At 36.5% G+C, this 115,343-nt stretch carries 106 protein-coding genes, 2 pseudogenes and 1 riboswitch (1 of these 109 running past the window's edge); of the genes and pseudogenes, 57 read left to right on the forward strand and 51 right to left on the reverse strand.

Going from position 1 to position 115,343, the window contains the following annotated elements:
* Positions 1–271 precede the first annotated feature (271 nt).
* From QSE00_RS11430 to QSE00_RS11455, 6 genes are read left to right on the forward strand one after another with little or no spacing between them, the layout of a single operon-like run.
* Positions 272–673 carry a BfmA/BtgA family mobilization protein gene (locus QSE00_RS11430; protein WP_286106049.1) on the forward strand — a complete coding sequence of 134 codons (402 nt, stop codon included), beginning with the start codon at positions 272–274 and terminating at the stop codon, positions 671–673.
* An 11-nt stretch (positions 674–684) separates the two neighbouring features.
* Positions 685–1,716 (forward strand): MobB family relaxase, encoded by a 1,032-nt coding sequence (mobB, locus tag QSE00_RS11435; RefSeq protein ID WP_286106050.1) that lies wholly within the window; start codon positions 685–687, stop codon positions 1,714–1,716.
* A gap of 9 nt (positions 1,717–1,725) precedes the next feature.
* Positions 1,726–3,306 carry a type IV secretory system conjugative DNA transfer family protein gene (locus tag QSE00_RS11440; protein WP_286106051.1) on the forward strand — a complete coding sequence of 527 codons (1,581 nt, stop codon included), beginning with the start codon at positions 1,726–1,728 and terminating at the stop codon, positions 3,304–3,306.
* Between the two features lie 44 nt (positions 3,307–3,350).
* A complete protein-coding gene (locus QSE00_RS11445) occupies positions 3,351–5,213 on the forward strand; it encodes a hypothetical protein (protein ID WP_286106052.1) in 1,863 nt (620 codons plus the stop codon).
* Positions 5,214–5,262: 49 nt separating this feature from the next.
* Positions 5,263–6,474 (forward strand): hypothetical protein, encoded by a 1,212-nt coding sequence (locus QSE00_RS11450; protein ID WP_286106053.1) that lies wholly within the window; start codon positions 5,263–5,265, stop codon positions 6,472–6,474.
* A gap of 5 nt (positions 6,475–6,479) precedes the next feature.
* The gene (locus QSE00_RS11455; RefSeq protein WP_286106054.1) at positions 6,480–8,759 is read left to right on the forward strand and encodes a hypothetical protein; all 2,280 of its coding nucleotides are present in this window, start codon (positions 6,480–6,482) and stop codon (positions 8,757–8,759) included.
* Here QSE00_RS11455 and QSE00_RS11460 read toward each other — a convergent pair whose 3' ends face one another.
* The 9 genes from QSE00_RS11460 to QSE00_RS11500 all read right to left on the reverse strand — a co-directional run bounded on the left by QSE00_RS11460 (position 8,760) and on the right by QSE00_RS11500 (position 15,998).
* Positions 8,760–9,011, reverse strand: coding sequence for a hypothetical protein (locus QSE00_RS11460; RefSeq protein ID WP_286106055.1), 252 nt, complete (start codon positions 9,009–9,011; stop codon positions 8,760–8,762).
* 122 nt (positions 9,012–9,133) lie between these two features.
* The gene (locus QSE00_RS11465; RefSeq protein WP_286106056.1) at positions 9,134–9,967 is read right to left on the reverse strand and encodes a DUF4138 domain-containing protein; all 834 of its coding nucleotides are present in this window, start codon (positions 9,965–9,967) and stop codon (positions 9,134–9,136) included.
* Between the two features lie 30 nt (positions 9,968–9,997).
* A complete protein-coding gene (gene traM / locus QSE00_RS11470; RefSeq protein WP_286106057.1) occupies positions 9,998–10,927 on the reverse strand; it encodes a conjugative transposon protein TraM in 930 nt (309 codons plus the stop codon).
* Positions 10,908–11,531, reverse strand: coding sequence for a conjugal transfer protein TraK (locus QSE00_RS11475; protein WP_286106058.1), 624 nt, complete (start codon positions 11,529–11,531; stop codon positions 10,908–10,910). The genes traM and QSE00_RS11475 overlap by 20 nt, the downstream gene beginning before the upstream one ends.
* A gap of 10 nt (positions 11,532–11,541) precedes the next feature.
* The gene (locus QSE00_RS11480; protein ID WP_286106059.1) at positions 11,542–12,384 is read right to left on the reverse strand and encodes a hypothetical protein; all 843 of its coding nucleotides are present in this window, start codon (positions 12,382–12,384) and stop codon (positions 11,542–11,544) included.
* 2 nt (positions 12,385–12,386) lie between these two features.
* On the reverse strand, positions 12,387–12,965 hold the full coding sequence (locus tag QSE00_RS11485) for a conjugal transfer protein (protein ID WP_286106157.1): 579 nt from the start codon (positions 12,963–12,965) through the stop codon (positions 12,387–12,389).
* A gap of 46 nt (positions 12,966–13,011) precedes the next feature.
* The gene (locus QSE00_RS11490) at positions 13,012–15,414 is read right to left on the reverse strand and encodes a TraG family conjugative transposon ATPase (RefSeq protein WP_286106060.1); all 2,403 of its coding nucleotides are present in this window, start codon (positions 15,412–15,414) and stop codon (positions 13,012–13,014) included.
* Entirely contained in the window at positions 15,401–15,685 is a 285-nt protein-coding gene (locus QSE00_RS11495; protein ID WP_286106061.1) for a hypothetical protein, read from the reverse strand. The genes QSE00_RS11490 and QSE00_RS11495 overlap by 14 nt, the downstream gene beginning before the upstream one ends.
* Before the next feature lie 25 nt (positions 15,686–15,710).
* Complete coding sequence (locus tag QSE00_RS11500; protein ID WP_093977174.1) at positions 15,711–15,998, reverse strand: hypothetical protein; 288 nt, start codon at positions 15,996–15,998, stop codon at positions 15,711–15,713.
* 189 nt (positions 15,999–16,187) lie between these two features.
* On the opposite strand from QSE00_RS11500, the gene QSE00_RS11505 reads away from it, so the two are divergent.
* Positions 16,188–16,835 (forward strand): N-acetylmuramoyl-L-alanine amidase family protein, encoded by a 648-nt coding sequence (locus QSE00_RS11505; protein WP_286106062.1) that lies wholly within the window; start codon positions 16,188–16,190, stop codon positions 16,833–16,835.
* 404 nt (positions 16,836–17,239) lie between these two features.
* Here QSE00_RS11505 and QSE00_RS11510 read toward each other — a convergent pair whose 3' ends face one another.
* The 8 genes from QSE00_RS11510 to QSE00_RS11545 all read right to left on the reverse strand — a co-directional run bounded on the left by QSE00_RS11510 (position 17,240) and on the right by QSE00_RS11545 (position 23,816).
* Complete coding sequence (locus QSE00_RS11510; protein ID WP_286106063.1) at positions 17,240–18,271, reverse strand: porin; 1,032 nt, start codon at positions 18,269–18,271, stop codon at positions 17,240–17,242.
* Positions 18,272–18,282: 11 nt separating this feature from the next.
* Positions 18,283–18,951, reverse strand: coding sequence for a potassium channel family protein (locus tag QSE00_RS11515; protein WP_286106064.1), 669 nt, complete (start codon positions 18,949–18,951; stop codon positions 18,283–18,285).
* Positions 18,952–18,976: 25 nt separating this feature from the next.
* Positions 18,977–20,536 carry a TrkH family potassium uptake protein gene (locus QSE00_RS11520; RefSeq protein WP_286106065.1) on the reverse strand — a complete coding sequence of 520 codons (1,560 nt, stop codon included), beginning with the start codon at positions 20,534–20,536 and terminating at the stop codon, positions 18,977–18,979.
* 22 nt (positions 20,537–20,558) lie between these two features.
* Entirely contained in the window at positions 20,559–20,915 is a 357-nt protein-coding gene (locus QSE00_RS11525; RefSeq protein WP_286106066.1) for a hypothetical protein, read from the reverse strand.
* A 12-nt stretch (positions 20,916–20,927) separates the two neighbouring features.
* Positions 20,928–21,083: a hypothetical protein gene (locus QSE00_RS11530; RefSeq protein ID WP_286106067.1), complete on the reverse strand. Its 156-nt coding sequence runs from the start codon at positions 21,081–21,083 to the stop codon at positions 20,928–20,930.
* Between the two features lie 93 nt (positions 21,084–21,176).
* Positions 21,177–21,854 carry a response regulator gene (locus QSE00_RS11535; protein ID WP_286106068.1) on the reverse strand — a complete coding sequence of 226 codons (678 nt, stop codon included), beginning with the start codon at positions 21,852–21,854 and terminating at the stop codon, positions 21,177–21,179.
* Positions 21,847–22,929, reverse strand: a complete 1,083-nt coding sequence (locus QSE00_RS11540) for a sensor histidine kinase (protein WP_286106069.1) — start codon at positions 22,927–22,929, stop codon at positions 21,847–21,849. Before QSE00_RS11540 ends, QSE00_RS11535 begins: the two co-directional genes overlap by 8 nt.
* Positions 22,930–23,159: 230 nt before the next feature.
* A complete protein-coding gene (locus QSE00_RS11545; protein ID WP_286106070.1) occupies positions 23,160–23,816 on the reverse strand; it encodes a metal-dependent transcriptional regulator in 657 nt (218 codons plus the stop codon).
* Positions 23,817–23,931: 115 nt separating this feature from the next.
* On the opposite strand from QSE00_RS11545, the gene QSE00_RS11550 reads away from it, so the two are divergent.
* From QSE00_RS11550 to QSE00_RS11565, 4 genes are all read left to right on the forward strand, one after another.
* Positions 23,932–24,531, forward strand: coding sequence for a superoxide dismutase (locus QSE00_RS11550; RefSeq protein WP_286106071.1), 600 nt, complete (start codon positions 23,932–23,934; stop codon positions 24,529–24,531).
* Positions 24,532–24,534: 3 nt separating this feature from the next.
* Entirely contained in the window at positions 24,535–24,984 is a 450-nt protein-coding gene (locus QSE00_RS11555) for a tetratricopeptide repeat protein (RefSeq protein WP_286106072.1), read from the forward strand.
* Between the two features lie 63 nt (positions 24,985–25,047).
* Positions 25,048–27,357, forward strand: a complete 2,310-nt coding sequence (locus QSE00_RS11560; protein WP_286106073.1) for a TonB-dependent receptor — start codon at positions 25,048–25,050, stop codon at positions 27,355–27,357.
* A gap of 3 nt (positions 27,358–27,360) precedes the next feature.
* Complete coding sequence (locus QSE00_RS11565; protein ID WP_286106074.1) at positions 27,361–27,828, forward strand: thioredoxin family protein; 468 nt, start codon at positions 27,361–27,363, stop codon at positions 27,826–27,828.
* Between the two features lie 126 nt (positions 27,829–27,954).
* Here QSE00_RS11565 and QSE00_RS11570 read toward each other — a convergent pair.
* Positions 27,955–28,440 (reverse strand): annotated as a pseudogene (locus QSE00_RS11570) (ATP-binding protein); the annotation flags it as partial.
* 50 nt (positions 28,441–28,490) lie between these two features.
* Positions 28,491–28,583, forward strand: a riboswitch (TPP riboswitch).
* Positions 28,584–28,661: 78 nt separating this feature from the next.
* On the opposite strand from QSE00_RS11570, the gene thiM reads away from it, so the two are divergent.
* The 6 genes from thiM (at position 28,662) to QSE00_RS11600 (ending at position 32,864) form a co-directional block, all read left to right on the forward strand.
* Positions 28,662–29,462, forward strand: coding sequence for a hydroxyethylthiazole kinase (gene thiM / locus QSE00_RS11575; RefSeq protein ID WP_286106075.1), 801 nt, complete (start codon positions 28,662–28,664; stop codon positions 29,460–29,462).
* Positions 29,459–30,094, forward strand: a complete 636-nt coding sequence (thiE, locus tag QSE00_RS11580; protein WP_286106076.1) for a thiamine phosphate synthase — start codon at positions 29,459–29,461, stop codon at positions 30,092–30,094. The genes thiM and thiE (QSE00_RS11580) overlap by 4 nt, the downstream gene beginning before the upstream one ends.
* The gene (gene thiD, locus QSE00_RS11585) at positions 30,091–30,924 is read left to right on the forward strand and encodes a bifunctional hydroxymethylpyrimidine kinase/phosphomethylpyrimidine kinase (protein ID WP_286106077.1); all 834 of its coding nucleotides are present in this window, start codon (positions 30,091–30,093) and stop codon (positions 30,922–30,924) included. Before thiE (QSE00_RS11580) ends, thiD begins: the two co-directional genes overlap by 4 nt.
* Positions 30,911–31,561, forward strand: coding sequence for a thiaminase II (gene tenA / locus QSE00_RS11590; RefSeq protein WP_286106078.1), 651 nt, complete (start codon positions 30,911–30,913; stop codon positions 31,559–31,561). Before thiD ends, tenA begins: the two co-directional genes overlap by 14 nt.
* Positions 31,562–31,671: 110 nt before the next feature.
* Entirely contained in the window at positions 31,672–32,199 is a 528-nt protein-coding gene (locus QSE00_RS11595) for a DinB family protein (RefSeq protein ID WP_286106079.1), read from the forward strand.
* Complete coding sequence (locus QSE00_RS11600; protein WP_286106080.1) at positions 32,166–32,864, forward strand: HAD family hydrolase; 699 nt, start codon at positions 32,166–32,168, stop codon at positions 32,862–32,864. Before QSE00_RS11595 ends, QSE00_RS11600 begins: the two co-directional genes overlap by 34 nt.
* A gap of 104 nt (positions 32,865–32,968) precedes the next feature.
* Here the strand turns inward: QSE00_RS11600 and QSE00_RS11605 are convergent, their stop codons facing one another.
* The 9 genes from QSE00_RS11605 to QSE00_RS11645 all read right to left on the reverse strand — a co-directional run bounded on the left by QSE00_RS11605 (position 32,969) and on the right by QSE00_RS11645 (position 42,060).
* Positions 32,969–33,631: a P-loop NTPase family protein gene (locus QSE00_RS11605; RefSeq protein WP_286106081.1), complete on the reverse strand. Its 663-nt coding sequence runs from the start codon at positions 33,629–33,631 to the stop codon at positions 32,969–32,971.
* Complete coding sequence (locus tag QSE00_RS11610) at positions 33,615–34,334, reverse strand: hypothetical protein (RefSeq protein WP_286106082.1); 720 nt, start codon at positions 34,332–34,334, stop codon at positions 33,615–33,617. Before QSE00_RS11610 ends, QSE00_RS11605 begins: the two co-directional genes overlap by 17 nt.
* Positions 34,335–34,337: 3 nt before the next feature.
* On the reverse strand, positions 34,338–34,622 hold the full coding sequence (locus QSE00_RS11615; protein ID WP_286106083.1) for a helix-turn-helix domain-containing protein: 285 nt from the start codon (positions 34,620–34,622) through the stop codon (positions 34,338–34,340).
* Positions 34,623–34,898: 276 nt separating this feature from the next.
* Positions 34,899–35,744, reverse strand: coding sequence for an RteC domain-containing protein (locus QSE00_RS11620; protein ID WP_286106084.1), 846 nt, complete (start codon positions 35,742–35,744; stop codon positions 34,899–34,901).
* Positions 35,745–35,861: 117 nt separating this feature from the next.
* Positions 35,862–36,623 carry an ABC transporter ATP-binding protein gene (locus QSE00_RS11625; RefSeq protein WP_286106085.1) on the reverse strand — a complete coding sequence of 254 codons (762 nt, stop codon included), beginning with the start codon at positions 36,621–36,623 and terminating at the stop codon, positions 35,862–35,864.
* 7 nt (positions 36,624–36,630) lie between these two features.
* A complete protein-coding gene (locus tag QSE00_RS11630; RefSeq protein WP_286106086.1) occupies positions 36,631–37,629 on the reverse strand; it encodes a FecCD family ABC transporter permease in 999 nt (332 codons plus the stop codon).
* Positions 37,626–38,504 (reverse strand): ABC transporter substrate-binding protein, encoded by an 879-nt coding sequence (locus QSE00_RS11635; protein ID WP_286106087.1) that lies wholly within the window; start codon positions 38,502–38,504, stop codon positions 37,626–37,628. Before QSE00_RS11635 ends, QSE00_RS11630 begins: the two co-directional genes overlap by 4 nt.
* Positions 38,491–39,882, reverse strand: coding sequence for an MFS transporter (locus QSE00_RS11640; RefSeq protein WP_286106088.1), 1,392 nt, complete (start codon positions 39,880–39,882; stop codon positions 38,491–38,493). The genes QSE00_RS11635 and QSE00_RS11640 overlap by 14 nt, the downstream gene beginning before the upstream one ends.
* Positions 39,883–39,888: 6 nt before the next feature.
* Positions 39,889–42,060, reverse strand: coding sequence for a TonB-dependent siderophore receptor (locus QSE00_RS11645; protein WP_286106089.1), 2,172 nt, complete (start codon positions 42,058–42,060; stop codon positions 39,889–39,891).
* Positions 42,061–42,153: 93 nt separating this feature from the next.
* Between QSE00_RS11645 and QSE00_RS11650 the strand changes: the two genes are divergently transcribed.
* A complete protein-coding gene (locus tag QSE00_RS11650; protein ID WP_286106090.1) occupies positions 42,154–43,101 on the forward strand; it encodes a helix-turn-helix domain-containing protein in 948 nt (315 codons plus the stop codon).
* Between the two features lie 141 nt (positions 43,102–43,242).
* On the opposite strand, the gene QSE00_RS11655 is transcribed toward QSE00_RS11650, so the two are convergent.
* The 7 genes from QSE00_RS11655 to QSE00_RS11685 all read right to left on the reverse strand — a co-directional run bounded on the left by QSE00_RS11655 (position 43,243) and on the right by QSE00_RS11685 (position 49,064).
* Complete coding sequence (locus QSE00_RS11655; RefSeq protein WP_286106091.1) at positions 43,243–43,977, reverse strand: YggS family pyridoxal phosphate-dependent enzyme; 735 nt, start codon at positions 43,975–43,977, stop codon at positions 43,243–43,245.
* Positions 43,974–44,696: an AAA family ATPase gene (locus QSE00_RS11660; protein WP_286106092.1), complete on the reverse strand. Its 723-nt coding sequence runs from the start codon at positions 44,694–44,696 to the stop codon at positions 43,974–43,976. Before QSE00_RS11660 ends, QSE00_RS11655 begins: the two co-directional genes overlap by 4 nt.
* 116 nt (positions 44,697–44,812) lie before the next feature.
* Positions 44,813–45,352, reverse strand: coding sequence for a YfiT family bacillithiol transferase (locus QSE00_RS11665; protein WP_286106093.1), 540 nt, complete (start codon positions 45,350–45,352; stop codon positions 44,813–44,815).
* 10 nt (positions 45,353–45,362) lie between these two features.
* Positions 45,363–46,421, reverse strand: coding sequence for a branched-chain amino acid aminotransferase (locus tag QSE00_RS11670; protein WP_286106094.1), 1,059 nt, complete (start codon positions 46,419–46,421; stop codon positions 45,363–45,365).
* A gap of 12 nt (positions 46,422–46,433) precedes the next feature.
* A complete protein-coding gene (locus QSE00_RS11675; protein ID WP_286106095.1) occupies positions 46,434–47,522 on the reverse strand; it encodes an isochorismatase family protein in 1,089 nt (362 codons plus the stop codon).
* 10 nt (positions 47,523–47,532) lie between these two features.
* On the reverse strand, positions 47,533–48,471 hold the full coding sequence (locus QSE00_RS11680; protein WP_286106096.1) for a DMT family transporter: 939 nt from the start codon (positions 48,469–48,471) through the stop codon (positions 47,533–47,535).
* Positions 48,472–48,488: 17 nt separating this feature from the next.
* Positions 48,489–49,064 carry a GNAT family N-acetyltransferase gene (locus tag QSE00_RS11685; protein WP_286106097.1) on the reverse strand — a complete coding sequence of 192 codons (576 nt, stop codon included), beginning with the start codon at positions 49,062–49,064 and terminating at the stop codon, positions 48,489–48,491.
* 99 nt (positions 49,065–49,163) lie between these two features.
* Between QSE00_RS11685 and QSE00_RS11690 the strand changes: the two genes are divergently transcribed.
* Positions 49,164–50,579 (forward strand): aminotransferase-like domain-containing protein, encoded by a 1,416-nt coding sequence (locus QSE00_RS11690; protein ID WP_286106098.1) that lies wholly within the window; start codon positions 49,164–49,166, stop codon positions 50,577–50,579.
* A gap of 21 nt (positions 50,580–50,600) precedes the next feature.
* Here QSE00_RS11690 and QSE00_RS11695 read toward each other — a convergent pair.
* The 3 genes and pseudogenes from QSE00_RS11695 to QSE00_RS11705 all read right to left on the reverse strand — a co-directional run.
* Positions 50,601–50,843 (reverse strand): annotated as a pseudogene (locus tag QSE00_RS11695) (site-specific integrase); the annotation flags it as partial.
* A 147-nt stretch (positions 50,844–50,990) separates the two neighbouring features.
* On the reverse strand, positions 50,991–51,764 hold the full coding sequence (locus QSE00_RS11700; RefSeq protein ID WP_286106099.1) for a helix-turn-helix domain-containing protein: 774 nt from the start codon (positions 51,762–51,764) through the stop codon (positions 50,991–50,993).
* A complete protein-coding gene (locus QSE00_RS11705) occupies positions 51,765–52,679 on the reverse strand; it encodes a ketopantoate reductase family protein (RefSeq protein WP_286106100.1) in 915 nt (304 codons plus the stop codon).
* 137 nt (positions 52,680–52,816) lie between these two features.
* On the opposite strand from QSE00_RS11705, the gene thiC reads away from it, so the two are divergent.
* From thiC to QSE00_RS11780, 15 genes are all read left to right on the forward strand, one after another.
* Positions 52,817–54,658 carry a phosphomethylpyrimidine synthase ThiC gene (gene thiC / locus QSE00_RS11710; RefSeq protein WP_286106101.1) on the forward strand — a complete coding sequence of 614 codons (1,842 nt, stop codon included), beginning with the start codon at positions 52,817–52,819 and terminating at the stop codon, positions 54,656–54,658.
* Positions 54,655–55,386 (forward strand): hydroxymethylpyrimidine/phosphomethylpyrimidine kinase, encoded by a 732-nt coding sequence (locus QSE00_RS11715; RefSeq protein WP_286106102.1) that lies wholly within the window; start codon positions 54,655–54,657, stop codon positions 55,384–55,386. The genes thiC and QSE00_RS11715 overlap by 4 nt, the downstream gene beginning before the upstream one ends.
* A gap of 11 nt (positions 55,387–55,397) precedes the next feature.
* Entirely contained in the window at positions 55,398–56,072 is a 675-nt protein-coding gene (thiE, locus tag QSE00_RS11720; protein ID WP_286106103.1) for a thiamine phosphate synthase, read from the forward strand.
* A complete protein-coding gene (locus QSE00_RS11725) occupies positions 56,053–56,475 on the forward strand; it encodes a GNAT family N-acetyltransferase (RefSeq protein ID WP_286106104.1) in 423 nt (140 codons plus the stop codon). Before thiE (QSE00_RS11720) ends, QSE00_RS11725 begins: the two co-directional genes overlap by 20 nt.
* Positions 56,476–56,500: 25 nt before the next feature.
* Positions 56,501–57,022, forward strand: coding sequence for a GNAT family N-acetyltransferase (locus QSE00_RS11730; protein WP_286106105.1), 522 nt, complete (start codon positions 56,501–56,503; stop codon positions 57,020–57,022).
* 259 nt (positions 57,023–57,281) lie between these two features.
* Positions 57,282–57,863, forward strand: coding sequence for a Crp/Fnr family transcriptional regulator (locus tag QSE00_RS11735; protein WP_286106106.1), 582 nt, complete (start codon positions 57,282–57,284; stop codon positions 57,861–57,863).
* 48 nt (positions 57,864–57,911) lie between these two features.
* Positions 57,912–58,766 carry an SDR family oxidoreductase gene (locus tag QSE00_RS11740; protein WP_286106107.1) on the forward strand — a complete coding sequence of 285 codons (855 nt, stop codon included), beginning with the start codon at positions 57,912–57,914 and terminating at the stop codon, positions 58,764–58,766.
* Positions 58,767–58,816: 50 nt separating this feature from the next.
* Positions 58,817–59,755 carry a proline dehydrogenase family protein gene (locus QSE00_RS11745; RefSeq protein WP_286106108.1) on the forward strand — a complete coding sequence of 313 codons (939 nt, stop codon included), beginning with the start codon at positions 58,817–58,819 and terminating at the stop codon, positions 59,753–59,755.
* Positions 59,756–59,934: 179 nt separating this feature from the next.
* Entirely contained in the window at positions 59,935–60,777 is an 843-nt protein-coding gene (locus tag QSE00_RS11750; protein WP_286106109.1) for an alpha/beta fold hydrolase, read from the forward strand.
* A 60-nt stretch (positions 60,778–60,837) separates the two neighbouring features.
* Positions 60,838–61,410 (forward strand): AAA family ATPase, encoded by a 573-nt coding sequence (locus tag QSE00_RS11755; RefSeq protein WP_286106110.1) that lies wholly within the window; start codon positions 60,838–60,840, stop codon positions 61,408–61,410.
* An 11-nt stretch (positions 61,411–61,421) separates the two neighbouring features.
* On the forward strand, positions 61,422–61,787 hold the full coding sequence (locus tag QSE00_RS11760) for a cupin domain-containing protein (RefSeq protein ID WP_286106111.1): 366 nt from the start codon (positions 61,422–61,424) through the stop codon (positions 61,785–61,787).
* A gap of 56 nt (positions 61,788–61,843) precedes the next feature.
* Positions 61,844–62,635 (forward strand): penicillin-binding transpeptidase domain-containing protein, encoded by a 792-nt coding sequence (locus QSE00_RS11765; RefSeq protein ID WP_286106112.1) that lies wholly within the window; start codon positions 61,844–61,846, stop codon positions 62,633–62,635.
* Positions 62,632–63,174, forward strand: coding sequence for a GNAT family N-acetyltransferase (locus tag QSE00_RS11770; protein ID WP_286106113.1), 543 nt, complete (start codon positions 62,632–62,634; stop codon positions 63,172–63,174). The genes QSE00_RS11765 and QSE00_RS11770 overlap by 4 nt, the downstream gene beginning before the upstream one ends.
* The gene (locus QSE00_RS11775) at positions 63,171–63,689 is read left to right on the forward strand and encodes a GNAT family N-acetyltransferase (RefSeq protein WP_286106114.1); all 519 of its coding nucleotides are present in this window, start codon (positions 63,171–63,173) and stop codon (positions 63,687–63,689) included. The genes QSE00_RS11770 and QSE00_RS11775 overlap by 4 nt, the downstream gene beginning before the upstream one ends.
* A gap of 45 nt (positions 63,690–63,734) precedes the next feature.
* A complete protein-coding gene (locus QSE00_RS11780) occupies positions 63,735–64,424 on the forward strand; it encodes an aspartate/glutamate racemase family protein (protein ID WP_286106115.1) in 690 nt (229 codons plus the stop codon).
* On the opposite strand, the gene QSE00_RS11785 is transcribed toward QSE00_RS11780, so the two are convergent.
* Positions 64,421–65,185: an MBL fold metallo-hydrolase gene (locus QSE00_RS11785; RefSeq protein WP_286106116.1), complete on the reverse strand. Its 765-nt coding sequence runs from the start codon at positions 65,183–65,185 to the stop codon at positions 64,421–64,423. The two genes, QSE00_RS11780 and QSE00_RS11785, sit on opposite strands and share 4 nt — an antisense overlap.
* A 101-nt stretch (positions 65,186–65,286) precedes the next feature.
* Here QSE00_RS11785 and QSE00_RS11790 point away from each other — a divergent pair, with 101 nt between their 5' ends.
* Positions 65,287–65,598, forward strand: coding sequence for a winged helix-turn-helix transcriptional regulator (locus QSE00_RS11790; protein ID WP_286106117.1), 312 nt, complete (start codon positions 65,287–65,289; stop codon positions 65,596–65,598).
* Positions 65,599–65,609: 11 nt separating this feature from the next.
* Here QSE00_RS11790 and QSE00_RS11795 read toward each other — a convergent pair whose 3' ends face one another.
* The 5 genes from QSE00_RS11795 to QSE00_RS11815 all read right to left on the reverse strand — a co-directional run bounded on the left by QSE00_RS11795 (position 65,610) and on the right by QSE00_RS11815 (position 67,995).
* A complete protein-coding gene (locus QSE00_RS11795) occupies positions 65,610–66,068 on the reverse strand; it encodes a carboxymuconolactone decarboxylase family protein (protein WP_286106118.1) in 459 nt (152 codons plus the stop codon).
* Positions 66,052–66,489 carry a GNAT family N-acetyltransferase gene (locus tag QSE00_RS11800; protein ID WP_286106119.1) on the reverse strand — a complete coding sequence of 146 codons (438 nt, stop codon included), beginning with the start codon at positions 66,487–66,489 and terminating at the stop codon, positions 66,052–66,054. The genes QSE00_RS11795 and QSE00_RS11800 overlap by 17 nt, the downstream gene beginning before the upstream one ends.
* A gap of 17 nt (positions 66,490–66,506) precedes the next feature.
* A complete protein-coding gene (locus QSE00_RS11805) occupies positions 66,507–66,983 on the reverse strand; it encodes a DUF1097 domain-containing protein (protein ID WP_286106120.1) in 477 nt (158 codons plus the stop codon).
* Positions 66,984–67,044: 61 nt separating this feature from the next.
* On the reverse strand, positions 67,045–67,620 hold the full coding sequence (locus QSE00_RS11810) for a Crp/Fnr family transcriptional regulator (RefSeq protein ID WP_286106121.1): 576 nt from the start codon (positions 67,618–67,620) through the stop codon (positions 67,045–67,047).
* Between the two features lie 18 nt (positions 67,621–67,638).
* Positions 67,639–67,995: a winged helix-turn-helix transcriptional regulator gene (locus QSE00_RS11815; protein ID WP_281756464.1), complete on the reverse strand. Its 357-nt coding sequence runs from the start codon at positions 67,993–67,995 to the stop codon at positions 67,639–67,641.
* A 99-nt stretch (positions 67,996–68,094) separates the two neighbouring features.
* Here QSE00_RS11815 and QSE00_RS11820 point away from each other — a divergent pair, with 99 nt between their 5' ends.
* Entirely contained in the window at positions 68,095–69,243 is a 1,149-nt protein-coding gene (locus QSE00_RS11820; RefSeq protein ID WP_286106122.1) for an MFS transporter, read from the forward strand.
* 69 nt (positions 69,244–69,312) lie between these two features.
* Here QSE00_RS11820 and QSE00_RS11825 read toward each other — a convergent pair whose 3' ends face one another.
* Positions 69,313–70,521: a site-specific integrase gene (locus QSE00_RS11825; RefSeq protein WP_286106123.1), complete on the reverse strand. Its 1,209-nt coding sequence runs from the start codon at positions 70,519–70,521 to the stop codon at positions 69,313–69,315.
* Positions 70,522–72,229: 1,708 nt separating this feature from the next.
* On the opposite strand from QSE00_RS11825, the gene QSE00_RS11830 reads away from it, so the two are divergent.
* The 6 genes from QSE00_RS11830 to QSE00_RS11855 all read left to right on the forward strand — a co-directional run bounded on the left by QSE00_RS11830 (position 72,230) and on the right by QSE00_RS11855 (position 80,956).
* Positions 72,230–74,548 (forward strand): glycoside hydrolase family 20 zincin-like fold domain-containing protein, encoded by a 2,319-nt coding sequence (locus QSE00_RS11830; protein ID WP_286106124.1) that lies wholly within the window; start codon positions 72,230–72,232, stop codon positions 74,546–74,548.
* Positions 74,549–74,586: 38 nt separating this feature from the next.
* On the forward strand, positions 74,587–75,843 hold the full coding sequence (locus tag QSE00_RS11835) for a glycoside hydrolase family 88 protein (protein ID WP_286106125.1): 1,257 nt from the start codon (positions 74,587–74,589) through the stop codon (positions 75,841–75,843).
* A gap of 186 nt (positions 75,844–76,029) precedes the next feature.
* A complete protein-coding gene (locus QSE00_RS11840; protein ID WP_286106126.1) occupies positions 76,030–76,950 on the forward strand; it encodes a homoserine kinase in 921 nt (306 codons plus the stop codon).
* Positions 76,951–76,952: 2 nt separating this feature from the next.
* Positions 76,953–78,248: a threonine synthase gene (gene thrC / locus QSE00_RS11845; protein ID WP_286106127.1), complete on the forward strand. Its 1,296-nt coding sequence runs from the start codon at positions 76,953–76,955 to the stop codon at positions 78,246–78,248.
* Positions 78,249–78,405: 157 nt separating this feature from the next.
* Positions 78,406–79,587 (forward strand): SIS domain-containing protein, encoded by a 1,182-nt coding sequence (locus QSE00_RS11850; protein WP_286106128.1) that lies wholly within the window; start codon positions 78,406–78,408, stop codon positions 79,585–79,587.
* Positions 79,588–79,627: 40 nt separating this feature from the next.
* Positions 79,628–80,956, forward strand: coding sequence for a class II D-tagatose-bisphosphate aldolase, non-catalytic subunit (locus QSE00_RS11855; protein ID WP_247096766.1), 1,329 nt, complete (start codon positions 79,628–79,630; stop codon positions 80,954–80,956).
* Positions 80,957–81,256: 300 nt separating this feature from the next.
* Here the strand turns inward: QSE00_RS11855 and agaR are convergent, their stop codons facing one another.
* Positions 81,257–82,024, reverse strand: a complete 768-nt coding sequence (agaR, locus tag QSE00_RS11860) for a transcriptional repressor AgaR (protein ID WP_247096765.1) — start codon at positions 82,022–82,024, stop codon at positions 81,257–81,259.
* Positions 82,025–82,483: 459 nt separating this feature from the next.
* Between agaR and QSE00_RS11865 the strand changes: the two genes are divergently transcribed.
* The 13 genes from QSE00_RS11865 to QSE00_RS11925 all read left to right on the forward strand — a co-directional run bounded on the left by QSE00_RS11865 (position 82,484) and on the right by QSE00_RS11925 (position 101,599).
* Positions 82,484–83,428 (forward strand): carbohydrate kinase family protein, encoded by a 945-nt coding sequence (locus tag QSE00_RS11865; RefSeq protein ID WP_286106129.1) that lies wholly within the window; start codon positions 82,484–82,486, stop codon positions 83,426–83,428.
* Positions 83,429–83,435: 7 nt separating this feature from the next.
* On the forward strand, positions 83,436–84,263 hold the full coding sequence (locus QSE00_RS11870; RefSeq protein WP_286106130.1) for a class II fructose-bisphosphate aldolase: 828 nt from the start codon (positions 83,436–83,438) through the stop codon (positions 84,261–84,263).
* A gap of 998 nt (positions 84,264–85,261) precedes the next feature.
* The gene (locus QSE00_RS11875) at positions 85,262–87,427 is read left to right on the forward strand and encodes an alpha/beta hydrolase family protein (protein WP_286106131.1); all 2,166 of its coding nucleotides are present in this window, start codon (positions 85,262–85,264) and stop codon (positions 87,425–87,427) included.
* A gap of 11 nt (positions 87,428–87,438) precedes the next feature.
* Entirely contained in the window at positions 87,439–88,707 is a 1,269-nt protein-coding gene (locus QSE00_RS11880; protein ID WP_286106132.1) for an alpha/beta hydrolase family protein, read from the forward strand.
* Between the two features lie 57 nt (positions 88,708–88,764).
* Entirely contained in the window at positions 88,765–90,822 is a 2,058-nt protein-coding gene (locus QSE00_RS11885; protein WP_286106133.1) for a hypothetical protein, read from the forward strand.
* A 152-nt stretch (positions 90,823–90,974) separates the two neighbouring features.
* A complete protein-coding gene (locus QSE00_RS11890; protein ID WP_286106134.1) occupies positions 90,975–91,973 on the forward strand; it encodes a D-cysteine desulfhydrase family protein in 999 nt (332 codons plus the stop codon).
* 773 nt (positions 91,974–92,746) lie between these two features.
* Positions 92,747–94,111 carry a Gfo/Idh/MocA family protein gene (locus QSE00_RS11895; RefSeq protein WP_286106135.1) on the forward strand — a complete coding sequence of 455 codons (1,365 nt, stop codon included), beginning with the start codon at positions 92,747–92,749 and terminating at the stop codon, positions 94,109–94,111.
* A gap of 127 nt (positions 94,112–94,238) precedes the next feature.
* Positions 94,239–95,201, forward strand: coding sequence for a nitrilase family protein (locus QSE00_RS11900; RefSeq protein ID WP_247096757.1), 963 nt, complete (start codon positions 94,239–94,241; stop codon positions 95,199–95,201).
* A 274-nt stretch (positions 95,202–95,475) separates the two neighbouring features.
* Entirely contained in the window at positions 95,476–97,440 is a 1,965-nt protein-coding gene (locus QSE00_RS11905) for a S9 family peptidase (protein ID WP_286106136.1), read from the forward strand.
* Positions 97,441–97,518: 78 nt separating this feature from the next.
* Positions 97,519–98,415: a DMT family transporter gene (locus QSE00_RS11910; RefSeq protein WP_286106137.1), complete on the forward strand. Its 897-nt coding sequence runs from the start codon at positions 97,519–97,521 to the stop codon at positions 98,413–98,415.
* Positions 98,378–99,403: a nitrilase family protein gene (locus QSE00_RS11915; RefSeq protein ID WP_353477467.1), complete on the forward strand. Its 1,026-nt coding sequence runs from the start codon at positions 98,378–98,380 to the stop codon at positions 99,401–99,403. The genes QSE00_RS11910 and QSE00_RS11915 overlap by 38 nt, the downstream gene beginning before the upstream one ends.
* Positions 99,404–99,489: 86 nt before the next feature.
* A complete protein-coding gene (locus QSE00_RS11920; protein ID WP_286106138.1) occupies positions 99,490–100,554 on the forward strand; it encodes a DUF1611 domain-containing protein in 1,065 nt (354 codons plus the stop codon).
* Positions 100,535–101,599, forward strand: a complete 1,065-nt coding sequence (locus QSE00_RS11925; RefSeq protein WP_286106139.1) for a mandelate racemase/muconate lactonizing enzyme family protein — start codon at positions 100,535–100,537, stop codon at positions 101,597–101,599. The genes QSE00_RS11920 and QSE00_RS11925 overlap by 20 nt, the downstream gene beginning before the upstream one ends.
* A 1,180-nt stretch (positions 101,600–102,779) precedes the next feature.
* Here the strand turns inward: QSE00_RS11925 and QSE00_RS11930 are convergent.
* Both QSE00_RS11930 and QSE00_RS11935 read right to left on the reverse strand, forming a co-directional pair.
* Positions 102,780–104,312 carry a SusD/RagB family nutrient-binding outer membrane lipoprotein gene (locus QSE00_RS11930; RefSeq protein WP_286106140.1) on the reverse strand — a complete coding sequence of 511 codons (1,533 nt, stop codon included), beginning with the start codon at positions 104,310–104,312 and terminating at the stop codon, positions 102,780–102,782.
* A 123-nt stretch (positions 104,313–104,435) separates the two neighbouring features.
* Positions 104,436–107,624 (reverse strand): SusC/RagA family TonB-linked outer membrane protein, encoded by a 3,189-nt coding sequence (locus QSE00_RS11935; protein ID WP_286106141.1) that lies wholly within the window; start codon positions 107,622–107,624, stop codon positions 104,436–104,438.
* 1,608 nt (positions 107,625–109,232) lie between these two features.
* On the opposite strand from QSE00_RS11935, the gene QSE00_RS11940 reads away from it, so the two are divergent.
* Positions 109,233–110,507, forward strand: a complete 1,275-nt coding sequence (locus QSE00_RS11940) for an FG-GAP repeat domain-containing protein (RefSeq protein WP_286106142.1) — start codon at positions 109,233–109,235, stop codon at positions 110,505–110,507.
* A 387-nt stretch (positions 110,508–110,894) separates the two neighbouring features.
* On the opposite strand, the gene QSE00_RS11945 is transcribed toward QSE00_RS11940, so the two are convergent.
* Positions 110,895–111,098 (reverse strand): hypothetical protein, encoded by a 204-nt coding sequence (locus QSE00_RS11945; RefSeq protein ID WP_286106143.1) that lies wholly within the window; start codon positions 111,096–111,098, stop codon positions 110,895–110,897.
* 245 nt (positions 111,099–111,343) lie between these two features.
* Here QSE00_RS11945 and QSE00_RS11950 point away from each other — a divergent pair, with 245 nt between their 5' ends.
* Positions 111,344–112,480, forward strand: a complete 1,137-nt coding sequence (locus tag QSE00_RS11950; RefSeq protein ID WP_286106144.1) for an FG-GAP repeat domain-containing protein — start codon at positions 111,344–111,346, stop codon at positions 112,478–112,480.
* Positions 112,481–112,609: 129 nt separating this feature from the next.
* Here the strand turns inward: QSE00_RS11950 and QSE00_RS11955 are convergent, their stop codons facing one another.
* The 3 genes from QSE00_RS11955 to QSE00_RS11965 all read right to left on the reverse strand — a co-directional run.
* The gene (locus QSE00_RS11955; RefSeq protein WP_286106145.1) at positions 112,610–113,176 is read right to left on the reverse strand and encodes a gluconate 2-dehydrogenase subunit 3 family protein; all 567 of its coding nucleotides are present in this window, start codon (positions 113,174–113,176) and stop codon (positions 112,610–112,612) included.
* Positions 113,177–113,260: 84 nt separating this feature from the next.
* Positions 113,261–114,949, reverse strand: coding sequence for a GMC oxidoreductase (locus tag QSE00_RS11960; protein WP_286106146.1), 1,689 nt, complete (start codon positions 114,947–114,949; stop codon positions 113,261–113,263).
* Positions 114,950–115,046: 97 nt separating this feature from the next.
* Positions 115,047–115,343, reverse strand: partial view of a Gfo/Idh/MocA family protein gene (locus tag QSE00_RS11965; RefSeq protein WP_286106147.1) — the final stretch only. It continues 1,050 nt past the right edge of the window; only the last 297 of its 1,347 coding nucleotides appear in the window; the start codon falls outside the window, past its right edge; the stop codon is at positions 115,047–115,049.

The raw sequence follows: 115,343 nt of genomic DNA on the forward strand, positions 1-115,343 counted from the left end.
TTCTTTTTGACCTTGATAAACCCTATCATCACTTTCAAAGTTACGTTGCCCTTTCAATGAACTTATTTCTAAGTACACTCTACCCTGGGGCAACTCAGTACGCACAGCAAGAGGGTAACACGCGATGCGATGTTTAGAACTCCTTTTTATTTTCAAATCACTGATATTCAGTGTTTTGAAAAAATATAAAATTCCCGACCTCCTACAATTTGCGACAAATGCCCTGTGAACGCCCATTTTTAGGGAAGGATTTGCGACAAATCGGCGAATTATGGACTCATTTATCGGCATCAGGTTCAAAAAGGAAACGGCAAAACGTTTTCAGGAATTTTCAAGGACACACTTCAAATCACATACCGAAGCATTGACTACAATGCTCGACTTTTTCTTCTACAACGAGATTTCCCCAAAGGAAAAATTAGGTCCTACCGGAAGGACAATCGAGGCTTCCCTAAAGAAACGTATCAATGCGGTGATTGCTATAATGAGGGATATGGAAAAGACACAGACCAAACCCACGGTCGCAATGATAGAATCCCTTTTCCAGACCGAAGAACCCAAAAAGAAACCCTTGATTCTCGAAAAGAAAACGCTCGAAGAAAAACCCAAAGTAAGCCTGCCTGCCGGCGAGGCAGGATTTCAGGAAAAGCAAAACCATACCAACGAATTCTAAATTTTTGAGCTATGTATATCACCATTACACCTCAAAAACTGGGAGGAAATTATTCACAAAGTTCAGGCGATTTTGTCGGCTATCTGGAGAAGGAAAACCAGGGTCTAGAACAGGAAGAAATGGAACACTTTTTCAACCAATATGGCGATAAGATTTCCGCTGAAGAAGTGGTGAAGGATATCGATGGCAACGGTGCCAAGCTTAAAAAGACCGAACCGAAATTCTATTCCATTACGGTAAGCCCTTCCAAATACGAACTGAACCGATTACGGAACAGTAGTGTGGATCTGAAAAGATATACCCGTGAGCTGATGAAGGATTATGTAGCTTCCTTCAATCGTGAAATCAATGGAAGACCGATTACCATTGATGATATAAAATATTATGCAAAAATCGAACACCAACGAACCTTCAAGGGAACGGATTGGCAGATCAAGGAAAACCAGCCTTATGCCACCAAAATATTGCAGCTCAAAACGGAGATCAGAAGGATTGAAGAGGGTCGTACTGAAGGCAATATTAAATTGTTACAGCACAAAATAGAACGATTGGAAAAGGAAGCCCCGCACCAACAGGATGGGAAGCGAATTGTTCAGGGAATGCCTAAGGCAGGAAATCAAAGTCATATCCATATCATCGTAAGCCGAAAGGATGCCTCCAATACCTACAGCCTTTCACCAGGGAGCAAGCATAAGGCATCGGAAGTGGAGATGCACGGTAAGACCATAAAACGGGGCTTTGACCGTGACCAGTTTTTTGAGCGTGCGGAAAAGACCTTTGACAGAACATTCGGTTACCAGCGAAACTTCGCCGAGACCTACAAAGCTAGAAAGGATTTCGTCAAGAATCCGAAAGTCTATTTTGCCTCGCTGATGAAACTGCCCACCAATGAAAAGGCGATTGCTTTTAAAATGATGAAGGAAAGTGGTATTCCAATGCTACCCAACATTCCTGTTTCACAGGCGCAACTAGCAATGAAGGTATTTAACAAATTACGCCGTGGTGTGGAAGTGGCCATTAAATCAAGTTCCATAGGTATCTAATCCAAACGTATGCAAATAAACAATCTCTTTACCGCTCTTTTAATCATTGGTCTGACCAGTGCTTTATTTTATGGATTGTATCAGGTCTCCAAATATGCATTTCTTGCAAACAGCCTTTTGTTGTTTGCCCTGGCCTATTTTTTAAAACCTTGGAACGGTTTGGTTTTAGTGTTGCTGAATGTGGTGTGTCCACTTTTGTTAATCAATACGACCTTGTATATTTTCCTACATACACCCGAAAGGCAAAAAAAGGGCGACGATAGGTATCAAGTCAATTTTCAAACTACAAAAGGAAATTTTAAGATTGACAATATCAAGCGCGGTGCATCGGTCATTGGTTCTGCAGGAAGCGGAAAAACTGAAAGTATCGTGTACGGATTCTTAAAACATTTCCAGAAAGAAAGCTTTTGTGGCATCATCCACGACTACAAAGATTTTGAGCTGACCGAAATGGCGTATCCACTTTTCAAGGATAGTGATATTCCGTTTAAGGTGATTTCCTTTGATAAAATCATCCATAGGGTCAATCCGATTGCTCCCCGGTATTTAGAGAACGAGGAAAGCGTCAACGAAGTTTCTCGGGTACTGATAGAGAACCTATTGGAGCAAAGGGAATCGGGCACGACAGGAACGACTAAATTCTTTAACGATGCTGCCGAAGGCTTGATTGGCGGACTCATCTGGAAACTCAAAACGACCTATCCCCAATTCTGCACCCTTCCCCATTTGATTGCTATTTATCAATATCTGGACACCGACAGTCTCATACAGTTTTTGGAAACCAATACCACCTCAAGGGCTATGGCAGATGCCTTTATAAGTGGTAAGGATTCGGAACGGCAAACTGCCGGGGTAAAAAGTACCCTGGCCAATGCATTAAAACGCATCAGTACACAACGAATTTTTATGGCCTTGTCCGCAGATGAAGTCCCACTCAATATCAATAGTGAAGAAAATCCTGCGGTAATTTCAATCGTAAACAATCCAAAATTTGAGACTTCGTATTCACCGGTGATTGCTACCATTGTCCATACCATTACCAAACAAATGAGTGTACGCGGTCAGAGACCGTCTTTTTTACTTATGGAAGAAGCGCCTACCATACGCTTATTGAATATGCATCGTATACCGGCGACACTTCGTAGCTATAATATTTCTACGGTCTATGTGATGCAGGATAAGATCCAAAACGATATGATGTACGGCGATAAGGCTAGCAAGGCGATATTGAGCAATCTTTCCTACCAGTTTTTTGGAAAGGTCAATGACCCGGACACCGCCAAATATTATGAGCGATTTTTTGAGATTATAAAAGACCCGACCAAAAGCATAAGTCGTGGACATAATCTCGATTTTGATACACGGATTACCACAGGAGAAAAGGAAATCCCAAAAATTAGGGCGGATGTTTTCTTTCGGTTGAAACAGGGGGAGTTTATTACCTATGCAGATGGAACGGACAAAAAAGTGCAGTTTAAATTGGCTGATATTCAAAAAGAGTTACCGAAGGAATCAAAGCAGTTTTCTCAGGTTGATTTGGAAGCTAATTTTGAGCGGATTTATAAAGAAGCGAGAAATTTGTTTGTTTAAAATTTCTCAAATGTTAATAAATTGACGATATTGATTTCATTTAAATGAAATCTTATCCGCCAAAAATAGCTGCAAAATTTTTCTGTATCATTAATAGAGATGAAGCAACGTTAGCTGCTCTAATTTTTAGCTACATTGACCAATCTGAAGGTTATATACCAACATTTGAATTTCCTTTTGTATCGTCAGAGGATTTTGAGAATGAGCCAGATAAAGAAATTCGCGATGAACACCAACTTAGCAGGTCAAGGGCAAGAAAATTTAATATTAAAGTCGGAAATACTATTCGGCGTCTGGGAGGATGTGAATATCTTATTGTAGCTGGTCTTACGGATAAGCAGTTAAGCTTTTTGACATTCCTGGATGATTACAACACTATTTATATAGACAATATAAACGATGTGGATACTTTATTAAATGGTATCGTGGCAAAGGAAGGTTATTTACCCTGTAAGGAAACCTCACTAATTGAACAGCTAAACTATGCTCTTAAGAAAAACCTATATCTATCTATAGATAACAATGCGGAAAATGTATCTAAATCATTTGAAGATTTCCCAGGCTTAGTTGTAATAGAGCGAAACAATAAAGTATCTAGCGTTTTTGGAATTTTGTACGCACATTCTATTGGTGCAGATGTTGAGTTAATTGATACGGAAGGATTAAATAATTACGAGATTAAAGATTTAATCGAGAAGTGGAAGAACAATGAGCCAAACGGTTTTAATAATCTCAGTGCAGTTATCTTTCCATATATCGAGCATATTGAATTTAATAAGAGGGAATTTGCCACCTTCTTTACCGATGGAGTCCCATACTCTTTAATTTTAAAAAATGTTGTGCCGATTTCCCACGTCCACTTGCGCATTAATCCAGACTTTTTCATTTTTAATAGCATCTATTATGAGTCTTATTCTGAAACCTATTCAGCAGTTGTTTTTTCCCCTAAAGCTTTTGATAACGAAGAAACCGAATTTGTTGTAGAGAAGCTATCGAAAAACAATTTACTTGTAAAACCACTCGTAGATAAAGAAGCCACTTATTTTAATCTAGATAACCATATTCAGCATTACCCTTTTAGTCTCTTGCATTTGTGCAGTCACGGTGGCGAAGTTGAAGGAACCAGAATTATTGAAAAATTTATCGATAGTGGTGGCGATGAACATATTGTGGAATATGATGAAATTTTCAGTTTTGGGTTGAACCCTATAAAAGATTCACATTCTGTTGCGACGAAGCGATTACCTCGTAAATTCGATGGACTTACTTGGGGTAACAAGGAGTTTACAGATACTTCTTTTCCTAATTATGTTTTTTCAGAAATGTTTCAATCATTAGGCGAGACCAAAAAGCAGGAGAGTTCAAGAGTAGTTAACGTTCCGGGTTCCTGCCATATAAAATGTGTAGATTCTATTTATCAAGCAATGTTCCACTATTTGGCTGCTATGCATTCGCCAGTAATATTTAATAATACCTGTTGGTCTTGGTCTGATGTTGCAGATTCGTTTTTAGGTGTCGGGGCAAGAGGATATATTGGGACGCTCTGGGACATTGATAATACCGTAGCAACAAAATCGGCTGAAGTTTTTTATAACAATATTTTTGACAATACGATATTATCATCTTTACATAACGCTCTAGAAATTTCAAAAAATACAAGAGACGAAAATATCTATATTTATTGGGGACTACATTTTACTAGCATAGTACCAGGCGTATCTACAGAAGCAAGTAGTTTAGTTGTTTTTAGTAAAATTATAGATTCCCTAGAAATGTGGAAAACTAAGCTTGAAAAAACGAAAATTCCTCAGCACAAAAAAACAATTACCGACATAATCGATTGGCTATCGAGATTGCTTGCACGTAGTTTTAAAAAAGAGGTTATGAAATATTTAGACAAAAACTAAATTCCATCAGGGTTGAACTGATAAAAATCTAAAACCAATTCATCATCCTATGGAAAATATTTTGCATATATTGGTGAAATTAAAATTACGAATGACAGAGTTTAAAATATCGACAATCGCTACACCTGCAAAAATAGACCTTCTATATAGAAAAATAGAAGAGCAAGGCTCTGTTGAAACTACTCTTGTTTTACCATCTTATCTACAAAAATATAGATTTGGTCTGCTTTCGGATATTCTTAAATTAGTAATAAATCTGAATAGTTATAGTAGAATTTCTATTGTCAAAATTAATCTTGAAGAAGACGAATTAGATAAATTCTTTGACCAAGAATACAGTTATCCGGTTCTAGCGTTACTTTGGAATATTGCGTCATTTGTCGATAAAAATGATAAGAATATTAAACAAGTTTTAAGACAAAAGCAGAATGAGTTTTATTTAAATATGAACTCTTTTTCAAATATTAAAGGGAATAAATATCTTTTAGTAAATACCGACCATCTACCTAAAGAGAAAGGACTTATAAAGCTCCTTGAAAATACAAACGGTTTCAACGATGATGAGGAAAAAATCACTAATAAAATAAGTAAAGTTCTAAGTGATTATGTTCTAACATTCAATAAAAAAAATTTACAAGAAATTCAACCAATTATAAATGATATTGGGGCAATAATATATGAACTTGTAAAAAACACCTACGAATGGGGAAGAACCGACACTAATAATGTAACTGTTAGTCCAAGTATAAGAGGTGCTTACCTGAGATATCATATTGGGAAAAATGAAAACGTCATAGACGAATTCAAAAACACACCATTGGAAGAATTTTTCAGAAATCCGATACTGCTTGAAAAATCAGCCAACAAATCAAATCAGATTTATTATTTAGAAATTTTGGTTTTCGATTCAGGAATTGGATTCGTTGATAAATTTGGAAAGGATAATAAGCATAGTGATATAGATATTATTAAAAAGTGTCTTATTAAGAATCAAACATCTTCAACTACAAATATGAAGACTAAAAAAGGAAAAGGTCTTGATAGAATATTAAATATACTTGATGGTAAAGGCTTTTTAAAAATTACAACCGATAAATACTGTCTTTACCGAAATTTATTAAAAGATGAATATAAGCCAATTGATAAAAATAATCTAGATGGTCTTATTCTTAACCATTGGGATAGTCAAAATCAAGGCACTACAGATTCAAGGAAAGTACAGGGTTCGTATATCAGTATTTTATATCCATTTAACAATTAATTCAGATGGGAAAATATTATATATACAATTCAAAAATTGATGACAAAAAATACAAAAATGTTACCGTAATATTTAATCCAGATAGCAGTTTCAATATTAAAAAACTTAATAATGAATTGACTGAGTATTTCAGATTTCATCATCAAACTTCAGCATTACTATTCATTCATTGTCAAGATACGTCCGAGCTAAAAAAACAAATAGCCGATAATATAGAAACAATATTTTTGACTATTCCAAAGGTTGAGGAAACATCGTTACGAAAGAACATATTTTACGCTTTGTATGATGGCAATTCGTTTGATTTTACCAGTAAAGTTTTTCTAAGAAAAAATAAAGATGAAATTCTTAAACAGGGTTTGGTCAAGATATTTGTAGATAATGGAGGTCTTATTGAGAGTAACGGAATATCACATCATTTCGAGTTTCCGTCCGGAAAGCATTCCACAAAATTTTTGAGAACGGCAAACGTATTAGTCAACAAATGCGAGATTGATTATATTGCAATAAATACGTTGCACTTGTTTAAGGATATTAAATTTGAAAATATCTATTGTGATACGCTATCAATAAATGTAGTTGCTTATTCAATGAGCATATTTGCTAAAAGGTTTTTTGGCAATAGAGAGATTAACATTGAGTCTTTTAAATCCTATAATGGTCTTTATAATCAGAAGTCTGTATTTTATGACAATGCAATATTCATCATCTCTGCTTCGACCTCTGGTGGTCTAGTAACTTATTTAAAAAGTACACACCCTGAGATTCATTCGAAAGAAGTCTGTACACTATTCTATTTGCCAATCGATAAGGATTCAACATTAGCTCAGGAACGTGTCTTATGTAATTTGGAGTATAATAAGAGCAAAAATTATGGTATCGAGTTATATTATCAATCCCGGCGAAATGAGCAATGCATTTATTGTGACGATAATTCAACACCTATTATTATTCGAGGAGATTCATTTAGTCTAGATGAGCCTGTAATCAATGCAAAAAACATTTCTGCATCGAAATATATAACAAAAGCACTGAAAGATTTTGTTGAAACGTTCAAATTCAACAAAGACGTTGGCAGTACGTCGTTGAAAGTATCTTACAGCGAGGAGTCAGCATCTAGAAAAAAGTATAACCTGTATATCGACTATGAGAATGTTATAGATAATATTGAAAAAAAACATTTTAAAAGTCATAAAGCAAAATTAGATTCTTACATTAATCAATATGTGCCTGCATCGATAAAATATATTGTTCATCTCAATGACAATGGTTCTAAAAAACTATCTGAATATATATGCAAGCAAACCTTAAGTTTAACGAAAGAAAAGATTGAGATTTACAATCAAAGAGATTTAGTTGAAACTACTATTGATAAAGATGGAATAGGTTCAATTTTGTTAGTCGGCTCGTGTATATCTAATGGTAAAAACCTACTTTATCTTAGTAGATTTTTCAGAAACTACGAGGGATTAAGATTAATATATTTCATAGGTGTAAATAGGGTTGGAAATGAACTACAATCTAAGGAACTGAAGACAAACGTAAAATACGGACTTTATGGAAGAGAGAATAGTTCCTTTATTGAAGTAGAAGCAATTCAATGTGATAATTTAAGTTCTGATACACCTTGGGAAAATGAAATAGAGCACCTTCAGTCCATACAGCAAGAATTAGATGTTTCTTCTAAATTTATTGAAGATAGAATACAAATTATTGAAGAGTTTGCTAATACCAAAGTCAGAGGTGGCATCGAGTCCATTTTTTATTCTGACATAAACAATAAACCTTTAGAAATCAGAAAAAATTCAGCTTTTTTCAATAATAATAATTACTATGAAAATGTGAGTCAATCTGACGTTTATTTTACCATTGCGTGCGTTCTAAACAATATGAGGAATGATACAGAAAATGGATTATACCAAACTAGCTTTGTGAAAAACATTTTAGACCCATTAGTATTCAATCGTTTTAATGATGGGATTATTCAAGCTTCAATATTAAGGGCTGCTAAAAAAGAAGAACTAGACTACTCTTATAGCCCAAAGCATTCTGAAGATATGTTGATGTTGATTAAAACATTCATAAAACACATAGACGAGTACCAGGGCGAGGCAATAATAGAGTTTCTGTACGCTTTAACAAGTCGGAAAATAAAGTTAGTTAAAACTCATTATGTAGAGATTATTGATGAATTGAATGGCTTACAGGATGAAAGGATTCAAGTTTTCAAAAACGCTATTAAAAAGGTTTACGAAGAACTTTATCCAAAAAAGTATTTTAGCTAATTAAAAAGACCCTTTTTCCCTCGATCCTTTATTAGTCACTTTCCAATGGTCATTCTCTTTAACCAATTTAAAGACACCCGTTTTTCCCTCATAGGTCGTTTTGTATTTTATCCTGGCAATTTCACCATCAATGGCTTCATCTAAGATTTCTACCTCGATTTCTTTATCGGAATCTGGCAACATATTTTGAACCGTAATCAAACTGGTATATCCCTCAGATGTGGTATGCTTCTTTAGAGCTGATTTATCCATCTTTCGAGAAAAAGGTTTTAGCAACAACTTTGGCAGTTTCAGAAGGCGACATATTCTTGTTTTCTGAACAGGAAATGAATAAAAGTACGAGTGAACAAATAACAATTCTAGTCATAATAACATTAATTTGGGTTATTGATATATTTATGCGACACTTTCAATTTTAAATTCCGTTCTCCACCCCTCTCGTTTAGTTCCAAGACAGCCCTACGCTCATTGGACAATGAAAATTTAGGCAAAACATACACCAATCTCACGGTTTCGTTTTTAGCAATTCTGGAAGGCACATTATACTGAAACAGTGGCTCTTGATACACTTTCTGTAACGATTTCTTTTTGCCTTTCTGTCTCGTTTCAATGGAGAGGTTCAGGAAATTCAAATCATAATCCAAGCTAGAATTGTTCTTGATCTGGATTACAAAATAGAGCTCGTCTTTGTCAAAAACAATATTTTCAACTCTCAAAGCGATGCCTTCTTTACGCTTTTTAAGTCGACCCATACGTTGTTTTCTGTCCAGAAGATAAGCGCAGAATCTTTTATAATACTGATGTTTGTTTGCAGTACTGGCTTCAGAATCGGCAACTTTTATCGAATCGTTCGCTATCGGTCTTTCATTTCCAATGCGACTTGACAGCGGGATAAAATAATTCAGCTTTGATAAGCCCTCCTTATATTTTATAATATAGGAGAAGACCGAACCATCCCTATTGACGACCAACAGATTGCTTTCCTTTCCAGGTTTGGCCTGTAAAAGCCCCAGATACTGTTCGTTATCCCTGTTATAGGTAAAAACAAAATTACTCGAACCGGTGATTCCTTGGCGTATGGGTTCGGGAAAAAACAGTGCAACGTTCTTTTGGTCATTGGCATAAATGGTATCTAGCAGGTTATAATTTTGTGCTTTAATAAAAGTGGAAACAAGGAGAAAGGCGGATATAAATAGATAATTTTTCATAAGAGTACGCTTTTAAATGCCACTATGGGCTTATAGTTTAGTCTTTAATATCAGTTGGTAATTATTGAGTACGGTCACCTTTACCTTTCGGTTATTGCGCTTTAGTACTTTGGTGATGCCGCCTACCTGCGGTACACTTGGGATATTGATGTCCCCTATAATATCATCCAAAACTTCATTGGTGGCATCTGCACGAAAATTGTTTTCCACATAGATTCCCTCACTGCCATCTTGGAGGTCAAAAGCTTTTAAACTGGTAGGATGGTGTTGGATATTTTCAATTTCAATCAAAGCACGATTGGGCTGAAAACTGATAAACCCATAAACAGGCGTATTTTTTGATACCTTTTTATTATTAATGAGTGCATCCCGGACCAGGCGCATCCGCAAGCGGGAATTGGCCTTGACCACTTGGTTTCCATCAACAACGGCATAAATGATTTTGTCCGTGCTGCCCAAAATCGACATCTCATTTTTTTTCGGAGCAGCTGCAAAGAACAGTTGATGTTCCAGACCCAGCTCCTTGGCGGCAATCTTTTGTTCCATTTTCAGTTCCGTGGAATCAATTTCCCGAACTTTCTTTGGAGCGGTTCTTTTTTCGCCTATATGTTCATAGTACGTATCTGAATATCGAATCTTTCCTGCAGCGTAAATGCTGTCTACAATGCGCTCTTTTTCCATTTCGGGCAAATCCGGATTGTAATAGCCTAGCGAATCGATCATCTTTTCATCATAGATACTCGGTGCGTTGGTTTCTCGCACTTCTTTCAAATCATTGATGGCATCCAGTTTTGAATCATATTCCTTTTGGTTCTGTTCTAATTCAGGTATCAAGGTCTGTTCAAGGTTCCCGTTTTCACTTTCATCATCGCCCATTATTAAAATAGAATAGGATATCAGGAAAATGAACAGTACGGCAAGTACGGCAGCAAATACTATTTTATTTTTTTCTACTTTCATTGGATATTTTTTTTAGCGTGTTCTCGAAGTAATCTGTAATCAACAATCCGTGCGGATTGTTGGGGAAGTTTCGGTCAACCGTAATCAGGTTTCCGGTGGAAACCAATTCATAGGTGTCTATTACCGACCCTCGATTAATTTCAAATAGGGTAACCGTTCTGAAACTATAAGTACCATTCTTTTCCTCAATTTGGGAATTGATGCGCAATACCTTTTGTACCAGGGAATATTGCAGAAGGCGATTATACACCCCATCCGCTTTTTTTTGGCGATAGAGATTATCGACGGAGCTATTGCCCAACCAAAGTGCTTTTTTTAGATTCTTTTCATAATTACTTGCATCGATATTATAGAAATAGGTATGGAAGAGTTCCAAATGTGATAAAGCCTCTACTTTGAAATTTTCCTTTTGGGTAACCAATTTTAAAGGAATAATACTTCCGTCGGTGTTGATGGCAAAGGCACTGTTCAAAGCTTTCTTGTGCATATTAAAAGCCATTAAAACAGAAAATATGCCCGAGAGCGTGGCACATATAATAACCGCCAAAACAATGAACCTGTTTAATTTTAAAATGGCATAGATGTTTTTATAGGGTGTTTGCATAGGAATTTAATTAGTTGGTGAAAAGTCGTAAGGTGAAAGAGGTGGCACGCCTATAGAGCTTGAATTTCAGAAAAACGATGAAACCCACAGAACCCAGTTGCACCACGGGGGCAAAGAAGCCTTGACCGACATCCGTACCAAAAAGGTTCGTCCAAAAGTTGGTGTTGATTTCCGTGTAGAGAGCGTTGACAAAAACATTGACCAGAAAGAATGCCGGTACGAGCATATACACCGCAGCATACAGCTTGAAAAAGGTATAGGCCAAGGAGCGGAACTTTTCGAAAACCGCCAAACTGATTACCAAAGGGAAAAATGCCTGCATTATCCCCAAAAGGAAAAAGCGTTCCGCCAAGAACAAGGGATAAATAAACAGATCAAGAATCCAAAGGATGATGCTAACGATAAAAGCAAATATCTTAAACCCAAAAAGTGGGGTCACCAAAGCTTCATATAGCAAGGTCATTGCGTTTTTTGCTGCATCTATCAGATTCACGTCTTCTTCAATGGGAATATCCTGCATCTGTAAGGGCAACAAGGCAGGGGCAGTCCCACGATATTGCCCTTCGATGGCCACTAGAATAGCATCAAAAAAGCCCAAGACCTGTGTTGAAAAAATGACCAGGAGAACGACCGCAAAATTCTTGGCCAATTCTCCAGGACTCAATCCCCAAGTATACCCGTCCTTATCCGCAACACCTTCATTATATTTTTTAAGGATATTGACCAGAAAAAACAGGACAGCAAGCGTTTTCATCCCTACAATGGTATATTGCGAGAAGTCGCTGTTTTGAATGGTCTGGAATACGGTGTCTACGTATTCAAGCCCTATCCCTAAAATGATGGTTGCGGTCATTTTTAGTATTCGGTTTCGCGGTTATTGATTTTATCCTGCATTTTTCGGAAAGAAATAATATCCCGATAGCGTTTGGTCCTGATCGTGATATCCGAGACCATCTCCTTGGACTCGGTTTCCTTTTGTTTTAATATTTCTGCACGTTCGGCATCGCTCATTTTAAGGTAGTCGCTTGACAGGATCTCGTCAATGAAGTCCATTGTGTCCAGCGAATTCTGGACAATGGTGCTAAACGATTCGGACACCCTGGCCACTTCATCGGGTTTGATATAGGGCGAGTTCAAAATATCCTGCAAGTCATTTTGCATTACCTCAATAAGGCGTTGGTTGTTTCTTCCAATTTCTTCCACGGCTCTAAGCTGTCGGACTACATTGGAGACTTTCTCAATGCTTTCCTTGGCATCCTTCAGGAATTTTACGGACTTGATAAGTTGGGCGGTCTGTTTTCCTGATTCCACCAATTGCTTTACCAAGCTGATAAAATTGGTGTTGTCATAAGTGGGCATTCCCTGGCACGCAGCACGTGCAGGCAATAAAAAAATGAATGCTGTTGCGATAATTAAGATTTTCGATTTACTCATTGCTAAATATTTGTTTTGGTATTCGTGAACCTTCGGTTTCATACTATTATGGTTTAGTTGTGAATTCAATGATAGCCTTCTCCATATCTTGGGTCTTTTCATAAATGGCCATTATGGCTTCGTTTTCCTGTCCATCGGTTAGATATGCTGCATACACTTCTTTGGGAACTTCGAGCCTGAAAATGTTGCTTTCCTTTCCGATTTTGATGAACATCTCCGTGTACTTGCGAGGTCCTGTAAGGTTGTTTTTGATGGATTTTAATTGGTTCAGGTCGTGACTGGACAGATTGAGGCGTTTGACCAGTTCGGCATAGCCCTTTTCATTGTTCAGGCTATAAATAACCTGTGTGTTTTCAAGGATGCTTGCCGAGGTGGAATTGTTGGGAAGCTGATTAATGGACTGAAGTATAATGCCAATCGCACCATTTTGCTTACGTATCGCCTGATAGTAGAATTCCACACTTTCCAGTACGTTTTCGAACTTCAGTTGTTTGGCAAACTCGTCGAACAGGATGATACCTTTTTCAGCCCGGTTTTTCCAAATGGTCCGTTGGATAGCCGATTTAATCAACTTGAGCATTACGGACAGGATTTCCTTATTGTCCTTGACTTCATCCAGTTCAAAAACAATCAATCGCTTGTCCTCGATTTTATAGGTTTGGTCTTCACTAACCTCAAATAGAAAACTATATAGACCATCACCGACGTATTCAGACATTACGTGCAAGAAGCTTGTAACATTGAAGTAGTCGGGATGGATTTTTAGGGTGTCAAGAAGATTTTCTTGATTCCTTTCTATAAAATGATAAAAGTCATCCAAAGAATGGTTTTCAGAAGTACTGTCGTAGTAATGGCGCAATATCTTTTTGACCGAAACCGATTGTGCCTTGGTCACTTTTAAATCAGAAGCAAACAGTTCAAATAGGAAAACCGATAAATCTTCCAGCCGTTCAGGAGTAAGGTCATCGATGTTGCTGATGTAAAATGGGTTAATACCCAAATTCTTTCCACTCTCGTAACGAAGTACGGTGTACTTTTCAGGGTAGAGCTTTGCGAATTTGGTGTACGAGCCACCCAAATCGATGATGACCAGACGGACACCACTTTCAAAATATTGACGCAAAATATTATTGGCCAAAAAGGATTTTCCCTCACCTGTTGGTGCAAAAATGGCAAAGTTCCGCGCCTTGATGCGTTTTTTGCGTTCATCCCATACATCCTTAAGCACTGGAATGTTATGTTCCCGGTCATTGAAGATGATTCCGGTAACATCAGACTTGTAATTGGTATTGTTGATGAACAGGCAGAGGGCGTGTTTTAAATCGGTAACATATAAGTCGTTGTTCGAGAAATTGGAGGAAAAACAACAGTAACTGTTCAGTATATAATTCTTGCGTTCCTCACCCCTTGGATAGTAAGGGATGATATCCAGTTCCTTAAACTCGGTCTTTATCTTTGAGGTGATTTTATCCAGTTCTTTAGCATCATTCGACCAATAGATAATATTCAAATGCCCACGGATGATCCGGGCGTTGTCATCGGCATTGATCTGGTCTAGGATATGCTGGATTTTTCCGAGTACCACTTTATTCTGCGAACCAAAATTGGAACTCTTGTTCAGTTCCTCAATTTTCTTGTCCAATAGCTTGCGCCACTTCTGTTTGTCATCCAAATAGAGAATCTGGTTGACAATGTGATTTTCGTTTAGCGTAAGCCCTAGACCATCAATAAACCCTTGATGAAATACAAAATCGTCAGATGTGAATTTCTCATTGGTCTTGCTACTCTGTACACTTTCGCCAAAGCACAGTTCGCTATTGATGGCCAGGGCATCAAAATAATTTTCGCCAATAGTGACGTTCTTCTTTTCAAGAAGTATATCGGTATCAAATCCTTCGTTAAAGCCATTGAAATAAGCATCACTGATGCTCTTTATTATTTCTGGGTTCAGTGGTGTCAGTTTTACTTTGCAACTATTATTAATAAAGGAAACCGAATCGCTTACCGAACCGATAAAACTTTTAATACTGTCATCCATTTCCTTAACGATTCCTTTTGAAATCTTTCGGAACGGGTTGACATATTTTGGATTGTTGAGCGCCTTGTTTTTGGTGAATATGAAGAACAGGTAACAGCTGTGCTCCATATGTTCACGTCCTTTGAAATGCTTGTGGGTTGCTTTCTCTAAAAAGGTTGTATTCGGAAGTTGTTCGGCTGAATAGGATTTCTTCAGGTAGACATCCTGTTTATGGACTACAGTACCGATCGGCAAGGATTTTAATGCCTGAAACCACGCGCCGTGCATATCCTCAAAGTCCTTTTCGGATAAGGAATAGATTTCGGGCAAATTGCCTTTATAGCACAAGACCACATTGCCGTTGTTGGCAAAAATGATATTGCCCTGAATATCCGCAATGGGTTTATATGCTGATAGGTTAATCTTGTCCATATTCGAATCCGGAATTTCTTTTGTTACTAATGATTTTAGGGAATGCCTTTGTCATTTGAAAAAGTTGCGGGTTGTTGGTTATTCGTGTCAAGGCGATATATAGAACAGTGTTGAATACCAGTATGCCTATGATTATAGCAAATCTGAATGAGAAGATAATGACCAATAGCGAAGCCACGATGCAGATCATTAGTATCGCAAAGAGGGATATGGGCAGCCCAAAAATGACCGCCTGTTTCCAGATATTTTTATAGACCTCGAATCGTTTCATGAGTGCTGTTGCTAATTTTAAAGGCCTATACTACAATAGAGATTAGGTAAGTAAATATTCCAACCACAGCTCCCGCAATAAGCACAAAGACTAGGACACGGGTAATCCCTTTTTTCAGGTCGGCATTCTCACCAAAAAAATGTCCTGCGTTAAAAAGGAAACCGATGAGGAAGATGACCCCTAGAATAATGGGAAAGATGGTTCGTATGGTATCCGAAACATCGTTAACGGAATCTTCGATTCCTCCGATTTGTGCAAATAGGGAAGTGGAAACCAACGAAAGAAAAGTGGCTAAATAGATTGATTTTTTCATAACGGAAAAGTTTAAAATTTTGTTGTGTTTTCGTTATTCGAAATTTACATATATTTGATTATAAATAATTGATAATCAAATAATTATGAATAAAATATTATTTGGTTTTGTTTGAATTCCGTTGGTATTGTTTGGCATCAAATTCTATGAATTTTTGAAGATAGGTTGTTGATAACCCAAAACTTGAGAATGAAAAAAGTGCTCAAAAACGTCAGTTTTGTGATTTTGCTTTTGAAAATGTGCATTATTTTTGGACAGGAAATTGACGCTCAAAAAAGAATCGTGATCGATGTTGGCCACGGTGGAAAAGATACTGGTGCAATTGGCACAAATAGTATTCAAGAAAAGGATATAGTGTTAAGTATTGCCAAAGAGATTATAAGGCTAAATAAAACCCTCTTGAATGACACGTTTTATATGTACTCAACCAGATATAGGGACACTTTGATTTCTTTATTGGACAGAAGCCGATTGGCAGAAAGCTTAACTGCAGATTTATTTGTGCCGTTACATTGCAATTCCTCACATTCTTCCTCAAAAGGAATTGATGTTTACGTGCACCGTACCAATAGTAATGAAGAAAATTTAAAAGAATCAATTGGAATGGGATTATCCATTTTGGAAGAAAGCACCCTAAAATTAGGCTTTAAGAAACGAGGTGTTCAATTTGCAAATTTGCAAGTATTGCGTGAAAATATCCCATACCGGTCTTCAATACTTATTGAAGTGGGCTTTGTTACGAATACGGATGAAGCGGATTACTTTTTAAAGCCTAACAATATAAGAGCAATGGCTTTGGCCATTTTAATAGGATTGTATAACTATTTAAATATTTAATTATGAAAGAAATACTTGTTGAGATTATAAAGAGTTTGAGGAAAATAACCTTCTTTTTCTTCAAGGAAGTTTTTATTGTTTTTAAGTCTATTGTTAAAAAATAAGAGTAATTGCATTTTATTGAATGTCCTTAAAAGTTTCGATTTTCTGTATAAAGCAATAGATTCTCGCACACTTATCAAAATAAAATGTTTGCAAAAGGGTGCTTATACTTTTTTGTCTATCTATCTATTTGTCTGTGTTGGCAAAGAAATACTCTTTTGTAATTTTTGGATCATGTGTCGGCTGAAGTGAATTACAAATGTGTATGGCATTAAGGGGACTATCTGTTTAAGGTTTTAGCAAATTTGATTGCTATTGAAGTTCCGATAGTAAAGTTGTCGGTTGTCATATTGCTTTTGGTTTCAAAAACTTTGTCCTTTACTGTTTAGCCAACGTCCTTCAATTCGGCAAATGATGCTTTGATTTGGTGAATAGTCGATATTTAAGGAAAGTTCTGTGGTTTGGAAACCATTCATTGTTCCTGTTGGAATAATTATCCCTGTCTCATCTTGATAATATTCTGCTCTGATTGCGGTTTTCCAATTGTTATTAATGGTGTATTGTCCAATAATGACTGGACTCAACCAAAAGTCATAAACGGAACTGTTTTTTGTTCTCTGTTGTGTTCCAATGTCAAAACCTGCGATTAAACCAAACTTTTCGGTTATTTGAAATTGACCGTAAACATTATTGAAATATCGCATTCTTCTTGTTGTGTCAGGGTGGTCAATTCCGACAAATGTGCTCCAATTTAAAGTAACTTTTTCAGTTGGGCTGTAATTCACTTGTGTACCAAAAGAGGGTAATGAATTGCCTTCCAATCTTTGAATGCGTTGCCAACCATTAACAATAAATCCTGCTATTTCCCATTTGTCATTTGGGTTGAAAGTCAGTTTTGCTCCTGTTAAAAAATAAGGTGAGTTTTCGGCCAACAAAGAACGTGTCAAAGTCATATTATCCATAGAAATGGCACTTTCAAAACCAATATGGGATGGCAAAACCCCTGCATCTAGCCAAAGGTTATTTTTCTTGTTCAGTGAAATACCAATATTCGCTTCAAAGATGTTTTTCAAAAGGCCTGGTTCTGCTGCATAATTGTCATTGGCATAAGTACCTGTTTGTAGTGCAAAATTGGCTCGGTATTTTGAATGTTCTACATCTAATTTTACAAGACCTAAATTCAAATTAAACTCGTTATGTCGGTTATGGTTGAACAAAAAAGCTTGCCTTTCCGTGCCCTGTGGCTGGTTAAAATCATAAACATAGAAAACATCTGCAAAACCTGAAATATTTAATTGCGGTTTTTGTTGCCAAGTGCTATCCACTTGTGCAGATATGCTTGAACTTGAAAAAATTAGTGCGATGAGTATATTAAACTTCCACATCTGCTCCATCTTCTGTCGTATTAATTTTGCTTCCCAAAAAGATTCGATATTTCTGTTACCTTTTTTCTTTGCGATAGAACTACGACATTATCCAATATTTCTATTTTAGTTCCGCCTTCAGGAACAATTATTTGTTCGTTCCTTTTAATTAAAATGATGCGTGAATCAGATGGTAAAATTCTTTGTTTGTTTAACTCCTTGATTAACTTGTCGGCAATTTTAGAATCTTTTTCTACCTGCATCTCCAACAATTCATAACCATCTCCTAGGTCTAAAAACTCTTTTACATTGGGGCCTTGAATTGCCCTGTATAAATACCTGCCATTCAGTCGGTAAGGACTTTCTACCGTATCCGTGCCTAGTTGTTCAAAAACGGATAAATGCTCTTCATTGTTAACAGAGCATACCAAACGACTAACACCTAATTGTTTGGCCAACAATATGACCAAAGAATTCACAGCATCATCATTAGTGGTTACTATAATGGCATCTGCTTTTTCTGCATTTGCTTCCTTTAGGGCTTCAATACTGGTGGCGTCTGCGTGGATGACCACACAGTCAAAATGAGAAGCAACCCAATCGGCTGTTTCCCTGTTTTTATCTATCACGAATACATCGTGATTGTCTTTTACTGCTGCTTCGATAACGTGTTTTCCAGTTCTTCCTGAACCAATAATAATGATGTGCATAATACTAATTTTTTAGTTTTAAATGTTAAACAATTTTTGGTTGCGTACCATAAAATAGTACTCTTAATAAAATCAGAATGGGTATGATTTCTATTCTTCCCGCCCACATCTGTATGATATAAACACCTTCTAGAATTGGATTCATACTTGGGTCTGTTATACCCGAACTTAATCCCACAGTGCCCTGTGCTGATGCCGACTCAAAGATGGCATCTGCCAATGTAAAATCGCCCGACATAAAATACACCCCGAATAAGGTAGATACAAAAAGCAACAAGATGTAAATAAGAGTGAAAACTCCTGCTCTTGATAATTCCGAATTCATTTCTTCTGGAAGCATTAACTTATTATTAAAGCGTACCGACTTTATGGAATTTTTGGATAAAAACAATTTATTAATATGCCATTTTAATCCTTTTTGTAGTAACAATGCCCTAATGATTTTAATACCACCAACTGTTCCACCCGCAGACCCTCCAACAATCATTGCAAAAGCCACGGTAAACAATACAGATAGGTCGTCCCATCCACCAATATTAGAAGTTTGCCATCCTGTGGTTGAAAGTGCACTCACAAATTGGAATATTCCTTCTCTGAATGGATTTGAAACTAATTCAGAGTTCATTAGGAATAAGGATAAAACCACACCACCAATTATAGATACAATAATCATTGATCGAGTTTGGATATCATTCCATAATTCGCTAATTTTTCCTTGAAATATGAGTCTATAAAAGAATGGAATAGAAAAACCGCCTATAAGCATTGGAAGCAAAAATAATATATCCATTTTGGCAGATTGATACCCTGCAATACTGTCATCTAGTGTACTAAATCCACCTGTAGATTGTCCTGTCATTGCGTGGTTGATGGCATCAAAAATATTTTCAGATAACGGATAGTTTGGTAATATAAAATAGGTGCCAATTGCGATATAAACGAACATAGCAAAGGTTACTATAAAATACACTTTCCAAATTGCCCTTGCTGTTTCTATTACATTAGTCCTCAATTTGGTACCGCTAGCTTCTGAACTGTAAAGTTGAATTACTCCTTGGCCTGGTAAGTGCCTAAAAACTGCAATTGCCATTACTATAAATCCTGCACCTCCAACCCATTGTGAGAAAGAACGATAAAACAAAATAGACTTACCTACTGAAGGCTCATTATATGCCATAGTTAAGCCTGTGGTAGTAAAGGCACTCGTGCTTTCAAAAATACAATGCAATGGATTCCTAAAGTTTAATAAACTTGAAGTATAATCCATTCCAACGGGCACAAACTGTTGCATCACTTCTAATGGCGTAATATGGGCAATGACAAAATAGGGAATTGCACCAAATATCATTATCATTAGCCAACCAATGGCTGCTATGGCCAGCGAGTGCTTTTCTTGAGGTTCTTCAGTTTTTTTAAAAAGTCTATAAATCAAATATCCTATTAATGCAGTAAATGTTCCTGCAATTAGGAAGCCTGTTAAGGAATACCATTCTTGGTAAATGATTGCAAATATGGCTGGCACAAGCATTACGAAGCCTAAAATTATTTGCAGACTGGCTACCTGTTTTATAAAAGTTTTGTACATAGATTTTTATTGAAATTGTTGGTTATAATGATTGATTGGTTGAAGCTTCTTGTTTGAGTTTGGTTAAATGCGTTTGAAGATTAGAAAGCTGAACAATTATTTTATCCATGCTTTCAATGGGAATTTGGATATCTTGATAAAGTTGTTTTGCTAATGTTACTTCGTTCAGATAATCAGATACATTATTTTGAAATTCTACTTGGTTTTGAGCATTTATAAACCATTTCAAACCCTTTTTTACTTCTTCATTACATTGAAAAAGTTGTTTTGCACTTTTAGGATGGTCTTGTTCGTAAAGCCTTGAAAATTCAACTACATCAAAGCAAACTTGAACAATCATATCAGCCATTTTTTTCGAAATTGATAATTCCCTGTTCATCGCATATAAACTTTAGAAATGGAAAAATCGGAAATAGAGATACACAGCAGTTCCTAAAACCACCGTTACAATTGTGGGTGTAATCAAGTGCTTAATTTCCTTATACCAATCGTGAATAGACTCGTAGGGTTTCCCTTCACCTTCATCATAAAAAAAATCCCATTTCATTTCTTTGCATTCTTTTTAATAATACAAAGGTCAGATGAAAGGGATAAGTAAAAAATTAAGGATTGATATGTCCGTATAAAGATTTTATAAAGACTATTGAAAGCGATAACCAACACCGCTTTCTGTGACAATGTGTTGCGGATTGTTGGGGTTTTCTTCAATCTTTTTACGCAGCGTGCCAACAAACACTCGTAAATATTGGGTTTCGGTTTGATAGCTGTAACCCCAAATTTCTTTCAAAAGATATTGATGAGTAAGGACTTTACCTTCATTTTTGGCAAATAAAGCTAATAAATTATACTCCGTAGATGTGAGTTTTATAGCTTCATTATTTCGCTGTACAATTCGGGCTACCAAATCAATCTCAATATCACCACAAGTAATGATTGAGTCGTTCTCGGTATTTTGGCTTCTTCTAATTGCTGAACGAATTCTTGCCAACAGTTCGCCTGTGCGGAAAGGCTTGGTCAAATAGTCGGTTGCTCCGTTGTCTAATGCTGAAATAATATCGGTTTCATTGTCCTGAACCGAAAGGATGATAATAGGTTTGTTATACCATTCGCGTAGTTCCTGTAAAATTTCGTGACCGCTTTTATCAGGTAATCCAATATCGAGTAGAATCAAATCTGGTGGATGACTGGCCGATAAAATTAATCCTTCTTTTCCCGTACTTGCTTGAACAACTTTATAATCATTGCTCTCCAAGTTTATATGAAGTAATTTTCTGATTTGCGGTTCATCATCTATTATTAATATTTCTGCCTTATTCATTTTCCAAATTTGTGTTTTTAGAAAATTCACACGGAATTTTAATTAAAAATCTGGCACCACCTTCCTTTAAATTATCCATTAATACTTTTCCATTCATAGCTTCGGTAAATCCTTTTACTATTGAAAGACCTAAACCAGTTCCACCTGTGGCAGTGTCATTTAAACGATAGAACTTATCAAAAACATATTCAATCTCATTTTTTGGAAATCCTTTACCATTGTCAAATACTTCAATAAAACAATGCGTTAGATTGTGATCGAGTTGAATTGTAATGATTGTATTTGTAGGTGTGTGTTGAAGAGCATTATGTATGAGATTAAAAAGAATTTGTTCCGTAAGACCGTTATCAATTTTCACTAACGGTATATTCTCTTTTGGGGTAAATACAATTTTGTGATGTTGTGCATCTTTTTCATTGTCTTTTATGGCAGAAAAAACAAGCTCGTTCAAATCGCACCAATCAACTTTAGGTTGAATAAAACCAGCTTCAAGCCTGCTCATACTCAAAAGGTTTTCAACTTGTCGGTTTAATCGAAAACTGGCAATTTCAATTTCAGAATAAAGTTCATTGCGATTTTTGTCAGAAAGCTTGGTTTGGTTGTCTTTGATAGTGTCAATGGAACCTATTATTGTAGAAATAGGTGTTCTCAATTCGTGAGAAAGTGAGTTAAGTAAGGTGTTGTATAATTTGATAGCTTTTTCTTTTTCTTCCTGTTCTCTTTCCTTTCGTTCTACTTTTCGGATTTTGTAGGTTAAAACTGCATTTATAGAAGCAATAACGAAATACATTAAAAACATCAATCCATCTTCTGCTGTGCCAATATGTAAAGTGAATGTTGGTGGGATAAAAAAGAAATTCCAAATCAATGCACTTAATAATGCCGATAGCAGTACTGGAAAAATATCAAACAGAATAGCATTTACAGAAACAAATAAAAGTAAAATAAGCGCAACAGCTCTGTATCCAATAATGTCAACGGAGAAAAAACATAGAATAGAAGTCAACACAATAAGCAGAACACTTATTATGTACTGATTTTTATTGCTGTATTTTCTAGTCTTCAGTAATCCCACATTTTTTGTTCAAAGTTAATGATTAAGTTATAAAAATTTTGTAAAGATGTCGGTCAACATGGGATCGAGAAAGCTACTGCTAAAGATTTGAAAGAGAAGGGAATAGAAAAAAATTTCGCATAATGCTACGAATGCGACTTCCGTAACATCCCTCCATTTATTCAGCATTGAGATTAGCTGTAGCTTGGGTTTGAATTTTTTATTGGATTTCAGATTTGTCGAAAAAAAAATCAAACCCCTTCAACCAAAATCCGGTCACAAATGGATTTACCTAACACAACATCTTTATGAGTATCATACGAAACCGTAAAACTTCCATCAAAACTTTCAATATGGGTAATAGTAATTTTAGTGTTGAGCTGAATTGCCTTGTTGTTTAAAAACAGTAAAAAATCTGTTGAGCTATCTCGCAAAGCCTTAACAATTACAGTCGATTTCGCAGGTATTTGCGAAAGCCGTTTATAATTTGGCCTTGTAAAATTTCCATTTCTATCAGGTATGGGAGATCCGTGCGGGTCTGTTGTTGGAAATCCCATCAGTTCATCCATTCGATCAAAAAACTTGTCGGTTTTAATGTGTTCCAACTCTTCAGCAATTTCGTGAACCTCTTCCCAGCCAAAATTCATTATCTGCAACAAAAACATTTCAGACAATCGGTGCTTCCTTATAATTTCAGCAGCGCATTGCTTGCCTTTTTCGGTTATTCTTATAGGCTTATATTTTTTTGAAATTACAATACCTTCCATTTGTAACTTTTTTATCATATCGTTTGCAGTAGGCTTACTTACTTGTAGTTCTTCCCCTAGATCAGATAGCGAGATATCTTCGTTTTTTTGATGTAGATAGAACAAAGCCTTTATATAATTTTCTTTAATATCAGATGCCATAAAATATTTTTCTTCAAAAATATAAATAAATCTCGAATAATTTTGTTAGGTGACTCTAACTTATTATTTTTGCAATTCTAATTATATTTTTGAAAATCTAAAAAATAATGTGTTTATGAACATTTCAAAGGAATTACCAGAACTACCGTATGACAAGAATGCCTTGGCACCCCTTATTACCGAAGAAACATTTGACTATCATCACGGTAAACACCACGCTGCTTACGTTAAAAATTTAAACGAACTTGTTCAAGATACCGAACTTGAGGATAAATCGGTAAGAGAACTCATTTTAGAAGGGCATAAAAAGCAAGACGCAGGACTGTTTAACAATGCTGCACAACATTGGAACCACAGTTTTTTCTGGCATTGTCTTTCTCCAAATGGCGGTGGCAGTCCCAATGGAAGCGTGATGGAACTTATTGAACGCGACTTCCAGAGTTTTGAAAAATTCAAGGAACAATTTTCTACAATGGCTACCAAACTGTTTGGTGCTGGATGGGCGTGGTTGGCACAAAATGAAGCGGGTAAATTGGAACTCATCCCAATGAAAGATGCACATACACCGCTTACCGAATTCAAAAAACCAATTCTTACCCTAGATGTTTGGGAACATGCCTACTACATAGACTATCGTAATGCCCGCCCTAAATTTGTAGAGAATTTTTGGGATATGGTGAACTGGGATTTTGCCAACACAAACCTAAATAAATAGGCGATGTGTGAAACCCGTTTAAAACATATTGCAAACGACTGGAAAGCGAAGACCGAAGCTTCTAACACCTTGTTCAGAAAAGGCGATTATGAACAATCTTTAAATGGATATCGGGATGCACTTGACCGTGCCAAGGTTTTGAACAACTATAAAAAAGAAGCCACTCGATTGAACATTCCATTTGTGCAACTTTTTACCATTTCCTGCAACAATATCGCTTTTACCTATGAAGAAATGCAAATGAAGAAAAAGGGCAGCAAAATGCTAAAAAGGGTCATTTATTTCTTGTTGACGCTGGTTGAGAGTAACATAGTAAATCTAGACGAAATCCAGAGCGAACTGAAAAGGGCAATGCTCAACTACGCAGATTATGCAAAACGAAATGGGTTACAATCAAAAAACATTGCTAATATACGTGAAGATATTGAAGAGCACCTCAAATTTATTGAGTAAGCCCCCATTTTTATATAAAACTAAGCTTTAAATCAACTATTAATAGAACAAAATTTAGAACAAATGAAACATATATTTACCTTACTATCCCTTTTAGCCATAACTACCGCAATGGCCCAAAACCAACAGACCACAATATCGGGTACTGTAACCTCTAAAGGAAACCCTGTTCCTTTTGCAGATGTCTATGTTAAAAATGGTACGAAAGGCACAAGTACAGATGCTGATGGAAATTATAGGTTAGAACTACCAACAGGAAAAATAACGTTGGTAGCACAATCACAAGGATATAAATCTCAAACCAAAATTCTTGAACTTGTAGAAGGTACAGAAATAACTGTAAATTTCAATCTTGATGAGGGCAACGAAAATTTGGACGAGGTTGTGATTACTGGGACACGTACTGCCAAGCGTAGAACAGATTCGCCTGTCATTGTAAACTTAATTGATAGTGAAACCCTACAACAGGTAGTAGCTACAGACCTTGCTGAAGGCCTACGGTTTCAACCTGGACTACGTGTCGAAACAGATTGCCAAACTTGTAATTACACCCAATTAAGAATGAACGGCCTTCAAGGCGGTTACTCGCAAATCCTTATTAATGGCAGACCAATTTTCAGCCCGTTAACAGGTTTATATGGTCTTCAGCAGATTCCTACCAATATGATTGAACGTATCGAAGTGGTACGTGGCGGAGTTTCCGCATTATATGGTTCGAGCGCAATCGGTGGAACGGTAAACGTCATTACAAAAGTCCCAAAACAAAACGGATACAGCGTCAATTACACCTATGAGAGTATTGATGGAGATGCAGAGCAAAGTGTCGTTAATGGAAATGCCACGGTAGTAAGTAAAAATCACAACGCAGGTGCTAATTTTTTTGTAAGCAATAGAAAACGTACTGCCTATGATACCAATGGAGATAATTATTCCGAATTGCCCGAATTAAAGGACAATTCGTTTGGGATGAATGCTTTTTATTTGCCTACTGACAATTCAAAACTGGAAGTCAGTTTTAGTAGTCTCTACGAGTACCGTTATGGTGGGGAAATTGTAGATAAGCCAGCCTACCTCGCACAACAATCTGAAGAGAGAGACCATCACGTTATTTTTGGTAGCTTGGATTATCAAATCAATTTTAATGAGGATAAGAGTTCGCTTATTTTTTACTATGGTGGGCAACGTACCGACCGTGACCATTATACAGGTATTATACCTGATGATACGGATGAACAACAAGATTTTTTCGCAGACCCACCATATGGTATTTCCGATGTAGTTACCCATCAAGGAGGAACACAGTACAATCATAGGTTTGATGAGTTTTTAGGAGGAAGTACCGTTTTTACGGGTGGCACTGAATATGTATATGATGATGTTTTTGATGAGATTACATCCTACAATTATTTAATAGACCAGACCACCAAAAATTTGGGCGTATTCGTTCAAAATGATTGGGACATTACCGAGAATCTTAACTTCCTGTCTGGTTTTCGAGTGGACAAACACAATTTGGTAGATAACGCTATTGTTAGTCCAAGGGCTTCTTTGCTATATAAGTTAAAGGAAACTACTCAATTCCGGTTAGGTTGGGGAACTGGTTTTAGGGCACCGCAAGCTTTTGATACAGATTTACATATTGCCTTTGCAGGAGGTGGAGTTTCAAGGATATCGCTCGCAGACGACCTTGTGGAAGAACGCTCTAACAGTTTCACAGCTTCCGTAAATTATGATAAGGCAACCGAACATTTTATCGCTGGTTTTACATTGGAAGGTTTTTACACCCATCTTAATGATGCATTTTTTCAATTTCCATTGGGCGAGGATGAATTTGGGGAACGTTTTGAAAAAAGAAACGGGAGCGGTGCTACCGTAAAGGGATTAACTATAGAAGCGCGGGCAAACTTTGATTATGTTTTTCAAATTGAAGCAGGATTTTCATTACAGTCTAGTTTATTTGACGACCCTATGGAAAATATTGAAGGGCTTCCAGCAAAAAGAGAATTCTTGAGAACACCCAATGATTATGGCTATGCAACGTTCACTTACACACCCACCAAAAAATTGAGCGCAAGTGCCAATTTGGTTTACACGGGAAAAATGGACATTGCCCATTTTGGTGGCGAGAATACGGGACAACTTGTTGATGAATACGATGTAACCCCTAACTTTACAGAATTAAGTTTGCGTGTGGGATATACGTTTGACATGCCAAGAGTAAGTACGGGATTGGAATTATACGGTGGTGTTAAAAATGTAACCAATAGTTACCAAGATGATTTTGATATTGGTAAAAATCGGGATAGTAATTATGTATATGGTCCAGGCGCACCACGAAGCATATTTGTTGGTCTAAAAATAAATTCGCTATAAGTTTTGAAATATTTTATTGTATTGTTTTTTTTAAGTGTTAGCCAAACCGCTCTTTCGCAAAATGAAGGAGCGGTTCATTGGCTTACATTTGAACAGTTGGAGGATTCATTAAAAGTAAAACCAAAAAAGGTTTTCATAGAATTTTATGCGGATTGGTGTGCACCTTGCTTAAGAATGCAAAAGGAAGTATTTAACGAATCTGAAATTATAAACAAGCTCAACAAAGACTATTTCGCCGTAAAAATGAATGTTGAAACTACCGATACCATTACGTTTGGTAATCAAGTTTTTGTGAATGAGCGTAAAAACCGCAGAAATCCCGTACATCAGATTCCTTTGCTAATGGCACTTCAAAAGAACAAACCTTTTTCCCTGCCCGCTTTGGTTTTTATGGACAAGAATTTTAAGGCAACCGCAAGGTATTTTCAATACTTGAATAAAGAACAGTTTTTCAAAATCATATCAGAATAATTAAAATGAGCAAATAAATGAAACACAACATCAAAACGATAAAAAAAAATTAGCTCTTACTTAACCAGTAAGTTTATGTAAAATGAATCATAGTCAATCTCTTTTTAATAAAATATTTTAATTTTTTTATTTCCTCTTATCCCCTGCTTTTTTGTCAAAAGCAATTAGATTAAATAATTTCCGTATTCTGCTACGAACACGGTTACCGTAGCGCTCCTCCAGTTCTTCGGCATTCAGGTTGGTGGTGGTGTGAGTTTTAATTTTATGCCTAGTTTTCTGGTAAAGTTCATAGCGGGATAACATCACTTCACCCATTACGTTCAGATCCTTCCCACAAAACCGTCCAGGGGGTTCAATACCCAAATCATCAAAACAGAAAAATTTTGTGTTCCCATACTCTTCAGTGGTTTTAAAGCTAAGGTGATTAAAACTAAAAGTCACATTCCTACAGGGTATTATCTCGTAGGGGCGTTATAGTGGCACAATGTAGCGCAACAATTTCATCAGACTGGTCTTTCCGCAGCCTATGGGACCGCAAAGTAAAATTACCTTGTCGATATAAATGCGATAGATCTTGCAATTTTCTTTGACCTTGATAATATAGTGGCATAATTAAACTTTCAATATTCAAAAATTATCTATTACAATAATTTGTATCTTTGTTTTCGCTTTAGGGGTATTCTGAAAAGAATTGAGAGAGTCCCTTTGAACCTGATACGGCTTACACCGACGTAGGGAAAAGCAAAAAAAGACGTCTTTTATAAGAGTTGTTTCTTTCTTTGTTTTCAGTTTTTTCCTAAAGCTATTTTTTATCTCAATATAAATAGATCAAAATGGAAAGAACACTTTGGAAACATATCCGATCGGTAAAAAATCAATCCCCTTTAATACACAATATTACCAACTATGTGGTAATGAACAACACGGCCAATGCATTGCTGGCTGTAGGTGCTTCTCCTGTAATGGCACACGCTAAAGCAGAAATTAAGGATATGATAGGTATTGCTAGTGCAGTAGTGATCAATATTGGCACATTGGACGAATATTGGTCTGAGGCTATGTTGATGGCAGCGGAAACTGCCCATTGGCTAAACAAACCCTGGGTACTTGACCCCGTTGGTGCAGGAGCCACACCTTATAGAAATGAAATCCTCAAAAAACTATTGCAGTACCGTCCCACAGTAATAAGGGGGAATGCATCTGAGATTTTGGCCCTGTCAGGATCGCAAAGCTCTACAACTAAAGGGGTAGATAGCACAGATTCAAGTAATGATGCTATTCAGGCTGCACGTGAGCTAGTGGAACAATATTGCTCTGTTGTTTGTGTTTCAGGCGAAACGGATGTCATTTTAGATAACAAGAAACGAACGGTATCCATAAAGAGCGGTCATCCTCTGATGACCAAAGTAACAGGTTTAGGTTGTTCGGCATCAGCATTGATAGCTGCTTTTGTAGCTATAGTTGAAGATAAAACGGAAGCCACTACCGCTGCAATGGCTTTACTTGGGATAGCGGGAGAACTTTCCGAAAGACAATCTTCAGGCCCGGGCAGTCTGCAAATGAATATATTGGACAAACTTTACAACATAGAGGAAACTGAATTTGACGAACACCTTAAAGTGTCAATGGAATGAAAAACGAATCGACATTCCCTTATAAACTCTATCTGGTCATCTCCCAAGCAGACTGTAAAGGGCAAAATTTTCTTTATGTAGCAGAGCAGGCTATTTTGGGCGGAGTAGATATTATCCAATTAAGGGAAAAGAATGATGCAATGGATACGTATGCCCGTAAGGCATCCCAACTAAAAGAAATAACCGATAAATATCAAATTTCCCTTATCATCAATGACAATCTTGAAGTAGCAAAGAAAGTTGATGCGACAGGTATACACGTTGGGAACAGGGATGTTACTCCTGCCGAGATAAGAAACCAATGGCGTAAAACCAAATATATAGGCTATTCCGTAGAGTATAGTGAACAATTGGACAATCCACAAGTAGCCGTTTCTGATTACCTAGGTATCAGTCCCGTTTTTAGAACTCCTACTAAAATCGATACCGTTACCGAATGGGGACTTGACGGCATTAGAACAATAAGAGATCTTACCGATAAACCATTGGTCGCAATAGGTAATATTCACCTGAATAATATAAAATCGATAATGAATGCAGGTGCAGACTGTGTCGCCGTAGTTTCTGCTATTTGTAGTGCACCCGATCCCCAAAAAGCAGCTTATGAATTAAAAAATGAAATCTTAAAATGAAGACATATAAATACCCATCTGTATTGACTATTGCAGGTTTTGACGGTAGTGGTGGTGCAGGAATCCAAGCAGATATCAAAACTATTTCAGCCTTGGGCTGTTATGCGACATCCGTATTGACAGCATTACCGGTACAAAATACCCAAGGTGTAAAAAATATATTTTCCATTCCTATAAAAGCCGTAGCCGAACAGCTCGAAACCATACTGGAAGATATTGTTCCTGATACCATAAAAATAGGCATGGTACACACCCCGGAACTTGTAGATGTCATTGTACAAAAATTGCAGGACTATAAGCATATCCCTATCGTATTTGACCCTGTAATGGTAGCCACCAGCGGACATCGGCTTATTGAAGAAGAAACAATTAACACTATTATTGAAAAGCTATTGCCCATTGCAGATATCATCACGCCCAATATGGACGAAGCGGCTATTCTTTCAAAAACTAAAGTAGAGACTTTAAAAGATATGCAGTTGGTGGGCGAGCATATAAAAGAATTAAGGTGTAAAAATATCTTGTTGAAAGGAGGCCATCAGAAAACAGAGATCATTACTTCGCTGCTGTTAGACGAATCAAATACCTATCATTCTTTTGAATTCAATAAAATTGAAACCAATAACACCCACGGTTCTGGTTGTACGCTATCTTCCGCCATAGCCTCATTTCTAGCAATGGGAAAAAGTATGTACGAAGCGGTGGAGCTTGGACAGCAATATGTATATAATGCTATTAAATACGGTGCAGATACAAAAACAGGAGAGGGAAATGGCCCCTTAAATCACTTTTTTAACCCTCAAAAACTTATTAAAAATGAAATGGTCTGAAAAAACTTGGAAATCTATTGACGGAATATATAAATCTATTCTCAATATGCCTTTTATCGAAGAACTATCAAATGGCAGTCTTGCAATGAATAAATTTCAGTTTTATATGTTACAGGATTCTTTATATCTAGAGCATTTTGGAAGAGCCCTTGCCTTGATTGGAGCCAAAGCTTATCATATTGACGATACCTTAGCCTATATACGATTTGCAGAAAATGCCCTTGTGGTGGAAAACGCTTTGCACGAATCTTATTTTAAGGATTTTGGGGTGTCGGATAAAGGGATCATTCAGCCAGTCTGCCATCACTATACACACTTTTTGAGAAGTACAGCAGCATTCGAACCTTATGAGGTTGCTATGGCCGCAACGTTACCTTGTTTTTGGATATATAAAAACGTAGGAGAATATATAATTGCCAATCACCAATCTTCCAATAATCCTTTTGAGAAGTGGATTGCAACTTATGGAGGTGAAGATTTTACTGAAGCCGTAAAAAATGCAATAAACTTATGCGATAAAGCAGCCCAAAGCAGCACACCCGCTATAAGAGAAAAGATGACTGAAGCCTTTATTACGGCATCACGTATGGAATACCAGTTTTGGGATGCCGCTTATAAAATGAAAAAATGGAACTAACACTAAAGAATAAACCCTTTTGGGTTTTACCCTTAAAATAAAATAGTCATTGGCTGTAATAAGGATTTAGAACAGTTACCTAGGAAATAGTAACGTGAAATAAAAAAGGAATGATGGAATTTAAACTAGATCAATCAATTGAAATCTTAAAAACAACGCCATTTGTCATAGAATCATACTTGTCAAGCCTTTCAAAAGGTTGGATAAATAATAATGAAGGGGAAGGCACTTGGAGTCCGTATGATATTCTTGGGCATTTGATTTTTGGTGAAAAATCAGATTGGATGACACGTATCAAAATAATTTTAAGTGATTCTGATAACAAGCTGTTTCAACCATTTGATAGATTTGCACAATTAAAGGAAGACCAAAACAAACCAATTGAAGCTATGATTCAAGAATTCAAAGATTTGAGAAAGAAGAACATTGAAAAATTAACTTCCCTAAATAACCAAGAAAAAAATTTAAGTCGTGTCGGAATCCATCCAGAGTTTGGTGAAGTGACACTTCAACAATTGTTGGCTACCTGGACAGTGCACGATTTAGGCCATATAGCACAAATATCACGAGTAATGGCAAAACAGTATTCCAAAGAAGTTGGGCCTTGGATGGAATACTTAAGTATTTTGAAAAAATAACAAAAATGTTTATAAAAGATAAGAAGGCGGTAATTTTTGATATGGACGGGGTGATAATCGATACGGAATTGATATGGAAACAGGCCGAAAAGGAAGTTTTTTCTTCTTTAGGGGCAAAAGTAATCGAAGAATATTCCAAAGAAACCCAATCAATGACAACCTCCGAGGTAACTCAATTTTGGTATAAAAAGTTTTCTTGGAGCAATATAGGCTTAAGAGAAGTGGAGCAGATGGTTGTGTCAAGAGTGGTTGAACTAATTGAATCAGAAGAGTGTTTAATAGATAGAGTGAAAATTTTTATTGAAAGATTAAAATCTAAAAATTATAAAATTGGATTGGCAACAAATTCTCCATTTGCAATTACTCCTCAAGTTTTGAAAAGGTTAGATGTAGCTCATTTATTCGATACTGTTTCTTCGGCAGAATTTGAAGAAAGAGGAAAGCCAGATCCAGCAATTTATTATACAACAGCCAAGAAGTTAGGCGTGGATCCTAAAGATTGTTTGGTGATTGAAGATTCATATTCAGGAATGTTGGCAGCAAAGAAAGCGGGAATGACAGTTGCATCTTTTACAAAAGGAAATAAGAAATCACACTTTGACATTGCCGATTATAGAATTGATAGTTTTGAATATGACAGAATAGTTTTAGTAAAAGTGAATTAAAACCTGCAGCTAACAAAGATGTGTATAAGCAATAGCTGGTTTAGTACTAAATCAAAGGTTTGTGCATATTATTAAGCGATTTTATAAATCTTTAAGAATTTAACCTACTTCCTCTTATCCCCAGATCGCTCATCAAAAGCAATCAAATTAAAAAGCTCACGCATCCGACTACGAACACGGTTTCCGTAGCGTTCTTCTAATTCCTCCGCATTTAGATTGGTGGTGGCGTGAGTTTTAATTTTATGCTTGGTCTGCTGGTAAAGTTCATAGCGGGATAACAACACTTCACCCATTACGTTCAGATCTTTACCATAAAACCGTCCAGGGGGTTCAATGCCCAAATCATCAAAACAGAAAAATTTGGTGTTGCCATATTCTTCAATGGTTTTAAAACCAAGATGATTAAAGCTAAAAGTGACATTCCTGCAAGGGATCATCTCATATGGACGTTGCAAGGGAACGATGTGGCGTAACAATTTCATCAAACTGGTCTTACCGCACCCTACGGGCCCAGAAAGTAAAATGCCTTTTTCAATATCGATCTCAAATTTTTGGCAGTTTTCCTTGTCCTTGATGAAGTAGGAACAGAGTTTCAGTAAAATATCCTTGTCCTCATCGTAAATTTTAAATTTCTGCCCAAAAAGCAGCTTGCCTTTTGCATTCAGGTAGGTCAGGATTTTCGGGAAATCGTAAAGCACACATTTCCCGTCAAACTTGCCCAGCGAGTATTCCACGCCACCTTCGATTATTTTAGAGGGGTTGTCCATAATCCTTGGTTTTAGTAGTTCGCAGGTTGTCCTTTATTTGGGACGCTTCTTTTTTGTTTGGTTTGTTTTCCTGGTCAAACAATTCGGTTCTATCCATCCAGTTGATGGCCAAGGCTTGCCAATCCCGAATCGCTTTTCCGTCACTCGTTTTCCAATCGTTGGCTTCGTAATGGTTGAAGAATTTTTTTCCTTCATCAGCATCAAACCCTTTTTTATTGAAAAAAATAAGAACAGCCTGCCTGCCCTTTGGCTGTTTAGTATTGTTTACTTGTTTGGTATTGTTTATAGTAGATACCAATGCTTGTCCATTAATGGGACGGTGTTGGTACACTACTGGTTCACGTATGGGATGGTACTGTTCCGCAAGTTGTTCCAATATGGGATTGTACTGTCCCGTAACCGGTTCATCACTTGTCCCAATAATGGACATCTTAATTTTACTGCCTTTGTATGGGTTATTGGAGGGGAAATAGGAGAGGTAGTTCCAAGCATCCAACTCGGTCACACATCTGTGGTAGGTAGATTTTGAACCGATTTTTGCCACACGCATAAGGTCGCGACGATTCACGTAAAATTCATCGGCAAAACGGCTGCTGTTCCATTCTTGGAACAATGCCATATACAGGCTGATATGGGTGGGATTCAGGCGGTCGTCAAAATAGAACCTTTCAAAAGCCGCATTTAGTAGCTTTATGTAGTTCATAGCCTATAAATCTAATCCGTGTTGTACACGGTTTGCATCCATTACGTTTTGAATTTCCGCTGCATCGTAATAAATGATCCCGCCTACCTTTGTATAGGGAAGTGTCCCATTGATCCGTAGGTTTTGTAATGTGCCTGGACTTACTTGGAGCAAGTCCATAACTTCCGAAGATTTAAGGTATTTCTTAGTGTTTCCGGAAGCTTGCTTGGTGAGAAGTTTTTTGATGTCATCGAGCAATTCCATTTTGAATTCCCGAAGATCGTCTGTAGTAATAATTGCTGTTGGCATAATAGAACGGTTTTAATGGAAGGGGCTATCGCACCGCTGTCAACTAATTTGATAGCCCCTGACCTGATTTGACTTTCGTTCTACAAATTTGAAGTGGATTATTGAGTTTTATTCACAAGATATATACAAGTTGGGTATTTTTGTTGCTCATTTTCAATGATTTAAATTGTGTTAGAATAGTTGATGATGAAGTTTTAAGGAACACGATTTCTAAACAATTAAAATGATCTAAGCTAAATCACAACTTTAACCCAAGTTGTGATTTAGCTGTTATTCCTATTCGTCGGCATCCTGCATCCGTTTCAAAAGACTTGACCTCATTCTATCCAAAAACTTGGTAGGTTCAATTTTTCTAGCCCTTATCTCAAGAAATTTTCTATAATAATTCCCTAAGTCCAAATCGAAGATCTGTTCACATGCCATTGCCATATCCTTGATTCCAGCTTTGCCTCCTTTGATTGCTCCAGATGCTTGTAGGGCATAAATTAACTCAATCAGATCGATCTTATTAGCTGTCCAACCAAAATCTAAACTCTTAAAACCTCTTTTGACCAGATTATTATTTTTATGATGCTCTAATTTATTTAATTCATCTTGATAATACGCCAATAACAAATCATAGGCAATTATTTTTGCGACTGCATTATCGTGACTGGTACTAAATTCGGCATCGGTGTAGAAATGGGAAGTGTCTGAAATCAATCCTATATTATCGTTACCTCTTAGGAAGTAAAACTCATCTAACGTTGTTGAGTTTTGACGATAATATCTTATAAAATTAATATTTTCCGTGTAGTAATTTTGAAGCTTTTTGATTTCTTCCCCTATAATTTTTTTCTTGTATTTGCTTGATCCTTTAGGTCTTATTAGAAGATATTTGTATAATTTCACATAAAATTTAAGATTGCCATAAAGTATTGGCTTCTGTTTCTTAAAGAATAATATTTCATTTTCTTTGTTTGAAAATTCCTCTTCTCGAATTATGATTCTTAATTTCTGAAGATACTTTCTGGATATTTTTATACCTTCTTCAATATTATGAAAATCTTCAAGATCGGAATCTTCTACCGAACTAATTTTTATTTTATAGGATTTAAGTATGTCCGTTATTTTCTTCTTCATTCAAAAATATCTTGTTTTATTCTATTTATTCAGATGAAAGTTTGAAAACAGAAGGTTTTCATCAAATGCTCAAACTTTTTTCTTTATATACCTCGACAACTCGTTCTCGAGGATTATTTATATTTCTGAAAAAAGTATGGCGACCTTATTTTGGACATCACTTTGAAATAAGCTAATATTAACATCAAATAACTGTTTGATTGTTTGAGTATTAATGACTTCCGCCGGTGTCCCTTTTTTTAATAGCTCTCCTTTTTCCAAGGCTATGATATGATCGCAATGATTATAGGCAAGCGACATATCGTGAATACTCATTATTATTGTAATAGGCAGCTTTTTAAGTTGTTTAAAAAGCTGGAGTTGATGTTTGATATCCATATGATTGGTTGGTTCATCCAAAATCAAACACCTAGGTTGCTGTGCCAAAGCACGGGCAATAACAACCCTTTGTTTTTCTCCTCCTGATAAGTCGGATATCTTTCTATATAGATAATCATGCATGTTCATGATGCCTAAAGAATTTTCAACAATCTCATAATCCTCACTGTTTATTCTTTCGTACTTTTTTTTATGGGGATATCTTCCCATCATAACAAATTCCTTAACATAAAAATCCAAATCCGTTTTATTAAACTGTCCCACCACGGCAACCTGGCGGGCTAGTTCTTTATGGGATAAGGAAGTAATATTGTATTCATTGATATAGATTTTCCCTGAAGAGGGTTTAAGAATTTTATATAAACTTTTGATCAAAGTTGATTTACCACTTCCATTAGAGCCAATGATACCTACAAATTGTCCTGCCGAAACTTTAAAGGAAATATTTTTGAGAATCTCTTTTTTTTCAATTTCAACAGTAAGATTATCTATATAAATCATAATCGTATTATTTTCTTTTGATGAATATGAATAGAAAAACCGGGGCTCCTATTAACGAGGTGATAATGCCTATTGGAATTTCTTGATTGTTTAAAATACTGCGGGACAGTGTATCTACAAATAGCATGAATATGCTTCCACTTAAGAGTATTATCGGTAAAATATTACTGTTGGAAGTTTTACAGGCCATACGAACAGAATGGGGAACTATGAGCCCCACAAAACCTATAATACCACATTGTGAGACGATTACTCCCGTAAGAAAGGTAACAGCAAGAATGTATACGTTTCTTCTTTTTCTAACATTGACTCCTAGACTGGCAGCTGCTTCATCCCCTAAGCTGATCAAGTTCAGGGATCGGTACTGCGTTAAAAAGAAAACTATGGCTCCTAGCGTAGATATGGCTACCAAGAATACTTGAATCCAGGAAATATTGGAAAGGCTTCCCATGGTCCAAAAAGTAATATTTCTTATACTTTCAGCATCCTTGGCTAAATACATCATCAAGTTGGTTAAAGCAACACATAATGAGTTGGCGATGACTCCTGACAAGATTATTCTTTCCGTTGTGGGATTACCTCTATAGTTGGAAGTGAACATTACTAACACCATAGTTACCAAAGAGCCTAGAAAAGCAAATAGCGCAATAACAAAGTTGTTTCCGATAATGCTTCCTAAGGAAATGTTGAGAACGATGGCTAGCGAAGCACCTAAAGAAGCCCCTGATGATATTCCTAATACATAAGGGTCGGCAAGGGGGTTTTGAATAGCGGCCTGCATAATATAACCGCATAAAGCTAAACCTGCTCCCGATAAGACGGCAAAGAGTAATCTAGGTAAACGTAGATTTACAATTACGTCTGTAATTAAGTTATCACTATTTTGATCCCATACAGAGTTTAATATTTGTATAAATGAAATATCGATCTGTCCTATCCCTAAAGATACCGTAAGAAATAGTATTAGTGCTGTAACTAATATTAATATAGTATGTGTTCTTTTCAATTTTTGAGGAAATTAGATGTTAAGCTATAAATGGCTTCCATATCAGTAGTGCCTCTAATTGCTTGGGTATAGTCTGCTTCAATAATCTGTTTGTTTTTTATTGCTTTTAAATGTCTTAAATGTGGATTTTTCATTATTTGCTGAATAATGTTCTCACCTTCTCGCTTTCTAAATCGGGTAACTATTATTTTGTCTGGATTTAATTTTATGATTGTTTCTAATGGGATGATAAAGTAATGGTCACCAAGGTTTATATATTCTCCGCCACAGATAGTAACAATTTCATCAAGCAAACACATAGAAGGGGGATAATAATAGAATTGGTCTGGTATCCCTGTATAAGATAGGTGTAAGGCTTTTTGAGTTGATATATTTTTTATTTGGGTATATTTTTTTTCGATTTTTTTAAGGTTGGTAATAATAGCGTCTGACTTGTGTTTGATGTTTAATGTTCTCCCTACCAGATCTAAATCTTTATAGTAATTACTAAGGTTTTTATCTGAATTATAATTATCTACAATACAGGTTTTGACCCCTCTTTTTTTCCAGAACTTCTCATTGCCTATCCGTTGATGTTTAAACGCAGATTCTAAAGCAATTATAGCATCTGGTTTAAGGGATAAAACACTTTCTTTATTTGGCCACCCTTTAGATAGTGCGGGTATACCTATGTTTTGCTTTAATATTTCTTCATTATCTATATAGGCTACGCCTACTATTTTTTCTTGCACCCCTAAATCCAATAACATATCTAATGGATTTTGACCAAGCACCAAAATCTTGTTATATTTTTCTCGAATAGGCCTATCAATGTTTTGAGTACAAGAAAATATTACGAAGAATAGCAATATGGTAGTTAATTTATAATTCTTCATTCTTTTTAATAATTGGAAGTGCAACAAAAAAAGCAACAACAAGCAAAGCAACCACTACAAGTATTGAATATTGGAAGGAGGTTTCATAGCTGTAGGATTTCCGCAAGGAAAAAAAGATACTCCCAATAGCTGCTACACCAATAGCAGACCCTATTTGTAAGGCACAATTAATTACTCCTGAAGCCAAACCCGAGAATTTGGCGGGAATTCCTTTTAAAGAAATACGAACTATTGAAGCCAGTGTTGTTCCCATACCTGCACCGGCTATAAACAACCCGCATGTAAACAATAAAGAGCTTGGATTGGATATTGAAATCGGAAGGATCAATACTACAAAACCTAATGCGTAAAGTGCAATGCCTGTATTTAGTATATAGTCACCAATCCTTCTTACCACTAGAGGTGAGATCAACGAGAAAATTAGAAAACCTATTCCGAAAGGTATAATTGCAGCTCCCGTATTTTGTGGTGTCCAGTTTTGTCCTTCTTGTAAATAAAGGGCTAATATCAAAAAAAAGACACCACTATTGTAGTAAAGAAACGCCACAATACTTCCAAACGATAAGTTTTTATACTTAAATAAGGTTATATCTATAAGTGGTGATTTACCTTTTACCTTTAGTGCTTTTTCATGTTTAATAAACCAGATTGAAAAAAGTATGCTGCTAACTAACATTGCTATTACAGAAAATGAAAAGCCATTTTCTCCTAAAAGTGTAAGTGGATATACTATTAAGGTTAAAGAAAACGAAAGAAGAACCATTCCCAATATATCAATATATTCTTTAGATTGTTTTTCGTTTTTTGGCAAGAAAAATATAGCTCCTACCCATGCTATCAACCCGATTGGTATATTAATCAAGAATATAATACGCCATCCTAAACCTCCTATATTATGAGCAATCAATATGCCGCCCAGGTATTGTCCTAAAACTGCCGCAATACCAAATACGAAACTATAAAGCGCCATTACCTTGGTCTTTTCTTTATCGCTAAAGGTTGTATGGATGATGGATAGTATCTGAGGAGCTAGTAAAGCTCCCGAAATACCTTGCATAATCCGTCCTGTAATAATGACGGAAGGGGAATATGCAAATCCACAGATAGCGGATGAAATGACAAAACCCATCAAACCAATTAAAAACAGGTATTTTTTTCCAAACAAGTCACCTAATCTACCTCCTGTTATCTGAAAAACGGCATAAGCACATGTGTATAGAGAAATAATCATTTGTAAATGCCCCTCTGTAGTGTTCAATTCTTTTTGAATAGGCGTTAGAGCTAAATTGACAATATAAAAGTCTAAAGGAGATAATATTGCTGCTATTAATAGTATCGCTAACAGAAGTCCTTTTTGAAACGCTGTAGTTCTTTCCATGTTATGTTAAAAATTATAGGTAAGATTGAGCCTAATATTCCTTGGGGCTTCAGGCCTCCAGTAGTACCAACCACTGGAATGATGCGCACCATTGTAAAGGCTTTTATTTAAAAGATTATTTATATTCATGGCTATACGTACTTTTGGAGTGCTCCAGGAAATAGCACCATCCATACGAAAGTAATCTGGTAAGTTTTCACCTTTAAAATCTCCATTCCACCAGGTTTTTCTATCAATCATATACATCGTACCTGCAGACACGCTAATTTTTTTAAAAATCCCGCTGGGAAACTGATAGTTTAACCATGTGTTTATGTTGTGTTTGGCATATCCAGGGAGGTAAGTACCCTTTTCGTATTGTGTGGTAGATTTTGTGATAACCGATTCGGTAAAAGCATAATTAGCTATGGCATTAAGGCCCGTTAAGAGTTCTCCTTTTAGATCAAATTCAATTCCTTGAGTTTTAGTCTGACCAAACTGTAACACATAGTTCTCTCCGCCAATATTATCAGGATCATCAGATACTTGATCGTTTTTTATAATCCTGTAAAGGGATAATGTAGTGTTCCACTTTTTATTGGACCAATCTTTTTTAGCCCCTAGCTCAAGATTGTTCCCCGTTAAAGGTTTTATTTTACCCCCTTTTCGGAGTTTTCCTGTTTGAGGAATAAAGGATTGGTCATACAAGGCATAAAGGTTGGTGTTGTCGGTAATCGCGTAGTTTAGTCCAAGTCTAGGTGTTACTTTTTTATGTTCAGAAATAGCTCCATAATTATTATTTTTTAGGTAGGTGTACCTGCCAGCGATAGTGATGTTTAATTTTTCCTTTAAAAAAGAGACCCTATCCTGTAAATAAATAGAAGTAAGATGAGATTCTAAAAGAAAGTCAGTTCCCACTCGTTCCTTGATATTGATGCTCCTGTCAAATTCACCAACACCAAAATAAGGTTTTTGATAAGCTATGTTGTTTATGTTATAGGTCCCGATACTGTCCATTATATGATATTGATTAAAATCGGCCACATAACTTTTAGTGTTGTAATCTACACCTCCTAGTATTTTATGTTCTAATTTTCCTGTTTTAAAACGACCATTTACATATGCCTGCCCAAAAGACATTTCGTTTTTAGCATCCCATATGTATCGAATTCTTTGTAAGGAACCCTCTTTATCAATATTATTTATCCAGATAAATGAACCTTTCTGGTCATAATCAAAATAGGATAATTGTGTAGTGATCTTCCAATCATTATTTATTCTATGGTTTAGACTAGCTGTAATGTTTTGGTCTTTTACAATAGTAGCTTCTATACCGGGATCGGATAGTGTTTGAGTTTTTGAAACTGTACCGTACCCTGTTTTGGAAAACAAATAACTGGTTCCTAAATCGGGTAATTGGGCGTATTGTGCAATATATTCTAGCGTTAATGAAGTTTCTTCGTTAAGGTTGTATTGAATTACTGGGGCAAGGCTATATCTTTTGGTGTTTTCGTATTCTCTAAATGAATTACTGTTTTGAGTTGAAAGATTGAGTCTGTATAGAAGTGATCGATCTTTATGGAATACCCCATCCAGATCTATAGATGCCTTGTATAGATCGTAGCTACCCATACCTAACGAAACAGCACCCTTACTATATCCAGAAGGTTGTTTAGTTACAATGTTATACATGCCACTTGGCTCACCTCCAGAGAACATAAATCCTGCAGGTCCTTTTGCAAATTCAATACGGTCGACAAAACTCATATCTTCTGATAATAATCCGTATTTCCAAGTGGTATTCATTCCGTTTCTTAAAGCCGAAGCTCTTGCTCCTCTCATGGTTATATAAGTGTATAAGTCACCCCATTCTTCAATCCTAGTTGCCCCACTCACGTTTCGAGCAACGGCATCGGACATCGTATATATTTGCTGGTCTGAGATAAGTTTCGTGTTTAAGATTTGGATGTTCTGCGGTATTTTTTTCAAGGGTTCATCAATACGTAAAGAGCTGGAAACCCGATTGGTTTTATAACCATTTTTTTGCCCGATAATAAATACTTCACTAAGTATTAGTGGTTTGTCTGATAGAGTGTCTTTTTCAATGACCTCTTTGTTTTGCGCGCTCCCTATATAGGAGAGTATTAGTAGAGTGATTAATAGTATTTTATTAATCATTTTATAGTTATTTGTATTCATTCTAAATAATTTTTACTTTTGTGCAAAGTTGCCAGTTAAGGACTAAAGTCCCGATACGTGAATAGAAGCATTAATTACGCAAACGGAAGAAATATGAAATACAAAATGTCTATTGATAATTCTAGTTACCAGTTTGAAAAAGGTAATGCGAGTACTTCTGAAGTTTATGAGAGAAAGGATATTTTATCTGATAATAATGGATTTAATATAGACTTGACGAATATTTTCTTAAAGGGAATCCACTTAAAATGGGGAAGCTATCAGACCAAGCGCGTTAAAACCTATTCAGTTTCTCCTGAAAAAGAAACCATAGTTGCCCACTTTTGTCTCAGAGGTTCTTGTGTTAGTGAGCATAAAAGCTACCTGAATATAAATAGGGGCGAGTGCATCTTGTTTAAGGAAGACAAAGACGATTACTTATTTCATATGGATGTAGACGATGGAATTGGGGAATTCTTTGAAATTTCTTTTTGTCCCCAATTTTATGCCGATAATTATTCTGATGATAAGATTGTGGATAAAGTGCTCAATGGAAAAAAACTGTTTACCTCCATATCCAAAGATCCAATCATGCGAAAGATCATTACGGCCATGTACCAGCGAAAGGATAATTATTCGGGAAAGTTAAAACAGGTATATCTTGAGTCAAAAGTATCCGAATTATTATTGACACAAATAGTCTGTCTTCACCGACAAAATAAAAACCATAAATCCCTGAAATTGAGCAGGAGGGATATCGATGCCATTTACCATGTAAATGAAATTATCAGTAAAGATTTTACACATACAACGATACCCAGCCTTGCTTTATCCGTTGGAATAAATCAAACCAAATTAAAAACGGGTTTTAAAGAGATATTTGGACAGAGTGTTTTTGAATATCTAGTGGATCAGCGAATGAATAAAGCCAAAGAATTGCTGGTATCCACAGCTACTTCTGTTTCTGAAATAGCTAATATTATAGGTTATAATCATCCACAACATTTTATAACGGCATTTAAACGGCAGTTTGGGTGTACCCCAGGGGAATTTAGAAAATAACGCGAGGGATACTTCAAAGAATGGCATTAGCCTTGTCAGGTATTTTTAAGGTGGCTGGTTTACTGTTTTTGTTCATCCTATTATTTAATATTGCCCGAGCTTTCAAAAAGCATGTGTGCCAAATAATGGATATGCATCATATTAGTTTTTAGTTTCGTTCCAGTAATAACTGTCAGGATAGAGCCGCTCCCCAAAAATGGCCGTGCCGACCCGGACCATAGTTGCTCCTTCCGCTATGGCTATTTCAAGGTCACTGCTCATCCCCATTGAAAGTTCTTTCATTTCAACATTCGGAATTTTTAAAGCTTGAATTTCTTGTTGCAGGTTTTTTAGTTTTTGAAAACATGGCCTGATTTTATCTTTATCGGTACTGAACAACCCTATTGTCATCAGCCCTTTTATATGGATGTTTTTATAGGTTGAAACGACCTTTATCAATTCGATGGCATTGTCTGGATCTACGCCAAACTTGCTTTGTTCATTGGAAGTGTTTACCTGGATGAATACGTCTATTTCTTTTTTTTCAAAAGCCAGCCTTTGATGCAGTTTTTTCGCCAACCTTAAATTGTCTATAGATTGAATACAGGATACGTTGTATTTCAACAACTCTTTGATCTTGTTGGTTTGTAAGTGCCCTATGAAATGACTTTCGTGGGGAAAACCTTTTAGGGCACCATACTTTTCTTTTATTTCCTGAACCTTATTTTCCCCTATCAAGGTTTGCCCTGATTGAAGGGCGATCTTAATACGTTCGGCAGTAACGGTTTTAGTCGCCAAAAGCAGTTTTATCTCTTTAGGATTCCGGTGGTTCTTGATGCAGGCATTCTCTATTCTCTGCCGAATACAGTTTAGGTTGTTTAAAATGTGAGGGTTCATGCTAATTTGGTTTTATCCTTTTGTTCCAATGCTTCTATCACTTTTGATTTTATAAGTGTATACGTGTAATCTTTGGCTTCGGCAAAGGAGATTTGATATTTACGCTCTATGATCTGCAAATTTTTGGGAAAGGGAGCTAATAATTGGTTGTAATATGTGTCCAGAACTTTTTCTGTTGGCAATTCAAATCGGATGCTTAACTGGAATCTTCGCAATAAGGCCAAATCAATAATTTCAGGATGATTGGTAGCACATATTAGTAATGCATCAGTGGGATAATAATCGATCAACTGAATAATGGTATTGACCAACCTTCTCATTTCACCTACATCTTTATCGGCACTCCCTCTTGATTTACCTATCTGGTCAAACTCATCCAAAAACAATACTGCTTTCTCTCTTGAAGCTTTATTAAAAACCTGCTTTATATTTTGTGATGTTTCACCTATACGTGAGCAGACTACATTACTTAAATTCAGTATCAAAATATTCTTATCTAATGCATTTGCTATTGCTTTTGCTGTCATCGTTTTGCCACACCCTGAGTTTCCCTTGAGCAAAACTTTATTATTTACAGACAAACCATATTTTTTAAGTTCTTCTACATATTTATGTTCTTTAATTAATTGTTCGATGCTTTTGCCGTTTTCTTTATTGAGAAAAACAGCATCTAAATCTACACGGTCTTTATTACGTATAATTAGGTCAACTACATTCATTTAATAATTGTTAATGGAGATCTGAAATGAATTCAAACTATTATAAAAGGAATTGCTTACCCTTACCTTACTACTCGGCCATCCGACCTTTACCCTAATTATTTCCTGCATTCTATTCAAGCCCATTCCATTTTTTGTTTGGTGTGAGTGATATGGGCTAAATGGTGTTTACAATGCCAAGTATACTTTGCCATTGCTTCATCTATTTTTAAATTTTTCCGAAGCTGTGGATGGAAAAAGTCTCTTTTCCAATCTTTTTCATTCAAACTGTCCAATAGTGCTACCCAGCGTTCGTGAACACCCTCCAGTATTTTCAAAGAGGGTTCAATCGGGAAACTATATGCGTCCAAAAGTGTTGCCCAAACGTCTTCTTCAAACGGTTTTATTACGGGGCTTTCTTCGGTAAGGGCATACTTGATTCGTGAAAAACAGCTCATATTGCTATCCGCAAGGTGATGTACTACTTGCTTGATTGTCCAGCCACCATCTCTATATGGGGTGTTCAATTTTTCATCCGTTAATGATGCTACCTCATTTATTATTTTTTCTGGGAACGAAGCAATTATGGAGATGTAATCTGAACGCATTTCTTTGGTAATGGAAGATGGTTCTTCATAGTTTCCAATCGGATATTTTTCTAGATTTATCTTTGACATAATTTTGATTTTAAATAAAATGATTCCAGTGGTACTTATCTGTAGTTCTTCCTCGTCTTATGTTGTCCAATTCCTTTTTTAAGCGGTACATAACAGCATCGTTTTCAATATAAGGGAAGTAGTCAACTTCTTGAATTTGCACACAGGAGATAGGTGAGATTACAGCAGCAGTTCCAACCCCAAAGAGTTCAACCCGATTTCCTGATTCCAGTTGTTCTTTTAGTTCCTTCCAACTCACAGGTCTTTCTTCCACCTGTATGCCTAAATCCTTTGCTATTTGAAGGATAGAACTACGTGTTACGCCATCTAGGATAGAAGAGCTAAGCTTGGGAGTGACCAATTTGTTATCCATAAAAAGCATCAGATTCATCGTTCCCGACTCTTCTATAAATTCGTGGGTTTTGGCATCTGTCCAAATTACTTGGTCAAAACCTTGTTCATTTGCCTTTTTGGTAGCAAAGAACGCAGCCCCGTAATTCCCTCCACACTTTGCATAGCCAGCACCACCTTCCGCAGCCCTAACATAATCTGTTTCTACTTTCACACGAACTGGCTTAGGGTAGTATAATCCCATAGGGGTACAGGTAATACAAAACAAATATTCATCCGCAATTTTAACCCCTAAACGGGGCTCAGTTGCAATGATGAAGGGACGAATGTATAAGCTAACACCTTCTTCTTTAGGAATCCAATGTTGTTCCAATTGGATTAGTTTCTCTAGTGCATTCAAGAATAATTCTTCCTCTATCTCAGGCATACACATTCGCTCCAAGGAACGGTTAAATCTTTTGTGGTGTTTTTTAGGACGAAATATGTGAACTTTTCCATCGTCTTGCCTAAAAGCCTTCATCCCTTCAAACACCGTTTGTCCATAGTGAAAGCATAGTGCAAATGGACTAATGGTCAAGGAATGAAAGGGCTCTATTATTGGGTTAACCCATTTTCCGTTTTTAAATTCAGCTAGAAAAAAATGGTCTGTGGGAGTTTCTCCAAACTGGAACGATTTAAAATTGAACCTTTCCCATCCATTTTCCTTGTTTTTGGTGGTCTCTATTTTTATAGTATTCATAAGTATTGTATTTTATAAGATTAGCTCCATCATTACATCAGCTCTTTTGTATTTACCGTCTTCCAATGGTATTTCTTTGAAGCCGTTCTTTTGGTAAATGGTCAATGCTTTTGTTAATTTTTTCTGAGAGTATAAAATCAACATCTTTGCTTTTAAAACCCTTGCTTTCTCAATAGCTCCCTGACATAACATTCTTCCCGCTCCAAGTCCTTGGCAAGATTCGTCTACTGCCATTTTGGTTAGTTCCATTACACCATCACTTATGTATTTTAATGCAACCGTTCCTATAATTTTGCCATTATATTGAGCAAACAAAATACAGCCTCCATCATTTAATATGGCTTCTTCGGGATGGGTCAGTACATATTCATCCACGGGTTCAACACTATAATATTTTCTGAGCCAAGCCTTGTTGAATTGTTCAAAGTAAGGCTGCCATTCGCTACGGTAATCCACTAAGGTGATGTTACAAATCAGTTTCTCCAATTGGTGACCTTTAATGATTTCCACGCCTATATTTTGAATCTCTTTAATCCCTTTTTCATACAGTCCAGATAGGGCTGTAGGGACAATCCCAATTTTAAAATCCCGCTCACTGGCCTGATAGATAGTTGTCCTGGGACAGTTTGGAAAATTGCAGCCTACTACCAATAATGAATCAATTTCCTTTTTATGAAGAAAAGATTCCAGTTCCGTTTGATAGAATGCACCCCATCTGGGTTTGTACATCACATAATCAAAGAGTGCTATTTTTAAGATCTCTCCGGAAAGGAGCTTACTGTGGTTTGGTTCTATACTGTTTGCAGGGAGTAGTGCAGGAATTATTTGAGCACCTTCTGAATGAGGCTTGACAATCTCTTTGCCGTTTTCAATTAAAGCACGTCTGCATAGATCCACATTACTGCCATCTTCTTTGTAAAGTCTGATGATATGGATAATCGGGCGATTATGTTTGCGGAACGCATTGGCAATTTCTGAGATATGAGGTACAACTTCCAGAGTGCCTTCAATAGGTGAAGCCCCATCCAAAAGGGTAAAATCCTTTTGCATATCTATGATCAAAAGTGCAGAATTCCGCCAATTTAATTTTGTATAATCCATTGCTTTTAATTTATTTATCCGTAATCTCCACTTTTTTTATTTCCGTTTTAATTTTGGGGACTTTATACCCTTTATTAATAAAATAAACTCCTCCTAGAGCAGCTATTAAGGCTAGTATAGTAATATTTGTCATTTTTTCATTCAAGAATAAAAAACCTAATAACAATGCAATAAAGGGATTGAAGTAGGCATAAATGGAGGATAGTCCCAAAGGAAGTTTTTCGAGGGCATAGACAAAGCAACTATACGCTAGAATAGACCCAAAAACGATTAGATATAATAAAGCCCAAAGGCTTTCACTGGACACCATCCCTAAATGGGTTAAATCATCAAAAACCGGACACATAAGTAATAGTGCCAAACCTCCAAAAATCAGCTGAACCGCTGCATTGGTGATTAAATTGCTTTTAGGCGGTCTGTGTTTGGCATAAATAGCTCCAAAAGCCCAAGCGAGACAAGCTCCAAAAGCCACTAACATCCCAATAAGGTAATCTGTGTTGGTTACATCTTGTATATTGTCCTTGAATATCAATACAATTCCTATGCTTCCCAGTAATAATCCTATGATAATCTTTGCATTTGGAAATTGACGGTCTGCACCGCTGAGATAGTTTAGAACTACTACATAAACGGGCATAATAGAAACAATGAGTGCGGCCAAGCCACTAGGAATGTATTTCTCGCTCCATCCAATGACGCCATTTCCCAGAGCTACCATAAGGACTCCTGGAACGGCTTGCCTTTTCATATCCGATTTTGACAGCTTGCTTAATCTGCCCGAGAGTTTAAGCGCTATGAGCATTAAAATGCCCGCTATGGTATGGCGGATTCCTGAAAATAGGAACGGAGGAAATGTAGCCACTCCTATTCGCATAGCAAAGTAGGTTGTTCCCCAAACAATACAAACAACAGCTAGAGCTATATATGCCAATAGAGGTTTCTTTTCCATAGTTGTCGATATTAAATTTATACCCTGTTTTGTTCCCAATCCCAGACTACGATATGCCAATCCTGTATACCATCGAAATAAGTGTGCAGAATACGAAACCCAATTTTTTCGTGAGCCTTTAGAGAACGTTTGTTTGTTACTGCTATCTCTGTTAAACAAAGGCTATACACTGTACTTAAATCAACTTGCATTTGTTGGTACATTTGAGAAAGAAGTCCCAAACCCCTACTGTCTTTATCAATACAGACTTGACCTGATATAACATAGCTGTAGTTTTCCAATGCAAAGGATTTATAGTTAATATCCTTGAACTCTTGAAACATTGGTTTTAACAGTGGGAATTCCGATTTTAACGAACGAACTAATGTCAATACATATCCAACTACATTGTCTCCATTGATTGCGATGTATTGCGGTGCCTTAGAAGACATTTTTTTCAAAACCCCAAAATCGTGTTTTAGGGTAACAAATCCATTGATCTCCTTTTCTAAAATTGGAATGTTCTCAATATGGTTCTGTTCCTGTAAGGAAAGAATACCTTCAAATTCTGCTTGACTTTGAGCTATTTTGATATGTGTATTTTGGCTTGTCATCTGATTAAAAAACTATTTATCAACAAATTTCGATAAAAATAATTAATGGGTACAGATACATTTTTGTTATATTTGTAGGGTACAGATTTTTAATAACTAATGGGAAAAGATTTATTATATGTTCGAATAGCCAAGGCATTGGAAAAGCAGATAAAGAATAAGGTTTTGTCATCGGGGGACAAACTACCTTCTTTAAGAACCATAAAAGAGGAATATGGTGTGAGTATGAACACCGCTACACAAGCCTTTCTGGAACTCGAAAAATGGGGTTTGATAGAGTCTGTTCCACGTTCAGGGTTTTATGTAAGCAATCTTACCGAGCGGCAATTGAAGACTCCTGAAACGAGCAATCCATCTGCTTCTACTGTTCAGGAAGAAGCAGAGCAATTAATTACAAAAGTATACCGCTCCCTTACTGATACTTCAATAACACGATTGTCCCTGGGAGTACCGGACCATCAGTTGGTTCCAATCGCAAAACTTAATAAATCTTTGATCCATTCTATGCGTAATTTAGGTGGGGGAGGAACCGATTATGAGGAAATTCAAGGTAACAGAAAATTAAGGAAGTATATTGCCAGATGGTCATTTACTTGGGGAGGTGATTTTAGTGAAGAAGATTTCGTTACCACGGCTGGGTCAATGAACGCCATTTCTTTTTGTTTGATGGCACTGACCAAACGAGGGGATACTATTGCTGTCGAGAGTCCTATTTATTTCGGCATCCTGCAATTGGCCAAAAGTTTAGGCCTACACGTCTTGGAGATGCCCACACATCCCGTAACAGGTATGGATTTGCAAGCATTAAAGAAGGTTGTCCCTAAAATAAAGGTTTGTTTGATTGTTAGTAATTTTAGTAACCCATTGGGAAGTTGTATGCCGGAAGCCCATAAAAAGGAACTTGTTTCTATGCTTGCAGCTCACGATATTCCAATTATTGAAAATGACCTATACGGCGATGTTTATTTTGGGGATAGCAGGCCGAAACCTTGCAAAGCTTTTGATACGACAGGAAATGTATTATGGTGTGGTTCGGTTTCCAAAACCCTAGCTCCCGGTTACAGGGTGGGGTGGGTTGCACCAGGGAAATATCTTGCTCAGATCAATCATTTAAAACTGTTGCACTCGGTATCCTCAACAACCATCACCCAAGAAGCAATCGCTCATTTTTTGGAAAATGGCCGGTATGAAAACCATTTAAAGAAAATGAGAAGGACTTTGGCAACTAACAGTTTATACTTTAAGCGCGCCATTGCAGATTATTTTCCTGAAAACACGAAAGTCAGTAATCCGCAGGGAGGTTTTATGCTCTGGGTGGAACTAGACCCTAAAATGGATACCGCCATACTTTATGAAAAGGCTATGGAACATAAAATAAGTATTGCTCCAGGCAGAATGTTTACGCTACAAGACCAATTCCACAATTGTATGCGGCTTAGTTACGGGCAACAATGGACAGAACAATTGGATAGTAAGTTGAAGCAATTGGGGAATATTGCTAAAAGGATGTTTTAAGTAACTATAGCTTATTTAGAATTAAAAGTTTATCACGCTATCCAACGCATCATCTGCATCTTTATGGATAAAATTCGCTTGATAATTTAGAGTTGTTTTTAAATCACTGTGGCGATAAAGTTTTTGCAACATTAAAGGGTGTATTCTATCTCCAGCTATATTTCCGAAACTATGACGGGCAATGTGATTTGACAAATTCTTATCGATATCACATTCTTTGGCAATTCGTTTTAAGTATTTATTGAATAATTTTGTTGCATTCCTTGTCTTTCTAAAAACATCTTCAGTATATCATTCAATATTTCCTGTATTAGTTCTATTTTCTGTCAGTTTGCATATCAAAACCATCCTTTACATACTGGGCTTTTCCACCATTAAGAACTTAAAACAGAAAGTCTAATCTTAATAAAGTTAGGGGAGCAAGGATAAAAGTGCAACAGGTGTATGTCCTGACCATCTTTTAACCTCTTTGATAAAGTGATTTTGGTCGTAAAAACCATAGTGGAAAAAATCAGGGGTACATCCCGTTTTATGAATGTGCTTAATTGCCAGCCTGCACCGAATCATTGACTGTACCTGTTTGGGAGTTAATCCGGCATATTGCATCGTTATTCTTTGAAGATGCCGTTGGCTTATTTGGAGCATTCTTGACATTCGACTTGCAGATGATGCGTAATTTTTTCCGCCTATGATGAGTTCTAAAAATTGATTCCATAGAACCTGCCCATTTCTATCCTTTCCACGAGAAAGTTTTTCAATTTGATTATTAAAAGTATTCATAAAAACATCTGGTTGGACTTCTTCAAAAAAAGGTGTCAACCAATTAAAAGCAGGCAGTATCTCATCCTGTAAAATAATTTTATTGGTCAATAGGCTTGTTTCTTCCTTGAAAATAGGCAAGGTACTTCCAAATTGAAAGGTCACTCCAAAGGCTAGGTTTCCCTCGGGGTGTAAATATTCTGCAAAATTAGTCCTTGGTCCCAAAATGCGCGTATCTCTGATAACTAGAGGGTCAAACCGATTATCTTTAACCGTATATGGAGCCCCAAGAGTGAATACCCAATTCACATAGGGATAGGCAAAAATATATTCTGTTACTCCACGTCCTTTTATGCTTAAATCAAGTAACCAATAATATCTTATAATATGGCGTAAATGTTCTGGTGGGGAAAATATTTGATACATCTATCTGTTTAATTCTGATTTTATTTTTACTAACTCCCCAAGTAACTTTGTTTCCTGGACTAGTGCCTCCAAGTTCATTTCCTTTGCTATCCTAAAAACCTCAAAATTGAGGGTGTCTATTTCTGTTTCCCTTTTATTCCGAATGTCCTGCAACGTGGATATAAACTGACCGTCGGACATTTTACTGATGGAAATTACCTGATCCTCAACTTCTTTAGCTCCTAAATCAATCCCCTTCTTCTTTGATATAAGTACACATTCCTTAATAATTCTCCTCGCTAAAGAAAAGACTTCTGTATTTCTGTGGAAAATCCCATTATCAACTTCCAATAAGGGACATATGGAATTGAACACACAATTCGCAATCGCCTTTTTCCAAATAATTCTATCGATTTGTTTTTCAGCAACAAACCTGAATCCGGGCGTATCTATTTCCTTTACAATTGTTTCTAGAACCGTACTATTCTGCCGGACAACACCAATGGGAGATTCCGCTACAGGTTTATAGCTTACTTCGCTTTTTGAAATATTTTGACTTGTTGCAAAAAGTACGCATCTATAGACCTCTTGAAAATTATTCTCTATAAAGGGTTTTTCTATACCCAAACCATTCTGCAAGATAACTATTGGTGAATTAATAGCCTTGCTCTTTAGCTTTTTGGCAAGCTCCTTATTTCCAAAAGATTTATTGGTGAGTACAACCAGACCACTTAAGCCAGAGAAGTTGCATAAGGAATTGAACCTTACATCCGCTGTCAACTCTTGTCCTGATTTAAGTTTCAACGTTATTTTTTCGCTATACGAACTACCATCATCAACACTTCCTCGAATAAGCTGAACGTCTTTACCATGTCGTGTTAAGCAAACCGCCAATGCTTTACCAATTGCTCCTGCACCAATTATATATATAGTCATTCATTTTTGATTTTATCTAAACACAAATTACGGTAAAACGCCCTATTTTAAATAGTATAAGTTGGACATTCTAACCCCTATGTCCACCTTGTACTATCTTTTTTACAGCTATTTAATCACTTTTGTTCAAAAAACAAATGGACAAAAAAAATACGGTTTCAGCCGATTATAAACAACATATTTCAAGAGAACCTTTTCCGAATTCAAATAAGCATTATGCAACCACAACTAATGGTTTAAAGATTCCTTTTAGAGGCGTTAAACAAGCTAAAACCACCATAAATGGAACAGAAAAGGACACCACAAATCCAGAGGTATATCTATATGATACCAGTGGTCCTTATACCGACCCAAAAGCCACTATTGATTTAACGCAAGGGCTTCCTGATGTTAGGGATTGGTTGGCAAAAGACAAGCAAATAATAGAGCTGTCACAACCATCATCTGAATATGGGAATACACGTTTAAAAGATAGTACGTTGGATACCTTACGATTTCCAAATATTCGAAAACCGAAACGTTCCACAAGACCATCACATACGCAAATGTATTATGCAAAACAGGGTATTGTTACTCCGGAAATGGAATACATAGCAGTACGGGAAAACCTGATGATGGAGGATTACCATCAGCACTCTGGGAACAGTTGGGGTGCTAATATTCCTAAAAAAATCACTCCTGAATTTGTTAGGGATGAAGTAGCTAAAGGTCGTGCCATCATTCCTGCCAATATTAATCATCCCGAATTGGAGCCTATGGTAATTGGGCGTAACTTCCTTACTAAAGTGAACGCCAATATTGGAAACTCGGTGGTGACTTCCTCTATTGCAGAAGAAGTGGAAAAAGCCGTATGGGCTTGTCGTTGGGGAGCTGACTCCATTATGGATTTATCCACGGGAGAAAACATCCATGAAACCCGAGAATGGATTATACGGAATTGCCCTGTACCATTGGGTACTGTGCCCATTTATCAAGCGTTGGAAAAAGTCAATGGAAATCCGGAAGCGTTAACTTGGGAGCTTTTTCGCGATACACTTATTGAACAGGCAGAACAGGGAGTAGATTATGTTACACTGCACGCCGGCGTACTATTAAAGTATATTCCGCTCACGGCTTCACGGCTTACGGGTATTGTTTCACGAGGTGGAAGCATCATGGCCAAATGGTGTTTAGCACATCATAAAGAAAATTTTATTTACACCCATTTTTCTGAACTATGCGAAATATTGAATAAATACGATGTTTCCATTTCATTAGGTGATGGACTTCGCCCAGGTAGTATTTCAGATGCCAATGATAAAGCACAGTTTGCTGAATTGGAAACCTTGGGAGAACTCACGAAAATCGCTTGGAAATATGATGTTCAGGTAATGATTGAAGGTCCAGGACATGTTCCTATGCAGTTAATTAAAGAAAATGTGGATAAGCAATTGGAACTTACTCACGAAGCCCCTTTTTACACGCTAGGTCCACTCACTACGGATATTGCTCCGGGATATGATCATATTACGAGCGCTATTGGAGCTGCCTTGATTGGCTGGTTTGGTACTGCTATGCTTTGTTACGTAACCCCCAAAGAACATTTAGGGTTACCCAATAAAAAAGATGTAAAGGATGGATTGATTGCCTACAAAATAGCAGCCCACGCAGCAGATTTGGCAAAAGGTTTTCCATCTGCCCAATATAGGGATGATGCATTGAGTAAAGCAAGGTTCGAGTTTCGATGGGACGATCAGTTCAATCTTTCATTGGATCCCTTTAGAGCTCGTGAATATCACGATGAGACTTTACCTGCAGAGGGGGCGAAAATAGCTCATTTCTGTAGTATGTGTGGCCCTAAATTCTGTTCGATGAAAATCACACAGGAGATACGCGAACTGGCCCATGAAAAAGCAGCTACAGAAACGAAAGTCATTGAAGAAGGTTTAAAGGAAAAGGCTGAAGAATTTACAAAAAAAGGATCCTCCATTTACTTATGAAGCAACCAAAAGTATTATCGATTGCTGGGTTTGACTCTTCAGCGGGCGCAGGAATTCTAGCAGATATAAAAGTATTTCAGCATTTCAATGTCTATGGTTTTGGGGTAATGAGTGCCTTAACCATCCAAAATGAATCAGAGATTCGAGGTATTCGTTGGTCAACACAAAAAGAGATTAAAGATCAGATAGATGTCATTTTTTCCTTTCACACTATAACTGCCGTAAAGATTGGAATCTTAAAAGATTCCGACACTTTGAAATGGTTGGTCAAACTTTTAAGAGACTACGACAAAGACTTAAAAATTGTATGGGATCCTATATTCAAAAGCTCTAGTGGATTTAATTTTTGGAATGAAATTGACCCAAAACAGTTATTAAGCACCATTGAACTTATTGACCTAATTACACCAAACAAGGAGGAATACTCAAAACTTTGGGATGATGATTTTTCCTTTCATGAATTTAATGGACATACTACTGTTCTGCAGAAATCAGTTTCTGAAAATGAAGAATTTGTTATTGATTACCTGTGGTGGAATCAAAATGTACATCATCTAGAATCCAGAAGATTTACTGGCTTTGATAAACATGGTACGGGTTGCATATTGTCTTCGGGCATAACAGCTGGACTGGCACTGGGTTTAAATATGAAACAGGCTTATTATAAATCAAAAGAATTACTCAATCACTATATGTTAAGTAGTGAGTCTTTACTTGGCATTGCTTAAACAAATACGCTATGACACAGAATAGAATATCCAAAATTCATTTTATCACTCAAAATATGCCCCATAAAACACATCAGCAATTGGCACTCGAAGCCTGTGAAGCCGGTGTTGATTTGGTGCAACTTCGGCTTAAGGATATGGAAAGGTCGGAAATGCTTGATATCGCATTGGAAACTAAAAAGATATGTAAGCGGTTTAATGCTACATTGGTGATTAATGATCATTTAGACCTCGCTATAGAAATTGATGCAGACGGAGTACATTTAGGAAATGGGGATATCGATCACGAGATTGCAAGAAAGGAGTTTGGGCAACATAAAATTATAGGGGCTACTGCTTATAATGAGACAGAAGCTGCATTTCATCAACAAAAAGGTATAGCAGATTATATCGGGCTAGGTACTTTTCGTAAAACACGAACCAAACCAGAGATCAAAGATTTTCTATCCTTAGAACAAATCAAAGCCTTAATTGATAAGCAAAAGCAAAACTATAACAATCCCATCCCATTTCTGGTTATAGGTGGAATTAGGATCTCAGATATAAAACCCTTATTATCGATAGGGGTTTATGGGATTGCCATTGCTTCTTTGATTAATAAGAGTGATGAAAAGAAATTAACGTTTCAAAAAATACAGGCTCAGTTTACCAAAGCAGAAAATAAAAATGAAAGAACTCATTATTAATACAGACCATAATCAACTGGATGTTCAGCTGATAACGGATTTTATTACCCAGACGTATTGGGCAAAAGGACGGACGCTTCATCAAGTGCAGAGAACCATAGCAAACTCTTTAAATTTTGGAGTATATCTGGATGATAAACAAATCGGATATGCCCGGGTAGTGACCGATTTTACCATAATAGCTTATCTGATGGATGTGTTCATCATAGAAAGTGAAAGAGGTAAAGGCTACTCTAAAAAATTAGTGGAATACATCCTCAATCATCCGAGTTTAAAGCGTGTTGAAAATTGGAAACTGTCCACAAAGGATGCTCACGGATTGTATCGAAAATTTGGATTTAAAGAAGTGCAAGATCCTAAAAAAATGATGGAACGAGAATTAAAAAATAGCACCTCTCATTAAAGGTCGCGATAGAATTAAATTTAGAATGAATAAAATAGAAATCCGACTGGCAAATAAAAAAGATGCTAAATCCATAGCTCTTTTAGGGAGAACAACATTCTCTGAAACCTTTGCCCATTATTTTAAACATAAACAAGATTTACTAGATTACCTTAACACTACTTTTTCTGTTGATAAGATAGAAAAAAGCATCGAAAAACCGAATAACCAATTTTGGTTAGCAAGTGTCAATAGACTTCCTGTTGGCTATGCTAAACTTAAATTAAATTCACAATCTGAGTTTATTTTGTCTAAACCGGTATGTCAACTTCAAAAAATATATGTACTTAAAGATTTCTTATCTATGAGAATAGGTTCTAAATTACAACGTGACTTACTTAAAAAGGCAAAGCAATTGGGATTTAAAAATATCTGGCTTTCGGTATTTCAAGAAAACACTAGAGCCATCCATTTTTATAACAAAAGTGGATTTGAAAAAATTGGTGAACATGATTTTCAGATTGGTAAGGAAAACTTTCGTTTTTTTGTGATGAAGAAACAGTTATAAATTTATTTTTTTTGAAATGAGACCGTAGGAAACCTAAATAGCCACATTATAGTCTACAAACAGTAAACTACCTCGGGGCAATCCAGAAAGCTATCGGGACACGAGGCATTGAAAGGAAATTCAAGTTTGATTTCGACGCCCGCCTGAACGGAACGGGCGGGCAAGCGTCGGAGCATTTAAATCTCGATTATCGAGTAAAAAATCTCCTGATCATTTCGGAAATTATCTCATCTATTTTTTTGTATTTTTGGTAACACATATGGAAAGATTACTAGAGAATATAAAAATATACACCTCTATTAATAAAGATGAAACACAGCTACTAAAAGAAGCCATCGAGACAAAAACATTTCTCAAAAATGAGCTAATTTTTGCTGAAGGAAAAGTAGCAAATGAAATTTACTATGTAACTAAAGGTTGTGTACGACTTTATTATAATGTTAAAGGGAACGATAAAACTGCTTTCTTTTATTCAGAAGGACAATTTATTTGTGCAGGTGAGAGTTATACATTTGATGTTCCTGCCAGTGAAAACTATCAAGCAATTGAACCAACAGAGCTACTCATTTTCACAAAATCGGTCACAGAAAAATTATTAGAGGCAGTTCCTAAACTGGAAGTCATTGCCAGAATAGCCACTGAGAACGAATTGATAACCACTCAAAAAGTAATTGCTTCTTTCGTAACAAAATCGGCGGAAGAACGATATATCGATTTATTAAATACCCAAGGAGATCTTTTCCTACGTGTTCCACAACAATATATAGCTTCTTTTTTAGGTGTTTCTCCCGAAACTTTAAGTAGAATAAAAGCACGTGTTTTTAAAAAACCAAGTTCTTGACTATCGTCAAGAATTCTAATTTGAGAATCATTTAGCTTTGTAATAAAAATGAATACAAAGCGAGTTTTAGTAGCTGGAGCTACCGGATATTTAGGACAATTTTTGGTTAAAGAACTCAAAAAGAGAGGCTTTTGGGTGCGAATATTAATCCGTAAGGAGGCTCAAAAAAAATTGTTTGGTAACGTAGACGATGTTTTTATTGGCGAAATAACAAAACCCCAAACGCTTAACGGTATAACACAAAATATAGATTGGGTAATTTCTACGGTTGGCATTACACGCCAAAAAGACGGACTCACCTACATGGATGTCGATTATCAAGGGAATTCTAATTTATTAAAAGAAGCTTTAAAAGATCAAGTAGAAGCTTTTCAATATATTTCGGCCATCAATGGCGACAAATTAAGACAATTAAAAATATTTGAAGCCAAGGAAAAATTTGTAGATGAATTAAAAGTATCTGCCGTTCGAAGCTACATTATGCGTCCCAATGGTTTCTTTTCTGATATGAAAGATTTTTTAAGCATGGCTAAAGGTGGTCGAATCTATCTTTTTGGCGATGGAAATCAAAAATTGAACCCGATTCACGGAGCCGATTTAGCTCAGGTGTGTGTCGATAAATTGATGGCGAAAAGTACCGAAGAATCGATTGGCGGACCTGATGTTCTCTCTCAAAATGAAATAGGGGAACTCGCCTTAAAAGCGTGGAATAAGCCCATGAAAATTTCTCATTTTCCGGATTGGGTAAGAATAAGCGTGATTTGGTTTTTAAGAACCTTTACTTCCTCTAAAACCTATGGCCCGATTGAGTTTTTCTTAACTGCCATGGCAAATGACAACGTCGCCAATCCATACGGCACCCATCACCTTAAAGACTTTTTTGAAAGTGAAGTAGCAAAATAAGTTAACCAAGTACAGAACATTCAACCCATATTTAAATACGTGCAAATTAAATGAAGGAAAAAGAATTATTAAAAATGGGTGCAGAAAGTCTAAGAAAAGCGGCACTAAATGAAGATGCTAAAGCATATATATTAAATAACAAACCGCTATACAATGTAGTAAAAAAGGCTGCAAGTCGTTATATAGGAGGGGAAACTGTTCCCGAAGTTCTTAAATCTATAGCAATATGGAACCATAAGAAAATTAGTGTAACTACTGATTTTATGGGTGAAAATATCAGAAACGAAAAAGAGTCCAATGCAGCTACAAAAGAGTTTATAAACCTTATTAATGCAATTAAAATTCAGGAATTGAATTCTTCAGTATCATTGGATTTAACTCATATAGGTCTGTTAGTTTCTAAAGATTTAGCTATAAATAACTTAAAACTAATTAGTGAGCAGGCTGCAACGATAGGTCAAGAAGTTATACTAAGTATGGAAGGGATTGATCGTACGGATAAAATTCTAGAGGTCTATAAAGAAGTATTAAAAACACATGAAAATCTTGGTATAACTCTGCAGGCTTATTTACATAGAACTAAAGATGATTTTAAAGACGTCCTTCAATTACCTGGAAGCATCCGAATGGTCAAGGGAGCATATCAAACCCCAAAGGGAATAGCTTTAGACCGAGGAGTGGCTCTTGATACAATTTACTTAGATTATGTATCACAATTACTTGCAAAAAATAAAAAATGTGCCATAGCTTCACACCATACCAAAATATTTGAGGAAAGTACCAAGTTAGTGGATCTTTATGGTGCCACAGATTATGTTTTGGAAAGACTTTTAGGAATTGGGAATGAAGGCTTATTGGAATATCATCACAAAGGCTATAATTGTCGAATTTACATAGTTTATGGTAAAGAGTGGTACCTCTATCTTTGTAATCGTTTTGCTGAATATCCGATGAGTGTTTTTCAAGGAATTGAGGATATGCTACCTTAAGCGTTCTAGCATCCTAAAGGTTTTTTCAAATAATAAAGTAAACTACCTCGGGGCAATCCTGATAGCTATCGGGACACGAGGCATTGAAAGGAAATACAAGTTTGATTTCGACGCCCGCCTGAACGGAACGGGCAGGCAAGCGTCGGAGCATTTAAATCTCGATTATCGAGTCAAAAACAATGAATAAAGAAGCATACCGAAAAAACATAATAGAAAAATTAAAGGTAAATATAGAACAGAGAAAAGTAGTTGTTGATACGATAAAAACATCCTATTTGTTGGCTGGTAATGGTTACCCCGTTGTTTTATTGCATGGAGGTGGTGCTGGCGGGGTTACTTGGTACCCTTCAATTGATGTTCTTGCAAAATATTTTCAAGTAATTGTACCGGATATCGTTGGGTATGGAGAATCAGACAAACCCGAAGATGCGAATTATAGTCGTCCCTATTTTGTTAAGTGGCTCAAAGGATTTCTGAATGAATTAAAAATAGCAAAAGCTAACATTGTAGGGCTGTCTCAAGGAGGAGCTATTGCTTTACAGTTTGTTATCGATAATCCAGAGAGGGTTAATAAGCTTGTTATGGTTAATTCTGCAGGATTGGGTGCAAAAGTATCTTTTTGGGCTATGATTGGAGTGCTATGGATGAATAATGCACCATCAGAAGCAGCCAATTCGTTTAATTCAAAATATATACTTCACAGCCCAGAAAAAAGAGACCCGAATCACGGTCTCTATTCAATTGCCGTGCTCAAATCTAAAGGTGGAAAAAATGCCTTCAGAAAAGGCCGAGGAGCTGCTGTTTCTAAAATTTCGGAAGAATCATTGTCCCAAATAGAAAATGAAACGCTTATTATTTGGGGAGCAGAAGATAAACTATTCTCTATTAAATCTGGGGAAGCTGCTGCAGAAACAATACCTAATGCAAAGCTTAAAGTAATACCCAATGCAGGACATTTACCATTAATAGATAATCCCAAAATATTTAATACAATACTTACTGAATTTTTAAGGGGTTTCTAATTATTTATATAATCTCGTGTTCTAGTATAGTAGGTTTAGAAAAACAGAACGTAAAATTTAATGATTAAATCAAAACAAAATTCCAATTTCCATATCCTAACAGGCGGTCCCGGAGTAGGCAAAACAGCCCTGTTGACGGAGCTCGGAAAAAGAGGTTTTTCTGTGGTTCCTGAAGTTGCTCGCCAGTTAATCAAAGAACAACAAAAAGCTAACGGAGAAGCGTTACCATGGAGAGATAAAGAACTTTACAAAAAAATTATGTTTGACCGTTCAATCAAGAGTTATGAGCAAACCGAAAAAAATGCAAACAACGGTAAACCTGTATTTTTTGATCGTGGATTTTTAGATTCATTAGGTTATGCAAAACTCATTGAGTCCGAAATAAGCGAGTACATGATTTCGTATGCTGACCATTGGAAGTACAATCCCGCCATTTTTATACTTCCGCCTTGGCAAGAAATTTACGAAACAGACAATGAACGTAAACAAAATTGGAGGGAAGTAATGTTGACACATACTACTATCTTGAAAACTTATCAAAGTTATGGATATCAAATGGTTGAAGTACCAAAAGTAGATGTAAAAAGCAGAGTGGATTTTGTACTAAAATTCATAAGGGAAAATAATTCATAAAAAGCCTTAATATGGAAATACATAAAGTAAACCTCCAATCAAAATTAAACACATTTAGCGAATATTGGACGCCAAAAATAGTAGGAGAACTTAATAATCAATTGGTTAAAATAGCAAAATTCAAAGGAGAATTCGTTAAACATAAACACGAGCAGGAAGATGAACTCTTTCTGGTTGTAAACGGGACATTATTCATAGAATTGAATGATAAAACGTTAGAGTTACATGCAGGGGAATTTGTGGTAATTCCAAAAGGAATAGAGCATAAACCTTACGCTCCTGAAGAAGTTAGTGTCTTATTATTTGAACCTGCTACAACGCTAAATACGGGAAATACAAACAGCGACCTAACGGTTACTGATTTGGATAAAATATAAGCAGTGGTAACAAATTAAATTACGTTTAGTAATTACTATTATTTGAAAACATTAAAATGAAAATATTCTTTATAATTTTAACCTTCTGGAGTACTACTGTAATCGGGCAAACCTCTTTTCAATCAATTTATGATAGCTTAGGTCTTAAAGGTAGTACTACTATCTTTGATTACAAAAACCAAAAATGGATATATACTCATGAAAAAGATGCTGAGATAGCCACCCTACCGGCATCAACATTTAAAATTCTAAATTCACTTATTATTCTTGAAAATAAAGCGGTTAATGATGAAAATGAAATTTTTAAGTGGGACGGTAAGCCAAAATCCCATTTTGGATATGAATTTAAAGCTTGGGAAAAAGATACCGATTTAAAAACGGCTTATAAAAATTCTACCGTTTGGTTTTATGTAAATGCTGCAAAAAAAATAAAAAGAAAAAAATATAAGCGTACGCTAAAAAAAATAGGTTACGGAAATAATGATTTAAGTGAAGAGGGAGATGATTTTTGGAATTATGGAAATTTAGCTATTTCTCCTAAAAACCAAATCGAATTTTTGATCCAACTCTATGAAAACAAACTCCCATTTGCACAAAAAAACATAAACAAAGTAAAACAAATATTGATTTCTGAAAACACACAGAATTATACTTTTCGTGATAAAACAGGATGGACAAGGGCAAACGGTAAGGATATTGGCTGGTGGGTTGGCTACTTAACCACCAAGGAGAATGTCTACTTTTTTGCTACTCGATTAACCAAAAACGTAGAAACAGAGAACCCTGATTTTAGTAGTGGACGGAAAACAGTTACCAAACAAATTCTTAAAACAATAATGAAAGTATGATTTCACTAGAACTAAATTCCGACATAAAACTAAAGCAATTGGAAGCATCCGATGCACTCGACATTTTTAAGACCATTGATTATCAGAGGGCGTATCTGGGAAAATGGCTTCCTTTTGTAGAACACACCAAACAACTTTACGATACCGAACAGTTTGTTGATTCTATTGTGAATGCCCCAAAAGAACAATTTGAATATGTGTTTACCATACAAAAGCAAGGTGGATTTATTGGTCTTATAGGTTTTAAGGATACAGACTTACTTAACCAAAAAACGGAAATAGGATATTGGCTTTCCGAGACGCAGCAAAAACAAGGAATTATGACCCGATCGGTATGTAAACTCTGCGATTTTGTTTTTCAGAAACTCGAACTCAATCGAATCCAAATCAAATGTGCGGTAGGAAACCTACCTAGCAAAAAAATTCCGAAAACATTAGGGTTTAAATTAGAAGGTATACAAAGGGACGGCGAACGCTTGACCGGAAATGTATTTGCCGATCTGGAAATCTACAGTAAACTAAAATCGGACAAACCATGAAAAATAATTTTCCGACTATAAAAACCGACCGACTTCTATTGCGTGAAATAACGGATAGCGACCTTGAAAACATTTATAAAGGACTTTCCCATCCCAAAGTTATTCAGTATTATGGCATAAGTTATGAAACTTTGGAAGCCACCAAAGAACAGATGCGTTGGTTTGCCGAAGAGCAACAATGCTGGTGGGCCATTTGTTCCCTGGATAATCAGACGTTTTACGGTGCAGGCGGACTCAATGATATTGATCTGAAAGCGAAAAAAGCCGAAATCGGACTTTGGCTGCTTCCCGAATTTTGGGGACAAGGGATGATGACAGAAGTACTCCCTATCATTACCGATTACGGATTAAAACAACTTCAACTCAACCGAATTGAAGGTTTTGTGGAAACTAAAAATACCAATTGCAAAAATGCAATGGCCAAGCTCGATTTTAAACTAGAACGCACTATGAAGGATTGTGAATTGAAAAATGGACATTTGATAAGCCTTGATGTATATGCAAGAACGATTTAAGGTTTAATAAAAAGCACTCCGCAAAACAAAGGTTTAAATTTAACTATGAAAAAAATAGGATTAGTTGGTGGAATCAGTTGGACATCAACCTTGGATTACTATAAATACATCAATGAGGGTGTTAATGAAGCTTTAGGGGGCTTACAGTCTGCTGAACTTATCCTTTATTCTCTGAACTTCGCTGATATACAAGACAAGGGGTGGCTAAACTCTTTTGATTTACTTTTAAAAGCTTGTAAAGAACTGAAAAAAAACAATGTAGAAGGTATTGTTTTATGTGCCAATACGGCTCATTTATTTGCTGATGAAATTCAAGAAATAATTAACATTCCTATTATAAATATTATAACCGCAACTGCACAAGAGATTAATTCAAAGAAAATAAATAAAATAGGTTTACTGGGGACAAAGTTTACTATGGAAATGGATTTTTACCGGAAAAAATTAAATGAACACCAAATAGAAGTGCTTATACCTGAAACACTTTCTGATATTGACCGTATTCATTATATCGTAAAAGAAGAGTTAGGCAAAGGTATTATCAAAGAAAGTTCGAAAAAGGAGTTCGTTAAATTTTCTGAAGATCTTATACAAAAAGGGGCGCAAGGTATTGTTCTAGGCTGTACCGAAATCCCACTTTTAATTGATGAAAAAGACTTTAATTCAACCCCTGTTTTTGATACTACCAAAATTCATGTTCAAGCAATTTTAGATTTTATATTGGATAAAAATTAATGTAAAATAAGGTTCTTTCCATCTTTTGGAATATAACATCTATTGGAAACTCCATTCTCTAAAACCTTTTTAAAAATATATTCTCTGGTTTCTATACATGGACTAATAGCTTCCAGATGTGTTACAAGGACTTTTATTTCCGGAAAGGTTTTACATAATACCATAATATCTTCTGAAGTCATTGTAACAGGCTTGCCAATAGCAAATGTAGCTGCACCACCTGCTACTACCACATATTGTGGATTGTATAAGTTTATTGCCGCTTTCACATCTTCACACCATATCGTATCTCCTGCAAAATAAATACTTTCCTCCTTTGTTGAAAAAACAAAACCATTTACGGTTCCCATTTTTTCTCCGATTTCTCCAGTACCGTGCAAGCCTTCCGTGAGTGATATGGAAATTTCTTTAAATAGCATATTGTTTTCAAAGCTCTTTATGTTTTTAAAGCCATAGTTTGCAATCGTTTCTGCAATAGCAATAGGGCAAATAATAGGCAGGCTTTTATCTAAACGCTCTATAGCCGCTTTATCCCAATGGTCTGGATGAAGATGGGTTACTACAACCGCATCTATGCTTGCTAAATAATTGTCTAACTCTTTTGTGTCAAACGGTAAATCTACTAAGGGATTCGGTCTATTGTCCTGAGTCCAAGGAAAAACTCCAAACGAAGATTTTTTCCCTAGCATAGGATCTATTAAAAACTTTATGCTTTTTATTTGTAGTAGTACTGTTGCATTTCGCCATAATTGAACTTCCATGGTGTTTGTTTTTTATGAATAATTTATATTCACTAAATTAGTGACACGTTATGTATTCTTAAAGAAGTTTACCTTTAAGTAACCCACTTAAAAACCCAATTATGAATTATAAGGAGTTTGAAAATTGCGGAGTAAAGCGAAGTTTAGATTTACTTTCGGGTAAATGGAAACCACTGATTTTGCATCATCTATTCCAAGAAAAAGAAATACGGTTTATTGAATTATGGCGTAAAATGCCACGGGTATCAAAAAAAGTTCTAGTCGAACAATTACAACAAATGCAGGAGCATCATATCATTGAACGAATAGAACTTAAAGGTTTTCCTCCAAAAGTATATTACCGATTGCATCAGGATACAGAACCTTTAGGACCCGCTTTACAAATACTGGACGGTTGGGGAAAAAACAGATAGCTATCACTTATTTAATTACTATGCATCAATTTGGTAGATACCGCAATTCGATTTAAAAAATTCATATGATTGATAGCTATGATAATCTGTGCAATTTCTTTTTCTTTAAAAAATTCACTTACCTTATCGTAAGTAGCATCTGTAACTCCTGTTTTGGTTATTTCGGTAATTTCCTCCGTTAGTTTTAATACAGCTCGCTCCATATCGGAAAACAAAGGACTTTCTTCCCAAGCGGATAAAGCGAATATCCTACGTTCTGTTTCGCCTAATTTTAGGGCATCCTTGCTATGTAGATCAATACAATAGGCGCATTTATTAATTTGGGAAGCTCTTATTTTTATTAATTCCCTTAATTTTTTATCCAAGCTTGTTTTGGATAAATAAACTTCAATGTCGATTATTGATTTCCAACAATCCGGTTCCAAAGCTTTAATGTTTACCCGTTTTTGATGTTTAGTTATTGTAGACATAATGTTTAAATTTTGTGTTATTGAATCCTAGTTTGTTATATAGTTGTTGTGCACTTTTATTATCATTTCCGGTCAAGAGCCAAACTTGCTTTCGCTGCGTTGCTTTTGAAAATTTTAAAATGGTTTTTATTAATAGGGAAGCTATACCTTTGCCCCTAAAAGCTTCCAGCACAAACAGATCATTCAAAATCCAGATTTTATTTAATTTTATGGTAGAGAAGGATGGGAAGAGCTGTGCGTAACCTGCCAATTGATTCTCCACAACGGCTACCAATATTTCACTATCTCCTTTATTAATTCTCTCTTCCAGAAAGGTCTGAAGTTCTTCTGGATTTGATTCTTGCTTGTAGAATTTCCTAAATTCAGTTACAAGAACAATCAGTGGCACTACATCTGAAAGTGTTGCTTTTCGTATAATCATCAGTTCTTTATATATTTTTAAGAATTAATTTTACTTTTAGCGGCCAACTTTTGATTAAGAAAAGTATCCAAGCTAGCAATAGCATAGCCCACTATCAGAGAAATGATTAAGATGAGAAGCGATATAATACTTATTTCAGAACCTGAGGAAAACCAGGTGATCAGTCCTAAAAAGTAAGCCGGGACGGTATTCAAACGTTTCATCTTTGAAATGTAGAAAATCCCAATCATAGCGATAAATACCGCTAAAGGAAATCCAAACGCTCCAATAAATTCTGAAGACCAAATTCCTGTATATTGAATACACATCCCAATAAGAATTCCAAAGAATTGTTGGATGAGAATGGTAAAAGCAGTTTTAAGGTTAGTGCCAAAAAGATGGTAGCTAACCCAAGCGATAAAGAGTATCCAAGGTGGCAATGTAAAATAGGAAGCTATAAAAATGGCCAAGGCTCCTGTACAACCTAGGGATAAGGCCTGTTTTAAATTTGTCATAGTAATCTCGTTTTGTTTAGACAAAGATTACCAGAAACATATAGCAAATTCTTAAACTGGTTTAAGAAATCTCTTTTCTGCGGATTTCACTTAAATATTCGGGCGTGAAGCCTAAAAATGATGCGATAAGGTATTGTGGGACACGTTGAATAAATTCGGGAAAGTTATCCCTGAAGTGATAATATAAATCTTCCCGGGAATGTTCATAAAGCAGTTTTATACGGTATTGCGAAGCAGCAAAAGCGCGTTGAAAGACCAAGTGGAAATACCGCTCCAAAACAGGAAATTCTTTAAGTAGTGCTTCTTTAGAATCGGCACTTAACACTAAGACTTCACTAACTTCTACTGTGCGGATAGTAAAGTTGGACGTATTTTTCTTAGAAACGGCATTGAAATCGGTTGTCCACCAGTTTTCTAAGGCAAAATCAATGGTTTGTTCCGTGCCATTTTCCTTGGTGTACAATACCTGTAAACAGCCTTTGTTAACAAAAAATAGGTCTTGACAGATGGTGCCCTCTCTTAATAAGTCTTTTTTCTTTTTTAAGACCTTCGTTTCAAAAAAAGTATCTATAGTGCTAAGGTTTGTATCCTTAATATCGATAAACTTTTCTATGTGACTTATCAAAGTCTCTATCATATTACTTAAAATTTGGTATCATTTTACAAGCTTTTTATGCCTAGCACCCCAGTCACTTAATTTTGACCAGATAGGGATTAATTCTATGGCGATTGGGGTGAGTTCATAATCTACTCTTGGAGGTACTTCTGCATAAACAGTGCGTTTCACCAGTCCATCTTTTTCCAGTTCACGAAGCTGTAGGGTTAACATTCGTTCCGTGATTTTTGGTATCAACCTTCTAATCTCACTAAAGCGCAATTTACCGTTTTCAAGTTTGCATAAGATCAGTAACTTCCACCTTCCACCGACTTTACAAACTGCATAAGTTAAATCGCATTCCATTATGCTTTTTTCATTTAGCATATTGGTTGAATTTTCTTTTCGCTTTCCCATTACTTACAAAATTGTTAGTACCATACAATCAGCTGTATACCCTACAAATTTATAGCATTCATTTTAATTTCGTTGACGAATTATAAAAATCCTTTACCAATGAAAAAATATGCCTATATCGGTTGCCTTGGATTCATAGGAGTAATCACTACGGAATTTGGAGTGATCGGAATCTTACCACAAATAGCGACGCACTATGAAATAAGTATTGATCGCGCCGGACTTTTATTGAGTGCTTTTGCCCTAATCATAGCTTTAACGGGACCTTTTATGACCCTGCTTGCCTCTGGGTTTGACAGAAAGAAAGTAATGCTACTTTCCATACTGTTATTTGTTATCACGGGAATGGTTTCTTCATTTTCTCCCCCGTTTTGGCTATTGATGTTGGTCAGGATTTTACCTGCCTTTTTACAACCGGTCTATATAGCAACGGCACTTTCAGTAGCGGTATCTCAAGGAGACAAAAAGAACGAAAATGAATTAATGAGTATTGTTTTTAGTGGTGTGGCCATTGCAATGGTGACTACCGTTCCTTTTGCTACTTACATAGCCAGTATATTTTCTTGGGAATATTCGTTTTATGTGCAATCAGCGATTAGCGTTATCGCATTAATCGCAATATACACTGTTTTACCTAATATTCCCGTAACAGAGAAAAAGACGTATGGGAGTCAATTAAAAATATTGAAGCAACCTACTTTTATAACAAGTACGGCAATGAATTTTTTTATGATAGCCGCCTGGTTTTCTACCTACAGCTATTTTGCAGCTTACTTAAATAAGGCCAAAAATATGGACAATACGATGGTGAGTTATATGATGTTTGTGTTTGGAATCATTGGGGTACTGGCGAATTGGGTGGCTGGAAAGATGTTGGATAAAAATATTACAAACACCACTGCTTTCTTCCTATCAGGAACCATCCTGATACCGATATTACTGCATTTTTCAGGAGGAAATACAGTGGCTACAATTGTAGTTATAGGAATATGGGGATTTTTGTATTCTCCAAGTTTTTTAAATGCTTCTACCTATATGATTTCATCTGCACCTAAATCCCTAGAATTTGCGAATAGTCTTGCCACTTCATTTGGAAATTTAGGAATCACTTTAGGAACTACAGCTGGTGGATGGCTCATAGCTACTAAAAGTGTCGTATATACGCCTTGGTTAACCTTACTCTTTGGGGTTCTGGCTTTACTTATGATGGGGGTAAGAAGTTTATTAGAGCGCAGCAAGCGTAATTGAATAATAAATAGAATTCAAGAGTTCACTTGAGGTTTTGAAGTGTGATATTATAGTGAATGAGAAATTCAACTAAAAATTTATAACACTATCCAAGGCATCGTCTGCATCTTTATTAATAAAATTCGCTTGATAGTTTATAGTGGTAGTTACAGAGGAGTGTCTATATAGCTTTTGAAGCATTTGAATTGGGATCTTATCCCCTGAAATATTTCCAAAACTATGTCTTGCGATATGCATACTCATTTTTTTATTGATGTTCAGTTTAGCAGCAACTTTTTTCAAGTGTCTGTTTAAGTTTCGTGTTATGGTCTGTGTTCTAACAGAAACCATCTGAGAATCATCTAAATCAGTGCCTTTAAGATAATCAAAAATCAAGTAGTTCTTAAGTGAATAATTCTGTTGATACATTTTAAGAATAGCATTAGCCTTGTCAGGTATTTTTAAGGTGACTAGTTTACTGTTTTTGTTCATCCGATACATCAACCTACCGTCATTAAAGTCAGACCATTTCAATCTTAATACATCACCAACCCTTATGCCAGCAAAGTAAAAACTAATAAGCCAGACGTGTACAGCTTTTTGTTGAGCCTCAGTTAAATCAGATGCATTCTCCAATTTCTGAATTTCCTCTATATTAAACCCGATTTTTTGTGTCTCAGGAATTTTAATTTGGACTTTTCCTTTTCCAAAAGGATATCTGCCCCTATCAACTAAAGACTCTGATATGGCTAGATTATAAATAGTCCGTATTAAAATGAGATAATTTACAACTGTTCTTGGAGAACGCTTATTATCGTGAAGTAGATAAGCCTCAAAATTTTTCAGAAGAGGGATATTTAACTCGTTGAAGAGCAACTCCTTTTTTTTAAGAAACGTTTTGAATTTGTTTAGCCGACCAACTTCAGTATCGTATTGATGATGGTTTCCTCTATTTTTAAGATTTGTCAAGTGCATATTTGCAACCTTGAAAAAATCGACCTTCTTGTTTTGTCTGATTTTTTTCTTAATTGAATTGACAGTTTGATAATCTGTGCTGCTTTCGGCTTCAAGAGCTTTTTTATTTGCCTCGGCAACTTTTGTGATTATAAAATTATTGATAATACTAGCATTAGGATGGGATTTTCTAACGCATCTATTTTTCTCATCCCAATACTTTTCTTCAATATACTGACCGGTTCCTAAATAAGAACTTTTTCTGTCTTTGGTGATTCTAATGGCAATTGGATATTGCCCTTCAGGATTATTTTTTTTACGGAGTACTGCTTTAACTGTTGCCATAATAATTACTTGAGAATATAAAAGTAACAAAAATAGGTACAACATAGGTACAACATTTGTTGATTTTAAACCCTATTATTTGATATTAAAGCTTATTAATAAAAACATAATTAATTGATTTTCAGTATATTTATGTTTATTTGTGGTAGTATGGTAAAATACTCATAACCCGAAGGTCACTGGTTCGAGTCCAGTTCCCGCTACTAGGAAAGACAAGGGTTTCAAGAGATTGAAGCCCTTTTTTTATTTCCTTCCTAAAACATACCTAAAACAATTTAGTGGATTTCTTGATGGTTTTTACGGATCAAGAACAATAATTGTTGTGATTATGTAATTAATTGCCAGTATCACTTAGGGTTTATTATTATGGTTTTTTCCTTTTTTTATTTGCTCGCCAATACCATATAATTATTGGGACATTTGATTTCTAAAAAAGTGAATTAACGAAACTATTAAAAAAAACACAAATTGGAACAGGAAGTAGATTTGTTTTAAAGGACTGCTCCATGCCCTTTAATTTTTCGAGTTCCCTGCGATTGGACGGAAGCGTTATGGTATGCCCCGTGTCCTGTGCCCCACATTTTTTCTCCCGCCTTTGTTGATTTCCATTTTATTCCTCCATATTCTTATCGGCTTTCACTTCGTCAGAAGTAGGGTTTTAAGATACTTAAAACATAACTTGCTATCTTCTCTGAAGATTAATATTTATTCAATTTTTTTTAATGGTATTTTACTCAAAACGGGCGGGGCGGATTTGTTCCTATTTTAAAACAAAAAAACCTTACGATTACGCAAATCCTATGTACATATATCCATATATTTATATTGGCATATTTGCATATATACATATGTCGTGACCACAGCAATCCATGTTTTATTTATTCTTAAGTGTAATTAATAGTTCCAAGCGCAACCAGGAGGCTATGGATCATTTCAATGGATAGTAATGAATGTGGTTAGGGAAAAGAAAAGTCAAGCTATCTTTTCAGCTTGTTCTCTCCGGCAGTCAGGAGGGTGTCGAAGAAAACAGGAACACAAAGACGTCAATAATGGACAGGAGAAAAGTAGGTGTATGGATAGGATTGGAGCGGAAGGGTAACTACCCCCCCCTTTAGGCATGTGATAATGATCATCATTATGTCACCAATTCAAAAGTAGTTAACCCATTTAGTTTGTTTAGGCCATTTATATTAGAACTATCGATCAATTTTTGCCAAAATCATTTTACACAAGGCATATTGGCACAAACTATTTAAAGAACGTAAATATTTCACGCACTTTAATTATAGAATAAACAATATGTGCGAAATTTTTTAGCTGAAAAAATGAATTGCTGCACGGATTACTATATCAGGAAAAATCATACGTTTCAACACCTAACAGCAAATAAATAAAATTTCGATACATTATTTAATGACCCATCCCTCCAAAAAATAATAAAACTAATTCCTTTACCAGGTTTAAACCTACCAGTACATCTTTATTTAACATTCGTTTATCTAAATCACCTGCTAAAAGGGATATCCACAAGATATTGCCTTACAATGATTACGAATCAGAAATTTTGTTGCTATCACCAAAATCGGCAAATACAATTAACTCCATCAATTGATAAAATAACTAATTAAATAATGATATGTAAGAAATTTTGTTATTTATTATTATTATTTGTTAATTTGTTCGAGTTGATATAAAATAGCTATGTATTATGAAAAAATTAAAAATCGAATCCAAACCTAATAGTTTAATTGTTGAATTAAAAAACTATATAGACCACTTCAAGACTACAGCGGATAGATGGAGGTTTAGCCCACCTAGTGTCCTATTTATTTTTGTAGCCTCTTTGTGGATCACCACGTTTTCGGGTTATTCCAATGACCTTAGTGGCTTAGGATATAGTCTTATACCCGCTCCACAGAAAACCCTACTCACAGGGCAAAGTGTTCTTATAGACCAAAGCTGGGGCATCAACACCTCTTTAGATGAACAAGGCATTACACTAAAAAGACTTCGGTTAGGAGCTGGAGAACTCCATCAACTTAATTTCAACGAAACCGGTACGGGAAAGATAATTTTAAAGTTAGTTTCGGAACCCATTATGGAAAATTTGGACTCCGAACAAGCTAAACAGGCATACCGAATAGAGATAGAACCGAACATTGTTCGTATTTCAGGAAATACGGAATGGGGTTTGTTCTATGGTGTTCAAAGTTTACTTCAACTTCTACGCCCAACTTCTAATGGCAGCTTTAAATTACCTGAAGGCACTATAACTGACTGGCCTAGTTTAAATCTTAGAGTGATCCATTGGGACACCAAACATCACCAGGATCATATTGAAACATTAAAGCGTTACATTGATTGGGCCGCCTTTTTTAAAGTAAATGCCATAGCCTTTGAAATGGAAGACAAGTACGAGTATCCCAGTCATCCAATCATAGGAGCCCCCGGAGCTTTTACAAAATCTGAAATGCACGAATTGACTTCTTATGCTCTAGAACGTTATATCCAATTAATACCCAATGTTCAGGCACCTTCACATATGACTTTCGTACTAAAACATAAAGAATTTGAGCATCTTCAGTCGGATGAAAGTAATTATCATATTTGCATGTGTGATGAAGAAGCAATGCAATTGATTTTTGATATGTACCAAGACATGATCGATGCAACACCGGGCGTGAAATATTTTTTCGCATCAACGGATGAGGTATATTACGCAGGAATTTGTGGTAAATGTAAGGATGAATATAATGAAATAAATCGAAGCCAGATTTGGGTAGATTATGTAAATCGAGTACACAAATGGATGAAAGAGCGAGATAGAGAAGTAATAGCCTGGGTGGAGTACCCTTTGTTAACCGAGCATATTACCCAATTGCCATCTGGGTTAATTGACGGTATCATGACCCCTAATCGAGATGCTGCCTGGATAGAAAATCAAAATAAAGCTGGTATAAAACAACTCTCCTATAGCTCAATGCAGGGAGCGGAACATCTTTTTCCGAATTATTTTCCTACTGAATATAAGAATAATAAAATAAAGGGGAGATTAATTGATGCCTCCAATGATATTCCTAGAGTATTGGCCAAAGGAGCAAAGCTAACTGGAACTTTTGCGGCGGCATGGGACGATGCAGGTCTTCACAACGAAACATTTTGGCTTGGCTGGGCAATTGTAACTCAATATGGGTGGTCTATCGGCAAACCGACCATCGAGCAAAGTATAGCTGATTTCATGAATATATATTATGGTTATAATAGTCCCGAAATGATCGAAAGCTATCGCCTCCTTCAGGAGGGTGCAAGGTTTTATGAAGACTTATGGGATCAGGTTACCCCTTCTAAGGAGAGAAATATACGTTACGGAAGTTCCTATGGAAAGGGAATAGGTGGAGCCTACCCTGACCCTACTCTTGAAATGCCAAGTCTCCCTTCAGTGGACAACGTTAGCATAGAACCTATTTTTAGATTAAAATATGGGGGAAAACTACAAAGAGCATTAAAGATGTCCCAGAAAAATGCCAGGTTAATCGATCTACTTTCATATAGTCTTTTTAGAGTAGAGCGCAACCAATATAATATAGAGGTCCTACTCTCCATTGCATATCTTCAACGATACACGATAAACACAGCATTAAACCTTGCAAAAGTCGAGGATTATTTAATTCAAGCAGGAAAGACCGGTGATTCCCAAAAGGCTGTTAGCTTCATGATTGAGGCACACGGATTGGTCGGAGAAATAATACATGAGGAAAAAAATATGTGGAGTGATTTTACGGATGTTTGGTACAAAACTAGATTTAAGGAAGGTAGAAGTGTTGATGGGAGAAATTTTGTACATGTTTACGATGATGTTAAGGACCATTTTGCAGACCGCAGGCTTGGCTTAGAGTATATGTTGGCCCCATTTGAACGAATGAAAATTGAAGAATGGCAAAATAAATTAGGCCACATCATTGAAAATTATGCCAAAATAAACAAGGTAAGCCTTAAAGGACTGACTATTAAAAGATTGGAAGATTAAACTAATTTTTGAATTTTTACTTTAATTAATAACCTAATATGATAATTTGTAGAACGATTAAATTCATCAATTTCACCTTGATTTTGACAATAATAATACTTTCTGCTTCCTGCCACAGTAGAAAGAACGTTGTTATCTCAGATGAAGAAATTGATTATATCACAAGTCAAGTTGAAAATTCAATAAATGCTGTAAACAATGATCCTACAAGGATTCCAAGGACAATTACAGAAGATGGCAAATTAAGAACAGTTGGAATTTACGGATGGACAAGTGGTTTTTTTGCTGGAAACCTCTGGTATCTATATGATCTAACTGGTGATGACAAATGGAGGAAAAGAGCTATAAAATGGACCGAAGCTTTGGATTCTGTTCAATATTACACTGAGGACCACGATATTGGTTTTATTATTAACTGTAGTTATGGTAACGGTTTACGTCTAGCTGGAATTAAAGAGTATGAAAAAGTAATTATTAATGCAGCTAAATCACTAACCACAAGATACAACCCGATTACCAAGAGCATTAAATCATGGAATCGAAAGAAGGCCTGGGACGGAGAGACAGAATGGTATTTTCCTGTCATCATAGACAATATGATGAACTTGGAACTTCTCTTTGAAGCAACTCGTTTAAGTGGGGACAACACCTTTAAAGATATTGCAGTTCAACACGCATTGACTACAATGCAAAATCACTACCGGAAAGACTTTTCCAGTTACCATGTTGTTGATTATGATACCATTACGGGAAATGTGCTAGATAAGGCAACAAATCAAGGATTTGTCGATCAATCCTCATGGGCTCGTGGCCAAGCCTGGGGACTATACGGGTTTATTACGTGCTATCGATATACTAAAGATGAACAATTTTTGCAATTTGCGGAAAATATAGCCAATTACATCCTAAATCATCCCAATTTACCTGAAGATTTGGTGCCATATTGGGATTATGACGCAACAAATTCTAAATTAATTCCGGAGTGGGATTACGATCCAGAAAAATACCCTGTAGTATTGCGAGACGTTTCTGCGGCAGCAATAACTTGTTCCGCATTGTTTGAATTGGCAGAATACAACATAGAGAATAGTGAGAAATACAAGAACAAAGCTTTTAAATTACTCGAATCACTGGCTTCGTCTACCTATATGAACACTGATAACGAAAATAACTACTTTATCTTAAATCATAGCGTAGGCAGTTTACCTCATGGTGCTGAAATCAACGCCCCACTTGTTTACGCCGACTATTATTTTCTAGAGTCCATTCGTCGTAAAAAGAAGGTATTGAACTAGCCCTAATTTGTAGTGGCCAATTGTTTAGATCTCTGAACACTAAAATGAATATTAAGAATAACAATTAGCTCTAGACAAAGAACTAGGTGAATTTATGCAATGAATATTCCCCTTTTTGGTTTGTCATTTTGATGAATCAGCCCCGTATTTTGTACCGAATATTATGTCAAATCAATTCTTTTTAACTTGGAAGATATACACGTTTTTTGTCCAGCTACCATAGCGAATATTTCATGTGGATTTGACGTTCTCGGCTTGGCATTAGCCTCTGTAGGAGATGAAATGGTAGTGAGAAAAATAACAAAAAAAGGTATATTTATATCAAAAATTGAAGGTCAAAACCTCCCTAAAGAAACACATTTGAATGTGGCAGGTATAGCAGGTCAAGCCTTTATGAAAAAAAGCACATACCAAGGGGGATTCGAAATTGAAATCTATAAACAAATTAAACCTGGAAGTGGAATTGGTAGCAGCGCCGCAAGCTCAGCTGCCGTAGTTGTGGCCATGAATAAGCTCCTAGGAGAACCATTTTCACCATTACAATTGGTAGAATTTGCCATGGAAGGAGAATGCTCAGTAAGCGGGATTCCACATGCAGATAACGTATCAGCAGCAATATTTGGAGGGATTACATTAGTCCGTAGCTACGCCCCCTTAGATATAATTAGTTTAAATATCCCAAAAGAAATCTACGTTACGGTAATACATCCACAAATTGAAATCAAAACATCTGATTCAAGAAAGGTTTTAAGTTCCAACATATCTCTAAAAAATGGTATAAAACAGTGGGGCAATTTAGGCGGCTTCATAGCAGGTTTATACACAGAAAATTACGAATTAATTGGTCACTCCCTGAAAGACTACATTGTTGAACCCTTACGATCAAAATTAATCCCTTTCTTTCATCAAATTAAATTAGGAAGCATGGAAGCTGGAGCTTTAGGTTGCGGAATAGCTGGCTCCGGACCCTCAATATATGCACTTAGCAAAGGATGTAACAAAGCTGAAAAGGTGGCATCGGCAATGCATCATATTTACGATAAGACAGGTATAGATTATGATATTCATGTTTCAGAAATAAATATTGAAGGCATTAAAGAATTATAAAGATGAAGTTTTTCAGTTTAAACAATAATTCACCTGTCGTCTCCTTTAAAGAGGCTGTCATTAATGGTCTAGCTCCAGATAAGGGGCTTTATTTTCCAAATCATATAAAACCACTGCCCAAATCATTCTTTCAAAACATGGCAACAATGGGCAATCATGAAATTGCAATGACTGCCATAAAACAATTTGTTTCCAGAGATCTTTCTGCTCAGGTAATCAACAGAATAATATTCGATGTTATTGATTTTTCTTTCCCTTTAGTTGAAATTGAAAAAAATGTTGCAAGTTTAGAGCTTTTTCATGGACCAACAATGGCCTTCAAGGATGTGGGAGCACGATTTATGGCATTGTGCCTGGGCAATCTAATGGAGGGGGAAAATACAAAAATTACTGTTTTGGTTGCCACTTCAGGAGATACCGGTGGAGCAGTGGCCCAAGGCTTTCTTGGAGTAAATGGTGTAGACGTGGTTATTTTATACCCAAGTGGAGGAGTCAGCCCAATTCAAGAGAAACAATTGACCACCTTGGGACAGAACATAACCGCTTTGGAAGTACATGGCACCTTTGATGATTGCCAAAGTATGGTAAAAACTGCTTTCTCAGATAATGATATCACCCCAAAAATCAAGCTAACATCAGCCAACTCGATAAATGTGTCCAGATGGTTGCCACAATTATTCTACTTTTTATTCGCGTATAAACAAGTTCAATCAAAAGCAAAAAAAATTGTCTTTTCTGTACCAAGTGGCAATTTTGGGAATGTTTGCGCCGGTATGGTAGCCCAAAAATTGGGCATGCCCATCAAACAGTTTGTAGCATCAACGAATATAAATGATACCGTGCCTAATTTTATGAAAACTGGAAAATATTGTCCAAAACCGGCAAAAGCAACTATTTCAAATGCTATGGACGTAAGCAATCCCAGTAATTTTAAGCGTATCCGCCATTTATATAACAATAATTTAGAAGATTTACGAAAGAATTTATACTCGTATTCATTTACTGATGATGAAACCAGCCAAGCTATACATGATGTATACCTAAATTCGTCCTATATACTAGATCCACATGGCGCAATTGGCTATTTAGGTCTCAAGAAGTATCAAAAGACAAACCCTGACACTTACGGTATATTTCTTGAAACTGCACACCCCGTAAAATTCAAGGATACTGTAGAAAAAGCCATTAATAAAGATTTGGTAATTCCCGATAAGGTTAAATTAATCCTATTAAAGGAAAAAAAATCCTTCAAAATTTCGAATTATGAAGAATTAAAGGCCTTTTTACTCGAAAACTAATCTCAATATACAACTGATCAACAACTGATTATGATTTACTAACAGGTAACACAAAATTAATTTACAAAAAACATAAGATTATGAAAGTTTTATTGCATTTATTAGAAATAAAACGAAATATTATTATCTTTGTAATGTAATTAACTTTTATTGACTAATGGAATATTTAAACTGTTCAATAGATTATTTAAATTCAAAAGGAGGTTTAGCTACCGCCAAAGAAATATGTAATCAACCTCGGTTGTGGGAACAGACCTACCTTATGCTAAATGAAAGAAGCAATGAAATTTCTGAATTCCTCAAGCAAGTAACAGAAAAAGACCACCCCATAGTTATTCTGACTGGAGCCGGCACATCTGCATTCATAGGAGAGACACTAAAGGGAATCTTTCAAAAAAAATGGAAGGTCCCGTGTTTGGCAATTAGCACTACGGATATAGTTACCCATCCGGAAAATTACTTTATAAGATCAAGCCCAACTTTACTAATATCCTTTGGACGATCAGGGAACAGCCCCGAAAGTATTGCTGCCATAGAAGAGGGAAGAAAACGCTGTGATATGTTCTATGAGCTAAATATCACTTGTAATGCCGTGGGCAGATTAGCTGAAAAAAATGAGGGTGAAAATTCATACGTGATCCTGCTGCCTGAGGAAACCAACGATAATTCATTAGCTATGACCAGCTCGTATTCCTCAATGCTGCTCACCGGACTGTTACTAACTGATCTGAAGAACAGTCAAAACATTAGTCCGTTAATGAAAAGAATTAGGTTATATGGGGAATATATTTTAAATAATTGTTTGTCTGATCTAAAAACAATTGCCGAATTGGATTTTGAAAGAATGGTATTTTTAGGATCAGGACCTTTACTGGGGGTTGCCCAAGAATCACAGTTAAAAGTTCAAGAACTCTCAGATGGCAATATAATATGTAAGCATGATTCCTTTTTGGGATTTAGACATGGCCCTCGCGCAGTAGTTAATGATGACACTTTTATCGTCTACCTGTTGTCGAATAATCCTTTTGTTAAATCATATGAATTCGATTTAATTCAGTCTATAAAAGCTAAATCTGGAATGGAAAAGACTTTGGTTATAGGACAGGACGAAAGAATTGAAGATACTGGATTTGATTTTACTATTCAATTTCCAATGGGAATGGAAGATATTCCCGAGGACTTTCTGTCAATTTTCTATATTCTCCCAGCCCAAATCATTGGCTTTTATAAATCTTTGAGATTAGGTCTATCTCCAGATTCGCCCTCTAGAAACGGTTCCATATCTAGAGTTGTTGAAGGAGTTAAAATATACGATTCTAAACCTTTAGACAACTGGTAACAAGGTTAACCTCTAATTTACCCAAAAATAAAGTGCTTGCATGAAAAAATCAATTGATCTATTTACAGAGTTGATCTCTAATAACCTTAACGGTTCTAATAAGGGGATTTATTCCATATGTACAACCAATTCTGAAGTCCTGGAGGCTTGCCTTAAGAATTCCTTAGAAACCGGGGATATTCTATTAATAGAGTCCACATCAAATCAAGTAAACCAATTTGGTGGATATACCGGGATGAAGCCCTGCGATTTTATAAAATATGTTCATTCGCTAGCGAATAAGGTTGGATTCCCTAAAGATCACATTTTGTTCGGTGGCGATCACCTAGGTCCAAATCCATGGCAAAACCTTCCAGCTAAAGAGGCTATGGAAAAATCAAAAACATTGATTGATGAATACGTAAAACACGGCTATCAAAAAATACATCTCGATACCAGTATGTTTTGTGCGGATGACCTTGGAGACAGGACGAAACCTTTGTCCGACGAAATAGTTGCGGATAGGGCTAGCATTCTATGTAAAGTGGCAGAGGATTCTTGGGAAAGGAATCGAAAAAATTATCCAAAACCTGTCTATATCATAGGAACAGAAGTTCCCATACCTGGAGGAGCCCAGAATATGCATGAAAACATCCTACCAACAAGCCCAGAAGATTTTGCGAGAACAATTATGATTTTCAAAGATGTATTTAATAAATGTGGTTTGGAAGATGCATGGACACGTGTCATAGGTGCCGTGGTCCAGCCCGGAGTTGAATTTGGGGATGACTGGATTTACCAGTACCAACGAGAAAAGGCAAGAAGTCTGAGTAACTCAATTTTCGAATTCACAAATATCGTTTTTGAAGCGCATTCAACCGACTATCAAACGGAATCAAATTTGAGTGCTCTAGTAGAAGACCATTTTTGCATTCTAAAAGTAGGTCCAGGACTAACTTTCGCATTCCGTGAGGCCATTTTTGCATTGGAAGCAATGGAAATAGAACTATTGGGCAAGGATCACAAGGGCCTGTCAAAATTGCGCCAAACCTTGGAGAAGGCCATGATTGAAGAACCTAATTATTGGAAAAAGTATTATTCGGGTGACCAAAACCAACAGCTATTCAAAAGAAAATATAGTTTTTCGGATCGATCAAGGTATTATTGGCCTCTCAAAGAACTCGATCTGGCAAAAAATAAATTATTTAAAAATTTACGTAACAACAAAATCCCCTTACCCTTATTAAGTCAATTCATGCCAAACCAATATCACCAGGTATGCGCGGGGATTCTTGAGAACGATCCACAAGAGTTAGTACATAATCATATTCAGTCTGTTGTAAAGACTTATTCTAAGGCATGTCACAGTACTACTAACAATTTATTATAAACGAGTGATATTCTACCCAAATTACTCAAAATAACAGAATCTTATATGAAATTTTATTATTTATAAAATTAAGGGCCAGAAATCAACCGCGAGAATAAATCTCTTAAGCATTCATTAAAAATCGTTATTTTGTTCATAAATCAGAAGAATATACCTCGGGGAGATGACCTGATCTCGAATGAAATTATTTTTTCAACTATTTAGTGTGACCAAACAAACGCTCGGGAACCACACATTAATCAAACAAAGCAAAAAAATATTAACAGTTCAAACGCCTTGACTTGGGATTGGAATTAATCTTCAGTGTGCAATAATTACCTCAACGTTATTAGATTTCAGAACTTCTTTAAACGAATCTTCAATTCCTTTATCCGTTATTAATTTATGAACCCTATCGAACCCACAAATTAAAGCGTGTCCAGATTTCTTGAATTTAGAGGAATCGGCCACTACGATAACCTCCTCTGCTATATCAATCATGATTTGATTTAAGTATGCCTCCTCTAGATAATGAGTGAATATCCCGGAATTCTCCTTAATGCCATCCACCCCTAAAAAAAGCTTATTGCAATGCAATTGCCTAAGGTTCCGTTCCGCCATTGGCCCTACCAAAGACATTGACGCTTCCTTTAAGGACCCCCCAAGCATAAGAATCTCAAGATTCTTCTTTTGTGCTAAATTATTAACAATATCCAAAGCATTACAAATAACTTTTAACCTTTTAAAATCATTTAAATTATTTGAAATTTCAAAAGTGGTAGTTCCCGAATCGAGAATAATACTATCATCTTCCATAATAATTGAGGCAGCCTTTTTTCCAATTAGACGCTTGACATCAAAATTTATTTGTTTCTTCTCAGTAATGGTCAAAGCAAGATTATTCAATTTAAATGCACCACCATGCGCTCGAATCAAAAGATTGTTTTTTTCTAGATTATCAAGATCATTCCTAATGGTAACCTCACTAACCCCAAGTATTTTACTTAATTCATTTACAGCTACTTGCCCATGTTTATCAAGCTCCTGTAAAATCGTGGATCTACGTTTAGCAGTTTTTTTCATATCCATATCTATCCTTTGAACCTTCATTAATTTATCCTAAAATTTCTCCAATATATGCAAAAAATAATATCTAACCAGTACCTTAAACTAAAGGTATAAAATGATTAATTACATTATCTACCGCTCTCAGTAGTAAAAACCAAATTAACCTTTAATATACTATTAGTTTCAAATTAAGCTAAAAATACTCTAATTCTGTACACTTTTAGATAAACATAAGGAAGTTATTTAAAATAATAAGTAAATATAATTTTTTTTATTATGTATTATTTCTTTATTTTTGAATACTCAACCAATACCATGCGCTACCAAAAAAGGCGCCTGAAAGTGTATTAAGTAGGAAGTTCTAAATCAAAAGAAATAGGATTGTATTTGGGCACGGGATCTAGACGTTATCTGTTCGTCCTTGAAGAGAAAAATTTATAAATGTGAGGCTTTACTCAAAATTTGACAAACCAATAACCGATGGATGAAAAAAAACTATTAGTGGTTGGAGAATTAAACATTGATTTAATATTAAATTCCATTCACGGGTTCCCAGAAATAGGCAAGGAGATTTTAGCTGATAATATGACCGTAACATTGGGTAGTTCCTCTGCGATAATGGCTGCCAATTCCGCCACCCTGAAAGTCCCAACTTCCTTTTGTGGATTGGTAGGCAACGATTCATATGGGGATTTCGTATTAGATGAACTGAGGCGCAAAAATGTTCAAACCCATTATATAAGAAAATCAAAAAAACATCAGACCGGAGTTACCATAATCATGAACTACCATCAAGACAGGGCTAATGTTACCTTCAGTGGCGCAATGGCATCCCTTACAACGGCCCATATTCCTTGGCCTGACCTGAAGAAGTATTCTCACTTACATATCTCAAGTTTGTTTCTGCAAAAGGGTATTAAAAATGACATTTTACAAATATTCAAAAAGGCCAAAATATTTGGAGTTACAACTTCTTTGGACTTGCAATGGGATCCATCCGAGAAATGGGACTTTGATTTTAAAAAATGCCTTCCATTTGTTGACATATTCCTACCTAACCGTAATGAGGTTTTGTCTCTCACAAAGTCTACCAATCTCCAAGAAGGAATTGATAAAATAAAACCATTTGCAAATTGTCTTGTAATAAAATTAGGGGAAGAGGGAAGCATAGGAATCCAAAGTGGCGAACTTGTCAAATCACCTGCCTATAACAATACGAAATTTGTTGATGCTATAGGCGCAGGAGATTCCTTCAATTCCGGCTTTCTAAAAAAATATATTGAAGGGGAAAGCTTAACCGAATGTTTGAAATGGGGCAATCTTATGGGCGCGCTTAATACCACCGCCGCTGGAGGCACAGAAGCGTTTAAAAGCTATGATTCAATAAGGAAGCAAGTACAAGAGATTTTTAATTTAAAAATATAATTGAAAAGTGAAATTAAAAGAAAAACTACATCAATTTACTTATCAAAAAAGAGGACTTTTGGCCACCAATTTTTATAATTTGGAGACGCTTCATGGAGTCTTGAAAGCTGCAAGTGAACTTCATGAACCATTGATCCTTCAGCTCACTCAAAGCTCGATTAACTATATGGGTCTGGAAACAGCTGTAAATCTAGCAAGAACTGGGCTTGAGCAATTCAACGTTGAAGGATGGATTCATTTGGACCACGGAGACTCTATTAGATTAGCCCAATCTTGTCTTGATGTGGGTTTTGATTCCGTTATGATAGATGGCAGCGAACTTTCTTTTAATGAAAACATAAAAATCACTTCAGAAGTTGTTAAACTAGCAGAAAAGTACGGCGCTCATGTCGAAGCTGAACTAGGTTTTGTAGCCAAACTTGGGCAATTCCAAACAAAAAACGGATTTACACAACCGGAAGAAGCTAAAAAATTTGTGGATGCGACTGGTGTAGATGCTCTTGCCATTTCGATCGGCACAGCTCATGGATTTTACAAAGAAGAACCAAATTTGGACTTAGATTTACTTTCAAATATTGCAGCTGTCTGTCCCGCCACTCTTGTGTTACATGGCAGTTCGGGGGTTCCTGCCACTCAAATACAAGAAGCTATTTATTTAGGGATTTGTAAAGTAAATTTGGCTACGGAGATTAAGAATGTTTTTATGAGAACATTAAAGACTGAACTTACAGGCAATGATGAGATTGACCTTAGAAAAGTTTTCCCAATTGCCACACAGCACATTACAGATCTGATAAAAGAAAAACTTGTAACTATAAAAAACCAAAGAGATTAAGCCTCGATATCAAGTACAGCTCGTTAAGACTATTCATTTTATTAGTGATATGTGATATGTAAGAACTGATGTATATGTCATAGATATTAATTTTCAAATTGTTGCTTTACCTGTCTAAAATAGATTTATTGACATTCATCAATTCAAAAATTTCTTTAGACTTAAAAACATGAAATAATTAATTTGGAATTATCATCGACTTATCATGAACGAGTATTTCAATTTTCAGAATCACAACTATCCTATTTCATCCATTATCCTCTAAATATTAATATAAAGAAAAAGAGGCAATTCAAAAATTTTAAAGCCATATATTGCTCCATAAAGAAGCTTAATATATGTCCGTTGAATCAACTCTGACCAGCATTTCGTGGACACAGAAGTACCTGATGAGCAAACGAGAGATATCCAACAGAAACTGCCCGGGAAACAGACAATGTTCAATGAATCATTAACAACGGTACTGAATGTGATACTAGCGACATTATATCAATAAACCCGACCGGTCCATACCACAAATTATATATTTAAAGAACGAAGCAACGGAAGCTATCGATGGGACATCAAACACAAACACATCTTTAAAAACATCGACCATGTACGGGAAGATACTGAAGATTGACAAGAGAACATTACACACAAAAGCTCACACGATTCCTTCAGAGCCATGACACCAATAAAATATACCCAACACAATTCTATTGGAGCTAACCTCTTAACAACTAAAAGCAACAACTTTTTTTTTTACAAAAAACAGACAATTAACCAGTTCCAAAAAAGGCAATACTACAATTCCATTTAATTCTTAGTTCTGCGAGATGGTTAAATTTCATAAAGACTCCTAGACTTAGTATTGATCAAACTACAAAATATAAACACAAGGTTTCGAATTTTATTTTCTTTCATATATATTGCTTTTTGTTTTATTTATTAATATTTTAGCACCAATTCTAAAGACTAAACTATAGAAATAGGTCTTTCATTAAATATTAATCGTTATGAACACCCGCGTTTTTATTACTTACCTACTCTTGTGGAGCACAGTAACCCTGCAAGCCCAAGATGACGTATCCCTATTTGATTTCTGGACCTACGAATCAGATGTGGAAAACTCACTTTATAAGACACTTGCTTCCATTGCATTGGAGCAATTAGAACCAAGAAATGAAGAAATTCATCAATTAAAAACAAAGGAGAATTGGATAGAACGGCAAAAAGTAGTTAAAAGTAAGTTATTAAACATTATAGGACCTTTTCCTGAGAAGACACCTTTAAATATTCAGGTGACAGGTATAATACAAAGGGAAGATTATCGAGTAGAAAAATTGATTTATGAGTCGCAACCTGGTTTTTATGTGACTTCAGCCTTATTTATCCCAAATAATATTACTGGAAAAGCACCTGCTATTTTGAATCCGATAGGACATAGCCCCAATAGTTTTAGAAGGGATGTCTATCAACATAAAATCATCAATCTAGTAAAAAAAGGATTTGTGGTTTTGGCATATGACCCAATTGGCCAAGGTGAAAGACTACAGTATTATAACGAGGATTTAGGGAAATCGAAGTTTCCAACAAATCATGAACACTCTTACCCTGGAGCACAATGCTACATCGCCGGATACTCCTCTTCAAAGCATTTTATTTGGGATGGAATACGAGGCATCGATGTCCTATTGTCAAGACCTGAGGTGGATCCTACCCGATTAGGCATGAACGGAATTTCCGGTGGTGGAAATATGACCGCCTTTATCGGGGCTATAGATGATAGAATACTTGCGACTGCTCCGGAATGTTGGATTACAAATTTTAATTATCTTCTTAAAAGTGAAGCTCCTCAGGATTCAGAACAGAATCTTGTTAAATTGATATACAACGGGTTGGACCATCCTGATTTTATTGAAGTAAGAGCACCCAAACCTACCCTGATCATGGCAACCACACGTGATTTCTTCAGTATTCAAGGAACTCGGGAATCATTTCTAGAAGCTAGAAAGGCTTATGAGGCCTTGGGTGCTAAAGAAAATTTACAAATCACAGAAGATGATGATAGACATACTTCCACGATTAAAAACAGGGAAGCAATGTATGCTTTTTTTCAAAAACACCTGAACAACCCTGGAGATAATAAGGATTATGAAGTAGAACTTTTTTCCGAGGAGGAATTATTTTCAACTAAGACTGGTCAATTAGCCACATCGTTAAAAGGGGAAACAATGTATTCCTTAAATAAAAAAGTGGTAGAAGAACAAATGATAGCGTTAAAAGAATCAAGAACCAATACCAATAAACACCTGTTAGAAACTCGAAGTTCAGCCATTGAATTATCTGGATTTTCTTTTCCGGAAAAATTTGGCAAAAGCATCTTTTCGGGCCGAATTGTGAATGATGGCTATCAATTGGAGAAGTATCTTATCCAGGGTAGTGGAAATTACAAACTACCTTTAGCGCTTTTCATACCCGAAAACGAAACAAAGGAAGAGGTTATCCTCTTGTTGCACGAAAAGGGAAAGAATTTTGCTGCGAACAACGATAATCTGGCAAAACGGCTAGTGTCAAGTGGCTACACCGTATTGCTAGCTGATCTTCCCGATATTGGAGAAATGGGCCCAGGATACCTGAAAGGGGATACATACATTCATGGCGTTTCCTATAATAAATGGTTCGCAGGAATACTTACAGGAAAATCAATCGTCGGCCTAAGAGCCGAAGATATTGTTAGAATAAATCACTTTATTAAGGTTGATTTGCCAAGATACCAATCAACAACAGCTATTTCAGTAGGTGTTTTGGGTAGCGAATTGTTACATGCTGCCACATTCGACCAGAATATTCATAAAGTATGTCTCATCCAACCATTCTTAAGTTATTCCGATATAGCTCTAACCCGGGATTACCAACCCTCCTATATCCACTCTGTTGTACCGGGAGCAATTACAAAATATGACCTACCTGATCTGATAGCTTCTATATCTCCCAAGAAAATACTAATAATAAACTCACTAGAGGCGAATGGGTTAAATGCTAATGAACAAAAAATTAGAGAAATTATGTCCTTCCCCATTGACATATATAACAATAAAAATACTACGAACAATTTTACAATAGAAAGTAACATACATAATCAAGCCGTAGCAGAACGAGTACTGTCTTGGCTTGAATAAAAGCCTGCAATTTGAAAATAAAAATATTATGTACTACGGCAATGATGAAATCAATTCTTGATTCAATATTCATTCTTGCATTGCTCATATTCTCAACCAGTCACATACTTTCGTGCAGAGAGAGCAATAAGGCAGAGAAGTTTAAAGACGATACCTCCACAGAAAGATCAAAAGCCGGGCAAATCTATCATCTGACGGAAGTTGAGGGCATGGAACACCTAGATGAAATCAAACAATCAGTCCTGACTCCGGAAGACTGGCGAACACGGGCCAACGCTATCCAATCTCATATACTAAAAGCAACCGATTTAGACCCTCTTCCAGACAAATGCCCGCTTAATCCCATTTATGGGGCAATAAGAAAATATGACGGCTATCGGGTTCAAAATGTCGCATTCGAAAGTCTGCCGGGCGTTTATGTGACCGGTTCGTTGTATAGCCCACTGAAACCTACAAAAAAACCTGCTGGTATTCTAAGTCCACATGGCCATTGGCCAAATAGAGAGAATTATGGCCGATACAGACCGGATGTACAGAACCGATGTGCCTCTATGGCACGTATGGGAGCAGTAGTTTTTTCCTATGACATGGTAGGGTATGGGCAACTTGCAGAATTTGGATGGGTTCACGAAAGTCCTCAAACCATGAAATTGCAAATTTGGAATAGTATCAGATCAGTTGATTTTCTTATCAGTATAGGCGTTGACCCTAAAAGGATAGCCAGTACGGGCGCATCGGGCGGTGGCACTCAGACTTTCCATCTTGCTGCTGTAGATTCCCGTATTTCGGTTTCAGTTCCCGTTGTAATGGTTTCATACCGTCATTTTGGAGGGTGTATTTGCGAACTTGGTATGGGCATACAAGAAGATGGAGTATTCAAATATAACAATGCGGAGATTGCAGCTTGCTTAGCACCTAATCCGCTATTATTAGTATCTGTTGGCACAGATGCTACAGTATATACTCCTCAGGTCGAATTTCCGTTCGAGCAATATATCTATGGATTATTCGGTAAAGCTGAAATGGTCGAAAATGCCCATTTTCCGGATGAGCAACATGGATACGAATCAAGTAAAAGAGCCGCTGTATATCCCTTTTTGGCCAAACACCTTAATCTTGATCTTTCAATGGTTATGAATACCGATGGAACCTTGAAAGAAGATGGGATCGTTATTGAAGAAATTGAAGCCCTCTATCCATTTGACCAACAGCATCCATTTCCAAAAGAAGGCATAAGTGCGAACAAAGATGTTGTGTGGGATTGGAAAAGCAACTTATAAATAAGATCCCAAGAAGAAAAACAATATATATACCTAGACCTTAAAACCAATTATGATATGAAAAATGCAATTCAATTTCTGCTGTTAATGATTATCTTATCAGGGTGTCAACAACAGAATAGTTATGATAAGGTGCTTCTAACCGATGATTTTAGTTCGATTCGAAGAGGCCCATACTCCGTAGATGTTGGTGCTCATACCGAATATCATTATTTACATGAAGCGGCACCCCGGTCTCAATGGGCTGTCTCAACTTTTACCTGGGATTCTGATTTCAAACGTGCTTGGCATGTTCGTCAAGAGGGTGATGACCGTCAAATGATACAGGTAATGACAAATGACAGAAAACAGCATACCCATCCCATGGTGGTTGCAGGTGATCATGATTGGGAAAATTATTCTGTCAGTTTGCAATTTACACCGCAATCAAGGGAATTACAATCCGGATTGGTATTTCGATATCGAAATGACCGAAATTATTACTTCGCCGGCGTAAAAGGTGATTCCTTGGTACTCAAGATGGTAGACGATGCCAAGGGGTTTCATAAGCCGTATGAAGTGATATTGGGTTCTGCTCTTGTTGGATGGAACGAAGAGGAATCGTTGACTCTGAAAGTAGAAGTCGAAGAAAACAAGATATCATGCAGTATTAAGGAAGTAACTATTGATGCCGAGGATGATACTTATCATAAGGGTAAAGTCGGGCTGTTGGCCGATGTACCTACAAAATTTCACCGAATAGACGTCAAAACATCTGATGATGAATTGCAAAAGCTAAAAACTTCCCGGGATGGGTATGCACTTGAATTGGAGAAAATCAGTGAATCCGTGCCTAAAATGAAAGTCTGGAAAAAAATCAACACCACAGGATTCGGTGTCGGTCGAAATCTGAGATTTGGAGATTTGAATAATGACGGAACACTCGATGTTTTAGTGGGGCAGGTCGTAAATCACGGTCCACAGGATCGGAATTCTGAATTGAGCTGCATGACCGCCATGACTTTCGACGGGGATATCCTTTGGCAAACGGGAACCCCAGACCCATGGAAAGTCAACCTAACAAGTGATGTTGCCTTCCAAATACATGACCTGGATAATGACGGTAAGTCCGAGGTAATATATACCATGAACAAGGAATTGATCGTAGCGGATGGCGCTACTGGTAAAATTAAATATAAAAAAACGACACCAATTGTTACCGATCAAGAAGTTATTAGTCCGGAGACACACAATATGTTTGGTAATATTTTAGGTGATTGTCTTTATTTCTGTGATTTAAGAGGTAAGGGTTATGATAGTGATATTATTATTAAAGATAGGTACGAACGAGTTTGGGCTATGGATGATCGATTAAATATCCTTTGGTACAATAAACTTAATACCGGCCACTATCCATTCGCCTATGATGTGGATGAGGATGGAAAGGACGAGCTTCTCATAGGATATAGCCTATTGGATGATGATGGAAGCACCATGTGGACACTGGAGAACGAATTGGAGGACCATGCCGATGGCGTTGCGGTAGTTAAATATACAGAAGATTCGGATCCAATTATCATGTGCGCCGCCAGTGATGAAGGATTATTCTTTGCCGACCTTGATGGGAAGATAACAAAGCATCACTATATCGGCCATGGGCAAAACCCCGCGGTAGCTAATTTTAGGGATGACTTACCAGGATTGGAGACCATTTCAATGAATTTTTGGGGCAATCAAGGTATTATACACTTTTATGATGCGAGCGGGGATATTTATCACGATTTTGAACCCAATCAATACGGCAGTATGCTATTGCCAGTGAATTGGACGGGGAAATCCGAGGAATTCTTCATTGTGAACCCGAATGTTGATGAGGGAGGTGTATTTGATGGTTGGGGAAGAAAGGTATTGGATTTTCCTGATGATGGCCATCCCGATATGTGCAATGCCGTGATGGACATTACAGGAGACGGCAGGGACGAGATTGTTGTTTGGGATCCCCACGCTATATGGGTTTATACACAAGAGGATATTTCATCTGAAGACAGGTTATATAAACCACTTCGAAATCCACTTTACAATTACTCCAACTATCAAGCCACTATTTCAATGCCCAATTGGGAAGAGAAAAAGTGATTCCATAAAATTATACTATTCAAGAACTCCTACACCATAGAATTTCCTTTTTTATGATTACTCCAGGATATGGACCCAATAATGTATTAAAGGTACATTGTGAAATCATCAATGGTAATCATAAATATTAAATTGTAAAAAATGTTAATGTAATGCTCACAAATAAATTTAATTTAGGTTTTTTCCCGACCCCCTTACACGAACTTCAAAACATGTCGAAATCATTTCCCGCCTATTCAATTTTTATAAAAAGAGATGATCTAACTGGATTAGCTTGTGGAGGAAATAAAACTCGCAAATTAGAATTTTTAATTAAGCAAGCTTTGGATGGGGGCTATAATACAATTATCACCTCGGGTGCCCAACAGTCAAACCATTGTCGACAAACCGCCGCCGCTTGTGCAATGGCGGGTTTAAAATGTCATTTGTTATTAGGTGGAGATGAACCACAAACTTATACCGGAAATTTATTACTTTCCTCTATACTTGGAGCTCAAATTCATTTCACAGGGAACAATAGAAAGGGTGAGGATACTTTGGTTCTTAAAAAAGAATTAGAAAAGAAAAATAATCGATGTTTTGTAATACCATATGGAGGGTCTAATATTATAGGCGCTTTAGGATTCATAATTGCCGTCAAGGAATTGAAAAAACAATTGAAAGATAGTGATTTAACTATTGACTATATCTTTTTCCCTTCAAGTTCGGGCGGAATGCAAGCCGGATTAACCTTGGGAATTGAATACTATAACTTAAACTACAAGTTAATTCCCATTAATGTAGATAAAGATCAGACCAACGGCCGGCCATTAGAAAAAATCGTTCTAGAAATCATAAACGAGGGATTCAATTATTTAAAAATGGACAAACAATTTGGTCTTACCAATATTCCATTAAACAAAGATTATGATAAAGATGGTTATGGCAATTTGAATGAAAATGAGAAAAATACAATCTTAGAATTAGCTCAACAAGAAGGGATAATTTTAGATCCCGTTTATTCAGGTAGAGCTTTTAACGGAATGATTGATATTTTAAAAAGCAGGAAAATCCCAGAAAAATCAAATGTACTGTTCTGGCACACTGGAGGTGGTCCGGCCATATTTGATTACAGCAAACCCTTTACTAAAGAAAATGGTAACTACTTATAGTACCAATTCACTAGTGATAAAATAGTATATAGGAAAATAAAAAAAATGAACTTGGACATTAAACACTAAAATTAACAATAAGAACAGGTAATATGGAGTCAGTTTGTTATACTCTTATTTGTTTATTTTCTCCAGTCCCATTCCCATTAGCCATTGTAAATAGAATTCAGTGAAATCAAATAACGATATCTATCTTGAAATTCTGGGGCAATCACAATTGAATTCTGTGAAGACAGAGTGATACTAACATCGAAGCTGGTAGGTTAAAAAAGGCCACTATCCAGTTTTTAGATAGAGTCTTTAATTTGGTTATTAACGCTAGGCCACCCAAGATTTTTTTTAGTAATTTATTGTTCTTTGGGTCATATCTCAGTTTAGGCAAAGTTTTGTGTTGGCCATAAGGTCATGGATCCTATGGACATTTTTGGCCTTACATTTAAGGATGCGGATGAAGCCCTTCCACTTGTTATATCAAGGGAAAGACAACGTCTTTCAAAAAAGCAGTCATATTCTGATTGTGATATTTTAAGAGCTATCAAAAAGTACAATCGATTGTACTTTTTGATATATCACAAAAATAAAGTAATCATATTCTTTCATATATATGAAAAAATAATATAAATTTACACTTAACAACCAAAAAGAAACAATACGAAATAAATATTTGATTGTATCTAAATTGTTTGCCAAAATTCACCAATCACCTCAACAAGATTAATCGTTAGTCAACATTAAAAAGACATTTTAGTTTAAAGTAGAAATGTAATTAAATTATGAGCACAAGAAGAAGCTTTATAAAAAATTCAACAATGTTTGGAACTGGAATAGCTGTTATTCCGACGACTACAATGGAACTCATCAATGATCAAAAACAGCCTAGATTGAATCTAGGACTGATTGGTATAGGCCAAAGAGGAGCCGGCCATTTAAAAAACATCTTACTGAGGGATGATGTGAACATAACTGCAATCTGCGACATAAATCCATCTAGGATTAATTTGGCTTTAGAGTCAATATCAAAATCTAGCAAATTAATACCCAAAACTTTTGGAAGTAATGATTATGACTATCGAAATTTACTCGAATTAAAAGAAGTTGACGCTGTTATCATCTCTACCCCATGGCTTTGGCATACAATAATGGCCAAAGATGCAATGATAGCAAAAAAATATGTAGGAATAGAGGTGTCTGCCGCAAATACAATTGAGGAATGTTGGGATTTAGTAAATACACATGAACAAACAGGCACACATCTTATGATTCTTGAAAACGTTGCCTATAGACGGGACGTTCTAGCCATACTTAATATGGTAAAGCAAGACATTTTTGGAGAGCTTATCCATTTCAGGTGTGGTTACCAACATGACCTGAGGGACGTGAAATTCAATGACGGCATACAACACAAAGGAGGAGGGGTCGAATTCGGAAAAAATGGAATTTCTGAAGCCAAATGGCGAACCCAACACTCCTTGCTAAGAAACGCGGATATATATCCAACACATGGCCTGGGGCCGATTGCCATAATGGCCGACATCAATCGAGGAAATAGGCTTATGACATTGACATCAAATGCGAGTAAAGCGAGGGGGCTTCACAACTATATAATAAACCACCCTAAAGGTGGTCAGCTACATCCCAATGCTAAATTAAAATGGAAATTGGGGGATGTCATAACCTCAACTATAGAGACAGCGAAAGGCGAAACTATCATTGTTACACATGATTGCAATTTACCAAGGCCATATTCCTTAGGTTTTCGGGTACAAGGAGTAAATGGATTGTGGGAAGTAGATGGAAATAGAATCTATATTGAGGGAGATTCTGAACATCACAAGTGGGATGATGCCAACAAATGGCTAGAACAATACGATCATCCTCTTTGGAAAAAGTATGGGAGTCAGGCTATAGGGGCTGGTCACGGAGGAATGGATTTTTTTGTAATAGATGCCTTTGTGGAATCTGCCAAGCGAGACATTGCCCCTCCAATGGACGTTTATGATGCTGCGGCTTGGAGCGCTGTTACTCCATTATCCGAGGCATCTATTGAAAATAATGGTGAGCCACAATATTTCCCAGATTTCACTAGAGGCACCTGGATAAAACGACAACCTTATAATTGGATGAAAACAGACTATTAAAAATAGCAAAATGATAATTATAGTATTTAATACTCCTCTATATCTATAAAAATGTATCCATTAGATGAGAGAATAAAAAAAGGTTAGGACATAAAAATATCTCAATAATTAAAAAATTAATCTAAAGATGGAAAACATAAAAGTAGCTAGCGTTCAATTTGAGCATAAAAATGGAGACAAGGTGTACAATATCAATAAAATCGAAGAATTTGTCCAACAGGCATGCAAAAATGATGTTGACATGATTGTTTTCCCTGAATGTTGTATTACAGGCTATTGGTACCTAAGAAAATTATCCAAAGAAGATTTAATGGCATTGTCTGAAAATATGTCAGATAGTAAGAGTGTACAATTAATAGTAAAAATGTCAAAAAAATACAATATTACTATTTGTACAGGACTAATAGAAAACCACAAGGATAATTTATATAACACGTACATAGTTGTGATGCCAGACGGAACTGTCAAGTATCATCGTAAACTACATTGTTTTGTAAATGAACATATGTCTTCCGGAAATGAATACACTGTAATAGATACTCCTTTCGGGTGGAAAGTTGGTATACTTATTTGCTATGATAATAATATTATTGAAAATACAAGAATAACTGCATTAATGGGGGCTGATGTAATTATTGCCCCACACCAAACTGGAGGGTGTAGAACAAGCGATCAGAACATTATGGGAATAATTGATTCTGCCCTATGGGAAAACCGCATTAAAGACCCTATTTCCATTGAAAAGGAATTTAAAGGGGAAAAAGGCCGAGGATGGCTCTTACGTTGGCTTCCTAGTCGAGCTCATGATAATGGGGTTTTCTATGTATTCAGTAACGGAGTTGGAAAAGACGACGACGAAATTCGAACAGGAAATGCAATGATAATAGATGCTTATGGCAGAATTATTACTGAAACATGGAAAGCGGCCGATGACATGGTTATTGCCAAATTGGACGCAAGTCTCCTAAATGACAATACAGGACAAAGGTGGATTACAGCCCGTCGCCCATCTTTATACAAAAGCTTGACCAAATTAACCGGAAAGGAGTTGGACATGTTTACCGCTAGATTCTCTGGAAAAGGAGCGTAACAAAGATCATAAATATATTTACTACGGCTATTTACGGAGGATTGATTCCGAGGTGCAAAATCAAATTTGCAAATGACCGAACTGTTAAGGTTTTAAGTCAGTTCACTGCCATTCAAACAGCAGTACAGGTCTAAAAAGTTGGAAATAGCCTACAATATGCAGATTATAGTTCATTATCTGCCATTATTTACAACGGTATTTATAATGAATACTATTAGCAACCAAATTCCAAAATAATTTTCAATAACATCTGAGAATTTGAATTAAATATGTTATGAGCGAATCATATAGAACAAAGAGATTTACTATAAACGATTTAACTAAAGTCCGTCAGGTACATTCACCAAAGATATCACCTGACGGCAACCATATCGTTTATGGAACTAGCGTTCAGATTTTGACTGAAAACACTAGGAGCGATCTTATTACAATCACTTCTCCGGATAGGACGATCAAAAAAACAATTGCAAAAGGAACTGCATATTGTTGGTCTCCTTCTAGCTTGGAAATAGCCTATGAATCAGAGGATGGGAGTTTATGTATTTATCATTTATTAAAGAGAAATACAATACGACTTGCCAAAATATATCATTCCTCCCATTTCATAAACCATTTGGAGGACAAGAGTCCAATTTGGTCTCCCGACGGGAAATATATTGCGTATCTGAGCGCTCCTATTATTAAATCCAACAATAAACAAGATCCAGGGACAAGAGTATTCAACAGACTTCTATATAAGTCTAAAGGAGGAGTTGGCAGAACTTATTACAATGATAATCGATTTACACAAATTTTCATTATTCCAGTTTCAGGAGGCGTGCCAGAAATGATTACCGAAGGGCCATATAACCACCACTCTATCTCCTGGTCCCCTGATACTTCGGAGATAGCATTTATCTCCAATAGATCATTAAACCCTGATGGAAATCAACTTAATGACCTATGGAAAATTAATATAGAAACGAAAGAAGTAACTAAGCTTACCGAAAGTAAAGGAACGGCTTATCAGCCAAAATGGTCTCCACATGGGAATTTCATTGCATATCTGGCTACAACTGGCTTAATAAACACCAACGATAGTATGGCTGAGGATACACATGCGTTCTATTTACCATCTTATGGAGGAACTTCCATTTGTTTAACCGAATCTCTAGATCGGAGAGTAGATAATATTTCTTGGCACCCTAATGCGAAATCCATTTATTTCACCGCAGAAAATGAAGGTAGGTTAACATTGCTTAAGGTGTTCCTCGACTCGAAAAAAATTAAAGCAGTTTTAGAGGACGGAGATTATAGTGTTCATGAATACTCAATGGATTTTAAGGTTGAAAAAATATGTTACTCTAGATCCGATATTCAAAATCCAGATGAAATTTTTATTACTCAACCGGATCGTTGTACAAAACAACAGTTAACCTATGAAAATAAAAACCTAATCGATGAATTTGAGCTGCAGAATGCCAAATCTTTTTGGTTTAAAAGCTTTGATGAAACACCCATACATGGATGGTTAATGAAACCTATAAATTTTGATGCCATGAAAAAGTACCCCCTGGCTTTGGTCATTCATAGTGGCCCCCATAATATGTTTGGCTATAAATTCGAAGAACTGATGCAATTACTTGCTGGGTGTGGGTATGGGGTTTTGTTTATCAATCCAAGAGGTAGTAGTGGCTACGGGCAAACATTTTCCAATGGAAATTTGATGGATTGGGGCGGGGGCGACTATAAAGATTTAATGAATGGTCTAGATTATGTCATTAATTTGAACAATTGGATAGACAAGCAAAAATTAGTGGTTACTGGTCAAAGCTATGGAGGTTATATGACTAACTGGATTATTACCCAAACCAATCGATTTAAGGCCGCAGTTGTAGATGGGGGAATAAGTAATCTTATCAGTTTTTCAGGAACCTCTATTTTGAGTTCCCTCATGGAATCGGAATTTAAAGGTAACATCTATAACAACTACACCGCTTTATGGAGATGTTCTCCCTTGAGGTGTGTGGACAAGGTAAATACACCTACATTATTCCTTCATGGTGAAACGGATAATGAGGTTCCCATATCACAGGCAGAGGAAATGTATGTGGCATTAAAGAAATTAGGTGTAAAAACAACCATGGTACAATATATAGGAGAAGGGCATGGTTGGAGGCCTAACTTAACACCTAAAAACAGGCAGGACCTGTACAGGCGTATGATAAATTGGTTTGATTTACATATAAGCGATGATTAAGCTTACATCCCTTAATGTCTTTTTACAAAATAGTAATTAGATATTTAAACTAAGTAAAAATCATTAAAATTAGGAAATATGAAAAAAGAGAATTGGCTATTTTTTGTTATAACACATGTTATATTCTTAGGTATCTGGGGGGCACTTGTTGAAATCTCCGAAAAAAATGGGTTTCCGGCAACCCTAGGATATGTAGTATGGGCATGTACAATGATTCCAGCTGCCATTGTAGCCCTGAAAATTAACAATTGGCAATTAGAGTATGACAAAAAGGCAATGTTCTTGGGCTTTTCGATAGGCCTCCTGGGATCAATCGGACAATTGGTTCTTTTTATAACATTAAAAATAGCACCTGCATACCTCGTTTTTCCACTGCTCTCTTTGACTCCCGTTGTTACAATCTTACTTGCTGTCGTATTTTTAAAAGAGAGAACTGGGCTTTTGGGGTGGCTTGGGATCGGCATTGCTGTTCTCGCTATCCTAATGCTTTCCTATCAACCGCCTGGAGATAAAACAGTCGAAGGATATTTATGGCTGATTTTAACATTAATACCTCTGCTAGCATGGGGCTCCCAAGGGTTTATAATGAGGTTTGCAAATGAATCAATGAAAGCAGAAAGCATCTTTTTTTATATGATGGTTTCATCGGTTTTACTTATTCCCATGGCAATTTATTTGACCGACTTCTCAGAACCAATCAATTGGAATTTTGATGGGCCTTATTTGACGGCCATAATCCAATTCTTGAATGCCTTTGGAGTATTATTTCTCGTTTACGCATTCAGGTTTGGAAAAGCAATTATTGTCGCTCCGATGACTACAGCGCTGTCACCAGTCTTAACTGTTGTTATATCCTTGGCCATTTATAACATAATACCACATTTTATTATAATAATCGGTATGGTTTCAGCAATTGCAGCTGCTTTCCTAATGGGTATTGAAGAAACAAAAGAGGAGAACCAAACAGTTAACTAAAAATAAGAACCACATAGGAATAATTCCAAAAAACATGAATATTGCAGTTGCACAATTCCAGCCACGAGATGGAGATAAAAAATATAATCTATCAACTATTGAAGGTTTAACAAAAAAAGCAAAAAGTAAGGGAGCAGATGTCATCAGCTTTCATGAAATGTCGATCACTGCCTACACTTATACAAAGGATTTGAACTTAGAGCAGATTACGGAGTTAGCGGAGGATGTGCCCTTGGGAAAAAGCACCCAAGAATTGATAAGGATATCCAAAAAATATGATATACCTATCCTTGCGGGCCTTGTTGAAAAGGAGGGTGATAGTATATTTAATACTTACATATGTGTAAACAGCAAAGGTCTTATCACAAAGTACAGAAAATTACACCCATTTATAAACCAGTATATGTCGGCTGGAAACGAGTACGTGGTCTTTGAATTGTTAGGGTGGAAGTGTGGTATTTTAATTTGCTATGACAACAACGTCATAGAAAACGTCAGGGCCACCGTATTAAAGGGAGCAGAATTAATTTTTGCACCACATGTTACAGGTTGTACGCCATCCTACATGCCAGGTAGAGGCTATGTTGATGATATGGTTTGGCAAAACAGGCATGAAGACCCCGTTCCCTTAAGACTCGAATTTAGTGGTCCGAAAGGTAGAGGATGGTTAATGAGGTGGCTTCCAGCTAGAGCTTATGATAACGGAGTTTACTACGCCTTTACCAACCCGATAGGTTACGACGGGGAACATTTGAAAAACGGCAACGCCATGGTTATTGATCCCTATGGCGAAATATTATCTGAAATAAATTCATTTGAAAATGATCTGACAATTTCAACCATCACTAAAGAAAAAATAGAATTGTCAGGGGGATGGAGGTATAGAAAATCCAGGAGACCGGAATTATATAAGGAAATAATTGGAAAAAACAACAACTCTGATACGACTCCTATTTGGACAAAGGATATCCCAATGACCAGAAAGTAAAAACCTTTTAGGCACCAAAATCTAGGGTATCAGCAGCCTTTGAGACCGGGCTGCTGCAAATTAACACAAGAAAATAGAATTCAATAATGAAAAAAAAAGCAATTATCGTTACAGATGGTCTTTTACATACGGAGTATGCGAAAACATCCCACGGACTGATCCGAGGATCTAATCGCTTTGAAGTGCTGGGTATTATCGATTCAAAACATGCAGGTTTGGACGCAGGAGAAATTCTAGATGGGAAGCATAGAGGAATTCCTATAGTTGCATCAATTGATGAGGCGATTACAAAATTTATCAGCATAGACTATCTAATCGTTGGGGTAGCCACAAAGGGAGGTATACTATCCAAAACTATATTAAGCACGATTAAGCATGCCATTACTTATAAAATCCATATTGTCAATGGTCTTCACGACTTACTGTGTAAGGAGGAAGATATTGTAAAAATTGCAGCCAAAAATGAGGTTGAGTTGATTGATATTCGCAAACCAAAATCTATAAAAGATCTTCATTTTTGGACCGGCGAAATCTTTAACATAGATATTCCAATTATCGCCGTTTTGGGAATGGACTGTGCCATGGGAAAGCGTACCACCACCCAGTTAATGATCGAAGCCTGCAACAAAGTTGATATCCATGCAGAAATGATTTATACTGGTCAGACAGGTTGGATGCAAGGTAGCAAGTATGGTTTTATATTCGATTCCACTATTAATGATTTTGTATCAGGAGAATTGGAACATTCCATAATTAGTTGTTGCTATGACACCAAACCGGACATGATATTTTTGGAAGGGCAATCTAGTTTAAGAAATCCAAGTGGACCATGTGGATTGGAAATGCTTATTTCTGGAAATGCCAAACATGTGGTACTAGTCCATGCACCGAACAGAAAATATTTCGATAACAATTCGGAATGGGGTAATATACCATCCCTGGAATCAGAAATCGAAATTATTGAAAAATTTGGATCTAAAGTTATAGCCATTGCACTAAATACAAATGGCTTCTCATTTGAACAAGCTAAATTCACGAAATCGGAATTAAAGAATTTATTAAATCTTCCAGTGGTTCTGCCTATTGAAGAAGGAGTTCAAGAAATTATTACAGTCCTTAAATCACTAAAAAATGAAAATAAAAGAAATTAATGCATTCTCGCAAAATTTAGCCCTTTCAAAGCCATATAGCATTGCCTACCAAACAATTTCCGATGTAAAGAATATATTCCTTGTGGTTACATTGGAAAACGGGATTATAGGTATCGGTTCTGCCAATCCAAATTTCGAGGTAGTAGGTGAAACTCCTTCACAAACTCTAGAGAATTGTATTTCAGATTTTTGCCAATCTTTTGTAGGGAAGGATATTCGCCACTTCAGGAATATAATCAAAAGTATCGAAACCGCTTTTCCAAATAAACCAGGAACTCTTGCCATATGGGATATAGCCTTACACGATGCATTTGGTAAATATTTAGACATCCCTGTTGTAGGACTGTACGGACAATGTATTGAACGACTACCTACTTCCTGTACTATAGGTATTATGGGTGTTGAGGAAACTTTAAGAGAAGCAAGAGAATATGAAAGTTTGGGATTTAATGTGCTTAAAATTAAAACTGGACTAGACATTGAACTTGATATCGAAAGAGTAATAAAGCTTAATGAAAGATTTAAAAAATTAACTATTCGTGTAGATGCCAATCAAGGTTATACAAAAGAGCAACTATTACAATTCGTTCGTGCAACGGAGAAGTATAATCTACAACTAATTGAACAACCTATCCCGGTAGGAGAGGAGAGCCAGTTGGTTAAATTGGATGAAAAAATTAGAAAATTATTAGTGGCGGATGAAAGTCTTAAAAATAGCACTAGTGCAGTAACTTTAGCTGTAAAACCACAAATCTTTGGCGTCTATAATATTAAGTTGATGAAATGTGGAGGCCTTATCGGGGCTTTCGAAATCGCAACAATCGCTAAAGCTGCCAATATAGATCTCTTTTGGGGTTGTAACGATGAAAGTATTGTAAGTATTACTGCCGCATTACATGCCGCGTTTGCCTGCCCGAATACCAAATATCTGGATTTGGACGGTAGTCTTGACTTAGCAGAAGATCTAGTTCATGGAGGGTTTATTCTGAAAAATGGAGAGCTGAGTATTGGCGGAAAATCAGGATTTGGAGTTGAAATTAATTAATTTAATATTTAAGCAACTATTGTTTTTATCTTGTGCACATGTGGATTGACATTTATAAATATTGAATATTGAATATGCACTTTTTCCTAATGTTCTAAAGCGTGGGATTTATAGATATCCCTTCGATATCCGCCTTAAAAAACACACGAAACTACGGCTTAATTAATCCTTGGGGTTTCCTTTCGGGATAGTTTTCCTATACCACAGGTCTGTTTTATAGTTTTGTTCTTGGAAGTGTTCACTGCTCTCAATTTGCATCGCCTTGACATAATTCCAAACAGGAGTTTATCTTGCCAAGTTTACACACCTTCCATTCAGGTCCTTAATAGCTTTCACTACGTAAATTACTTACAAATCTTTTTTCTGGACAAGCTCCACTTCACCATTGAAATTGGGTTGTCTTGCTTTATTTAGCTCCAACGTCACCCCATTTCATAATCGTTTTACGGAACTTCTGCCCAAAGAACTACCCACTACGACCGGTCAGGATTCTTGGCGTGGAAATGGGAATTTAGTCCTTGTTTTACCATATAATTCAGCGTATTTAAAATGGATCGACGTGGGTATATCTTGGTAACTAGTAAATTCATAAAATTTCGATAAAGGTGAATCAAAAACCAAGGAGCCATTTTACAGTTATCCATTTGAATACACCCATGAAACTGTCCGATCGCAACAAATTTATTTGCGCCCCTTAAGAACCTCTTTCTTGACAAGGCCAACAATTACTTCTTTTCAGTTTTCTTGGGTAGTCAATTCAAGTTTAATTACCCCATTTATGGTTTTGTTCAGCTAAGTATAACATTGTTATTCTAGACCTCTAACCTTTCTAGATAAGTTAACACCATAATAGAAATATCTTTATGGTTGTTTTTCATATAATACAATTTAATATTTTGTTAAATGGAAAAGGGGTTAAGCCATAAAGCCACCCCTAATTCCAAACTAACTCAACCAACTCAACTAACTCCGTTTTGAACAATTATGCATTATATATTTTGACTTTTTTAGTTGAACTAAATATTTTCGCCCATACCTTTCCAATTGTTGAGACTTTGATCAATTTCTTTCAAACGCAGAATAGGATGGTAAGCAGATCAAATATTAAAAATCTCGAATATATAGACAACTATGGAAATGAACTTTAAACAATCATCTGTTGCCTTTTCATTTTATTTAGTTAATCAAATATGCTACCGGGATGTTCAAATGGTACATTGGGATTTGCATCCCACCACACCTTGGTCAGTAAACCATCTCCGCCGATTCTATCAGAAGCTTCTTCATAATTGGAGCTATTAAAGTTAGCTTCGGCAAAAGGATACGTTAATCTCCTTGGTATTTGACCATCGGTATCGCCAACCATTGATCCTATCAATATTTTAGGATAACCTGTCCTTCTCCATTCGGCGAATGCTTCATAGATATTAGGGAAAAGAGCAACACTTTTCTGCCTAATAATTTGCTCCAACTGTTCTTCTGCATTTCCTTGAAGGGTTGCAATAGGGTCCAACATAAACTCATCAATTTCGGCATTGTCGACCCCATGAAGTTCCATATTTGCCCTAATACCTCTTTTATACCAAGTATCTGCATCCGTTTGGCCCAGACCTAATATCGATTTTGATTCAGCAAGTGCAAAACATACTTCACTATAATCCATCACATATAAATCCACAATAGGCTGCCTATATTTTACTCCAACCTTACTTAGGACACTATCCTGATACATTGCAAATTCATTTTCCCCCAAAAGGCCGATTGGCCTACCTCTGTAATTCAATAAGCTTGGGTCATCCTGACTTTCTGCCAGTGCAACTGATCTAGGCGTAGGTGTTGCCATTATGGGACGTCTCGGGTCTTCACCCTCATTTAAGATATCAATAATCGCTTTACCCATATATCCATTAATTGCCCCATTATTAAACACAATTTCATTGTATAACGAATTTTGATTGCTTTCAAAATCGTCACTGGTTGTGACAAAGGCATTTTCACTATTATCTTGAATAAAATCCGAAGTAAGTACATCGCTAATCTCTGTTGAAGCAAGAGAAGGATCTACATAACGTACCCTTAGTGCCAATCTCAACCTCAAAGAATTGGCTAATTTTTTCCAATTAATAATATCACCGGCATAGATCAAGTCAGCACTACCGAAGTTATCAGTAGAATTTTCATCAAGATCACCAGCAGCTTCTTTAAGTTCGTTCAACATATCTTTATAAATACTCTCTTGTGTGTCGTACTTCGGTTGTGCTATCACTTCTTCGGACGGTTGCACTGCCTCTGAGTAAGGAATATCCCCATATAAATCCGTCAGATATTGAAAGATATATACTCGCATAACCCGAGCTATGGCATTTCTATTAATTTTTTCAGGATTATTATTGGTCAACCTGATTATTTCTGATATATTAAGAAGATTGTTATACCCTTTATTAAATTCTCCTCCATAATCAGTAGCATCAAAAATGAGACCACCTCCGGACGCCCAATAACCCGCAAAACTGGCAATTCTACCGGTAGGCTTATTATCACTTATAAAAACCTCTTTTTGTACTTTAGTTAAGAGTAAAGCTTCATCAAGTTGTTCTTTCGTTAACAAGGATGGATCTGTATTCAAACTTTCGAAATCATCAGTACATGAATTGCCAATTACAAGCACCGTGGCAATCACAGAAAACATTTTAATTAAATTACTATATTTCATCACTTCGTATTTATTTGTTTATATCATTTAAATCTTATGCGCAACTTACAATGAGATTGACATCAATAATTAAATAAGGTTTTGGTCATTGCCTCATTATTAAATTCGATAATTGCTATCATATCAAAATCCCAAATTGAGGTTTACTCCAAAACTCCTTGTTGATGGAAGGGTATAAGACTCTGATCCTTGTGTGCTAGATTGAGAACTAAAGGCTGCTTCAGGGGTAATACCGATACCTTGCATGTGCTCTTCGATATACCAAAGGTTTCTTCCTACCAAGGAAATTTTGGCGCTAGAAAACACAGATTTCTTTAATAATGATTTAGGAAAATCATAAGCTAGGCTAACTTCCCGTAGTGAAATATAGCTTGCGTCAAGAACAAACTCCTCCAAAATATCGTTTCTGGTCCACCGCCCCGTTAAATCAAGCCTAGATAATTCAATGTCACTCTTTTCGCCTGCTGAAAGATGTAAAACCTGATTCCCATTTCCGTCATCTATATAATAATCGTTTTCCATCACACCGTCGGCTATTCCCACCCATTCACCTTCTGAATTTTGAAAGAGATTCTGGTCTGTAAATACGCCTGTACCTCGTGCAGCTTGAATATATTTAGTACCTGATAATAATTCTCCTCCCATTTTTATATCGATAAGGGTATTCAAGGTAAAGCCCTTGTACGAAAAACGATTTGTAAGTCCTCCGACCCAGTCTGGTTGAATATTCCCTAAAACTTTCACCTCTGTGCCATCGCGTTGGTATCTTCCAAAATTATCCAATAATTTTTCGCCTTTTTCATTTCGTTTATACGCAAAACTTACAATATTTCCAAAGTCTTCTCCTGGCCTAGCTTCAATTGTCCCCCATCTATCTTGTCCCATTTGATGTGCCTCGATTCCATCCACCAGGGATACAACCTTTGATTTATTCTTAGCATAATTAAAAATCAGGTCCCATTTAAAACTGTTGGATATTTTAATTGGAGTAGTGTTGATCAACAATTCAATTCCTTCATTGGTTATTTCACCAGCGTTGATTACCATTGTCCCAAAACCGGTGGCGTCTGAGATATTAACGGGCAATATCTGATTATTTGTGGATGAATTGTAATAAGTCACATCAACACCTATCCTATTATTGAACAAGCGAATATCTGCGCCAAATTCTACCGCTTGTGTCAGTTCATTTTTTAAATCGGGATTTGGTATCCTATTTTGTATTTGAGCCATACCCTGTCCATTTATGGTTTGGGTCGAGCTGGTATATCCGGTGGTAGTAAGATACGGATTAGAGTCGTTCCCAACCTCGGAATACCCTGCCCTTAATTTACCAAAAGTAAGTGCCTTGGATTTCAATCCGAAGGCATCGGTAAATACAAAACTCGTAGCTACCGAAGGATAGAAAAACGAATAATTGTTCCGACCCAAAACGGACGACCAATCATTTCTTGCAGTACCATCCAAGAAAAGATAATTCTTGTAAGCTATTTGCCCAGCTGCGAATACCGAATTCATTTGCCTTTCCACTTTTTCATATCTGGGAGTTACCTCGTTGGCATTGCTGATGTGATATAACCCAGGCGCCCTAAGATTGGTTCCTTTCGCTCCAGTAACTTCCCTACTGGAAACCAATTGGCTTGCCCCTAAAGTTAACGAACCTGAAAAACTGTTTGAAAAATCTTTTTTGGACAACAAGAGTATATCGCTATTACGTTCCTTCACATGCCAAGTGTAATTACTTACCAATCCTGTTCGTGCACTACGACTGCCAATTGCACTTCTATTGAAACGTTCATCAGTATAAAAATCTATGCCTGTTCTTCCCTGAACACTAAGCCAGTCGGTCATATCGTACCTTAAGGATACAAGGCCAATTATACGGTCTCTTTCATCTTCATTTCTAATTTCATTAATGGTCCAATAGGGGTTTTCGAACCTTGTGGTATAAAATAGGGGATTCCCATTCTCATCCTTATAGTTCCTTGCTTTTTCCATATCAACATGTCTTGGTAACTGAATCAGTGCGCTCATTATATTTGAAGAACTTGCAGAAACACCAGGCCGTTGACTTCCCTTGTGGTGAATATAATTGACTTTGGCATCAATCGACAATTGGTCTGTAATTTTTGCCATACCTCTAAAATTGACAGTTTGTCGGTTAAAAGTACTTCCAGGAATATTTCCTTCATTCTTTAAATCCGATATCGAAAGCCTCATGTTGGCCTTGTCATTACCTCCATTCAAGGCTATAGTATTTGTTGCCGTATATCCCGTTTGAAAAAAGTTCCTAACATTGTCGGGATAAGGAATCATAGACATGACTTTTGTCGGATCCGCCCAATCTGCCACCAACTGGCCTTCAAGTAAGGGCCCCCAACTCATTATTGTACTACCCTCATTCGGAAGAATTACTTCATATTCGACCCCATCAATAATTGTTGATCCACCTCCATTAAAGGAAGTATAGTCATAACCAATTCCAAACCTATTTTGAAAGGTTGGAACCGTTGCCACTTCATCCATGGTTACATTTGAATTTAATGAAATTCCCAAGCCTTTCCTTGAAGAACCAGACTTGGTAGTGATCAAAATCACCCCATTGGCTGCTCTAGCACCATAAAGCGCCGCTGCATTAGGGCCTTTTAGCACAGTCATGGACTCTACGTCATCAGGGTTTATACCTGAAATTCCGTCCCCATAATCGACACCCCCCCCCGCGTAATCCGCAGGGTCCAGATTCTGATTATCAATAGGCACACCATCAATCACATAAAGTGGCGCATCATTTCCAGAAATCGAACTATTCCCTCGGATGACCACTCTAGAAGAGCCACCTGCACCTGTGGCGATATTCGTCACCTGCACACCTGCAACCTTACCTGCCAGTGAATTAGCAATGTTGGTTTCCCTTGCTTCTGTAAACTCTTCACCTTTTACTTCTTGGGCAGCGTAACCCAAGGCCCTCGTTTCTCTTTTAATTCCCAAAGCAGTTACGACGACCTCATCCAATTGACTAGAATCTTCCTCCATACTAAGGTTTACAGTGGTAGAAGAGCCAACAACCACGGTTTGTGTTTTCATTCCGAGGTATGAAAAGACCAGGGTACTTCCTGTAGACACATTAATTGTATAATTACCATCAAAATCTGTCTGCACACCGTTTGTTGTTCCCTGCTCTAGAACATTGACCCCCGGCAATGGTCCGCCATTTGCCTCAGTGACTGTTCCAGAAACACTCAGTCGCTGGGCATACGCTGTATGCAACAGGAATAATACCAGGCTAAGAGCTAAAATGATCTTTTTTTTCATGAAATTAGTTTTTAGTTATTATTAAAGCATTTAATTGGTTATGAAATGTAAAATTGTTCTCAGAAATAAGCATAAAATTAAGTCTCCCTTTAATTTTAAAATAAAAATAGCAAAAAAGTAATAAATTATTTTTCTTTTACTTTCATTTGATTCAAAAATAATAAAAAATAATAAAAAAGCAAGTATACATTAAAATTATTTCAATATCGGAGCACTAAGAATAAATAATTTCCCAACTTGTAACTTCCCATCAATACAACTATTACTGCCAGGCTAAAAAATTAAGTTGTCCAAAAGGCAATATTGCCCGTTCGTAGGACCGTTTTTAAATTCCAATGGACTAAAAACATGTGTGGTAGCAAACTTAAGGCTGCTTAAACAGCATAAAAATTATGTTTTGTCGATATAATCATATAATATCGACACAATGTTATGATGAAGCTTACCATAATGTTGGACGTCCAAGGTTGACATGATGCATTCAAGGCTAAATTCTTTCCATATAAGATATAAGCCCCTATTAAACTAACCTAGAGGTAGGAAGACCATTCACGCTTATTTCTATTAGTTTCAGGCCGCAAAAACTAAATTATTTCGTAATTACCCGAGGATTGACACACAATATTTAAGGCTATCTAGAATTAAAGTAATACGCCTTAATCCTTAAAATGATGAGGTCCAATAGATGGACAAACAGTAAATTTAAGAAAAGGTAAACTCAAGAAAAAGAGAGCTCGTGGGACCAAGGGAAGTACTTAGAAAAGCCTTATAGGAATGTCGAGCGGCCATGGTCAATATTTGAACAAATACCTAAAGACCCAATTAAAAATTTAAAAAAAACCGCTGATAGCCAAATGAAAATAATTACACATTAGAAAAAAGCAACCCTCAACACCAGTCATGCCAGATTTCACATGAAACCTAAACACCAATACTTTCGGAATAAACTTTGGTGCAATTTTGATATTAAAGTACACCCCAACTTTTCCTGTTATTCTATTTCTATGTGACCAACGTTCATATTAACTAACCCCCTACAAGTCATAAGAAGAAAACTCTTTACAGACTTCACCAGGTTATCGCATATAAATAATGAAACGAAACTTTTTAAGTTATTTTTATATATTTATAGCCTTTTAATTTTATATTAGCTATTGGTGTCATCTATCAATTTATCTTAATTAAACTTATTTTTTATGAAAAAGTCCTTACCCACAATCTCAGTACAATCATTCAACTCAAACTCCACTCACGCCAAACTCTAAGAATATTTAACCAAGCCCTGTTTGCTATAAATGTCCAAATATTTACAATAACACCTGTGCCGGTACCCGGAAAATGAATGTATTAAGGAAAGTTAATAATTGACCCGGATTTCTCGTTAAGGACAATTGAATAAATAAAATCGCGGCCAAAATTGGAGAAGGTATAAAATCAAAACTGGATCAAAATTATCGGCAATAATCTAAAGTAGAGACTTTCAATATTGTCAAAAATACATTTTAGTTCTTGTAGAAGCATATAATAAAAGATAAAGCACCATCTAGAACAGGGCTCATAAGGTAAAAAATGAATTAAGAATTAATCACATTCGAAAATAAACTAGTCATGCTCAAACAATACTCAGCAGTAATTACTATTATCACTCTTTTAATTTCATGTAAGGAGGAAGTTAGTCCTAAACAACTACAAGAAGCAAAAATAACAAACGAAATGTTCGATCATCACTATATTGTCAAGAATCTGCCGGGCGAAACTGATTGGGGGTATGGATGTTCCGTAATTGGAGATTTGGACAATGATGGAGATTTGGACTTTGCTTTTAGTGGAGCAGATGGATTTTACTGGTTTGAGAATGACACTTCGAATGAAAGTTTATGGAAAAAACATCTGATCGGAACAATGCCAATAAGGGCATTGGGAGCCGCTATCCATGATATAGATCAAGATGGTTGGGCAGACATCGTAATCGGAGGGTTTTGGTTTAGGAACAGTCAAAATCCTAGGCAAGAAAAATTTGAAAAATATCAATATGATATTAGTATTGATTCCAATATCCATGACATCGTAATAGCGGATATGGATAATAATGACATAAAAGATGTGGTAATAATAGGAGAACATGAAGGTGTCTTTTGGTATGAAATACCAGAAAGGCCAATGAAACCGGTACAATGGAAAAAAAACCTAATAACATTAGATGTATTAGCAACAAAGGACCACATCCATGCCGGCTTTTTTCCGCAGGGAATAGGGGATTTGGACGGTGATGGCGATATGGACTTGGTACTTCCGGATAGATGGTTGGAAAATATAGACAGGAATGGTACAAAATGGGAAAAACATCAGTTACCATTTGGAAAAAGAGGTCCTTTTGGTCTATCCTCTAGAAGTTGGATTATTGACCTTGATAATGATGGGGACAATGATATTGTAATGACCGATTGTGATCAGAAAGCTTCTAGGGCAGCATGGTTAGAAAACAACGGATTTGAAAATCCAGAATTCACAACACATTTTTTGCCCATGTCCGCACCTGGCATAAGAGGTTCTTTTCATTCTCTGCATGTAGCTGATTTTGACAATGATGGTGATCAAGATATTTTTACCTGTGACCAGGAAGACGACACCCTTTTCCCTGAAGGTGCCAATCCAAGGTGGTACATTTGGGAAAATATAAGCAACGATGATCAAATTAAATTTGCAGAAAGGATTATATTGGACAACGGATTAGGAGGACATGATGCACGTGTAGGAGATGTTGATGGAGACGGAGATTTGGATATTCTGTCTAAAGTATGGAACCTATGGCCTGGAAATGCGAATGATGGTAAAGAACATGGGGATTACCTGGAGAATAAGTTGCTAAACAACCCAAAATGATATTACGTAATCTTGCTCCAAAAAGTTATAGAATTCCTATAGTTTTACTACATCCTATCCTTTACTAGTGCCTATAAAATAACCTTAGCTCGTATTTAGTAATATTTCCCACTTTTTTACTGCTCCTAAGTTCTATGGAATTGCTGCAAAAAAGTGAGTAACTAAATAAGGGTCATGCTGCTGTTTTTCAATTGTACAGTTCTAATTCAAATTCCTCTATAGTTTTATACCCCAAAGTGGAGTACATTCTTCTACAGAGGTACCAAGTTTCTAACAATTGAAAGACGAATTGATCGGCTTCCGAGCAGACTAAAATTAGTCCAGTGCGTATATTGATTTTTTATTGTAAAAAAAAATAACCTGGTTAATTAAATGACATTCAAATGTTTAACCAAACATCCGCTTTTGATTTCCACGGATAGAATTATGGAGAATTTTGGTCCTATCTACGATTTTTTCATTGAACTGGAACAAGTCCTTGGCATGTAAGAGATTGATGACGGCTACGGTATCAAATGACTCAAAAGGCAGTGATATCAGTAGTGCTCTTTCTTTAAATGTACTGTTTGGTCCAATAATCAGGAATCTCATTTATGGATTTCATTTTGAAAAAGTTATATATACCAAAAGAGAAAACAGAGCAAGGTATTCAAGGGAATAGCAGAAAATAGCAATGGTATTTGGTGGGTATTTTATAGAAACGTATTTTAGGTTTCTTTGATGAAAAGTACATAGGTGATAAACAAGCAACGATATAGGTTAAGTCAAAATATGGTATAAACCATATCCCGTTAACTTTGATAACTATCTATCTTAACCAATAAACTATTATTTATATGAAAACGGTATTAGGATTGTTTATAAGCTTCTTTTTTGTAATTAACTGCATAGGGCAGGCCATGTCGTTTGAATGTCACGAGATAGGCACCTTTAAGGATAGAATGGGACAAACAAGTCTTATAGATATTGATAATGATAATGATCTTGACTGGGTATTTGGCCGTTTTGGTGAAATGTTTTGGTATGAGTATGTATCCTCTGATAATTGGATTTTACATGAGTTAGGAAAAGGTGCGTCAACAGATGTCGGAGGCTGCCCACATGATGTAAATCAAGATGGATGGATGGACTATATTGTTGGAGACTCATGGTATGAAAATACTAAAAAGCCGAGGGAAGAAACTTTTGTTATACATAATAAAAATATGATTAATTGTCATGACAATATAGTAGTTGATATTGATGGGGATAATATTAAAGATGTCGTTTCATTGTCCAACAACCCTGATCACCCTGTTTTGTGTTGGTATAAAATCCCTGAAGACTATACTTCTAATTGGAACTATTTTAAAATCGGAAATGGGATTCATGGAGGAATAGCTCCAATGGGATACGGGGATTTAGATAATGATAACGATGTTGATATTGTAAGAGGTAATGCATGGTTTGAAAACGCCGATGGGAAGGGTCAAAAGTGGACATTACATGAAAATCTAACACCTTTAAATGGTAATCGGCCTGACAAATTTGGATTAGCTTTAAAAACCTGGTGTACTGATTTAGATCAAGATGGAGATATTGATGTTGTTCAAGCAGAAGCAGATACTCAAAATGGTAGAGTATTTTGGTTTGAAAATCAAAATAAAGGAGAGAGTTTTGTTTTTCATCTAATATCAAAGGATACCACGAATCAGGATTTTCACTCATTGATTTTGGCAGATTTTGATGGAGATGGTGATACAGATATTTGTTCCGGTGGCGGCCCTTTGTCACAAGAAAAGCATAAAATGTTTATATGGGAGAATAAAAATGGAGATGCAAAAATATGGAGTGAACACACTATTCTTGAAGGCAGAAGGATACATGAAGCTATTGGTGCTGATGTTGACTTCGATGGGGACATTGACATATGCGCGAAGCCATGGCATGGTGGACAACATATTTTTCTTGAAAATAAGTTAATAGATTTTTAACGAAGATACTATCCCGTAATCTGTATAAATAATAAATCCCTATAGATTGCTCTCTAAAGTCCCCTCAACAAAAGAGACCATGGTTAGTCGTGTTTTAATCTTCATTACGATCAAATAAATTTTATTTGATCAATTCCCCTTCATGATTCTTGTATCTGCTGTTGCTTCAACATCCCCTATATATGGCCCAGGGATGGGCACATAATCCAAATTTTGTTTCACTCCTTCCTCAGTTGAATAGTAAATTCTTACTACAAGCTCCTTAACTTTAAGAAAAAAGGGTTCCATATCAGCCCTTTCCTGGACATATACCTCTTGGTCCAACCTATTAAGGTAATTTAGTTTTTCCCCTTCGTTAAGCTCAAAAAATCTATTGCCCGTATTGTCTATACAGTTTAGATCAAACTGATGCAATCCTGCTAGAAATCTACTTTTATATACATCATCATAAACTTGATGAAGCAGCAAATCCATATAAACATTCACCTCTACGTCGGAGGCACTAGGTGTTTCCGTTCTCGGAATGATGGTATCCGCAATAGCCCTGACCAATTTGTCCTGATCATCGTTAAATACCTTATTGTTGGAATGGGAAACCCCACTTTTGCAACTCATCAAACCCGTAAAAACTGCGGGGGCCAAATAAACAGATTTTACAATCCATGATATTTTTATAACTGCCTCTCTTCTTTCCATAATCTTAAATTGGTGTTATTGCCCTATCGGTCTTGTGGGCATCCATTCCCAAATCACACCCCTACAAACATCTCCCTGGTTTTACTAGAATACATTGTTCTTCATTTGCCTAATGGCATAATCGCACGCCCTTGCCGTAAGGGCCATATAGGTCAGCGATGGGCTCATATAACCGGAAGAAGGCATACAGGAACCATCGGTCACGAACAGATTGGGAATGTCATGGCTTTGGTTGTAGGCGTTGAGAAATGAGGTCTTAGGATCCCTTCCCATTCTCGCCGTACCCATTTCATGTACCGCATCGCCCTGTATACTGGCCCCTTCATTGACCTTGATTTCCTGTAGGCCCGCTACTTCCAGTAATTCCTTCGCCTGTTCTTTCATATCCCGGCGCATTTTCATTTCATTATCGCCAAATTCCGCTGTTATTTTTAGCAAGGGAAGCCCCCATTTATCGGTCAGTTCCGGATCCAATTCCACTTTGTTTTCATAGTACGGCAAACATTCCCCATAAGCCGAAAGGGTCATCTTCCAAGGACCTGGATAGGACAAAGCCTCTTTAAATGCAGCCCCTACTCCGGGCTTTCCCGCATGTATCCCTTCCCTGGCCGCGGCACCCCAAAAACCATAACCTCTAAGAAAATTCATTTCATTACCGTTCACATTTCTAAATCGGGGAACGGCTACCGAGGTAGGCCTATACCCCCTATATATCCTATCCAGATAACCCTCAAGTACTCCGGAAGAAGAAATGTCCTTGTGATGGTCCATTAAATAATGCCCTAATACCCCACTTGAATTCCCTAATCCGTTTGGATAACTCTCCGACTTGGAATTTAAGAGGATTCCGGTGGAAGCAATGGTGGAAGCACACAGGAATACCACCCTGGCAAAATATTCGGTCTCTTTTTGGGTGATACTGTCCATGACACGAACCCCAGAAACCCTATTGTTCTTATGGTCGTACAATACAGAAATAACGATGGCGTTTGATTGTAACGTTAACCTTCCTGTATCCCTGGCCGCGGGAAGCGTAGTACTGTTACTGCTAAAATAGGCTCCAAAGGGGCATCCTGTGTGGCACATATTACGGGACATACATTGGGACCTTCCTTTAAATTGGCCGGGTTTTGCACGGGTAAGGTGTGCCGCCCGGTTGGGTATCAACCATCGGTCCTTGTAATGTGACTCCAGCCTTTTTTTAATTACCTTTTCGGCATGGTTCAGCTCAAAGGGAGGAAGGAATTGTCCATCTGGAAAATGATGAATATTTTCCCTTGACCCGCAGACCCCTATAAAACGTTCCACATAATCATACCAGGGAGCCAGATCCACGTATCTTAAAGGCCAGTCCACTCCCACCCCATCTTGTAGGTTGGCCTCAAAATCAAGATCGCTAAAACGATAGGCACCCCGCCCCCATATTAAGGAGCGCCCACCTGTTTGATATCCCCTAAACCACCTATAAGGCTTGTCTTTGGGATGGACATAGGGATGTTCAAGGTCATTTACAAAAAAAGATTTGCTCCCGGCATTGAAATTGTACTTCTTGCTTTGCACATGGTAGGCCTTTTTGTCTTCGAGGGAAACATGCCCCAGGTACTTATAATCCCATGGAGCCTTAAACATATTGGTATAGCCTTCGGGATGCTTTACTTCCCTTCCCCTTTCCAGAACCAGGGTCTTGAGTCCTTTTTCCGTTAATTCCTTGGCAGCCCATCCGCCCGTTATGCCAGACCCTACTACAATAGCGTCGTATGTATTATTTTTCATCTGGATACTAATAATTCCACGTACAATGTATCGAAATAGCAACAAATCCTTTCCTATTCCCCATAAATATAGGCCGGACTGCTTTAAAAACCTTGGATTATGTCAATATACTTTCCCATCCTGGCGCATAATCCCTTCTCCAATATTTCATTGCCGCATCATTGCCCAAGATACGGCCGTTGTTGGAGTCAATATTCAATGTACTTCCGGAACGCAAGGCTATGTTGCCCAATTGGACGAGCAAGGTACTTTGGTGCCCTCCCGTAATATCCGAATTTAAAGTTGTTCCTTTTCGGATGGCATCAAACAGGTTTTGAATATGTAAAACGTCCAGATCCTGGGAGGGGTTCGATAAATTTCCTGTTCCAATTTTGCGACTGCCGTTTACTTCCTT

Origin of the sequence: Arenibacter flavimaris (assembly GCF_030291335.1) — a bacterium.
Classification (GTDB): Bacteria; Bacteroidota; Bacteroidia; order Flavobacteriales; family Flavobacteriaceae; genus Arenibacter.

Excerpts from the sequence above, each read along its gene's own strand:
- QSE00_RS11430 (WP_286106049.1), top strand. The coding sequence starts at position 272 with ATGGACTCATTTATCGGCATCAGGTTCAAAAAGGAAACGGCAAAACGT.
- mobB (WP_286106050.1), top strand. The coding sequence starts at position 685 with ATGTATATCACCATTACACCTCAAAAACTGGGAGGAAATTATTCACAA.
- QSE00_RS11440 (WP_286106051.1), top strand. The coding sequence starts at position 1,726 with ATGCAAATAAACAATCTCTTTACCGCTCTTTTAATCATTGGTCTGACC.
- QSE00_RS11445 (WP_286106052.1), top strand. The coding sequence starts at position 3,351 with ATGAAATCTTATCCGCCAAAAATAGCTGCAAAATTTTTCTGTATCATT.
- QSE00_RS11450 (WP_286106053.1), top strand. The coding sequence starts at position 5,263 with ATGGAAAATATTTTGCATATATTGGTGAAATTAAAATTACGAATGACA.
- QSE00_RS11455 (WP_286106054.1), top strand. The coding sequence starts at position 6,480 with ATGGGAAAATATTATATATACAATTCAAAAATTGATGACAAAAAATAC.
- QSE00_RS11460 (WP_286106055.1), bottom strand. The coding sequence starts at position 9,011 with ATGGATAAATCAGCTCTAAAGAAGCATACCACATCTGAGGGATATACC.
- QSE00_RS11465 (WP_286106056.1), bottom strand. The coding sequence starts at position 9,967 with ATGAAAAATTATCTATTTATATCCGCCTTTCTCCTTGTTTCCACTTTT.
- traM (WP_286106057.1), bottom strand. The coding sequence starts at position 10,927 with ATGAAAGTAGAAAAAAATAAAATAGTATTTGCTGCCGTACTTGCCGTA.
- QSE00_RS11475 (WP_286106058.1), bottom strand. The coding sequence starts at position 11,531 with ATGCAAACACCCTATAAAAACATCTATGCCATTTTAAAATTAAACAGG.
- QSE00_RS11480 (WP_286106059.1), bottom strand. The coding sequence starts at position 12,384 with ATGACCGCAACCATCATTTTAGGGATAGGGCTTGAATACGTAGACACC.
- QSE00_RS11485 (WP_286106157.1), bottom strand. The coding sequence starts at position 12,965 with ATGAGTAAATCGAAAATCTTAATTATCGCAACAGCATTCATTTTTTTA.
- QSE00_RS11490 (WP_286106060.1), bottom strand. The coding sequence starts at position 15,414 with ATGGACAAGATTAACCTATCAGCATATAAACCCATTGCGGATATTCAG.
- QSE00_RS11495 (WP_286106061.1), bottom strand. The coding sequence starts at position 15,685 with ATGAAACGATTCGAGGTCTATAAAAATATCTGGAAACAGGCGGTCATT.
- QSE00_RS11500 (WP_093977174.1), bottom strand. The coding sequence starts at position 15,998 with ATGAAAAAATCAATCTATTTAGCCACTTTTCTTTCGTTGGTTTCCACT.
- QSE00_RS11505 (WP_286106062.1), top strand. The coding sequence starts at position 16,188 with ATGAAAAAAGTGCTCAAAAACGTCAGTTTTGTGATTTTGCTTTTGAAA.
- QSE00_RS11510 (WP_286106063.1), bottom strand. The coding sequence starts at position 18,271 with ATGGAGCAGATGTGGAAGTTTAATATACTCATCGCACTAATTTTTTCA.
- QSE00_RS11515 (WP_286106064.1), bottom strand. The coding sequence starts at position 18,951 with ATGCACATCATTATTATTGGTTCAGGAAGAACTGGAAAACACGTTATC.
- QSE00_RS11520 (WP_286106065.1), bottom strand. The coding sequence starts at position 20,536 with ATGTACAAAACTTTTATAAAACAGGTAGCCAGTCTGCAAATAATTTTA.
- QSE00_RS11525 (WP_286106066.1), bottom strand. The coding sequence starts at position 20,915 with ATGAACAGGGAATTATCAATTTCGAAAAAAATGGCTGATATGATTGTT.
- QSE00_RS11530 (WP_286106067.1), bottom strand. The coding sequence starts at position 21,083 with ATGAAATGGGATTTTTTTTATGATGAAGGTGAAGGGAAACCCTACGAG.
- QSE00_RS11535 (WP_286106068.1), bottom strand. The coding sequence starts at position 21,854 with ATGAATAAGGCAGAAATATTAATAATAGATGATGAACCGCAAATCAGA.
- QSE00_RS11545 (WP_286106070.1), bottom strand. The coding sequence starts at position 23,816 with ATGGCATCTGATATTAAAGAAAATTATATAAAGGCTTTGTTCTATCTA.
- QSE00_RS11550 (WP_286106071.1), top strand. The coding sequence starts at position 23,932 with ATGAACATTTCAAAGGAATTACCAGAACTACCGTATGACAAGAATGCC.
- QSE00_RS11555 (WP_286106072.1), top strand. The coding sequence starts at position 24,535 with ATGTGTGAAACCCGTTTAAAACATATTGCAAACGACTGGAAAGCGAAG.
- QSE00_RS11560 (WP_286106073.1), top strand. The coding sequence starts at position 25,048 with ATGAAACATATATTTACCTTACTATCCCTTTTAGCCATAACTACCGCA.
- thiM (WP_286106075.1), top strand. The coding sequence starts at position 28,662 with ATGGAAAGAACACTTTGGAAACATATCCGATCGGTAAAAAATCAATCC.
- thiE (WP_286106076.1), top strand. The coding sequence starts at position 29,459 with ATGAAAAACGAATCGACATTCCCTTATAAACTCTATCTGGTCATCTCC.
- thiD (WP_286106077.1), top strand. The coding sequence starts at position 30,091 with ATGAAGACATATAAATACCCATCTGTATTGACTATTGCAGGTTTTGAC.
- tenA (WP_286106078.1), top strand. The coding sequence starts at position 30,911 with ATGAAATGGTCTGAAAAAACTTGGAAATCTATTGACGGAATATATAAA.
- QSE00_RS11595 (WP_286106079.1), top strand. The coding sequence starts at position 31,672 with ATGATGGAATTTAAACTAGATCAATCAATTGAAATCTTAAAAACAACG.
- QSE00_RS11605 (WP_286106081.1), bottom strand. The coding sequence starts at position 33,631 with ATGGACAACCCCTCTAAAATAATCGAAGGTGGCGTGGAATACTCGCTG.
- QSE00_RS11610 (WP_286106082.1), bottom strand. The coding sequence starts at position 34,334 with ATGAACTACATAAAGCTACTAAATGCGGCTTTTGAAAGGTTCTATTTT.
- QSE00_RS11615 (WP_286106083.1), bottom strand. The coding sequence starts at position 34,622 with ATGCCAACAGCAATTATTACTACAGACGATCTTCGGGAATTCAAAATG.
- QSE00_RS11620 (WP_286106084.1), bottom strand. The coding sequence starts at position 35,744 with ATGAAGAAGAAAATAACGGACATACTTAAATCCTATAAAATAAAAATT.
- QSE00_RS11625 (WP_286106085.1), bottom strand. The coding sequence starts at position 36,623 with ATGATTTATATAGATAATCTTACTGTTGAAATTGAAAAAAAAGAGATT.
- QSE00_RS11635 (WP_286106087.1), bottom strand. The coding sequence starts at position 38,504 with ATGAAGAATTATAAATTAACTACCATATTGCTATTCTTCGTAATATTT.
- QSE00_RS11640 (WP_286106088.1), bottom strand. The coding sequence starts at position 39,882 with ATGGAAAGAACTACAGCGTTTCAAAAAGGACTTCTGTTAGCGATACTA.
- QSE00_RS11645 (WP_286106089.1), bottom strand. The coding sequence starts at position 42,060 with ATGAATACAAATAACTATAAAATGATTAATAAAATACTATTAATCACT.
- QSE00_RS11650 (WP_286106090.1), top strand. The coding sequence starts at position 42,154 with ATGAAATACAAAATGTCTATTGATAATTCTAGTTACCAGTTTGAAAAA.
- QSE00_RS11655 (WP_286106091.1), bottom strand. The coding sequence starts at position 43,977 with ATGAACCCTCACATTTTAAACAACCTAAACTGTATTCGGCAGAGAATA.
- QSE00_RS11660 (WP_286106092.1), bottom strand. The coding sequence starts at position 44,696 with ATGAATGTAGTTGACCTAATTATACGTAATAAAGACCGTGTAGATTTA.
- QSE00_RS11665 (WP_286106093.1), bottom strand. The coding sequence starts at position 45,352 with ATGTCAAAGATAAATCTAGAAAAATATCCGATTGGAAACTATGAAGAA.
- QSE00_RS11670 (WP_286106094.1), bottom strand. The coding sequence starts at position 46,421 with ATGAATACTATAAAAATAGAGACCACCAAAAACAAGGAAAATGGATGG.
- QSE00_RS11675 (WP_286106095.1), bottom strand. The coding sequence starts at position 47,522 with ATGGATTATACAAAATTAAATTGGCGGAATTCTGCACTTTTGATCATA.
- QSE00_RS11680 (WP_286106096.1), bottom strand. The coding sequence starts at position 48,471 with ATGGAAAAGAAACCTCTATTGGCATATATAGCTCTAGCTGTTGTTTGT.
- QSE00_RS11685 (WP_286106097.1), bottom strand. The coding sequence starts at position 49,064 with ATGACAAGCCAAAATACACATATCAAAATAGCTCAAAGTCAAGCAGAA.
- QSE00_RS11690 (WP_286106098.1), top strand. The coding sequence starts at position 49,164 with ATGGGAAAAGATTTATTATATGTTCGAATAGCCAAGGCATTGGAAAAG.
- QSE00_RS11700 (WP_286106099.1), bottom strand. The coding sequence starts at position 51,764 with ATGTATCAAATATTTTCCCCACCAGAACATTTACGCCATATTATAAGA.
- QSE00_RS11705 (WP_286106100.1), bottom strand. The coding sequence starts at position 52,679 with ATGACTATATATATAATTGGTGCAGGAGCAATTGGTAAAGCATTGGCG.
- thiC (WP_286106101.1), top strand. The coding sequence starts at position 52,817 with ATGGACAAAAAAAATACGGTTTCAGCCGATTATAAACAACATATTTCA.
- QSE00_RS11715 (WP_286106102.1), top strand. The coding sequence starts at position 54,655 with ATGAAGCAACCAAAAGTATTATCGATTGCTGGGTTTGACTCTTCAGCG.
- thiE (WP_286106103.1), top strand. The coding sequence starts at position 55,398 with ATGACACAGAATAGAATATCCAAAATTCATTTTATCACTCAAAATATG.
- QSE00_RS11725 (WP_286106104.1), top strand. The coding sequence starts at position 56,053 with ATGAAAGAACTCATTATTAATACAGACCATAATCAACTGGATGTTCAG.
- QSE00_RS11730 (WP_286106105.1), top strand. The coding sequence starts at position 56,501 with ATGAATAAAATAGAAATCCGACTGGCAAATAAAAAAGATGCTAAATCC.
- QSE00_RS11735 (WP_286106106.1), top strand. The coding sequence starts at position 57,282 with ATGGAAAGATTACTAGAGAATATAAAAATATACACCTCTATTAATAAA.
- QSE00_RS11740 (WP_286106107.1), top strand. The coding sequence starts at position 57,912 with ATGAATACAAAGCGAGTTTTAGTAGCTGGAGCTACCGGATATTTAGGA.
- QSE00_RS11745 (WP_286106108.1), top strand. The coding sequence starts at position 58,817 with ATGAAGGAAAAAGAATTATTAAAAATGGGTGCAGAAAGTCTAAGAAAA.
- QSE00_RS11750 (WP_286106109.1), top strand. The coding sequence starts at position 59,935 with ATGAATAAAGAAGCATACCGAAAAAACATAATAGAAAAATTAAAGGTA.
- QSE00_RS11755 (WP_286106110.1), top strand. The coding sequence starts at position 60,838 with ATGATTAAATCAAAACAAAATTCCAATTTCCATATCCTAACAGGCGGT.
- QSE00_RS11760 (WP_286106111.1), top strand. The coding sequence starts at position 61,422 with ATGGAAATACATAAAGTAAACCTCCAATCAAAATTAAACACATTTAGC.
- QSE00_RS11765 (WP_286106112.1), top strand. The coding sequence starts at position 61,844 with ATGAAAATATTCTTTATAATTTTAACCTTCTGGAGTACTACTGTAATC.
- QSE00_RS11770 (WP_286106113.1), top strand. The coding sequence starts at position 62,632 with ATGATTTCACTAGAACTAAATTCCGACATAAAACTAAAGCAATTGGAA.
- QSE00_RS11775 (WP_286106114.1), top strand. The coding sequence starts at position 63,171 with ATGAAAAATAATTTTCCGACTATAAAAACCGACCGACTTCTATTGCGT.
- QSE00_RS11780 (WP_286106115.1), top strand. The coding sequence starts at position 63,735 with ATGAAAAAAATAGGATTAGTTGGTGGAATCAGTTGGACATCAACCTTG.
- QSE00_RS11785 (WP_286106116.1), bottom strand. The coding sequence starts at position 65,185 with ATGGAAGTTCAATTATGGCGAAATGCAACAGTACTACTACAAATAAAA.
- QSE00_RS11790 (WP_286106117.1), top strand. The coding sequence starts at position 65,287 with ATGAATTATAAGGAGTTTGAAAATTGCGGAGTAAAGCGAAGTTTAGAT.
- QSE00_RS11795 (WP_286106118.1), bottom strand. The coding sequence starts at position 66,068 with ATGTCTACAATAACTAAACATCAAAAACGGGTAAACATTAAAGCTTTG.
- QSE00_RS11800 (WP_286106119.1), bottom strand. The coding sequence starts at position 66,489 with ATGATTATACGAAAAGCAACACTTTCAGATGTAGTGCCACTGATTGTT.
- QSE00_RS11805 (WP_286106120.1), bottom strand. The coding sequence starts at position 66,983 with ATGACAAATTTAAAACAGGCCTTATCCCTAGGTTGTACAGGAGCCTTG.
- QSE00_RS11810 (WP_286106121.1), bottom strand. The coding sequence starts at position 67,620 with ATGATAGAGACTTTGATAAGTCACATAGAAAAGTTTATCGATATTAAG.
- QSE00_RS11815 (WP_281756464.1), bottom strand. The coding sequence starts at position 67,995 with ATGGGAAAGCGAAAAGAAAATTCAACCAATATGCTAAATGAAAAAAGC.
- QSE00_RS11820 (WP_286106122.1), top strand. The coding sequence starts at position 68,095 with ATGAAAAAATATGCCTATATCGGTTGCCTTGGATTCATAGGAGTAATC.
- QSE00_RS11825 (WP_286106123.1), bottom strand. The coding sequence starts at position 70,521 with ATGGCAACAGTTAAAGCAGTACTCCGTAAAAAAAATAATCCTGAAGGG.
- QSE00_RS11830 (WP_286106124.1), top strand. The coding sequence starts at position 72,230 with ATGAAAAAATTAAAAATCGAATCCAAACCTAATAGTTTAATTGTTGAA.
- QSE00_RS11835 (WP_286106125.1), top strand. The coding sequence starts at position 74,587 with ATGATAATTTGTAGAACGATTAAATTCATCAATTTCACCTTGATTTTG.
- thrC (WP_286106127.1), top strand. The coding sequence starts at position 76,953 with ATGAAGTTTTTCAGTTTAAACAATAATTCACCTGTCGTCTCCTTTAAA.
- QSE00_RS11850 (WP_286106128.1), top strand. The coding sequence starts at position 78,406 with ATGGAATATTTAAACTGTTCAATAGATTATTTAAATTCAAAAGGAGGT.
- QSE00_RS11855 (WP_247096766.1), top strand. The coding sequence starts at position 79,628 with ATGAAAAAATCAATTGATCTATTTACAGAGTTGATCTCTAATAACCTT.
- agaR (WP_247096765.1), bottom strand. The coding sequence starts at position 82,024 with ATGGATATGAAAAAAACTGCTAAACGTAGATCCACGATTTTACAGGAG.
- QSE00_RS11865 (WP_286106129.1), top strand. The coding sequence starts at position 82,484 with ATGGATGAAAAAAAACTATTAGTGGTTGGAGAATTAAACATTGATTTA.
- QSE00_RS11875 (WP_286106131.1), top strand. The coding sequence starts at position 85,262 with ATGAACACCCGCGTTTTTATTACTTACCTACTCTTGTGGAGCACAGTA.
- QSE00_RS11885 (WP_286106133.1), top strand. The coding sequence starts at position 88,765 with ATGAAAAATGCAATTCAATTTCTGCTGTTAATGATTATCTTATCAGGG.
- QSE00_RS11890 (WP_286106134.1), top strand. The coding sequence starts at position 90,975 with ATGCTCACAAATAAATTTAATTTAGGTTTTTTCCCGACCCCCTTACAC.
- QSE00_RS11895 (WP_286106135.1), top strand. The coding sequence starts at position 92,747 with ATGAGCACAAGAAGAAGCTTTATAAAAAATTCAACAATGTTTGGAACT.
- QSE00_RS11900 (WP_247096757.1), top strand. The coding sequence starts at position 94,239 with ATGGAAAACATAAAAGTAGCTAGCGTTCAATTTGAGCATAAAAATGGA.
- QSE00_RS11905 (WP_286106136.1), top strand. The coding sequence starts at position 95,476 with ATGAGCGAATCATATAGAACAAAGAGATTTACTATAAACGATTTAACT.
- QSE00_RS11910 (WP_286106137.1), top strand. The coding sequence starts at position 97,519 with ATGAAAAAAGAGAATTGGCTATTTTTTGTTATAACACATGTTATATTC.
- QSE00_RS11920 (WP_286106138.1), top strand. The coding sequence starts at position 99,490 with ATGAAAAAAAAAGCAATTATCGTTACAGATGGTCTTTTACATACGGAG.
- QSE00_RS11925 (WP_286106139.1), top strand. The coding sequence starts at position 100,535 with ATGAAAATAAAAGAAATTAATGCATTCTCGCAAAATTTAGCCCTTTCA.
- QSE00_RS11930 (WP_286106140.1), bottom strand. The coding sequence starts at position 104,312 with ATGAAATATAGTAATTTAATTAAAATGTTTTCTGTGATTGCCACGGTG.
- QSE00_RS11935 (WP_286106141.1), bottom strand. The coding sequence starts at position 107,624 with ATGAAAAAAAAGATCATTTTAGCTCTTAGCCTGGTATTATTCCTGTTG.
- QSE00_RS11940 (WP_286106142.1), top strand. The coding sequence starts at position 109,233 with ATGCTCAAACAATACTCAGCAGTAATTACTATTATCACTCTTTTAATT.
- QSE00_RS11945 (WP_286106143.1), bottom strand. The coding sequence starts at position 111,098 with ATGAGATTCCTGATTATTGGACCAAACAGTACATTTAAAGAAAGAGCA.
- QSE00_RS11950 (WP_286106144.1), top strand. The coding sequence starts at position 111,344 with ATGAAAACGGTATTAGGATTGTTTATAAGCTTCTTTTTTGTAATTAAC.
- QSE00_RS11955 (WP_286106145.1), bottom strand. The coding sequence starts at position 113,176 with ATGGAAAGAAGAGAGGCAGTTATAAAAATATCATGGATTGTAAAATCT.
- QSE00_RS11960 (WP_286106146.1), bottom strand. The coding sequence starts at position 114,949 with ATGAAAAATAATACATACGACGCTATTGTAGTAGGGTCTGGCATAACG.